Source organism: Pantoea sp. Acro-807, from assembly GCF_011752675.1.
GTDB classification, from domain to species: domain Bacteria; phylum Pseudomonadota; class Gammaproteobacteria; order Enterobacterales; family Enterobacteriaceae; genus Pantoea; species Pantoea eucrina.
The window spans coordinates 1-115,343 of the sequence record NZ_VWXE01000008.1; the positions used below are offsets into that span (position 1 = coordinate 1).

Sequence of the window (115,343 nt, forward strand, 5' to 3'; positions counted from 1 at the left end):
TCTCATGTTACAGCCGCTTTGCATGAGCTGAGGTATGGAAGGCGTCAAGATCAAATACTCAGCGACAAGAGTGCTTCAGCTCTTCCTCAGTCAGACCAGTCACATTCATAACAGACTGAATGTCCATACCATTCTTTAACAGATTGCGGGCTATCCTGAGGCTCGCTTCCTGTATGCCCTCCCGTAAACCTTCTTCTCGTCCCTCCAGCCATCCTTCCTGCCATCCCTCCTGCCATCCCTCCAGACGGCCTTTCTGCTCAAGCTGCTGTGCAATCGTCATCAGTTCATCCTCATGTTGTGGCACCCACTGCGCCAGCTCGCGAATAAAGGCACCTGCATCGGCGGTTTCACCCGCCTGAAGCATATAGTTGGCCCGCGCGTGCATATGCTGTCCGGTCATGAATTTCGCCGCTATTAGCAGAGCCAGCTGGTTCGGCGCCTCTTTTAAATCACTTAGTGACAAGAGTGCTTCAGCTCTTCCTCAGTCAGACCAGTCACATTCATAACAGACTGAATGTCCATGCCATTCTTTAACAGATTGTGGGCGATCTTAAGGCTGGCTTCCTGTCGTCCTTCCTGACGGCCTTCCTGTCGTCCTTCCTGACGGCCTTTCTGCTCAAGCTGCTGTGCAATTGTCATCAGTTCATCCTCATGTTGTGGTACCCGCAGCGCCAGCTCGCGGATAAAGGCGCCTGCATCGGCGGTTTCACCCGCCTGGAGCATATAGTTTACCAGCGCGTGCATCTGCTGTCCGGTCATGAATTCCGCGGCCATTAGCAGAGCCAGCTGGTTCAGCACCTCTTTCAAATCGCGCCGGCGAATATGCTTTTGTAGCAGGGTTAGTGCGGCCATACTCCGATGTTGCATAATTTCTTCATCAGGGATTGTAGTTAAATCCACCAACGGGAATCCGCTACTATAGAGCGTTGTTGCTATCTTTGATTCGCTGAAAAGCTGCAGCCAGTTCATGCTGTAAGGATAGGGGCTGCGCTTACCCTGATAAAACAATACAGGAATGACAAGCGGCAAAGCGTTATGCCCGGCGTCAAGATGACGTTGCATCGCTGCTACGGCATAACGCATCAGGCGGAACGCCATATGTCTGTCCGGCGAGCTTTGATGCTCAATCAGGACATGGACATACCCGTCACCTTTTTGGGTTTTTAGCGAGTACAGTACATCGCTATAGTAAGAACGCAGGTCATCTTCAACAAAACTTCCAGACTCCAGCCTGAGCGTCGCAAGGTCGCAAATCGCGAGCAGCGCAGGCGGCAGATGTAGCGTCATAAAGTCCCGCGCGGTTTGCGGGTGGGAGAGAAATGTTTTGAAGACCGCATCATGCGGTGTAGGCGTGCTGTTATTCTTCATTGCGTCACCTGAGCATTTTCCCTGAGCTTCTATAATATTAACGAGGCCTGAATCAAAGCAGACTTTCTGAACCTGATACATTCTTCAAAAGTCTTAATTACGCTGCCATAAATATTCCGTTTAATAAAACATGAGCTATTTCGTTAGATTAGAGCTTCCCGTATAACACCCCTCAAGCCAGCTTTCTACGCAAGGGAAATAAATCTTCTGTCAAAATAGAAGGCAAGCGCACGGCACTGAATTTAGCAGGCCTGGTTTACTTATTCGGCCTGCCAGTTACCACTAAAATCTATCATCAATAAAAATAAAATTTTAAATTCGATTAATCTATCTTATACTCTTTGACGAAATCCATTAATCTATGCAAATATGAATCAGTTATAGCAATAGAGCTTCTGTCGCTTATCTCAGCAGACTCCTTAACAGGGTTCGGCGGTGAGGGAAACACCCGTTCGCCATTAGTTATTTTTTCAATTAGATATTTCCCTTCAAGTAAACCTGGTGCGATATAATGGACACTAGGCACAGACTCATAATCCTCATCTATTTTTTTCAACACTTCTTTTAATTCTTTTTTTGAGCTATTGATTTCAATCTCTCTATTTATGGTATTAATTTCACTATATTTGCGAGATTCACTATGTATATTACGGTATTTTTCTACAGGATCACCATCATACAATGATGACACCGTCTCTTTTTTGCAACTTTTAAAAATTGGGTTTAAAACTTCATTTCCATAGTGATTGGCGACAGGGCCTGCATTTAATCCTGGAGCTTTTCTTTCATTTGAAATGTGTTTAATATCACCACACTTTGCGGCAAACTCGACAGAACCGGAATAAGGCAGATTAATGCCCTGCTCACTTCTCAATCTAATGCTACTGACGATTGACATATTCGCTCCTGATTAAAAGAATGATTTAATCACCTCCCTTCTTTATTTTCTTTCAAAATTCAATCAAAGATTCGCATTTGCAGTCATGGTTACTATGATTAAAAATTAAATATATCTGACGTTTCATTGGCTAAAGGTCGGATTAATAGCTGTCAGCGAAGTTGAGGTTGATTACGGGGAGATCACGCGTGAAAGATTTTAAAGGTAACAAACAGGCGTTGCCTGTGCGCTACTGTAAACAGTGTCACAAACCCATGACGTGGCGCAAAAAGTGGGAGAAAAACTGGGACGAGGTACAGTACTGCTCTGAACGCTGCCGCCGCGCCGCGAAAGCGGCACGGACAGCAGCAGAGTCATAAGGGGTTAGTTTGCAGGCGCCGTTTCCTGGCGCTTGTCACCAAACCGTTCCCGCATATGCGCTTCAATCTGCTCCAGTGACTTGCCACGCGTTTCCGGCAGCACCAGCGCGACAAAAATCAGCGATCCGACATTGATAGCGGCAAAAATAAAGAAGGCGTTGTTACCCACCAGCGACAGCAGAGGCGGAAAGGCAAAGGCCACTGCCGCATTACAGATCCACTGAAAAGCCACCGCCGAACCGGTCAGTACGCCGCGTACCTGCATTGGAAAGAGTTCTGACATCAGCAGCCAGTAAACCGGTGAAATGCACATCTGCATAAAAAACAGGAATACCAGGATACAGGCGAGCGCCAGCAGGCTCTGCGTCATGCTGTTCGGCATAAACACCAGCACCGCGCCCAGCGCCAGCTGCATTGCAATCACAATACATAACCCGGTCATCAGCATTTTGCGTCGGCCAAAGTGGCTGATTGCCTTGATACCGGCAAACGTCGCCAGTACGGAAACCACACCGTTGCCAATGGTCGCAGCAATCGAGGCGCTGGTTCCCATGCCGGTACTCTTCAGGATAATCGGCGTGTAGTACATAAAGGCGTTTACGCCGGTAAACTGCAGCACAATACCCATGCCGCAGCCCATCAGCAGCAGACGGACAATCCACTTCTCTTTCAGCAGTTCACGCGCCGCCGGCCCCTGTCGTGCCATACGGGCGTTTTCGCGCATCTCTTTCATTTCAGCTTTAATTTCGCGCGGGTTTTCGCGCAGCTTACGCATGATGCGCATCGCTTCACTGAGGCGGCCCTCCGCGACCATCCAGTGCGGCGACGCCGGGACAAAGAAAGTGCCGATAAACAGTAGTACGCCCGGTACCATTGCCAGCGCCAGCATATAGCGCCACATTTTCGGATCGTGCAGCAGCAGACTCATTGCCGCGCTGACGATATAAGCCAGCAGCTGGCCTGAAACAATCATCAGCTCATTGCGGCTTACCAGCGGCGCACGACGCTTGGGTCCGGCGATCTCAGCGATAAACACCGGCACGGTCGATGAACCGCCGCCCACGGCGATGCCGAGTATAAACCGCATCACCACCATGATTTCGATATCGGGCGCCACCGTGGTACCAAAAGCGCCGGCGACAAACAGCAGCGCCAGACTGCGCAGCGTAATACGGCGGCCAAAGCGATCGGAAACGTAACCGCTGAGAAACGCACCTACCGCGGAGCCAAACGTCAGTGAGGATGTCACCAGCCCTTCGGTAAAAGGCGTAAGGTTAAGCCCGCCCTGTGCGGCAGGTAGTGTCATATAGGGCAGTGCGCCGGAAATAATTCCGGTGTCATAGCCGTATGCGAGGGCTCCCATTGTGGCCACCAGCACCACAAAAAACAGTCGTTGCTGAACGGTGAAATTAAGCGCGCCGCCGTCGTCCGGCGAGTCCTGAGAAGAGTTTTGCATAGCTGCATCCCTGTTTAAATGGCACACACAGCACGTTGCTGTGTAAAGAAAGGTATGAGTATAGGAGCGATTTTCGGAATGGGATCTGAATCACATAATTCGTTAAAAGCAGCGGGTCCCCGGTACTAAACCAGTAAGGTATGCCGTATGCCTCTGTAAGCCGGGCGCAATCATATTGCTGTATCCGTTTCCGGTACGCCCGTGCCGGCCGATACCTTACCCTGCACTGCCTGAAAGGATGCTGCCTGATGCCCGTGAATTTTGATCTTAATGACCTCTATGCGTTCCGCGCGCTGGTGGAATATGGCAACTTTCGCCTGGCAGCAGAGTCGATCTGCCTGTCGCAATCTGCGCTGAGCCGCCGGATTGAAAAACTGGAAGCGGCGCTCGGCACGCGGCTTTTTGACCGCACAACGCGTCGCGTTACGCTGACGCTCTATGGCCAGAGCTTTGCTGAGCGATCTGAACAGCTGCTGGCAAACGTGGAAGCGGTACTGGCTGACATCAATCAGGTAAGCCAGGAGCGCACCGGTCTGGTGACGGTCGCGACAGTGCCTTCGGCTGCGTACTACTTTATGCCTGAAGTGATCCGGCGCTTTCGCGCACGCTATCCGCGGGTGCGGGTCAAAATTATCGACAGTAGCGTGGGCAATGTTATTGAGGCGGTCAGCAGCGGCCAGGCGGATTTCGGGATCTGTTTTGCGAAAAGCTTGCCGCCGGCCATTGAATTTTTACCGCTGGAAGAGGATGTGTATGTTGCGGCCTGCCGGCACGAACACCCGCTGACGCGCCGATCATCACTGAGCTGGGAGGAGTATTTTCAGCAGGAGTATATCGGGCTGGATAAGGTATCAGGTAACCGCTCCCTGCTCGACCAGGCGCTGGCGCATATCATTCCGGCCCGGCCCAGCATCTGTGAAACGCGCCACGTCACTACCCTGTTAGGCATGGTCGAGGCGGGCATTGGTATTGCGGCAGTGCCGGCGATGTCGATGCCCTCCTCAGGGCACTCCTTACTGGCGCAGATACCGCTGACGCATCCGGTGGTGACCCGATCCGTGGGTCTGATTCGCCGTCGTGGCCGTATTCAGTCATACGTTGCCGCCGAGCTGGAGAAGCTCATTACTGAACAGTATCACCCTGCTTAGCGGTCGCGGTTACGCTGTGCATACCGGTTGCGGTCACAATTTTCTGCGCCTGCGGAGAGGCCAGGAAACTCAGAAGCGCTTTACCTTCATCGGGATGCTGCGCGTTTACCGTTACCGCGCCGGCGAAGCGGGTAATGTACTGCACATTTGCCGGCAGCTCACCGGCAAAACTGACACCCGGCACCGGCAGCAGCTCGCTGACCTGCTGGAAGCCAATGGCGTAACGTCCCTGCGCCACCTGCGAGGCGACCGGAATGCGCTCCACCATCTGCGCTTTTGTCTGCATCTCCCGATCGATCCCCAGCTTTTTAAACAGCTCATTACTGACATAGCGGCCGCTGGCGCTGTCTGAATAGGCGACAGACTTTGCGCTAAGCAGTGTCGTACGCAGCTCAGCATCGGTTTTAATCGCCGGCAGCGGATCGCCCTGCTTTACCACGATACCAATCGGCGAGTCTGCCAGCTCCTGGCGGGTGCCGGCGGCAATGCGCTTATCCTGCTGCAGATGCGTCAGCGCATCACCGACCATAATCACCACATCAGCCTGTTCACCACGTGCGAGGCGGTTCGGGATGGCCTGCGGCGTCTTCCCCATTGAGGGGCCGGGGATAATCACCAGATGGTTACCGCTCTGTTTTTCATAGACGGGTGCCAGTTTTTCCAGTGCAGCTTTAAAGCCGCCGGAGATCATCACGCTGACATCCTGCGCCAGCACGCTGGTGCTGAACGAAGCGAGCATGATTGCAGTAAGGCTCAGAATCGGTTTATGCATTATTTCATTCCCTGTTAGCGTGCGGTTTGCAGCGTCAGTGCGCGACGACGATAGAGATAGAGCGTGGCGAGCAGCGCGCAAATTGCGGCAAAGCTCATCCAGTAGCCTGGCGACGCTTTATCACCGGTATACTCAATCAGCGCAGTGGAGATAACCGGCGTAAAGCCGCCAAAGACCGCGGTCGCCAGGCTATAAGCCAGTGAAAAGCCCGCCACGCGCACTTCGGCCGGCATGATCTCGGTCAGAGCAGGGATCATAGCGCCGTTATAGAGGCCGTAAATGAAGGAGAGCCACAGCAGTACCGTCAGCATCATAGAGAAGCTCGGTGCCGCCGCCAGCATGGTCAGCGCCGGGTAAGCGGTTGCCAGCGCCAGCAGCGTCATCGCGACCAGCACTGGCTTACGGCCAAAGCGGTCAGACAGGGCACCGCCCACCGGCAGCCAGAGAAAGTTAGAAATGGCCACCAGCAGCGTGACCAGCAGACTGTCTGATGCGCTGAGCATCAATACTTTTTTGCCGAAGGTGGGCGCGTAAACCGTGATCAGATAGAACGCGGTAGTGGTCATCGCCACCATCAGCATGCCCGCAATCACAACCGGCCAGTTGCTCAGCAGCGTTTTAAATACCTCACCCATCGCCAGATGTTTACGGCGCGCGGTAAACTCCTGCGTCTCTTCCAGCTTGCGACGCAGAATAAAGATAAACGGCACGATCAGGCAGCCAAACAGGAACGGGATACGCCAGCCCCAGCTGCTGATTTCACCCGGCTCCAGCGCAGCGTTCAGGGCAAAGCCCATTGCGGCTGCAACCATAATGGCAACCTGCTGGCTGCCAGACTGCCAGCTGGTGTAAAACCCTTTTCGGCCCGGCGTGGCAATTTCAGCAAGATAGACCGAAACACCGCCCAGCTCAGCGCCTGCTGAAAAACCCTGCAGCAGACGGCCGGTCAGCACCAGCAGGGGTGCCCAGAGGCCGATACTCTGATAAGAGGGGATCAGTACAATCAGGAATGTGCCCGCCGCCATGATAGAGAGCGTGACGATAAGCCCTTTACGACGGCCCACTTTGTCGATGTACGCGCCAAGTACAATGGCGCCGATAGGACGCATCAGAAAACCGGCGCCAAAGACGGCAAAGGTCATCATCAGTGAGGCAAACTCACTGCTGGCCGGAAAAAAGGTATGGGCGATATAGGTGGCGTAGAAGCCAAAGAGAAAAAAATCGAACTGCTCCAGAAAGTTACCGGATGTCACGCGCAGTATGGCACTGATACGCGAACGGGTAGTCATGGGTGAGGTAGAGGAATGCATCAGAATCTCCAGTTGTCATGGGCGCTTTATCGTTGCGCCTGTCACGAAAGACTGGATCAGAAAAATAGAGTTAATAAGCGCAATAAACTCATGCACTGATGCGTTACATGCATTAATACAGACCCGAAGCTGAAAATCAGTTTATATATTAGGTTGTTAAATATATGTAAGCATCATGTCAGGAATATTCAGGCTGAATGGTGACACATCAGCTTTGTGACCAGCTTCAAGTGTGTTGCTGGCGCCCTGCGTGGTCTTATCAACAGGATGAGCGTAATGCAGGCTGCTTCACGGCATCTGCTTAACTTCCGGCAGCGCCATATCGCAGGCAAACGCATTCATCAGCCTGCCATACGCTTTTTTATGCTCGGGATGCCTGACGCCTGAAAGCAGTTTCCGATCTGCATCTGACCATCCGGCAGCATGGGTACGCTGCTCGTTGATCCGGGCGTTAATTTTTGCTCCGCTCTTACCGGCAGAGTAAAAGGCGGTGTTATCCATATACTTCAGATAGAGATCAAAGGTGTTTTCCGACCAGACATGCCGGTTTGGATACATAATCTTATGTATATATCTGCGCGCGTCTTTGATCTCCTGCGCGCTGTATTGATCCCAGTCGCCCACCTGTTCGATATACGCATAAATCGTGTTGAGCGGTTCTCTAACCTGGCTGAACACCTCTGTTCTCAGCATCAGCGCTGAGATTTCTTTTTTATATTCAATATGATTACTGAGCTTTTTCTCAAACAGCGCGTTCTGAAATGACCACGCCAGCAGACAGATCACCACCGGCACCGCAATAGAAATGAAGATTTTAACCAGCTCGATTCGGAATAACGTTTTATCATTCATGTCGTCACTAAGGCTGGGGGAGAGAGAAGACGCGAATACTCTGAATGACTTATTAGTGATTCTGCTACAACAAATCGCTCATTACCTGAAAAAGCCTGCGCTTTACCCTCAGCCATCAACGGGTGACCGCTCAAAATCAACATTCATTATAATTCCATCAATCACTGAATCGTAAACAGACTTAGGCTGGTAAACAGAAAAGTAATTCAGTTGGTGATCATGGCATATCAGAATGAAACAGGCGACCTGGCCGATACACATCCGGAATGTACCCTTCGCTTTTTGAATACCCCTCTTTCGGGTTGTGAATATGAGCTAAAAGCGGGCATCACCCGGATACTTGTTGGTCCGGAGGAGGAGATTTTCGATAACGAAAGTGAATATGATCAGATCGTTGTACCGTACGGTAATACGCTAAGTCATTTCCTTCTTCGCGTTGACGAAACCAAAAGCGCAATCTTTTTTACCAGCGAACAAGGCAGCGAACAGCCCTTGTCCGGTAATCAGGAAACGGAAGCCTGCGGCGTCAGGTTTGCGATTAAGCTTCCCGGCGAAGAGTGGGATATCAAAGCGCTGAAAAAAAAGCCTGCCCTAAAGAAGCGCAGCGTCGCCGTTACCGCAATGCTGAGCATAGGGGTGCTCTCCATCATCGCGCTTAGCATTATGCTGTTCAGCATGGACAACGATCAGAGACGGAGTAAAAAAATCCGAGCCGTCGTTGCTGCGGATTTCCCTGAAGTCGTGGTCGTAGAGGGTAAAGACAAACAGCATTATATCCTTGCCGGGAGTCATCAGCATCAGGTGTGGCTCACGCAGGCGCTACGCAAAAAAACAGACCTTGAGCAAAAGCTGTTTGTTCTGGACAAAAATAAAGAAGAAGAAAAAATATACTTATGGTTTAAAACGAACAGTCCAGATCAAAAAGTTCATGCGCTGAATCTTGATAACGCAGGCACGGTCCGCATCACGTCCAGCAGCGAACGTAGCCAGATTATTTCTCCGCAACAGAGTGAAAAGGTAACGCTGCGGGCAACAGACGCTTTTTCCTATATTAAAAATGTCAGTTTTCACTATATCAGCGATCAGGCTGTGGTTCAGGATGCGATAGACGCTGTCAGCAAAGTCACGCAAAAGTATGACGTAATAAACAATAAAGATAATGTTTCGCTCAGTCTTTATGGCGAGCGAAATGACAATGAGCTGCTGCTGCTACAAACGCAAATTAAAGATTTTAATCAGCGCTGGAAAACTGACTACGTTCAGATTGTGATTACGCTAAGCGATGAATGGCTTCGGGATAAATCATATATTTATGGCAAGGAGGGCTTTGTCAAAATGTCAACCTCCCACTGGTTTTTCCCGAATAAAAGCCAATAAATTACCCCACAAAACAGTTAGCTTCATGGAGAAAAAATGAAAGATTTTAATAACAGTATGCACAGCTTGCCCGACTGGAACGGTTTTCTGACCGACCTGTCAGGCTCTTTTGATACCGGAGTAACCGATTTGAATGCACGACTGACCAAAGCGCTGGAAGAGTTGCAGAAAGACCCGTCCAACTCCCAGCTCCTTGCTGCGTATCAGGCTGCGTTATCGGAATATACGTTGTACCGAAATGCACAGTCGAACGTTGTCAAAACATATAAAGATGTTGCTGCAGCCATTGTGGCCAACTATCGATAGGTGAAACATGGACATTGCCAAAATCAGCCCGGTCTCATTCTCTGCTGAGACTGATGCACAAAGCCTCAACACCTCGATTGACGATGTGATGAAGAACGCGCTTTCTAAACTCATGGCTGAATCTTATCTGGAGAAAAGCGACGTGCTGGAAAGCATTGCTAATCCGGTAAACAGTACGGATCCGGAAAAGCTGTTTGAATATCAGAAACGGGTTCAGCAATATAACATTGACATCTCCATGATCTCAGCGCTGACGCGCAAAGCTGTTAACACCGTCGATACACTGTTGCGCTCATAAAAAATGAAAAAATCTACGTTACTTCTAATTGCGATTACCTTTTTAATCACCGGGTGCAAGCAAGAGACGTTACTCGAAGGCCTTAATCAGGAACAGGCAAACGAAGTTGTTGCCGTATTGCAGAAAAACAATATCGACGTGAAGAAAGGCCCAAAGCAAAAGGAAGGCTTTAGCGTATTGGTCAGCAATGAGGATTTCTCTTACGCCGTCGATATTGTCACGCAATACGATCTTCCTTCGCGCGCCCGAAATCAGATAGCGGACTATTTTCCGTCCGACTCTCTCGTCTCATCTCCGCGAGCCGAAGTAGCGAAGATCTATTCAGCGATAGAACAGAGGCTTGAACACACGCTGGCACAGATGCAAAACATTGTTTCAGCCAGTGTTCATGTCTCTTACAACGTCAGTAATATTGATTCCACCTCAAAGCCTGTGCCGGTGCATATTGCAGCACTGCTGAAACACGATCAGGATATAGCTGATAAAGAGGTGCTGTTAACAAACGCGAAAAGGCTTCTTAAAAACAGTTTTAATGAAGTCAGCTATGACAACATCTCTGTCATTCTTACGAAAATAGAGGAGATCAGTCCGCTATCGCCAACGCCGCGTAAGACAGGCTTTAAAATTATCTCAGCTGCCAGCGGAGCGATGCTCATCATAATGCTGATTGTAATAATGGCCGGACTGTGGCTGCTGAAAAAACGTAAAGAGTCCAGAGCGCTGCAATGAACCATACTGAGCTGAAACATATCAAAGCGATCTATTCTAACCCGCTCAGCTGGATACATCACGATAAACGACCGCGGGATCCCCTTCCCGCTTCTGCTACCTGCCGGGGAATAATAAATAGCTGGCTGGCGGCCACGTACGACATTAACGCCTGTCATGAAACACCTGATTTAACAGCGTTTGAGAAACAGCTATTCCGACACTGGGAAGCGCTGCCGGTAATCTTTTCCTGTATGGCTGCGCAGCGCAATCGCCGCTATCTCCTGCAAACTGATTACCGGACAATACCTGGCGTTGTCACTTCATTTATGAAGCTTAGCACCGGAATAATCTCAGCAGAGAAGCAGCATTTAGCCTCCCGCTTAACGCTGGACGATCTGACATATAGCGAAGTGCTGTCACTGAAAAGGGTTATTCCGGAAGAGCAGGTAAATATGATTACGCTGCTGTTTGCTAAGCGCCAAAATGCGTGCCTGCTTCCGGACGTTGAATTTAACATGCAACTTTTTATTCTGGCGCAACAACATGTCATTAAGCAAAGATAATTACCGTCATGATAAAGCGATTGAGGGAACGCTGCTTACAGCGGAGTACATTCATCAGTTGCAAAAAAGCCGGAACATTGTTTCGCAGGCTGAAAACAGAGCAAAGAAAATGATACAGGCTGCAGATAAAGCGGCTGACACTGCTTTTCAGCAGGCGTTAACAGATGGCTACAACCGAGGTATTACCGCTTCACTGGATATCATCGGTGGCTACCTCTGCAGCCTTGAAATGGCGAAAGCGCACCTGGTCAGCACGCTTAAACATGACCTCAGTGAAACACTGAGCAAAATAGTGGGTTCGGAAGAGATCATCACGCAGCAGTTAACCCGCTGGGCTAATCAACAGACAGATAAAACTATCCGTCTGCTAATCCCGGCGTCGCTGGAGGTGCAACCTCATGACCTTCAGGAAAAGCTGCAGCAGGAGAATAAAAAACTGACGGTAGCCTGTCATGATGACAACACGATTATCGCCGAAAGTGGCGATCAGATTTTTTGCATCGATTTAGTCCGATTTCACGAAAAGCTGATTGATGAATTTATACACGCCTCTGCTTCTGTAAATGAAAAAGCTGAAGAGGTTAACCAAACGATGAACGAGCAATCTAACGCGCTTCATTCAAGCCTTACCCCTGGAGAAGAAGATGAAGATTGAAAACCTGCCTGCAGCAGCCACCGTTCCCCTGGAAAAAGAGGATGCTACCCACTCTGCAATCGAAGAATTTATGTTCGAATTGATGATGAATGAATGGCGCAGTCGCGTTTTAAGCTCAGATGGGCTGACTGAAGAGGATAATGCAGAATGGTAACCCGGACACAATCAGCGATACGACTGATACTGACGATGGGATTTTTACTGCTGCTCACCGGATGCAGCCTTATAAACAATAAAAGCGATCGCGCCACATGCAGTACTGTATCGGCTGCCGTAAGTGCAGAGGCTTATTACGATGCAATGCTAAAGTGCGTACATGCAAAGAATTATACTGAAGCTTCACTGTTATACGGCCTGGGCGGCACAACAACCTGGTATGACGCTCAAAAACACCCTGGCGAAGCGAGCACGCATCGGCATAAGACGTTACTGAGTAATGTACTGAACCAGCTGCAGCCCGAGGAAAAAACTGAACTCTGGAAAGCAGTCAACGCCTGGATGAAAAATCCGGCGGATTTGCGTCTGTTGTGCAGCCGCGTCGAGTCCCGCGCGCCAGGCAGCGCCAGTAACCTGCAGTGGCAAATTGCAATGGCCAGTTATCTGCATTGTCCGATGATAGTCGATGCAGCCGCGCTTTAAAGATATTATTAAACGATGATTTTTGTGAAATCGATATTAAAAGATATTATTAAGGCCTCAGAAATTGGTTTGTTAAGCAATGTATTAGTCTGTTAACAAAACCAGATGACGTTTTTCACTGCGGCACTGCTCTGTATTGGTAAATATCAGCATGATACATTGGCACTATTATCCCTAAATGCTTGATTTACTACTCTATGCTGTCAGGTAAACGTCATGTTCAACTATCATTTTGATGAATTCACAATTAACAAAGACTCATTATTTATCAGAGGAAAGCCCGTTTCAATTCCGCCAAAAGAGCTGGCAGTGCTGCACCTTTTAGTTACGCATACCGGAGAGATAATTTCCAAAGATGAGATTATAGCTAATGTATGGTTTGGTGGATGTGTGTCAGATGAATCGCTGGCAAGATGTATTTATGTAATAAGGAGGATTCTTGGAGAAACAACTGACAATATCTTTATCAGCACAATTTATGGCAAAGGCTATCGTTTTGTAAAATCTGTTTCCAGAGTCAGCCGGGAGCAGCCAGCCACTCCTGAAGATAATATTACTGCGGATGAATTTACACTGGCTGTTTTTCCTTTTAATATGCAGAGCAGCGATAAATCCTTCATCATATTTGACTACCTGATGAGCCAGCATGAATATTTTAATAGCGAGTGCGGTGTGACATTTTGTCCCTCCGCACTGACTATCAACAGTAAAAATATCAATACCACATTTACCGACCTCAAACAGGCTGGCGTAAACTATTTTATTACCGGCAATGAAATTATCGCCAACGATGTTTCAATTATTCGCGTTGAACTGATAGACAGTGCGACGATGGCTGTGCTGGCACGCAGAACGGTAATACTCAGCATGGATAACACGATAAATCTGATTAACGTCAGCCGGGGCATTGTCAGAATGCTGAAGAGACTAAACATCGCATCGCGGCCGGAAGCAGGATCATATTATTCAGCCTGCCCCTCTCCGCTCTCCAATATCAATATGTTCTCTCTCTCATTTAACGATCTCGTCAAAAAACTTGATACTCAGTACGATCTTTCTCCGAAGGAGTTTTACTTTCTGGCGAACCGGTACGCACTGCTGGAGTTCATTGAAAATCCGGAAAACGCCTATGTCACACAGAAAATTACCGATTATGCACAGCGCCTGCTGGAAAGCGACGCCACGAATGCTTTGGCGCTGGCAATCAAAACCATTCACAGAAGTGACATATCTGACTGTCAAAAAGAGTCACTGTTTGAAGTTGCCATGATGCTTGATGCCTGCTCTGCAGATATCTACTTCTACTACTCATGCCTGTTAATTAAAATTAAAAAGTATGCGCCGGCAATGCAATCTATCGACATGGCTATTATGCTCGATAAGCACAACCCTGTTTATCGCGTTCTGAAAATGATTGTTCTTTATAAGCAATGTAAATTTGATCAGGCTATTAAAACAGAACCTGATCTTATGGGTGACGATCCGGTGTGCAGAGTCATTGTCAAATGTTTGCGTATCAAGATGTTTTCAGAAGCAGGGAATTTGCTGGCGGCAAGCTCCACCCTGAAACAGCTGGAAAAGCACAGAAAATCTTCATTTGTCAATTCATGTTACGTTAAGGCATCGAACCAGATTTCAGCGGCGCTGACCCGGGCGACCTACTGCCCGGAACACTTCAATGCACCACAAAACTCATATCTGATGGGGAAAGTCAGGTATCTCTATTCTGTATCGTAACCATGGAAAACCGGCAGGGATTAACGTTTGCAACGGCAGGAGTCTATTTTGAAAAATTTTAGAATAATACAGTGCAACTCGCTACCGCTTATGACGCTGGACCTGGTATCCAGTACGCTAATCATTCATCATCTCAGCATCAGCGTGCCGCTTTCAAACGTTCAGCGCAGGCTGGCTATCTGCCTGATGAACTTTGTTTTTGACCGTCAGGAGATCCTTAATTTTATTAATCACGATAATCTTCTGGATGAGAGAGATATGGATGCAGAGGATATATTCAGCGATTTTTCTCAGAAGATGGCGGCACATGGTGTTCCGGATAATTTCATCAATCCACAGGATCAAAAGGGCCACTTTTTCAACTTCGATTTTTTACACGATATCGACGTAAATGCACGCATAACCTTTCATCATTCTACGGATAAGGCGGTGCTTCTGGCGCAGTTTGATGACTGACGCATTCAATCAGCATCAGCAATGGTTATCTTTTGATTATATTGCCATCATGGTCCCTGTTACTGCCTCTGCCATACTATTACTCTGTTAGCTACCTGGTCCCTTTTTATTATGAAAGGCTTGTTAAGCCTGATATTACCCGGTCTGATTTTCTGCTGCAGCAGTGCGCAGGCTATGTGCTGGCACCAGGCAGCCGAAAAATATCGTATTGAACCTGCACTGCTCAAAGCGATTGCACAGGTTGAGTCAGGCATGAAGACAAATGCTTTCAATATCAATGCTAATGGCTCATACGATATAGGCCTGATGCAGATCAATAGCATTCATCTGCCCGAACTCAAAAAAAAGGGAATATCAGAAGAGGCATTACTGACTGATGCCTGCCTGTCAGTCATGACGGGCGCCTCTATTTTACAACATATGATCAATAAATATGGTTATACCTGGGAGGCCGTCGGCGCGTACAACGCTGGAACCTCAGAAAAAAGACGCCTGCTCAGATTCAGATATGCCTATAAAGTCTGGCAAGCCTATGAAGAGAATATGAGGTGAAATATGAACAAAATGTCACAGCACTCTTCCGAAGCGTTTAATGATAACTCCGGCGTCTCATACTTTTCAGGTCAGGTTATTCATGCAACCGGTCCATGTCTTTTCTGGATGGTGCAGGCTTCGACACAGCCTGCTGCTTTGCAGATTAAACCTGGTCATGCCGATGCGGAAAAATTTTCTTTCAATCAGGATTATCCCGTAATTTTTTATGCGATAAATTGCAGCATTACGGTCTTATCCGGCACGGTGTTTGTGCGGGATCTTGATTTCAGAAAGTTCAGTAAACTCCAGGCGTTTATCGATGCGGCGAGCATGCTGAAAACGCAAAAAAATCATGCTGAAGTCTGCTATGGCGTAAAACAGCTGGATGATAAGGCGACATTTAATAGTCGTACATTTGAGAGCTGGTATCTGTATCAGAATACCTATCACCCTGAGAGCATAAACTGTATTGCGAACCTGTTTCGCTATCATGAGAGTTACCGGTTAGTAAATTATTTACTGAATCAGCAGGGTTCGCATAAAACGCTGATCGAGTTAGGCAATAAATATGGCTTATCAACGGCGCATTTCAGACGCCTGTCGCGTGCTGCTCTGGGTCAGGCCGTAAAAGTTGAAATGTCTAACTGGCGCATGATTCGCGCGGTGCTGGATATGATTGACAGCGAAACAAACATTACCATGGTTGCCTTTAACCACGGTTACTCTTCGCTTTCTCACTTCTCCAGCGCAGTAAAACATACGTTTAACAAGCCGCCCAAAGAGTTAATCAAGATCATCAAAAATGGATCATAAAATGAAATCTCCGTTATTCAGCAGGAGTATGCTTTTCATGCTGCTGCTGCCGCTCTCCTGCACACTTGCAGCAGAGACTTATTCCGGGCAGACGGCAACGTCCAGTGAAAAATATGTTTCTAATAAAGATAATGCGCGGGCTTTCTTTGAAACGCTCTCGACCCGGTTAAAAAAGCCGGTTGTGCTCTCTGCGCTGGCATCAAAAAAGCGTATTACCGGCAGCTTTGATCTCGCGAATCCCCTTGAGCTACTCAAATCGCTTACTGCTCAGCTGGGGCTGGTGTGGTATCAGGATGGCCAGACGTTCTATATCTATGACGCCAGCGAAATAAAAAATGTCGTCATTACCTTAAAATCGATCAACGTAAACGAATTTAGAAATTTCCTGATTGAGTCTTCGCTATACGACCGCCGTTTCCCGTTACAGACCAGACAGGGGACCCGGACATTTTATGTTTCCGGGCCGCCAGTTTACCTCGATATCATTGCTAAGGCTGCCGCACAAATGGATGTGAAAGACGTACCCAGCGGCAATATGTCGGGCATGGCCATCATTCCCCTGCGCCACAGCTTTTCTGAAGATCGCACCTTTAAATATCGCGATCAAACGCTTATTATCCCCGGCATGGCCAGCGTCATACGTGCCCTTATCAGCAATGACAGCAGCACCGTACCGCAACTGCTCAGCACGCGCGCGTCAGCACCCGGCTCGCCTTCTGCGACAGAACCTGGCGCAGGAGCGCGTGTTATGCCGCCTTTTCCAGGTGAGCTGCCCGCCTCTGCTTCTCTCCCCGCCTCGGCCACTGCATCGCGTCAGTTTCAGGTTGTCTCAAATCCCGACACCAACAGCGTACTGGTAAAAGGAGCACCCGAGCTGGTTGAACATATCAGGCAGGTAGTGAATGCACTGGATAAGCCTAAACGCCATGTCGAAATGTCTGTCTGGATCATCGATATCCAGAAAGAGCAGCTGGATCAGCTGGGAGTCAGATGGAGCGGTTCGCTTTCCATGGGCAACAGTTTTGGCGCCAGTTTTAATGGCGGCATCTCCAGCACTGTAGATGGCGCCAGTTTTGTGGCGCGCATCATGGCACTCTCGCAAAACAAAAAAGCGAACATTGTTTCGCGCCCGATGATCCTGACGCAGGAAAATGTGCCCGCTATTTTTGACAACAACCGCACCTTCTACACCAAGGTGGTGGGCGAGCGAACCGCAGAGCTGCAGCACGTTACCTACGGAACCTCGCTCAGCGTATTACCGCGTTTCTCCGGCACAAATGAAATTGAAATGATGCTGAATGTCGAAGATGGCAATCAGTATCGCGAGCAGGACAGCGAAATGCTGCCCGAGGTGGGACGCACCAATATCAGCACCATTGCCCGCGTGCCGGTGGGTAAAAGCCTGGTGATCGGCGGCTATACCCGCGATGAGCAGTCGGCGGAAAAAGAGGGGATTCCGGTGCTGCAGCATATCCCCCTTATTGGCAATCTGATGAAGTACAGCACCAGTAAAAACGCCAACCTGGTACGCATCTTCCTTATCCAGCCGCGGGAAGTAGATGGCGCGCAAAATGACAATGCGCTGCTTGCCAAAGCGCGGCAAAAAGGCGATACCGGCGAACTCACTGACTGGATGAACAATTTTCTGGATAACAGATGAGTGCCGATCAGCTCAGCGTCGCCGTACGGTCCGCTACCGCGTCTCTCAATCCCGCGCGTCGCTCTGCACAGGGTGCCTTACTGGGCGCCTCGCTGCGCGGCGTGGAGAATAACGCCACCTCTGCCGACGTAAAAGAGTCACAGGATGTCCTGGCGACGCTCGATAGCGTCTATGAGTCACTGGATGAAGCCTCTGCCGCGGTTAATCGTTACCGGCAGCTGCGCAGTCGCGGCAATCAGGAAGACGCTGCTGCCGTAATGCAGGACGCCAGCACCGGCGACGATGAAGAAGAGCACGTCAGCCGGATCGATCAGATATTTAAAATTCTTAATACGGATGCCCGCAGCAACGCCCGCGCTTTACTGCAGCAGATGCGCATGCTGTTTCCTGACCCCAGCGATCTGGTCATGGTTCTGCGCCAGATGCTGCACAACAGACAGCTCTCCCGCGCCCGAAGAAAAAGGCTGGAGGAGACGCTGGCGCTGGCGGAAGAAGAAGCAGATGAAAAACAGCTTAAGGCCGGTATCAACGTTGCGCTTAAAGCGAAAATGTTCGGAAAAAAACTCGCGCTTTCGCCTGCCATCATTCGTCAGGCGTATCGCGATTTTCTGGAGAGCGATGCCGATGAACTGATGCTCTATCAGTCGTGGGTAGCGCTGTTTGGTGCCGCTAAACGCGGGCTGATCGTGGATTTTATGGAAGCCGCCCTGACAGCCGATATGGACGCCAGCGAGCCGAGCTGCAAAAGCGATGAGTTCAGAGTGCTGCTGGGCAAGCTGGTGCAGCTTAAGCATATCCGCTCAGCGGACAGTCAGTTTATGCGGCGCTTTCTCTCCGGCAGCGCGGTGAAACGGCTCGGGCACAGCGAAGAGCGCTGGCTCTTTTTCCTGTTTACCATCATGCGCACGCCGGATCTTCTCCGGCTGGCATTTCTCGATGCCGCAGGCGACACATTTTCGGCGCTAACGCCGCGCCAGCAGTCAGAAACGCTGAGCTGGCTGCGCAGCTGCCTGGCGATGTTTGCACACGCCTGTTACCACAGCGCGGAACACCGTTCACTGCTTATCGACCGGCTGTCGGAGTTAAGCACGTCGTTTTATCAAACCGAGATCAACAGCGAAGGCCACCCTTAATTCTGGCGACCATCTTATGAGCGTATTTAACCACATTAAAAAACATCCCGAGCTGTTCATCCTGCTGCTGGTGATCACCATTATTACTATGCTGATTATTCCGCTGCCGACAGCGCTGGTCGACTTTCTTATCGGGCTGAATATTATTATCTCTGCCCTGGTTTTCCTCTCCTCTTTCTATATCGACCGCATTCTGAACTTCTCCTCCTTTCCGGCCGTTTTGCTGATCACTACGCTTTTTCGTCTGGCGCTATCAATCAGCACCAGCCGTCTGATCCTCAATGACGCCGACGCTGGTGAAATCATCGCCACCTTCGGGCTCTTTGTTATTGGTGACAATCTGATCGTCGGCTTTGTGATCTTTTCAATTGTCACCATCGTGCAGTTCCTGGTGATCACCAAAGGGGCAGAGCGTGTCGCCGAAGTGGCAGCCCGCTTTTCACTGGATGGTATGCCCGGAAAGCAGATGAGTATCGATGCGGATCTGCGCAACGGGTCGATTGATAATGACGAAGCCTCACTGCGGCGTACCGTGCTGGAGAAAGAGAGCCAGCTCTACGGCTCATTTGACGGCGCGATGAAGTTTATTAAAGGTGACGCGATTGCCGGCATCATCGTCATTTTTATCAACTTTATCGGTGGTATTGCGGTAGGAGTCAGTCAGCTGGGCATGGATATGTCAACGGCGCTCTCTACGTTCACGATGCTGACCATCGGTGATGGTCTGGTGGCGCAGATCCCGTCGCTGCTGATCGCTATCAGCGCCGGCTTCATTGTGACCCGCGTCAGTGGCGAAGGAAACAATATGGGCGTCACCATGATGACGCAGCTGCTGCATAACCCGTATGTCCTGGCCATTTCTACCCTGCTGGCATTATTGATCGGCCTGACGCCGGGCTTTCCGTTACCAATCTTTATTCTGCTCGCCCTTATTCCCGGCGGGCTGTTTTTGCATAAACATCTGCAGACGCGCAAGCAGCAGAAAAGCACGCCGGCCAGCGCCAATGAGACTTATCTCCACCCGTCAGAGGTGCGGCAGCCCGACTTTTCAGCGGATACCCAGCTGGGCCTGATTGAAAATCTTGATGAAATCACGCCGGTCACCGTGCCGATTATTCTGCTGGTCAGCCCGGACTTTTACACGCTGCTGGAAAAAGTAAACGCCTCTGAACGCTTCCGAAGCCAGTTTTTTATGGATTACGGCATTCATCTGCCGCATATCGTGATCAGAAAAACCGAGGGCGGAAATCCGGTTAAAGTCAGCCTGCTGATCAATGAAATCCACGCTGATGAGTATTCCATTCATTTTGATAAGGTTGTAATCATCAATGGCTCAGCCGAGCTTGATACGCTGGGCATTCATTACATCAAAGATTACAACACGCTCTGGACGCCGCCCGAAAACCGGGAAGAGCTGACCGGGCTGGGATTTCTGACCCGTACCGCGGTTGACGAGATCTATTTTTCGCTGACGCAAAGCCTGCTGCTGAACGTGAATGAGTATTTCGGGGTGCAGGAAACCAAAGCCCATATCGACAAGCTCGAAAGCAGCTTCCCGGACCTGGTTAAAGAGGTCACGCGCCACCTGACGATACAGCGCATTTCAGAAGTCATGCAGCGCTTACTCGGTGAAAAGATCTCTGTCAGAAACACCAAGCTCATCATGGAATCCCTGGCGGTCTGGGGCGCCAGGGAAAAAGACGTCATCATGCTGGTGGAGCACATACGCGGTGCCCTTGCCCGCTACATCAGCCATAAGTTTGCCACGGTTAACACTATCCGGGCGGTGCTGTTATCCAGCGAGATTGAAGACACCATCCGGCAAAATATTCGCACCACATCGGGTGGGGCGTTTCTCAACCTGGCTCCTGCAGAAGCTGAACTGCTGATGGACACTATTACCGTCGAGCTGCAGCAAATTCTGATGTCGCAAAAGGATTACGTCATTTTGTGCTCGGTTGATATCCGGCGCTTTATGAAGCGTTTCCTGGAAAATCGTTTTCGCAATCTCGAAGTGCTCTCTTTTTCAGAGATAGCAGAAAGTGTCTCACTGGATGTGATTAAAACAATTCAATTAACGGAGTAATAAAAATGAATGACGATTTAGTTGAACTGGTCAGGTCTGCGCTACGCAAAAATGGATGCGATGAACGTCTGCTGAATAATTTCGATGGCAACTCAACGATCTCTCTGGATTTTGAAGAAGAGAGCAGCCTATTAATCAGTCAGACAGAAGGGTTTGTGGTGCTGTGGACCCAGATACAACCGCACGATCCCTATATTCTGTCGCAGTGCGCCAGCGCGCTGCTGGCTATTGTTATGGCACCCTGCTTTCACGCGGCCACCGGCCATCTGCAGCTCTCTGAAAATGAGGGGATGACCACGCTTGAGTGCTACGTTAAGCCCGCCAGCCTTAATGCAGAAGACTTTTCAGAGGCGCTGGAAGAGTTTTACCGGCAGATGAAAGCCTGCCGTGAGGCGCTGCGGTGATTGCGCGTTCAGATCTGTTGCAGCATATGGCGCATCCCTGCCGCATTACGGCAACGACCCTGGAAGCGCGTCTCACGGATGTCAGTATTGGTGAAGTATGCCACATCTACCGCAGCGCAACGGATCGAACCCTGGTTGCCCGGGCGCAGGTGATGGTGTTTAACAACGATCTCACCATTCTGAGCCTGATCGGCTCACCGCAGGGACTAACGCGGGAGATGGTTATCTGCCCCACCGGACAGCCGTTTACCCTCCTGCTTTCAGATGCGCTGAGAGGCGCGGTTGTGCTGCCGGACGGCTCTGTCTCAGAAACGTTTTCCGGAATCGCCACGCCGGGCGCAGCGCAACGGCGCGACGTTGAATCGCCGCCGCCGGGCTATCAGGAACGCAAAGGTATCGATGCGCGCTTCAGCACCGGCGTTCGCGCCATCGACAGCATGCTGCCCTGCGGGGTCGGGCAGCGCATCGGTATTTTTTCTGCAGCCGGCTGCGGAAAAACCACCCTGATGCATATGCTGCTCGAGAATGCTGACGCCGATATCTGCGTAGTGGCGCTGGTGGGCGAACGCGGCAGAGAGGTCACTGAATTTATCGATGCGGTCCGCTCCTCGCCGCAACGCAACAAGTGCACCATCGTCTATGCCAGCTCCGATTTCTGCGCCACCGACCGGGTCAACGCCGCGCACGTTGCGATGACCATCGCGGAATATTTTCGCGATCGCGGATTAAAGGTGTTGCTGTTTCTCGACTCCGTAACCCGCTATGCACGTGCACTGCGCGACGTTGCGCTGTCGGCCGGACAGCTGCCGGCGCGGCGCGGATTTCCGGCCTCGGTCTTTGCCCGTCTCCCCGAGCTGCTGGAGCGCCCCGGTGCCACACAGAAAGGCAGTATCACGGCTTTTTTCACCGTGCTGCTGGAAACGGAGGATGAAGCTGACCCGGTGGCCGAAGAGGTCCGCTCGATACTCGATGGTCATATTTATCTCAGCCGTAAACTGGCCCGCAAAAATCACTACCCGGCAATCGATGTGCTGAACAGCGTCAGCCGCGTGGCCACGCGCGTCGCCTCAGGCGAGCATCAGGCGCTCGCTACCCGCCTGCGGGATCTGCTCGCCCGGCTTGAAGAGCTGGACACGCTGATTATGTTCGGCGAATACCGGCCTGGCGAAAACCCGGAAAACGATCGGCTCTTCGCCTGCAAAGCACGTGTCAGTGAATTTCTGCGTCAGGCTCATGATGAACAGACGTCAGAAGAAACTCTGCTGCGGGATATGAAAGAGATTGTTAACAGCGCTCCGTAGTGTTCTCAGGTTATATGAGGAAAAGATCAACAACAATCAGGCCAGAATAGCCACCCTGCAATCCTCTGTTGCCGCTTATCAGCACTCCATTGCTGCCCTGGAACAGGATAAAGCCCTGTTTGAATTAAACCTGCGCGCCCTCGCCCGCAGCGGCAGCATGAATATTGAAACGCTCAGAGAGATGCGCAGCACCATGGGCCGGGTGCGCCGCAGAATTGCCGATATTTCAATCAGGATTAACGACGCACAGGCTGAAATAATGTTGCTGGAGAAAAAGCTGGAAACGGCCCGTGCGGAAAGAGCGGCACTGAATAAAAAGAAAGAGAAATATCTGATGCGCATTGCAGACCAATCATTTAAACAGCGCAACGCTGCCCTGTCTGCTGCTGATAATGAAACAGAGGAAATGAGTTATGGAAGTACCGAATGTGGCAACCGCGAGCGATAAAGCAGCACGGAATGAGCCGCCGCGTGAAAATAAAGAAGAAAGCACGCTTGATGAAAAAATGAAAGAGACGCTGGATTCTCCCGCCGGTCAGACAATAAAACCTGAAATAGCACTGGTGATGCCGCAGCCGTTATTTAAACCGCTGCCGCTGAAATTAGCGCAGCAGCTGCCATCATCGGTTCAGGTTACCGGTGTGGCAAAGAAAGCGGCAACAACCAAAGAGGTATCAGCCAAAGAAGCTAAGCCGCTTCTGAATCCGGAGAAAGAGCATCAGGCCTCCTCCCTGCCCTCTGAAACATCGTCACGTCTCGCTGAAACATCGCCGCGCCTGAAAAATGAGCACGCCTCCGCTGCTCATCCACTGAAAACCACCGCTGAGAATGCCTTTATGCAAAACGCTCCGGCAGCGGCTGAAGCGGGCAAATCACCTCCGCTGGCAAATACCTCATCGCGGCTGGCCGCCATCAACATGGCGACGCTGCATATGTCATCAGCACCTGCCGCCTCTGCTGCCGGCAGCGATACGCAGACCCTGCACTACGTCTTTCAACACGGTGAAGGAAAACATGCTGTCAATATTCAGACCACGGGCGTCGGAGAGCAGCGCACCCTCTTTATGCAACCCTCCAGTGCGCACCTTGGCCAACAGCTGCGAACCGAACTGGCGCTTAATCCGGTAGAGGGCCATACGGTCTTTAAAGAGGCGCATGAAGACTCGCAACATAAAAGGCAGCATCAGCAGCGAGATGACGAAGAGAGTGACGCATGAATTTTCCGCCGCTTCGTAAACTGACCGCGCAGCAGCGCTATCACGATCGCGTGGTCACCTACTGGCAGCAGCAGGGAGTGAAGCTGCACGACTCCGCGCCCGCGCCGGATGCGGTGCTGATGCAGAGCACGCTTCATGACGGCACAAAAGTCAGTTTTGACCTGCGCCACTGGCTGGAGCAGGCGCTGCCGGAAGTCAGCCAGCTGCGCATTGACTGCCTGGATGCCGCCACGGTAACCAGCTACTTCACCTATGCCCGTCCTGAACTCGCTCTTACGCTGCCGGGACTCAGCGAAACGCTGTCCGGTTTCACCGCCTGTCCTGCGCCGCTGTGTTATGCGCTGGCGGTGGAGCTTGACGGGTTCTGTTACTGGTTTGATCGGATGCCCTCTGGCTGCGCACCGGCTGATTCGCAGCCACCTTTTCTCCCTCCGTCAGGCCTTGCTGCCCTGCCTTTTACGCTGCGCTTTACGCTGGGTGAGAGCCAGCTCAGTGCGCGCTATCTCCGGCGCCTGAAGACGGGCGATGTTCTTCTGATTAACAATGAGATCAATACCATCATGATCGATGACCACGAGTTTTCCCGCTATCTGCACACAGAAGAGGGTTTTACACTGCCGGAAGATGATGCAGCAGAACCTTCAGAGGAGGTGCCCCCTTCCGCCACCTTTAGCGCCCGGAAGACCGGCGCTGGCGCGGTGCCGGTCACGCTGCACTTTGTGGTGCATGAAACGACCTTAACCCTGGATGAACTGATGGCGCTGCAGCCGGGCCAGCTCTTCACCTTTGCGGATGACAGGCAGCAACAGGTGGATATTTACGCCAACAGCGTAGCGATCGCCACCGGCGAACTGATTGTGATCGACGACAGGCTGGGTGTGGAAATCACCTCCGTTAAATAATATGAACGATAATGATATCTGGCTGATTGCCATACTGGCCATCTCTTCTCTGGCCCCGTTTTTAATCGCCTGCGGAACCTGTTATATCAAGTTCTCAATTGTTTTTATTATGGTGCGTAATGCCATTGGCCTGCAGCAGATCCCGTCAAATATGACGCTGAACGGCATTGCGTTAGTACTTGCCGCGTTCGTAATGACGCCGGTGCTGAAAGGCGGATATGACTATTACATTGAGAATAATATTGACCTGCGCGACCGGCAGTCCACTGAAACATTTCTTGAAAAGGGATTTACCGGATACAAAGAGTACCTGATTAAATATACCGATAAAGACCTGGCGCAGTGGTTTGATAACGCGCGCAGCAATATCTCTGCCGAAGAGCGGGCGGATATCGACGAGGAAGAGCGCGACGTATCGATTCTGGCACTGCTGCCGGCCTATGCGCTCACGGAAATAAAAGAAGCGTTCAAAATTGGTTTCTATATTTATCTGCCGTTTGTCGTTATTGACCTGCTGGTTTCCAGCGTATTACTGACGCTGGGCATGATGATGATGAGTCCGATAACCATATCTGTGCCGATTAAATTGCTGCTGTTTGTCGTCATTGACGGATGGAGCATCATTTCAAAAGGGCTTATTGAACAGTATCTGTTTATAGCGCCCTGAGCCAAATAAGATGAATGAAATAGTTTTCGCCGGTAATAAAGCTATTTATCTGGTGCTGGTACTCTCTGCGGTGCCGGTTATTGTCGCCACGCTCATTGGTCTGGCAATTGGCCTTATTCAGACCGTCACCCAGCTGCAGGAGCAGACGCTGCCTTTTGGCCTCAAGCTGCTGGGGGTCTGCCTGACGCTGTTTATTATTTCCGGCTGGCTGGGCGAATCACTGATCGCTTTCACCCGTGAAGTCTACGCGATGGCGCTGACGCGATGAACGTGATGCCGCTGTTCGACGCTGTTCATATGGGGTTCTACTCTACTGCGCTCGCCTCTGCCCGGCTCTTTCCCGCTTTTATCCTGCTGCCGTGGCTCAACAGCAGCGTGGTACCGGGCGTAATCAAATTCCCGCTGGTGCTGCTGCTCGCATCGGCACTGTGGCCCTTTCCCGGCGAGGCAATCTATCAGCTGCATGAAGCCTATCTGCTGCTGCTCATCTTCAAAGAAGTGGTCATCGGCCTGATCCTCGCCATATTTCTCTGCTTTCCGTTCTGGGTAATGCACGCCGCCGGCAGCCTGATCGATAACCAGCGCGGCGCGACGCTCAGCAGCACTATCAGCCCGATGTCCGGCGTCGATACCTCCGAGCTGGCCAACCTGTTTAACCTGCTCGCGGTGGCGCTGATTCTGCAGGCGGGCGGCGCGCTCACCTTTGTGCAGGTGATGCATAACAGCTATCAGCTACTGCCGCCGCTGGAGACTCAGCTGCCATTCCTCAGCGATATCCTGCGCTTTACCGGGACCACGCTGCTTAACGCGGTAAGAATTGCGGCGCCGGTGATCACCGTTTTCCTCGTAACAGAAGTGATCCTGGGCCTGCTGTCGCGCTATGCGCCGCAGATGAACGCCTTCTCGCTGGCGCTGGTGCTGAAAAGCTTTATCGGCTTTTTAATCCTGCTGATCTATCTCGGTCCGACGCTCTCCTCCGATCTGCTGCGGATTGAAAAGCTGTTTCTGCGCCCTTTCTTCTGAGCTGTGTATGTCAACGTCTAAAACAGAAAAACCCACGCCAAAAAAGATCCGCGACGCGGCCAAAAAAGGGCAGATCTTTCGCGCCAAAGATCTGCTCACCAGCTGCCTGCTGCTGGTGGGGGTTGAAATTCTCCTGCGGGGGTTTTCACTCAAGCCGCTGCGGGACGTGCTGGGGACGATCGTCTCCCGCCACTACACGCTGAACGCGGAATTCTATCTCTGGGGAGTGGTGGTTGCCGGCCTGAAAATTCTGCTGCCTTTTCTGCTGCTCTGCCTGGCCTGCTGCGTAATAACCGGGCTGATGCAGTCCGGCATGAAGATGGCCACCAAAGCGCTGAAAATTGATTTTACCGCCGTTAACCCGGTTAAAGGGCTGAAGAAAATCTTCAGCCTGCGCACCGTAAAAGAGTTTGTTAAAGCGCTGCTCTATCTCTCCGCCTTTTTTATTGCCGCCTGGCTCTTCTGGAGCATGAATAAGAGCCTGCTCTTCAGCCTGGCGCATGCGGAGCCGGTCAATATCTTCACGCTCTGGGGCACGCTGCTGCACAGCTTTGTGATCCTGATGGTCGCCGCCATTATCGTGATTGTGCTGCTGGATGCCGTCTGCGAATTCTTTCTCTGGCAGAAAGAGCTCAAAATGGACAAAAAAGAGGTCGAGCGCGAGAACAAAGAGCTTAACGGCAACCCGGAAATCAAAAGCAGACGCAAAGAGATCCACCGCGAGATCCTCTCTGACGAAACGCGCACCAACATCAAAAAATCGAACGTAGTGATCGTCAACCCGACCCATATCGCTATCTGTATCTACGTCAATAAAGCCATCACGCCCATTCCTTTTATCTCAGAGATGGAGAAAGGCGCCAAAGCGCTGGCTATCCGGCGCTACGCCCGCAAACACAACGTGCCGGTAGTGGAGGATATTCCGCTGGCACGCGCCCTGTTCCGCTCACACAAAAAGCACACCTTTATTAACGCGCAGCAGCTCGCAGCGGTGATGGACATTCTGCTCTGGCTGGAAGGCATTGACGCACGCTGGCAGGCGATCGCCGCGGCGGAGAACAGCAATCCACCCGAGGAGTCAGCACCACATAACAGCGCCCCGCCGTCCGGTTAAACCGATCGCTTTGAGCGTTCTGTTAGAGCCTGCGCCGGCACGCTTTTGATTCAATAACACACGCCAGAGATGGCTCAGGAAACATGATGAAAGATGACAACAAGCCGGTAACTGAAGAAGAAGTGGTGGGGATGTTGATGCAGTACGCCGCTGAAGGCGTATCGCTCAAGGACATTCAGGGCATCTCTGAAGAGGCGATGGAGGGGATGTACGCTCACGCATACCACTTTTATCGTCAGGGCAAGCTGGATGAGGCGGAACGCTACTTCAGCATGCTCTGTATGTATGACCTCAACAACCCCGATTTCTTCACCGGGCTGGCAGCCGTTAATCAGCTCAGGGGCAACTACCAGAAAGCATGCGATATCTATGCGCTCGCTTACATCATGGCGGACAACGACCTGGCTCCTATGTTCTACAGCGGCCAGTGTCAGCTGATGCAGGGCAACGCGTTAAAAGCGCTGCAGTGCTTCCGGCTGGTCATTAAGGAGAGCGCTGACCTGAAGCTGAAGAAAAAAAGCCAGGTGTATGTCGACACCATTTTAAAAAACCGCCCGGAGCTGCAAAAAAGCGCGGAAGAAAAACAACATAACCAGGAGCAGAACAACGATGAGTAGTGCAGGCATCATTCAGGATAGCGTCGTAAGGAACCGGGCTTCCTCACGTATTACCGCAGAGAGAGTGATTGAGGATGGAAAAAAAGTCGCCAACCGCTTTGCCGGCCTGACGATAAATAAAATAGCGGTGCAGGAAACCATCGCGGAGGCACTGGGAGAGAGCTTGCTGCCTGAGGAAAGCAGTGCGCCAGTCCTGCGTCAGCCAAAAGAAGCACGCATTCTGAAATGCTGGGCTGACAGTTTTCTGACGAATGCAGAGAGTAATCTGGCCGCCCTGGAACTCACACAACACATTACCGTTAGTGGCGCGGAAGCGCGCAAAATCATGTTTGAACAGCTGAGCGCAGAGCTGAAGCAGATTCAGGCAGAGATTGAAGAGGCGCAGGATGCGCTCGATAAGGGCATTGGCGATCTGGATGCTTTAAAACAGCAGCTGGAAGAGGCGCGACAGAAGCTAAGCGAGGTGCGTCAGGCATTACGTGATCTGAAAGAAGCTGGCGTCAAAGAGACCGACCCGCGCTTTATCGCAGCGGCAGCTGCCGTAGCCGCAGCAGAAGCAGGTGCTGAAGCCGCTCATCAGGCTGTAATAAGTGCTATGACGCATGTAGAAGTACTGGCAGCCAAAACGCAGGCGCTAGTAAACAAGCACACGGCAAAAGTGGAGGAGAGCGCGCGGGCCGTGAGCAACGAGCGGGGGCAGGTTATTGTCGAGGCAACGGCTCTGAAAGCAGTCCAGCAGCAAAATGACACCTTTTTAAAGCGCATGATTCTGCTCCTCAATAAAATAATTGAGCTTCTGAATGAAGCTAATGCAGTCAAACAGCAGAGCGACCTTGAACTCAATAAAAAACGCATGGAGGCCAGCCGCCAGCATGCCCTGGAGCAGACGCGAGAAAATGAAAAAAAGATGGAGAAAGCAAGAAAAATTCAAAAGATATTTGGAAAATCCGGAAAAGGTGTTGGCATTACTCTGGCCATCGTAGGCATAGCTACTGCGCTTTTTGACTGGGGCGCAACTGCTGCTGCTGGTGTAACAATAACAACCGCTACTGTTGCTGCAGATGAAATTCCGGTTGATGGTAAATCTTTACTTGAACATGGCGTAGGAGCCGTAACCGACAAACTTCTTAAACCCTTAACCGATCAGCTTGGTAAGCTGGTTGAAGAATTTATGGAGGAGATCGGAATAATTAGTGCTCTGATTGCAAAGTGTGGCATGCAAAAGGCTGAAGAGATAACAAGCGGTGTAAAAACCGGCGTAACAGTAGCCGTTACGGCAGCCGTGGCAGTTGCCGCCATTGTTTTTGCCGGTCCTGCTGCCAAAGCGATTTCCAAACAGGCATCTAAATTACTCGAAACGGTAATTGTAAAAAATATAGTTGAATTAATTAAAAAGCTTGTCCCTCAATTTTTAAAGAATGCTGTTAAAGCATTATCAGCAACTGCAAAGGAAGCGTTTAAATTCCTTGACGACCTTTTAACGATCCAAATAAAAGAGAGCACGCGCGATACGCTGATAAAAAGAGTGCATGTTTTTCAGACGGCAATGACCGCCGTCAATACCACGGTACAGTCCGGTAGCGAAATCATTACGGCAGCTATAAAGCTAGAGGCACAGCGCTATAAGGCAAAAGCCAAATTAGCCGAAAACGATCTGGATATCCTGACTAAAAACATAGGAGAAATTATCGAAAAGACAGCCCGGAATGAAAAATTTACTGACGATTTAAAAATAAAAAGCAGTGAATTGATAAAAAACAATCACGCAACCTCAATATTTATTAACCAAAAAATTCGCACTATTACTGCATAAGGAAAAACTATGAGCGGAAATATTCAGAATTTGATGCCAGGCTTAATGCCAATTGACTACAGCCAGTACAATACCCGGCCGCAGCATCATGAAAACAGCAGTGAAGTTATTCGGTTAAAAGGTCATGCACTAAATTGTAACCCCGTTAATTTCATCCTGCCGGAAGATGCGCTCATCCTGGACCGTTCAGGTTCCACTTCGTCGCAGATAATGGGTGGAGCACCATTACTTCGGACTCCGAAGATAACAAAAGATAACGCAGAGCTACATGCTGAAGCTTTCAAATATGCATCAATTGCAATGCAGGATTATAATACTGACAGGCCTGCTGGCCATCAGCAAAATACGCCAACCTCGGCGCTAGAAGGACAGGATAACGGCTTAATAATTAACAAAAAAAACGCTCATGAAAAAATAGACTGGTCTAACTTTTCCGGCTGGCTATCAAAAATAATTAATAATCTAATAAAACAAATAGAATTATTAATGAAATTTAAAAGAGCAAGTACTGAAGATAAAAATGCAGGATTAACCAGACAAACAGCTGCAGCGGAAAGTAGCGCAAAAGAACTCGTAAATTCAGCAAAATCCTCCTTAACCGGTGCTGCGGTAGCAGGTGCTGCTTCTACAGGATTGACTGTGGGCGTGTTGGCAAAATCTGCCCACACGACTCATAAACATACTACAGAGCATAGCAAGCAAATGGATGACAAATTCGCGCTTAAGCAGGATGAAAATAAAATAAATAATGCGCGCAGTAACCCGGGCAGAACAGAAGGACAAACGCCTGCCGAGAAAGCGGAGGCAGCAGCGGCGTGTAAAAATGCGGAAAACAAGACCTCAACCAAAGCGCTCCAGCATAAAACCGATCAGAAACTCTATAATGGTAATGAATCTTATAGTGAAGAACGTCGTAAACAAAGTGCGGCTTTGAGCCTGGCAACCCCTTTACATCAGTTAGTACTGTCATCTTTTAACGTTAAGTCAACGTCCCAGCAGGCAGATTCCAATCTATTGGATAATGATCGCGCGGTACATCAAAGAAGTGCTGAAAACAGTGCGGAAATGGAAAGCCGAAATCATAAAGTTGAGCAGTTCGTGCTGGACAGTGTACTGCAGTACATTAATAACAACATTAGCACTAACTCAGCAGTTATCAGTCGCGCCAACTAACAATTAATAAGGAAGAAACATGCTAAGCACATCTTTAAGTTATACGCAGTTTGAACCGCTGCACTTCAAAAAAAGTAATAGTGATGACACTCAGCCTGCGGCAGAAAAGCAGGCTAAAGCTGAGGTTACGGTAAATATTACATCGACACCAGATAAAGAGGATGCGCGTCACGTAGTAACAGTAGCGGAAAATAATCAGCTATCTTCAATCAAACAAGCTGAACAGCACAATAATAAACTGGTTAATGTTATGCGAAAAAACCAGGAAATTAGCCACCAGATCAAGGTATTGCAGGCAAATACGCACGCATGCCATTCCGATGCAGAATTGCTGAAAAATAGCGCTGAAAAAATCCGCGGGTTACTTATCCCATTATCAAGAGAAGAGATGCTGAATATCCAGCAGCAGGCTTGTGAGGTAGCAGGAGGTAACACCAGGCAGCGTAATATAAATCAGCTGATGGCCGATTTTTACCACCCTTCCATCCAACAGGATAGTCCGGAAGAGATTCAGGAGAGGTTCGATCTGCTGCGGTTTGAAACTGATCTCGTCAGCCTGAACGCAGATGATAACTCATGGGGACGTGACCTGGCGCAAAAGCACTGGGAAGCGATTGGCGCAACACGTGATAACTATCTTGAAGTTTTCCTGAAATCTTTTGAAAAACTAAATAGTTTCTTTTCTGAGTTTGCATCATTTAGATCAAAAATTCATTTATATATAGGCTCACCAGATAAAGATGGGAAAATGAATTTTGAGTATGGAAAATTCAGAGGTGATCTTCGCCCTTTATGGGAAAAATATGAATATCCTAATATTTCAGGACATCTTTTTCCAGATACAAATAAAACTGCATCTAAAGAAGAGTGCGAAAGATGGATAAGACAAATGGGTTTACCTGCAGGGTATCTAAAAGGAGATGATTTAAAGGGCTATAGCGTTCACATTGACACATCTATTTTAGAAAGCATGTATCAACAGGTACCTTTTGGAAGTTTAACCGCTACGGAACTAGCTAACTGGCAGTCTGGATTTGAAGCGCAATCCGAAGATCTTCAAAAAACCATGCAAACCTTTACGCAGAAAATGACCAGTGCTAATTCACTTTATGACAACCTGGTAAAAATTTTCAGCAGCTTTATTGAGCAGGACTTAGGTGCTGCCAAAGGCTATCTGAATTTTTAAGCAAGGAGAAAGCGTGATTATTAGTCCAATTCCGCTTTGTGATCAGGGGACGCCCGGCCCCGCTAGCTCCAATCACGTCAAGAGTGAAGGTCGTCATTATGGTTTTGAAAGTGAAGAACCAGGAGTAAAAAGGGTTTCGTTTTCAGCTTGTAAAAATGAGAGTGATAGTGATTCGCAATATTCTTACTCTCAACAATTAAAAGAGGTGCATAATGAACCGATTACCCATTCTCAGCAAAAAAAATCTGTTCCTGTAAATAGAGAAGCATCCATCCGATGTAAATCGGAAAAAAGTGGGGATTATAAAGGTGTCCGCTACCTTCCCCAAAATAATACGCTTTTAGAAACAAATGGACAGCGCCCTCAGGGCCCTGAAAATTTCCTTGACTCATTAAGATATGGATCTATCGATGAAATATATTTTCGAGTCGAACACATAGGATATGAAAAACTACGCGCTATTTTACCTGCAGAAAAACTAAAAGTTTTTGCTCAAAAATTTAATTTAAAACAAGAAAATAATACAATTAACAGGTTGCTATGCTCATTGCTGATAACAGTTAGTTTATATACTGAAAAGGAGCTTACAAAACATTCGGCTACCATTTCCAGTTTTTTGGATATGGTGGTCGAGCATCGGCAATATAACACATCCCAGGAATCACTCTCTGATTTAAGAAATGCCTGCGTGACAGAATCCAATAAGATATACAAAGAACTCATAGGTGATAATTTTGACCGCTATGAAAAGAAGGCTTTTCACCTTTTTGAAGAATTGGTAATAACACCCCTCAAGGAGCAATTTGGAAATAAAAAAATGGAAGACAACAAGATCAGAGAAAGAGCTATTAAATCATTTAAAAAAGCAAAAGAATTTGAGCTACAAACTCATGAAAATGAAAAGCTGCTCGCTTCAGCTGATTTAGTTAAATATGTTTACTGTACCTCTCGTAATTTTTATAACATTGTAAAGGGTAATCCATGAGCACTCTGGTTACATACGCAACTCAAAACATATCTGCTGGCATATCTCCTGCTGAAATCGCCAGCAGTTCAATGATAGGAAATTTGCAAGCTGTATCTAACACCCCTGCGGAGTATACTCTTACCGAAAATGCACAACCAACCGCATCACTCCGGAAAGAAAATATTGATAACATTTCCATTAATGAACTTGTTTTTGATAGCAATGAGCAACCCAAAAAAAGTATTTTTGCCGCTGCATTTGATTCACTCATTGAGAAAACAGCCAGTGAAAATAAACCGGTACATTGTACTGACACTCTGGATTCAGGCGATCGTGGCATTGCTGAAAACTTTCAGAAAAATGCTGAGAAAGTCAGAAATCTTCTTAACGAAGCTAACAGAGAAAAATTTGATGCGCTGTTAAAAGACGAAAAAAAATGTATTGATAACGAGTGTGCGCTTGAATATTTTCTTACCAGCCTGAGTCTTTTTAGCAAAGAAACACTGACTTCATATGCATCTAATCTCAACAACAGAGTAAAAGAGCTATATAAGCTTAGCAAAGTAGAAAAAAAATATTGTTCAACTTATTCTGAAATGGATGACGCTTTTAAAAATAACCTTAATAAAGATTTAAAGACTTATCTGGATTCAGATAAAAACCCATTGGAGAAAAAGTTGACTGATTTTATTGATAAAGAAGTTTTTAATAAAAGTCATAAAGAGCATATCAGTTGGCTTAAAAATAATGAAGAGAAAATATTTAACGGCGGCGGGCCGTATATTATGAATGCCATTCAAAAAAGATTAAATGATTTCAGTAATCATAACTTATTAAAAGAAATAACTGGCATGATAGCAGAATCATTCGTTCTGCGTGATATCCTGAATGTTAATTCTGATAAGAAAATAAATAATGATGATAATGGCGATGCAAAAGGTCCGCGCTCTGCAGATAATGAAAAAACACCCTTAATTTACGGACATGGTAATCATAGTTCTATCGGTAATGTCAGTGGAATTCTAACAATAGGTAATGGTAATAAAAATTATACTATTAATGTTGGAAGAATAAAACCTAAACCCACACAGCGCAGTAATAATCAGGTCATATCTAAAAATATTAATTCTCATCGGCATGGTATTGTTGCTTCTGTTGAGCCTGCAACAGAAATTAAAGATAAGATAATTTCTATTGAGAAAAAATTGCCGGAGAACCCAGCATTAATTCCTGATGATACTATTCCGCAAAGCTGGATTTATACCGCCTCACCTCAACTTCAGCTGAAAACGCCTGAACAAATCGTTTCTATTAAGAAAAGTTCTTCCTCACCACTTAAACGGCAGGTTGTTCAGCCTCAGCATGTTACCAGAATTCGTTCGGAGAATATTTCAGAAGCAGCAGGGCCTATTAAAAAGGAAATATTAGATGTTGCTAACATGCCAATAGCTGAAATAGAAAAGTATGTTCATGGCTTATCCGAAAATTATCGAAAAGTAATAGTTATCGCTCTGCTGGAAGCTGGTGAAATTGATGAAACCAGCGATCTGATGAAATATATTCCTGAATATCTTTTTACGCCTGATTTCAATCAAGCTGTTAACGTGAAACCTGATCAGAAAATTAATGTAAAACCCATAACAAAGTCAGTCACTCTATCAGAATATGCTGATGAAGCTCAAACTCTGGCAGTTCGTTTACGGGCCAATAGTGTATTTTAAAACTCAATTACAACCGCATCTTTTTTCACAGTTTGGCAGGGACTGTCCAGGTCCCCTGCCCTTACAGGACACAGTATGAAAATCATTAATCAGGAAATTAAGCAGATTATTGCCACCGTTCTGGATACCCCGGTAGCCGGCATTGAAGATAACCACTCTCTGGTCTGGGATCTGCATGCAGATTCCATGAATCTGACGGAGATTGTCTGCCATCTGGAGGGTAGATTTGATATCGCGATCGTTAATCACGAAGTCGGTGCGGACCCTACCGTAGCGAGTCTTTCAGCCATTGTAGCGCAGCGTATCGCCAGTAAAGCGCAGGATGAGGCGGTGCGTTGATCGGTGTCGGATGTTCAGGCCTGCAGCAATCCCGGGTGGTTTCTGCAGGCACAGCCGGTGACTCAGAATGAAAAAAAGGTCTTGAGACGCTGCCAGTATGAAACTACGGTTTCCGTTATGTCAGACCATGCCTGTCGAATACGGGCAAAGAATGACGGTTTCGTACCCGGTTTTGAATTCTGGTGCCATGGCTGTGAAATGGTCTCATTGCTGGTCATAAATCCGGTATCAGACGATATTACCTTCGGAATCGGTGGCATGCTACCTTCATCCTCTTTTAAAAAATCACTCATAGTCGACGTCGACTCTGTAGAGTAAGAAGTGTCATCTTCACCGCTTTTGAATGTATCGCTGGCCCAGTGTCTATCTTTTATCGGGATAGCGGGCTGCGTGTGCGATCGTCCTCTGTTTGAAACGCCATCCGATGAATTATTTTCTGTTACCTCAAAAGCTAAGCGGCTCTTTGCTGAATCGGGAATATAGGAAATTTCGAAGTCATTCTGCAGAACATTTGTATATGTGTCAGGCGCCGGACACTGATAATAAAAGTCTCTGTTAACTGCCCCTTTCACCTGCAGGTTCTTGATCTCTGCCTGGTCGCCTCTCTCTGTTTCATAGCTGATTTTGTATGTAACATCTCCGCGTATATGAACCCGTTGAGAGATTAAACAGTTACCCTTCTCTTTTCGATCGTCGATCCAGACTTCAAGTTTATATTCCTGGTCTCCATTTGAAGAAAAAAAGCTTTTCGGCAAAATTTTTTCAAGCGAGCACCAGTTATCTGCAAAAAAACTTTGGCAGCAAGCGACCGAAATTATTTCCATCACTGCACTATTTTTACCTGTAAAACACGCATAAACCCGTTTGAAATCTGCCAGATTTTTGATGCTTTCACGCTTGTCGTTATAGTTAATGTATAGTTTTCCTCTGCCAAGATCGCTTATAAAATCCTGCGGAACAGAAATATTTTTCTCCTTGTCTATCGTTTTAATTTTTCCCGGATCAAATTTATAGATTAATTTTTTATCCCCCTCTGTCAGCTTATTATCAACTTCCCCCTTTTCAATAAGCTTTTCCAGTTCGCGCATTTTCTCCATCGGTATTGAGCCATAGTTCTTTTTCAGAAGCTTCAGCACAGCGGCGCCAGGGGCAACTGAATTATTCTGTTTAAACGGCAACACCGGCGCTTTATCACTGTTACCTGTATTAGCGGGAAGGTAAAGTTTATTGTCCGGACATGAAGCTGCCCGGTGCGGCTGTAGAGACTGAGATTCAACGCGGGGTATCATCATGACGAACTCTCCAGAGAGGTGAGTGATGATCCAGTTCTACTGCGTTGTTACTTTTTCCACTACTACCTTTCGCTCTTTCCTGATGATTCTGTTTTGCCAAAGCCGGTGCAGCATGAATAGATAGCAACCAAAGCTTTCATATTCCGCTCATTTCCTCCGTTAGCTGTTGATATTAAACAGCATAATGCCTAACTTTTTTATATAACTATTCAGCGCACTTTATCCCACCATCGAGTCACTTTATGAATAATAATCAGCCTGCCATACTCTTTGACCCGCGCACATTAACGCTGGTGTTTAAAAATAAAAGCGTCAGTCTCACCAGCAATATGGCCAGCTGCCTTGAGCTGCTGCTGGCTAATGAGGGTCAGGTGGTTTCGAAGCAGCAGATCTTTGAAGCGTGCTGGGGATGCAAAGGCGTGGTGGTATCGGAAGCGTCTATCCGGCAGGTTGTGACCCATCTCAGGAAAAAAATCCAGGCTCTGGATGCCGGTAACCGCTGTATAGTCACCTCACCCCGCCGCGGCTATATTCTCAAAAGCAACATTGTCAGAATGATAGTTTATTCCCCTGCCACCCTGGCGCCCTGCCCTTCAGTTCTTCCGTCTCCGCCGCAATCAAAGTGGCGTAAGCGGCTCACTTCGAGCTATCCGGCGCTCGCTGCTCTGGCTATGGTGCTGACATTGCTGGCCCACGTTGCTGTGCTCAAGTTCTCACGTGCCGCTCCGCGCAGCACCGATAGCGAGCTGCTGGTTGAATATGTTAGCGGCTTTCCTCTCCATAGCCTGCTGGAGACTGATCGCTCTGCAATAGTGGCATTGAGGCATGAATCTGTAGCCGTACATCACTACTACAGCTATCTCTCTTACCTGGAGGGAAAGGTCGTGCATACGCTGGCCTGCACTGATGATATCTCACTGCACGCTGACTCGTGCAGGTCGCTGCTGCTCTTCCGTTAAAACGGCGTCGGCAGGCAGGAAAGACAAAAAAGCCCGGCAAATCGCCAGGCTTTTTTTATGCGGGAGGGTTTAGTATTGCCCGTATCGACTCATCGATTTTATCAGCCAGCTCTTTTGGCAGGCGGCTGAACTCATAGTGAATAGTGCGTTTATCCGCATTCTCTTTGCGACGGGCGTAGGCGTTGCGATCGCTGAAGCGCGCAAGATGCTCGATAACTGCCCGGCTGCGATCGGCTGGCGTTTTGATCTGCTGTTTAGCCGCGCGCACCCGCTTCAGGACCTGCAGTTTATACTCATCAGCGCTGAGCGTGGCTGCCAGCTGCAGCTCAGCCAGGTCAGCTCTGATCTCATCTGCAATCTGTTTTACCGCCACGCCTTCTGCATTGGCGTGATCCCATACGTCGAGCAATATCTCATAATCCTGCAGCGTCAGTTCCGAGACCACCGGGAACAGCTCTATCAGCTCAGCCGGCACCGAAGCAGCTTTAAACGCGCGCGTGACTTTAGCATTGGAGATCCCTTCACTCCGGGCGATATCGCTCTTACTCATGCCTTTATCATGCATCAGCATAAAGCGCAGCCCCAGTTCGCGCAGGTTATGCTCCTTCGCGGTCTGGATATCGGCAGCCAGCTGGCGCGCATCGGCAACATCGATTTCATCTGAAGTTACCAGCACCTCAAGACTGGCCCCCGTCAGCAGGCAGGCTGCGCGACGGCGGGAACCATCCATGATCTCAATGCGTCCGGCACGCAAACGGCCTATTGCAGGAAAGAACTGCTGCAGCTTAATAGTACGGGTGATCTCTTTAACTGACTCTTCCGTCAGCGTCGACTGATCGCGACCGTTAATCTGCGGATCAACAAAGGTGGTGCTCTCAATATCCTGAAACGGAATAAGCTTGCGAACAAACGTCACCGTCTTGCCCGACTTAAGCGTAAAGGTTCTGGCCTGGTTGCTGCCATCAATCATGCTGGCAATAGAAGACTGACCCAGTGACCGGCCGATACGGTTTACAGGTTTGTTCACAGCGTGCTCCTGATATATTCAATGCGGTCAAAGACGGCGCGCGAGAACTGCTCAGCTTCATGCTTGGCCTTTCTCAGCGCATCTGCGCTGCCGGGGTAAGAGGTCGGGTTAGCGCTAATCACCGTATCAAATGACTCTCCGCAGCGTTCAAAACCATCCAGGCGCGGCAGGCCGGCATCCAGCATCGATTTGGTAAACACCTCTCTGGCATAGCTTTGTGAAGTAAGATGATCGTGCTTGCTGGTCATCTTTGACATAAAGCCGATATTCGCTTTGAGGCGCGGCTCTACGCCTTCGGACTCAATACGCTCCAGCATCTCCGGCAGACGCGTCAGGTATTTCAGGGTTGAATGGAAGTCAACCTGCGCCGGTGGCGTGGGGGTCAGCAGAATATCGCTGGCCGCAATGGCGTTCAGCATAAAGGAGTCGAGGTGCGGGCCGGTATCGATAAAGATGAAGTCATAATCATCAGCGACCCGATCAATCACATTGCGGCGCAGAACATCTGACGGCGCAACGCCAGGCAGATGCTCAGCAACCAGCGCTTCCCAGTCACTGGCAACAAAGCCATCGTCAATAGAGGCGGGGATGACATCTACACCCGGCATCACGGTAGGCTTGATAAACTGCTCTTTGAGCTGCTCACGACTCAGGTCATTCAGCATCGCCTGAGCGGCGGTCTCCAGTACCGAGCCTACGCTGTTGGTGTGACTAAGGAACATGGTGCTGGACGCCTGCGGATCGAGATCAATCACCAGAATGCGCAGGTCATTATGTAGCATAGCCGGATGCGCCCGCATACCGTGGGCGAGCGTAACGGTGCTGACCGTTTTTGAGACGCCACCTTTAAGGCTGACAACGAAAATGACAAAAGGCGAGGGGTGCCGGTCGCGATATTTAGGGACTTTGCGGTGCTGATAAATGTCGATAACGTTCTGCAGGCTCAGCGCATATTGCGACGTACTGCCGGTCTGCTTTCTGCCAAATTCATATCCCTGTGATTCCATCGCCTCCATTGCCGCTACCACAGCATGTTTACTCAGCAAGGGCATGTTAGCTACTGCATTGCGGGAGAAGGTTTGATAAAACTGCGTCTGGTTAAACTCCTGACGCTGCTTCTCAATATGATCGCTCAGCGCGTACAACATTCCGTTTGCACGCTGTGCCATTTCCAGCACTCCACCATAATCACGCTTCATAAGCTCCTCATCCTGTATGTTTTTTTGCATCATACAGGAAAAAAAATGGCCTGCCAGTTTTTACCTGATAAGCCATAAAACTGGCAGGTCGTCTGGTGCTTCATAGCGTTTGTTAGAATGACAAGCAGGAAAGCAGAGGATTGTAGGAATCAGCTTTAACTGAAAATCCGCTCTGAAAAAGAGATGACACCTTGGTGTTTTCAGTCTGAAAATAGTATTAAAAATATTTATAAAACAATAATTTAACCATGAAAAGTGGTCGGTGAAAATTGCATTTTCACGCAAGTTATCGTGTGTGCTCAGGTTGAAGTTTTTGAACAGGCAGGCAAAACAAGTTTTATCTATCACCAGTGAAAAAGCTAATTAACTCAATGAATAAAATAGATAATTTTGAAATTTTCAGCATGAAAACACCATCTGGTACTTTTGTTGATAAACGCTTAGGAGCAGGTTAGTCGCTGTAAGATCAGTGAATTTATTAGTCGATAGAGTCATGCAATAGGTGATTAGAAGAGTAGTTGATGCAGAATAACAACCCTGGTATTGCAGGATTGAACAGTAATTGATCTGTCTATTTTATAGACAAAACTGGCTTTTCAGAGATTGAAAACGGCTGCTCTCTATAGTGGTTGATCCTGTATGAAAATTTATTGAACTGAAGCAAAGTTCTTAAATCAGTCAACCTTTGAAAAACTAAACTGGTCTGACAAGGAGAGGAATCGTTACGGGTTCGGGTTAGATGAATCATTATCGTGATTTTGCGAGGTTTTTTTATCCACGTTATTCACAGGATAGATCCCATTATTCGATCCCCAATAGATCCCCAATAGATCCTAAAAGATCCCAAATCCTCCGCAGGCCTTGGTACACAAGGGCTGAGAGCCTGTTGAAAACCACTATAGAGAGTAAATTGACTTCTATAAAGAGTAAAACATCCATTATAAAGAGCAGATCAACCACTATCGAAGGCAGTTAACATCCACTATAACGAGCAGACAGCTATTTTTTCTGTGAACAACGCATCTTTAAAAAGCCACTTAAAATCAATAGCTTAATCATCTCTCTTTCAAAAATGATTTTTTTATCGTCACGATATCCACAGGTAAGCGAGCAGCAAATCCGCTATAAAAGCGTTATTTTCAACTAACGTTTTCCTGTAATCGATTTATGTAAGTTACCGGTAAAATAGAATTATTATCAATAACTTAACACTATTGCTAAGAGATGTTTATAACCACTATAGAGAGCAGAAGAACTACTATAACGAGTAAATAGTTGTCGCTGATTGTAGTGAAACCGCTATAGTGAGTCTTAGCATCCACTATGAAGAGCGGTGCGGTCTTTGCCTGTCAAACCAGGAACATGATATGTCGAAAAAAGACGAAGAAATCAAAAAGATAGAAGATGCTTTTACCGAAATAGATGGCAGGACAGGCGAAGTCGTTAAGCTTATGCCCAACACCAATAACACCGTACAGCCTGTTGCGTTGATGCGGCTGGGGCTGTTTGTGCCGACGCTGAAGTCATTTAGCCGTAATCGCAAAAATATGATGGCGACTACTGACGTTACCAATGAATTAAAGCAGCTTTCATTCGTAAAATCAGAAGGTTATGAGAATATTCAGATCATTGGTCAGCGGCTGGACATGGATAACGATTTCAAGACCTGGGTTGGCATCATCCACGCCTTTGCCAAATACAAGACGCTGGGAGACAGCGTAACGCTGCCGTTCGTCGATTTCGTGAAACTCTGTGGGATACCCTCAGCGCGTTCGTCAGCGCGCCTCAGAGAGCGTCTGGATGCGTCCCTGACGCGAATTGCCTCCAACACCATCCGTTTCAGCAGCGGGGGCGAATTTTACGTTACACACCTCGTACAGTCCGCCAAATACAGCGCAAAGAACGATACGGTAACGCTGCAGGCCGATCCCAAGATATTTGAGCTCTACCAGTTCGACAAAAAAGTGCTGCTGCAGCTGCGCGCCATCAACGAGCTGGCCCGCAAGGAGTCAGCACAGGCGCTTTACACCTTCATCGAGAGCCTGCCGCCCGATCCGGCGCCTATCTCTATGCAGCGCCTGCGCGCCAGGCTCAATCTCACCTCACGCGTAATTACGCAGAACGCCACGGTACGCAAGGCGATGGGGCAGCTGAAGGAGATTGGCTATCTCGACTACACCGAGTTTATGCGCGGCAAGAGCGTGTACTTCTCGGTGCACTATCGCCGGCCCAAGCTCAAGCCTTCGGAACTGCCGCTGAGCCTGCCGGGCCTGACGGATGACGATCTCGACGCTGAACTCGATGGCCTGTCTGGTCAGGAGGAGCAGGGCGGCAAAATGGTGATGCTCTCACCCGAGGAACTGGCGCTGCTGAGAAAGATTCGTAAAGGTAAAGTGAATTAAGGCAAACTCTGATGGCAACCACTATAGAGAGAAAGCTGCTCTGTATAGTGGTTGCTGTTAGTCAGCGAGGCGGGCGCCGCTCACCGCAGGGCGGGGCAGGGGGCCTGGCCTCTCATCCTGGTATGCTATTGGCCAGCCCCGCTATTTCATCTCATCCCCGACTGCTCGCTACAACGGTTACTCCTCTTTTGCGTGGTTGCTACTCGCTATAGTGGTTATTGCGGCTCTGTCAGTTGTCAGCACCGCTGCCCTGCAGTTGCGTGGCTGCCTTACGATCGCGCTTTAGCACGCCGGGATCCCGGCGCGGCTCACTTCATTCTGCCGGCAAAAACTCGCACATCGCCCTCTGACAAAATCAGCGCTTTTAGCAAGAAGTGTGGCAACGATATTGCTATGGTTTTGCCTTTAAAGGAGCTGTTTGCAATGAGGAGGTGCCACGCGGCCCGTGTTTCCCTGATTGGGTAGACGCTATTCTCAGCTGCACAATTTTTTAACAGATATTAACAACACCAGACTAAACCCGGCCCCGTATGTTGTCTCTGCGACGGTCAAAAAGACAATAATAAAAAGCAGGAGTAAAACATGTCATATTTAGCGGAAAGTGAAAAAATTCGTGCTAGCCAGCCCAATGTAAATTTTCTGACATCCTCAGAACGCAATACAGATAAAAGTCATAGTATTAGCGGCTGTAAACCAGGTAATTCTTCTCAAGTTTTTGATAAGAACAATAAACAAATAAATGAGTCAAGCAATGCAATATTTATTAAAAGAAATGTTTATATTAAATATGATTTTCCAAAATGTGTTTTTTATGAAAATTACGATTATCCATTTAAAACTTCTTCTGAAATAAGAAAAGAAAAGAAACCAGTGTATAATTATCTTGTGGCGAAGGAAAAAGTAGAAGAGCTGTATGAACCAGAAAAAGAAACAGGCGGCGAAATTATAAAAAAATACCCAAGAGATACGGCCTACCGATTTTTGGCCAATAACATTTCATTAAGATTAGCGGAAATTGATTTAAAAGATAAAAAATACGATAAAGAATATTCGCAAAAAAATTGTGAAAAAATCAAGGGAAAGCTACGTGATCTCCAGAAATGTAGTGCTTACAACGTTAAAAAGGAAATTATAAATGAAGCCTTGGACGAAGTGCATGGGAAATTCTTTCCCGAAGAAAAAATTGAAGGGAGAAATAGATTAAAAAAAGTGGTTTCCTCTCACTATAATGACTACAGCAATATCCTGAAAGCTTTGAGATATCATTTGGATAACAAAGAAACTTTTATCAAAACATATGTTCCTGAGCGCATAGATCTTGACAAAATTCTTGCTGATAAAAAATAGAGTGATTTCTGTTTTTAAGTCATAATAAATCTATGAGTTTTAAAATTTTCACCCTGTCTTGGCTAAAAGGCTGGTCTTTTCCTGAAACCCATAGCACAAACCTCATAAATCAGGGCCGCTCAGGCGGCCCTGCTTCTGTGGATTGAGCGGAGCGCATCAGCGCATCAGCGCATCAGCTGGCTTTGATCAGCAGATTATTCTCTATTGGAAATCTGACTCCGTTAAAGCCTGTGTAGTAAGCTTTGTAGATAAAAGAATCCTGGAAACGCTCGCGCAGTCCGTAAGGACTACTGAATTCAGGCTCAATCAGTGAGCAGCTTTGCAGTCTGGTCTCATCAGCGGAAATAGCCCGCAAGCGGGGGCGCGTGCCGTAGCAACCGATAAGATGTGAGGAGAAAAACGATCCCCGCTTGATGTCAAGCCCATCAAGGTTGCAGCAATGGCATTCACTGTGCGTTAATTCCAGATTGCTTACCGTGGCATTACGAAACGATAGCCCCATTGCTGTTACGTTCTCAATCAGCAGGGTTTCACCCACTTGTATATCGTCAAACGTGGTCGCTTTAATATGCATGTTTTTCAGCGTCAGCCGGTCAATAACCGAACCGTTAAAGCTGGCGTATGAGCAAACATTTCCGCTTAGTGTCAACGCTTTCATACGCAGATTTTCAAAATTCTTCAGCCCTGATTCGGTGAACACTGGCGCATACTGGCAAACATTACTGTGCTGCGCTCTTACTGCAAGCACCTCGCATGCCCTGATAAATGCGACATCAGATATCTCTGTACTTAGCGGCGAACCATCTTTCAGCGCGATAACATTAATCCGTGAACGCCAGACAAGTGGCGCAATGTGGCCGCGCTGTGTTCTGCTGATCTCTATACGGTAGTGGTCCGTCTGAAACGAAAAATCAAACGGCTCGCTGGAGAGATTATCAGGATCGAGCGAGGCGCAATAGTGGCTCATCCCATCATAAAACTGCTGATAGAACTGCTCGTTGGCTCGCCGTACGCCACCCGTGAAGAAGTTAACGATCATCTCAATGATTGAATGCGGAGCGGTAGCTTCTCTAAGGGGGTTTTCACCGTACGCGGTTAAGGTGGCGTAGCTGATTGCTGAAGCCTGCTGTATTTTCATGCTGCTTACCTCGCTGTCAGACATTATCGGCTTAATAAACGAGCCCGCTCAGCATAGCCCTACGTAATGCCGTTGTGCCATCAGGCGCATCACACTCTGCAAAATTTATTTAAAAATGAGCGTTTTTTGATATCGAAATATTATTTTCCTTTAATTGGAAGATTAATGGCGCTGAGTTAACGCCATCAGAATTATCCCAGCGTTAATATTTGTGCATAAAGTTGATTTTTGGAAAAAACTCTTTGGCTGATGAATTAGTGGATCGCATAATTTCAGGGCCAGTTATAACTTTATCTTTGCGGTTTGATACCTGCCACGGTTGTGTGTCAGCAAGCTAACTTTTTCTCAGCGTTAACACGGAGTTATTATTATGGATAACAAAATAAACCCACGTCTTTCTATTTGTAACGATCCTTTTGACATTATGCTGCGCAAACCGTCTGCAGCCTCACCGGTGCCGGTAAATAACGCCTCTAACTCTGCCGAAACGCCTGCCAGGCCGGCATCGCAGGAATCAGTGCCTGAAAAGCCAGAGATGTTGCAGGCGCTCAATGCTAAAGCAAAAAAGCAGCTGCTACAGAAAAGTGAGGCATCGGCTTTGTCTGTCAAAAAGCTGAAGCCTGATGCAACATTGTCACCGCCGGCAGACAGCGACTTTGACATTGAGGAGGGGTATCACACGCCTGAAGATGTCAAAAAGTCAGTACCTGTCCTGCCGGGAGCACCACGTTTTGAATATAAAGATATAGATTCAGGTGCACGCGCACGCCCCGGTAACCGCTGCATAAACCTTCAGGAATATTTTGCCAGCCTGGAAGCGCAGGAAGATTCTCCCGTCGCATCGGACAGTTCGCAAAAGCCAGCGGAAAGCCAAAAGCCGCGCTGAACTGAAGCCAGAGTGTAATTGCGCAGCCCGATCGGTTGATTACCGGTCGGGCTTTTTACTTGCAGTTTGCAGCCTTGCACCCTGCTGGCGTCAGAAACAGCCTCACATCTGTAAAAAGTTAATTATCTTTCGCCGCAGTTTGCGCAGGTGAGGGCGCAGCTGTACAGCCTGGATGTATCACCAAAATCAGTCCGTTTAATATTATTAACCTGCAAATTCAGTAGCATAGATAAAATCGTCACATCTCTCCGTCACGCTCAGTCACCGCTTAATAACCCTTTTTAATATAAGATTATTTCACTCCTTGTTCCGGCTGTCTGAGAATGCCGTCCGTCAGTTATTGCGGGCTGCTTTTATTGCGCTGACGCCGCCGGTTCCCCTCCGGCAGCATATACCCTGGCAGGCCGCGCACTCACTTTCGTTAACAGCTGCGCGCGCTGCGCCGGGACAGACTATGAAACCATTGAAAAAGAAATCGCTCTCGCTCGCCATTACTCTGGCCTTTACCCTCGGCCAGACCGCCTCGGCCGGCATTAACTACACTGGTGACACCGTTTTCAACGGGGATAATCCGCCGCCGGCACAGGGCGCGGACAGCTGGAATGGTGGAAACGCAGGTGGATCGGTCACTGTAGGAGAAACACGTAATGGCACGCTGCAGGTCACGGGTGGTGCAACTATCGAAAACGGAATCGGCACATTCACGATAGGTAGTTACGGCACCACTACGCTCTCCGGAGCGGGATCGGTGATTAATACATCGTTTTTCAACAACCACGGTAGCCTGATTGTCAGCGATGGCGCGCAGCTTAATACTCTCTTCTTGAGTTCACTGGAGTCCGGCAGCAATACACTGCTAACGTCGGGTGCGCAATTAAAATTTTATGCTGCTACCCGTGTTCAGGAAAACGCTTCACTGGTTATTCACGACCGCGCGATAGCGGACCTAACCCGAGCCTTCATCAGCGGCGGCGCGGTGCAGGTAAATGAGAATGGCGCTCAGTTAAAAGTAGAGAATGACCTCGAGATCACGGGCGGCAGCACGCAGAACGGACAGCTGCAGGTAGCAGACGGCGGTCAGGCAGAGATTGGCGGGGCGATCACCCTGAGCGGCAGCGGCGGCAACCTCGCAATTGTGGATATTGCCCGCACCAGCGACAACGCGGCAGACGCCACGGCCAGTGCCGGCAGCGTGCTGCTGGACAACAGCGACACGCGCCTTAACGTCTCTGGCGCGGGCTCGCTGCTGACGGTGGCGGGCAGTCTTGTCAGCAGCGGCGTGGCGGCGCTCAGCGCCGGCGGTAAGATCGTGGCGGACAGCCTGACAAACCGCGGGGGCGCCATTCTGCTGGCGGACGGTCGCGGCACAGCGCTGGCGGTCACCAGCGCCTTAATCAACGACAATATCCTGCAGGTCACCGATGGCGCCGCCGTGCGCGCCGCCAGCCTGACCAATAACGCCCGCGTAAACCTCTCCGGAGAGGATACTCGCCTGGACGTCGCCGGGCAGCTTACCAGCAGCGACAGCCTGGTGGTGCAGAACGGTGCCGCGCTGGCCGCAGATACGCTGCTAATCCAGGGCGGCAATACCGGACTTGACTCCACGCTGACCCTGGCCGGCAGCGGCGGCACGGTGTTAAGCGACGCGGTGACGCTGGCCTCAAGCGCCTACTCACGCGCCTCGGTTGACTTTATGCACGCAAATACTGATTTGCAGTTCGCGCCGCGCATCACCGGCGACGGCGACGTCAACGTCTCCTCCGGTATCACTACCCTGCTGGCGCAGAACGACTACCGCGGCGACACCCGCCTCAGCGGCGGCGTGCTGCGCGCCGGGGCGGAAAACGTCTTCAGCGCCGCCTCCACGTATACCCTCACCACCGGCGGCACGCTGGACCTCAGCGGCTTCAGCCAGCGCACCGGCGACATCATTAACGGCGGCACCCTGAACCTGGCGGGCAAAACGGCGGGCGCGGTACTGACCGTGGACGGCAACTACACCGGTAACGGCGGGCTGATCCACTTTGGCACCCGTCTCGGCGCCGACGGCTCGCCGACCGACCGGATGGTGGTGACAGGCGACACCGCGGGTGACACCTTTCTGCGCGTGAGCAACCTCGGCGGGCGCGGCGCGGAGACGCTGAACGGCATCACGCTGGTGGAGGTGCAGGGACAATCGGACGGCAACTTTATTCAGGAGAACCGCATCGTGGCGGGCGCATACGACTATCGCCTCTACCGCGACGGCAAGACGTGGAAGATCACCTCGTTTGACGATCTGGAGCACTGGCTGCCAGTCATCGATGACAGCGTGGAGGAGGGCGCGGGTGAAGGCGGCTCTGGCGGCGGCGCGGGCGGTGATAACGGCGGCGGCACAGGCACGCCGGGCAAAGGGCAGCTGACGCTGCGCCCGGAAGGCGCGGCCTACGCGGCAAACCTGGCGGCGGCGTCCACGCTGTTTGACACGCGCATGAGCGACCGTCAGGGTACCTGGTACACCGACCCGCAGACCGGCGAGGCGCGCTATACCTCGCTGTGGCTGCGCACCGGCGGCAGCCACGGTCGGCTGAGCGCGGGTGACGGGCAGCTGAAGACGCGGTCGAACAGCGCGGTGACGCAGCTGGGCAGCGACCTGCGGGTGACGGAGACCACGCGGCTGGGGGTGATGGCGGGCTACGGCACCAGCCGCAGCCGGAGCGCCTCGTCGCTGACGGGCTACCGGGCGCGGGGCGAGGTGCAGGGCTACGGCGCGGGCATCTACGGCAGCTGGCAGGCGGCGGGCACCGATGAGCGCGGGCTGTGGGCGGACGGGACGCTGCAGTACGGGCGCTTTGATAACAGCGTAAGCGGCGAGGGCCAGGCCGGCGAGTCCTGGAAGTCAGCGGGGCTGACGGCGTCGCTGGAGGCGGGCTACGTGATCCCGCTGGGTGAGGGCGAACGTATGCGGGTATTCCTGCAGCCGCAGGCGCGGGCGGCGTGGTCCGGGGTACGGGCGGACGAGCACACCGAGGCGAACGGCACGCGGGTGCGCAGCAGCGGGCAGGGCAACGTGCGCAGCAGCGTGGGCGTGAAGACCTTTATGAAGAGCCACGCCACGGCGGATGACCACACCGGACGCGAGTTTACCAGCTTCGTAGAGGCCAACTGGATCCACAACACCAAAGACTACGCGGCGGAGATGGACGGGGTGCGGGTGTCGCAGCAGGGCAGCCGCAACGCGGGCGAGCTGCGCGCGGGGGTTGAGGGCAAGCTTGGCAACGGGTTTGGCGTATCACTGGCGGTCGGGCAGCAGATGGGGGCAAAAGGCTGGTCAGACACCGCGGCCACGCTGGGCGTCAGCTACCGCTTTTAATTAACGGGTAACAAAGAGCCGGTTCCGCACAGCGGAGCCGGCTGCTTTATATCTCTTATATACCTTTTATATAATCAGTCTCAGGCTATTATTTATAAGAGGGCAAACTAAGCGATTAATATAATTAACTCTATATTACATGGATTTAAATATGTTTCTCCGCAGTTTGACGGTTTATGGTTAGCATGTAATAATATTTTTCAAATATAAGATTATTTCACTCTTCATTCCCGCTGCCTGAGAATGCCTTTAGTCATTAATCGCGGACTGTTGTCATTATTTGCCATTCTGCCGGCGAGGTTTCCGGCAGACTGCACTCAGGCAGGCCGCGCACACTATTTATTTAACAGATGCGCGTGCCGCGCCGGGGAAATCCATGAGACCACTGCAAAAAACCACTCTTTCACTCTCCATCACCCTTGCTCTCTCGTTGGGCCAGACCGCCTGGGCCGGAATTAACTACACCGGCGACACAATATTTACCGGAAGTCCGCCGCCTGCTCCGGGAGCGGGCAGCTGGAGCGGCGGCAATAGTAGTACAATTAATGTAGGAACCACTCTCAACGGCGATCTGCAGATTAACAATGGCGCAACTATCGATGTTAATACTTTTATGACAGGTAGTTACGGCACCACCACACTTTCCGGAGCAGGGTCAGAGATTGTTGCAGCAACTTTCTCAAATAGCGGTAGTATGACTGTCAGCGATGGCGCGCAGCTGAATGTACAGAATGACATGCAGCTTAACGGCGGCAGCGCAAATTACAGCCAGATGCAAATAGCAGACGGTGGCCGGGCAGAGATTGGTGGGGCGCTGACCCTGAGCGGCAGCGGCGGCGGCAACCTTGCCATTTTAAATATTGCGCGCACCAATAGTAGCGCGGCAGATGCCATAGTCAGCGCTGGCAGCGTGCTGCTGGACAACCGCTACGCGCGCCTTTACGTTAGCGGTGCGGGTTCACTGCTGACGGTGGCGGGTAGTCTTGTTAGCAGCGGTGTAGTGGGGCTCAGCGCCGGAGGCAAAATTGTGGCAGATACCCTGACTAACCGCAGCGCCGCTTCATTGGATGTGTCTGACCGCGACACGGTGCTGACGGTTACAAACGGCTTAACCAATGATAATAGCCTGTTAGTCAGTCGGGGTGCGATCGTACGCGCCGGGAGCCTGACCAATAATAGTCAGGTAATTGTTAGAGGAGAGGATACACGGCTGGAGGTCGCCGGGCAGCTCACCAGCAGTAAAACCCTAAATGTGTCGGACGGTGCCACATTGGCCGCGGACGCGATTTTGATTCAGGGCAGCAACACCGGTACGAGCTCAACGCTCACTCTGGCCGGCAGCGGCGGCACAGTGTTGAGCGACGCGGTGACGCTTGCTTCAACTGCAACCTCGCGCGCCTCGGTGGACTTTGTGCAAACCAATACTAATACTGACTTGCGCTTTGCGCCGCGCATTACCGGCGACGGCGATGTCAATGTTTCTTATAGTATCACTACCCTGCTGGCGCAGAACGACTACCGTGGTAACACCCGCCTCAATTTCTTTAGCAGGCTGCGTGCTGGGGCAGACAACGTCTTCAGTGCCGCCTCCACCTATACTTTGGACAGTCGCACCACGCTGGACCTCAACGGCTTCAGCCAGCGCACTGGCGACATCGTCAACGGCGGCACCCTGAATCTGGCGGGCCAGGCGGCGGGCGCGGTGCTGACGGTGGACGGTGATTATACGAGTAATAACGGGACCCTGATTATGGGCACCGCGCTGGAGGGAGACGCCTCCGTCACGGATCGCTTCGTGGTAACCGGCGACGTCTCGGGCAGCACGAAGGTGCGGGTGAATAACCTGGGCGGCAGCGGCGCCGCGACGCTGAACGGCATTGAGCTGATTGAGGTACAGGGCAGCGCGGACAGCAACGCGTTCCGGCAGGATGGCCGCATCGTGGCGGGCGCCTATGACTACCGGCTGATACGCGGCGACCGGAACTGGTATCTCACCAACCGTATCGACGAGGAGACCGGCCTGCCGATTATCGGCGACGACGGAGGTGAAAATCCGGGTGACGGCGGAAACCCGGGCGAGGGTGGCGGTGAAAACCCTGGCGGCGGCAATCCGGGTGATGGCAGTAACCCGGGCAACGGCGGCAATCCGGGCAATGGCGGAGGCGTGATAGTGCTGCGTCCTGAGGGCGGCGCCTACGCGGCGAACCTGGCGGCGGCGTCCACGCTGTTCGACACGCGCATGAGCGAACGTCAGGGCACCCGCTATCTCGATCCGCTCACCGGCAGAGAGCAACACACCTCCCTGTGGCTGCGCGTATCCGGGGACCATAACCGGCTCAGCGCGGGCAGCGGTCAGCTCTCTACCCGCGCCAACAGCGTGGTCACGATGCTGGGCGGCGACGTCATGGCCACCGATAAGGCGCGCCTCGGCGTGATGGCGGGCTACGGCAACAGCAAAAGCAATACGCGGTCAGACATTACCGGCTACCGGGCGAAAGGGCAGATAAACGGCTATACCACCGGCCTGTACGGTACCTGGTTTGCAGAAGGGACTGACGAAAAAGGTCTGTGGGCGGACAGTACGCTGCAGTACAGTTGGTTCAATAATAGCGTTGACGGCGAGGACGAGGCGGGCGAGTCCTATAAATCAAAAGGGCTGAGCGCATCGCTCTCTACCGGCTACGTTATCCCGCTGGGTGAAGGCGAGCGTAAGGCATTCTTCCTGCAGCCGCAGGCGCGGGCAGGCTGGTCGGGCATCAAAGCCGATGATCACACGGAGCGTAACGGCACCCTGGTACAGGGCAGCGGGCAGGATAATGTGAGCAGCAGCGTCGGCGTGAAGGCGTTTATGAAGAGTCACGCGGCGGCGGACAGCCAGACCGGACGGACGTTTACCAGTTTCGCTGAGGCCAACTGGATCCACAATACGAAAGCCTGGGGCGTGCGCATGGACGACGTGGCGGTCGCGCAGAGCGGCAGCCGGAACATCGGTGAAGTGCGCGTCGGCGTCGATGGGGCGCTGAGCGGCGGCTTCGGCGTGAAAGGCACCATCGGCCAGCAGATAGGCGACAAAGGCTGGTCAGACACCGCGGCCACGCTGGGCGTCAGCTACCGCTTTTAATTAACGGGTAACAGAGAGCCGGTTCCGTCCAGCGGAGCCGGCTTTTTTTATGCCTTTCCCGCATGTCAGATGTTACCCCGGCAGATTCAGATGATGCCGCGATCAGCCAGTCCGTTTCCTGCGCTGCCCGCCCGCAATCTGCCCGCCGCTGTTTTATCAGCTCTTATACAGCCGCATTTCTGCGCGCTGCGCCGCTCCCCTGCCGCCAGAGCGGCTGAGACCACCACCCGCCGGCGGGTAAACCTCGTTCTGAAACGCCGCGCAGCGGGTAAAAAACGCTTAACGCCGTCAGCAGACTCCACCTGTAAACATTAACGCCTGCGGACGAAAAAAGGCGTGTGTAACCGGCGGAGTTAATATTATTAACTTTATTTTACAGTAATTTATATGATTTTCTGCGGCGGATTATCGCTTTCCGCCCGGCATGTAATAACCCTTTTTAATATAAGATTATTTCACTCCTCGTTTCCGCTGCCTGAGAATGCCGCCAGTTGTTTATCGCGGGCTGCTGTCACACCTTTACTTCTGCCGGGGACGTTTCCGGCAGGCTGCACTCCGGCAGGCCGCGCACACTATTTCAGTTAACAGATGCGCGTGCCGCGCCGGGGAAATGTATGAGACCACTGCAACAAACCACCCTTTCACTCTCCATCACGCTGGCGTTAACGCTCGGCAGTTCGGCCTGGGCGGGGATTTACTATGGCGGAAGTACTTATTTTAGTAGTCCGTTTTCACCAAAGCCGGTTCAGGGTGCCGCTTCCTGGGATGATGGCTATCACTCCGGAAGCGTTGATCGATCTGATAATATCCAGGGCGTTGATGTGCCTTCTATTGCAAGCAATACCGGCACGCTTAAAATAATTGACGGTGCGTCATTACGGGTTCGCAGGTTTCGTGTTGGTTCTTACCATGGTGTACCGCCAGGCAGTTCCAGCGTTACCGTCTCTGGGGCAGGAACTCAGGTACTGGCTGGGCATGCCAATATCTGGAGCATGAAGGGTAGTGTATTTACTGTTAGCGATGGCGCACTGTTTCGCGCTACAGAAAGTTTTGAGATACGCCCAAATGCGCACGCTCGGCTAACGTCCGGTGCGCGGTTACAGGTGGATAGTGCTCCCGGCGTTAACAATGGGCTCTCTATTTACCAGGGCATGCTGGATATCCTCGATGGGGCAGTGGCTGAGATCAAAAATGGTATTGCTATTGACCGGGGCAGCATCAGGGTCAGCGGTACCGGCTCGCGGCTGGAAACCGGTACGGATTTAACGATAAAGGGCGACGCAAACGAAGGCGCTTCGCTGACGGTGGAAAATAGCGGCCAGGTAGATATCGGCCAGATGCTGACACTCGGCGGTAGCGGCGGCGGCAGTGGCAACTACGCTGCGCTTAATATTTACACCGCTAGCGGCGCACCCGGCGCCACGGTCAGTGCTGCCAGTGTACTGCTGGATAACAACTCTACATACCTTGACGTGGCTGGTACCGGTTCGCTGCTGACGGTGGCGGGCAATCTTATCAGCAGCGGTCGGGTAATGCTCAGCAATGGCGGCAAAATAGTGGCAGATGCTCTGAGTAACCGCAGCGGCGGCATTTTAGTGGCAATCTACCGGGGCACGACGCTGACGGTAAATAACGCATTAAACAATGACACTGACTTTGCGATAAAAGAGGGGGCGCTCGTGCGCGCCGGCAGTCTGACCAACAGCGGCACCCTGTTTGTCTCCGATGAGGATTCGCGTCTTGAGGTAGCCGGGCAGCTCACCAGTAGTAATACACTGGTGGTGGAAAACGATGCCACGCTGGCCGCGGACTCCATTCTGCTCCGGGCCGGCAGCACAGGTACAGACTCCACGCTGACCCTGGCCGGCAGCGGCGGCACGGTGTTAAGCGACGCGGTGACGCTGGCCTCGAACGCCTCTTCGCGCGCCTCGGTAAACTTTGCGCACAGCAGCAGCGACCTGCGCTTTGCGCCGCGCATCACCGGCGACGGCGACGTCAACGTCTCCTCCGGCATCACCACCCTGCTGGCGCGGAACGACTATCGCGGTGACACCCGCCTCAGCGGCGGCACGCTGCGCGCCGGGGCGGACAACGTCTTCAGCGCCGCCTCCACCTACACTCTGACCGGCGGCACGCTGGACCTCAGCGGCTTCAGCCAGCGCACCGGCGATATCGTCAACGGCGGCACCCTGAACCTGGCGGGCAAAACGGCGGGCGCGGTGCTGACGGTGGATGGCAACTATACGGGCAACAACGGCACGCTGATGATGGGCACCGCACTGGCGGGAGACGCCTCCGCCACGGATCGCTTCGTGGTAACCGGCGACGTCTCCGGCACCACAAAGGTGCGGGTGAATAACCTGGGCGGCAGGGGCGCCGCGACGCTGAACGGCATCGAGCTGATTGAGGTGCAGGGCAGCGCGGACAGCAACGCGTTCCGGCAGGATGGCCGCATCGTGGCGGGCGCCTATGACTACCGGCTGATACGCGGCGACCGGAACTGGTATCTCACTAACCGTATCGACGAGGAGACCGGCCTGCCGATCATCGGCGATGACGACGGTAAAGATCCGGGCAATGGCGGCGGTGAAAACCCGGGTGGCGGCAATCCGGGGGATGGCGGTAATCCCGGCAACGGTGGTAACCCAGACAACGGCGGTGGCATGATGGTGCTGCGTCCGGAAGGGGCCGCCTACGCGGCGAACCTGGCGGCGGCGTCCACGCTGTTCGACACGCGCATGAGCGACCGGCAGGGGACCTGGTACACCGATCCGCAGACCGGCGAGACGCGCTATACCTCGCTGTGGCTGCGCACCGGCGGCAGCCACGGGCGGCTGAGCGCGGGCGACGGGCAGCTGAAGACGCGGGCAAACAGCGCGGTGACGCAGCTGGGCAGCGACCTGCGGGTGACGGAGACCACGCGGCTGGGGGTGATGGCGGGCTACGGCACCAGCCGCAACCGGAGCGCCTCGTCGCTGACGGGCTACCGGGCGCGGGGCGAGGTGCAGGGCTACGGCGCGGGTATCTACGGCAGCTGGCAGGCGGCGGGCACCGATGAGCGCGGGCTGTGGGCGGACGGGACGCTGCAGTACGGGCGCTTTGACAACAGCGTAAGCGGCGAGGGCCAGGCCGGCGAGTCCTGGAAGTCAGCCGGGCTGACGGCGTCGCTGGAGGCGGGCTACGTCATTCCGCTGGGAGAAGGGGAGCGGACGCGGGTGTTCCTGCAGCCGCAGGCGCGGGCGGCGTGGTCCGGGGTGCGGGCGGACGAGCACACCGAGGCGAACGGCACGCGGGTGCGCAGCAGCGGGCAGGATAACGTGCGCAGCAGCGTCGGCGTGAAGACGTTTGTAAAAGGCAATACGTTACCGGGCCGCGCCGGGCAGAAATTTACCGGCTTCGTGGAAGCCAACTGGATCCACAACACTAAAGACTATGCGGCGCAGATGGACGGCGTGCGGGTGTCGCAGCAGGGCAGCCGCGACGCGGGCGAGCTGCGCGCGGGGGTTGAGGGCAACCTCGGCAACGGGTTCGGCGTATCACTGGCAGTCGGGCAGCAGATGGGCGACAAAGGCTGGTCAGACACCGCGGCCACGCTGGGCGTCAGCTACCGCTTCTGATGGTGCGATGCGGCAGCGTACCGCCGCACCAGGGCCGGCTCCGGAGAGCGGAGCCGGCTATTTTTCTTCACACAGAATGCGCGGTACGTTGTGGGGACCGGTCGCCAGCACCGATCCGCCGAGCTGGAACAGCGTGGCGTGAATGGTTTCATCCGGGCGGTAGTTAGGGAAAATATACTGCATCACTTCCGCGTCACTGCTGTTATCGCCCATCCGGCGGCCATTATTGGTGATTTTGCTGATGATCTGATCGTGGCGAAATGAGACATCCCAGGCAATTTCGCGGTTAACGCGCACAATGCGTTTTTTCTCCCCCTGCGCATCGTAATAGATGATGGCGCCGGTATAGGTTGTGCGGTTAGGTTTGCCGGTGCCGGTATAGAGCGTGTACTCCCCGCTGGCCACCGTTTTTTCACCGTTATGAAAATACTCCACAAAGGTAAACGGCGCCGCGCATTCACCCGCCAGCAGCGGCTGGCTGCGCAGGGTCGCGAACAGCACTAGCAGCGGGAAAGCAAAGGCGATAACGCCGGTTGCGATCAGCCATTTAGTTGGTCTTAAAAACAAACGATTTGCATCCACTGCTATTCTCCTCAATCGGTCTGGCACAGGCAAATAAGCCGTAATGAAACGCATCGTTGCCGCCGTGCACATAGAGAAACGTCTCCTTTCCTGCTGCGTCAGGATATTCGCGCCAGAAACGCACGGTTTTGCGCACCAGCTCATCGGTAACGCGCGGCGACTGAACGGCAAAAATATGCAGCTCCGGACCGGCTCCGGCAGTCGCGCTGTTTACCGGCTGGTAGCTGATGGGTACGGGTTCCGGCAGCAGCGCCTCTTTAATGCCCCACGCCAGCGCGCAACCCAGCGCCAGAGCGATAACCGCCACGACCGCAAACCGCTTCCAGCCGGCAGACGCCGGTACCTCGGGGGTATCAGGTTGCGCCGAGAGCAGGGCGTCATGCTCTGCGTCTTCCTGCGCGGAGAGATCGGCAGGGCGTGAGATTTCCGCCAGCAGGGGAGAGTCGCTGTGCGGATGGGTGACCACCAGCCGGTAACCTTCACGCGGAACGGTGATGATCACCAGCTCTTTTTCCACCTGCAGATGTGCAAAGGCGCGGCGCAGCTGGTTCATCGCCACGCGCACGCTGCTGATAGTCACCTCGATACCCGCCTGACGCCAGCCGATATCGATCAGCGTATCCTGCGAAAGTACGCGCCCCTCTGCCTGCAGCAGACCTTTCAGGCAGTTTGCCGGCGATACGCCAATCGCAATGGTTTTTCTGTTCTCAGTGTTGGCAAGCACCCGGGTATCGGGCGCAAAAATAACGTTTTTGCCGATGTGAATTTTTTCCATACTGCGTGATTTCCATTTTGGTCTGCCGTGCAGAACGGTTTTTTTGCCGCTATCTCAGCGCCGTTAATAAACCAAAAAGCGACGGCGGCAAAAAATGACAGCCGCCTTTTCTGATCCAGCGTCAGCATGGCTGCTGGCCGGCGTTTAACAACGTTATCAATATACCTCTTGCTCATGCTGAGCGCTGCCGCTGCATATTATTACATCCAGTATAATCATTTTTATCACGCAGAGTGACAGATTATTCGTGGTACTGCAGGCGTTAGCCGTGAACATGAGAATTTTTCGGCAGCAGGCTGCGATTAAATGTTAAGGCTTGTTAAATCAGCGTCATAAGGCGTTGATAACCTATTTTAATCTCCTTTAACAGAGGTTAATCAACCCGGTAAGGTAAAGTAGCTGCTCCAAAATCTTAGATAAGAGAGCATCGTGCTAATGTGTTCACAGGATAATAAAATCTTCAGCCTCCATTTCTGTGGCATTCTGGTGCTGGGATCTTCCGCTGAATTTATCCGGCATATAAAAACACTCCTGGTTGATAAAAAATCATCAAGTGCAAAATTCAGTAGCGATATCCCGGTCGTGCTGGATTCACTGGCTGATATTTTTTACCTGCAGCCGCGCTTTATTCTGGCTGAGGGATCAAATGAAGCGGTGCGGCTGTTTATCGCCTCTAACCTCTGGTATATCCGCCGGGCAAATGCGCGTCTGTTTTTCAGCATGAGTAATCAGGAGTCCACGGAAGTGCGCCGCTGGTTTCGCGTCTGTGCTTACGGTGTGTTTCCCGATACGGCGTCCCGCCACGAAATTATGCAGGCGCTCCGGCGCAATTCGCACTGTCATCACATCATGCCGATTCAGCTGCAGCTGCTGACGCCCGCAGAAATGGGTGTCGTGGAGGGATTGATCCTGGGGTATACGCTGTCGGAACTGGCCCGGTTTCAGCAGCGTAGTATCAAAACGCTCAGTACGCAGAAGCTCTCCGCGCGCAGCAAGCTGAAAGCCCGCAACGACCTGCAGCTGATGCTGAGTTATCTGAGCGCGCTCTCTTTTGGCACCCGACCGGAATGGCCAGCGGGATGCCAGGCCGCAATATGACCTGGCTCCCTCTGCGTTTAACCCAGCGGATCCTCCGGGTCGAGCAGTTCAATGCTGCGGGGTGTACCGTTTACCCTGATTTTAAGGAAATGTCGGCGCTTCCATTTGCCCGGCTGATGCTCAACATCTTTAAAGAAGTATGGACCGCGCACCAGCAGCTCCTTATTGTCGTTATAGCCGAAACCAACCGATTTGTTACCGGTCCAGCGCTGTTCAAACGCCACAACCGGCGCGGCTTCAAGTCGCGCGCTCTCCTCTGCATCGCACACCGTGAAGCTTTTACGGAAGATAAAACATTGGCCGGAGGTGTAGCGATCGCGTCCATTGGTTTCCACCAGCGCAATTGAGTAGCCGGTGTAGTCCGGGATCTTAACGAAGAGTTTGGTGCGCGCGCCGCCGCCTTCAACGTGTACTTTCATGACTGGACTGGAGCCCTCGCTGTACCAGCTACCGATGGTGTCGGCTTTATCACGCGCCTGCAGATAGATGTGAGCTACCCCCTCAGGCGTTCTGCCGCTGTGATCGGTCTGCGTCTCACTCTGCGAGAGAAACTGCGCGCTGCCCAGCACGCGGATGTGGATCTGCGAGGCGGCGTCAGAGAAATTAAACTCGCCAATGTAAAACCAGCGCGGTTTATCGGTGCGGTTATCCATATGGTGCTGCGAGGTCATAAAGTCGTAATTTAGCGACCCCTGAATAACCGCGCCGAGATCGGAAATCTCCATCACGCCGCGATCGCCTTCCGCCAGCAGCGTCCAGGGCTCAACGCCCTCTTTACTGAAGTCAAAGCCGGCGCTGTCCCGGTGCACGCTTTTCTGGATGATCATGGCGCGGCAGTAGCCCATCTTCATCGGATTGGCGGTGGATTCAATCACCAGCCCCTCAATTGTCCACTGTCCGTTAGTGAGATCGCCCGCGTACTCAGAGTGCTCAATCCAGCCGTTGCGGATAAAAGATTGCGTACAGCGGGGAAGGTCGAGCACCGGCTTTTTAGTACCGCGCTGCAGGTTGAAGTTAGAGAGCTCGATGGCGGTGCTGTGGTCCCATGCGCCCAGTTCCCGATCGGACCAGCGTGCATAGACGATACTGTCCTGACAGCCGCGTGAATAGAACTGATCGATTTTACAATCCAGCGTATCGATCAGGTCCAGCGCGCGTCCGCCCAGATAGCGAAACTCCATACTGGAGACGCGCAGAAACTGACCGCCGGTAATGGTGTTGGCGTAAAAACCGACCTGGTTAAAGGCGGTTCCGCCATCCTCCCCGCTGTTTGAGCTTTTGCCTTTGATAACAAAGCCGGAGATCTCAACGTAGCGCGCCTTAACTTTGAAGAAATGCAGCCCGCGCGGCCGGGTGTCCCAGTTGAAGAGCAGCGTTGTGGTAGGGAAGTAGCCAAAATTAACCGGCGCACCGCTGACCTTGAAGCGGTTGATCTCTTTGTCTGAGATATCAAACATCGACATACTGAATTCACCTGCGGTGAAGCGAATGCCCGCTGAAGGCAACACGCGTTGCGACCAGGCAAACATACGTTTCACCGCCTCAATACAGTCGGTCCTTCCGTCAGAGACCGCGCCAAAATCAACCACGGTTACGCTGTTGTAGTCCAGCACCACGCGTTTCCAGCGTTTTTTACCGGCGGTGACAAAGATTATGCCGCCATCATCAACGGACGCGGTATCGACGGGATCGTGTATAAACACGCCGCCGCCCATCCGCGTATCTTTGGTATATTCCAGCACCACCGCCAGCTGGCCCGCTACCAAGGGCTCGGTAGCGCGTAAGGCGGCGATATCATTGAGGTGCAGAATGCTGGCCGGGACCGGCGCAGATGAAGAGGCTATAGCAGATGTTTCTGTCATGATGCACTCCTGGATGTATAAAAGTTGCACAACGGAAAAAAGTATAAGCCATTGAAAAAGTTATAATTGCAAAGGGCCGGTCTAAATGAGAGGGAAATGACGAAGCGGCGGAAAAAGAGCGGTTAAGATGTTAATTGGCAAGCAGATGCCATTTTGCTTTACAGATTTTTCGCATTCACTGTTTTTTATCACTGGCTCTTCAGCAGCCAGAAAAAAGCCGGAGCTCATCACCAGCGACCGATAACGCTTAACTGTTTGAGCAGTTCTGTTTATGCCTGCTGATGATTAGTGAGGGCTGCAGACACGCGGTCAGTGATTCTGTCTGATACAGAGTCTGCTTCGCGCGCCATAGCAGCCCGGCGCAATCTCCGGGCTGCCACCGCTCAAATGCCGGACACTGATCATTTACCTGAGTCAGAGCTGCCGTGCCGGCACAGGCGAGCGCCTTTTCACTGGCGCGGTAATAACACCGAGGCAGGCGACTATCAGAGCGACACCAATCCATCCGGCAGGAGGCAGTCTTTCACCCACTACCAGGACAGCCAGTAAAGCGGCAATGACCGGTTCGAGCAGAGTAATGGTGGTTGCCAGGCTGGCCGGGATACGCGCCAGGCCATAGCCGTAGCAGAGATAGCCGACAAACATCGGGATCAGGGCCATGTAGATCCCGACGGCCGCAGTGTTCCAGCTCGCCAGTAGCGGAGCACCCGTCATAAACAGTACGGGCATCAGCAGGATGCCGCCCGCACCAAACGTTGCTCCCATGGCCGCGCCGGACGCCACACCCGCCTGCATCAGGCGTCGCGCCGACCACGAATAGAACGCGTAGGTAAACCCTGCCAGCAGACCCAGAGCGATACCGCTCAGGGCGTGTTCGTTGCCGGCAGCCTCTCCGCTGCTCTGCGCCAGGCAGAGCAGTATCATTCCGGCGATCCCCGGCACTGCGCCGCACAGCCACTGCTTTGTCAGGCGCCCGCCGTCGAAGCGATACTCAATCAGGGCTGAAAGAAGCGGAGCCGAACCAATCGAAATCACCGTGCCAGTTGTGACGCCCGCATAACGCATGGAGGCATAGAAGGCAAGAGGATACACGGCAACCGCGAGCGCGCCGGTGACCAGAAAGTGCCACTGTGCGGCAATAAGCTGGCGCTGACGAAGAAGTGTGCCAGCCGCAATAAGTCCCTGTAATAAACCGCCGATGCCCATCGCTACGGCTCCAATCGCCAGCGGACTCAGCTCAGGGGCGTAGGTAGCCGCCGTGCCGGTGGTACCCCAGAGGATGGCGGCCACCAGCACGCCCGTTATGCCGCCCAGCCGTTGTCCCGATGAAAGCATCAGTACGCCTCCATCATCTGTTCAGCCATCGCGCGGGCCTGTGCCACACAGTGACTGCTCCCTTCCAGGCCTGCCCGGGAGATGCTGCCTTCCAGCAGGAAGGCGAAATGCTTTGCCACCAGGCCGGCATTTTTTTCCTCTCCGTGTATCAGCTCAGCCAGATGCGAAGCCAGAATCGCTTCAACTTCCTCTTTGTGTTCACGTACAGCCTGGCGTCCCGGTGCTCCGGCAGGCAACTCTGCAGCGGCATTCAGCAGCCCGCAGCCGCGAAAGCCGTGTTCATAAGCATACTCAGCGTGATCTTCATACGCTTTAAAGACGGCCAGAACCCGCTCCCGGGGCGTCGTAGCGATCTGACGCCGCTTTTCATACAGCGCCAGCCACTCTTCATGCCGCACCCTGAGATAAGCCGCTACCAGTTCATCTTTAGAGGCAAAGTTGTTGTACAGGCTTTTCTTTGCGACGCCAGCCCGTTTCACAATCGCATCAATGCCTGTGCCGCCTATTCCGTGGTTGTAAAAAAGAATGCGTGCGGCGTTGAGTAGCTTTTCATAAGCCGTTTCTGAATTTGCAGACTGTTGCGTCATTGTCAGCCCCAATGGCGTTGTGAGTAGGTAGACTAGTCTACCTACTCACGAGTGTATGGCAACCCCAGGAGGCATTCAGCGGAGTGAATGACTTTTTTATCCCGTTAACAAAGGGCAGGCGGAAAAAAGTGAATACAAAACAGCCCGCAAAAGCGGGCTGGCAGCATGATTAATGCTATTAACGGCCAAACAGCATGGCGAGCAGCTCGCGCAGATGCGCAGCCTCTGCGGCATCCTCGGTGCTGTCCAGCCAGCCGATCAATTTAAGGCACACTGCAGTTCGGGTAAGACGTCGCTCCTGACGAAGGATTTCGACGGTGATCCTGCCCAGCATTTCAATCTGGCAGGGATGCGTTACCCTGCTGAAGTAGCCAGTCAGCCCGATTGTATTTTCAGAAGGCAGTCCGTCCTGGCGCATTGAAATACCTGAAAGTTAATAGAGGGGGCGTGCGCAAAGTAAACGATGCGTAGCGATGTGTACAGCGTTGATTTGTAAGAGCGGCCTCAGACTGGTCTGGATCTAATAAATATCTATAAGTTACAGTCACCTATACAATCTATTTTCCTGATGATTAACAATTCACGCAGGGATAGCATCCTCTTTCTGAAGACAAAGCATTGCCTACAAGCTTTCTGCATCAGTTACCGCTTTTTTATCGAAGCTGCTGATATAGCTGTACAACTTACTTAGCCTTATTCTCATTTATAACCCCATGATAAATAGCGCTTAGCATTTTTTGCAAAAAAATCAAGCCAGGGGATATACACAATCGCTGTACAAGTTTACCAATGTTGTATAACTTTACGCTCATTGAGCGATGAGTATATTTCAACCATTACAGAGGTTCCCCATGCGCCAGGACATTGCGAACTATCCAACTACAGCAAATGATATTGCCCATTACTTCAGCAAGGTTTCCGTACCGGGACAGCAGGAAACGTTGGGCCAGATTGTGGTAGAAATCCTGCGTGCGGGTAAAAATCTTAATCGCAAAGCGATCTGTTCAAAGCTCTTACGTCGTCTGGAGGTCGCAGCGAGTGTGGAAGAGGAGCGTCACTACCAGGCGCTTATCGGGCTGCTGTTTGATCGCTGAGACGCCTTCAACCGCGTGTTCAGTTTATCCTGCAGCACTTTCAGGGCTGTCCGGACTGGCAGCCAGATATCACTGCCGGAGCAGGCACGCAAATATAAGAAGCGGGTATGCAACGAAGTAACCTGGAAAGACTGACTGATATCGTTATCGGCGAAGCAGTAACATTACTGCTCGGTGATGCCGGCCGCATCAATTCAACCGCTCTGGTTGCTACTCTGAAGCGAATGGCAGCGCTGGAGTCCCATCCTGAACGGCTGGCGGCACTGCAGTGTGCACTGGATGAAGTAGCAAAGGAGTTTCCGCGCGCGCGGCAGACTCAGGATATGCCGGTGATGGCGCTACAGTCGGTTCAGGCAGGCAGTAAAAAGCATTAAGAGATATATTCGCGCAAGCGAAGTGTGGCAATAAGCCCGCAGGATGCGGCCATCTGCGGATGGCCGTCTTTATTTCAGGTATTTAGCCTGGTAACTCAGCCGCTGGTGCGGAATTAAACGGAAAGACTATGCAGCAAGAAATGCAGCACACCCAAACGACCGAAGCCGACATCATTCACCATTTTCGTCACGCTGGCGATAAGCTGGCTGCTGAAACAGCCGTGCTGGATGCGGTCATCCGCGATATTGTTGTGCACGGTAAACGCGTCACCAGCAAAACCATTATCCTGTATCTTATCGCCGAGCTGGAAAGCACATCAGACGTTGTACACCTTGATGTACTGCGCAATGCGCTGGAGATAGTGGTCGGACGCACACCGGACGACGAAGGTATCTAAGATTTTTATTCCTGCTGCACGCTCTGTGCGGCAGGAATGGCTGCTGAGGTCTCAAAACCACCTTTTGAAGCCCATACTGAGCAGCTCGCTGCAGCAATCAACGTAATAGCAATCCACACCTTCATCATCATCATTTTCTCCCTATCAGTAACGGCTTTAACATTAAATAAGCCTGGCACGGATTACGCGATCTGCCTGGAGCAGAAGAGACAAAAGGATAATTCTGATGTGAGTTTTTGCAGTTAAGGCACGCTGCTTTAATGCACGTTATCTTCTGCCGTGTGAGATGCAGCGCTATCATTATTTTTGCCCGTTTTTCTTTCAGGACGCTGAGGCGTTGGCAGGCTCAGTCAGCCATCTCATTTTCATCCAGACGATAAAGATTGATATCGTTTCTTTCACGATAACGGGGCGGAAATACCATGGCGCCGTTACCATCCCCCAGATATTGCATACCCAGAGGCTCGATAATGGCATAGGGCTCTGCCAGGGCGCGGCGATAGCGCAATATTTCGCGCGCCATTTCAACGGCTTCTGGTGAATTATTATCAGGGTTGCCTGCTATATATTGCAGGCGTTCGTCGCTAAGCATCGCTGCCTCCTGTATTGCTCTGACGCTTTACGGCTCTACCTACGTCGTGACTGGATGTCATCATAGCCAGAAGCGTGGCGGAAACCAAAGGCTGCGTTACGTTGTGATGCACACAGCAGGATGTTGTGAAGCGTGAAAGCAGCAGATCTATTAAATGAAAAGCCGGATCCTGCCATTGGGCTTTTCAGAGGCCAGAGCAGCGGGAGGGAGCTTTACTACGCTGGCATTCTGTATTTTCACAAAAATTTCAGTTAAGTCAGGTCCGGGGTATTGTAAAGTCTTTATCTTTACAGGGAGAGTAGAGGAGTATTCGCGCATGGATGACAAGAAAAGCTGTTCTTACCATCGGCCGGTATGGGATGACAACGGACAGTTTCATTACGAGCTCGTTTCACAGGCGAAAGAGAAGAAACATGTATCATTTTGCCTTTTACCGCCTGAACAGGTGATCCCGATAATTTTTATTCCGGGAGTTATGGGTTCAAACCTAAAAAACGGAGACGGTGAGGTCTGGCAGTTCAGCATTACGTCGTTAACCAAATGGCCGCTTGCCAACGCTAAAAAAAGAAAAGAGCTGCTGGATCCCGCCACCACCATGGTTGATTACAGTGGTGAGATTGCTAATAACGACGCGGACGGAAAAAAATTCCCCTCACGACGAAAACGGGGCTGGGGCAGCGCATTTTACAAGAGTTACGGCAAAGCACTCGACAAGCTGCAGTATCTGCTCAGCGATGACGACATCCTGATGGATAACTACTTTAGGGAAGCGCAGCTTCAGACAGCGCGACAGCGTTTTACCGGCGTCAGGATAGGCGATGAGCCGGAAGAACAGGTGCTGACGGAGGAAGAGACGGCACACGGCCACAAGTTTTTATACCCGCTTCACGTGTTTGGTTATAACTGGCTGCAGTCTAACGCGGACTCGGCGGCTCAGCTGGAAACCTATATCAAAAAAGTACTGGGGGATTATCACGGTCGTCTGGCAGTGAACAAAGTTATCCTCGTCACCCACTCCATGGGTGGACTGGTTGCCCGGCACTACTCTGAAAACATGAACGGGCAGGAAAATATCCTGGGCATTATACACGGGGTAATGCCCGATCTCGGCTCACCGGCAGCGTACCGGCGAATGAAAACCGGCGAACGCGGTATTGTCGGGATGGTTATCGGGAACAGCGCAGAAAAATTGATGCCGGTGCTGGCCCGGTCTCCTGGCCCGCTTCAGCTGCTGCCGGGCAAAGCTTATCCTCCGGGCTGGCTGAAAATTGAAGGAAGCCATTCCCGACTATCACTGCCGCTGAAAGATCCGTATAAGGAAATTTATCTTAATAAGAAAGACTGGTGGCGGCTGTGCGATCAGGATTTACTGCTGGATGATACAAACAGTGAATGGGAAGATTTTGTTAGACGCATACCGCGTGATGTTGAATTATTCATTGAAGAATTGCATGGCAGATATCATCCGCAGACCTGGTTGTTTTATGGCGCAAGCGCAGACAACCAGTCTGACGCGTTTTTAACGTGGAAAGAGCAGATCCCACCGCGAGTAAGGGAGGCGCAGCGGCTCCATAATAGTTTCGGTGCACCTCCCGAACTCTCTCCGCTAAGAACCCACCAGCTGATTTCTGCCGCAACACCCGGCGACGGCACGGTGCCGGTTACGGCTATCCGGACTGCCTCTTCACGGATCCGTGGAGTTCTGGCAACCGACGTTGATCACGAAAGTGCCTACGCTGTTGATCCCGTTAACCACTCCCGCTCGGTCTACCGCGATCTATCTGATGCGATGGTATTTACCGTCCGTTCAGTGATGAAAATCGTACAGCAGGTGCCTGCGCCATGAAAAAGCCTCCGCTGACCCTGCTGTTCCCGCTGACGCTCGTGCTGCTGGCGGCGGGGTATTATCTTCATAACTATGTGACGTTTGTGCATGCGCCAGCGGCGTTAACGGATAAGGAAAAACGTATGGTCGATACCCTGTTTGCAACCACTAAACCTCAGTGCGTGGGGCGTTACGTGTTTGAGGTTCCGGCCTCTTTCGAAAACAGCCTGCCGGATCGTGCCCTGATTAATAAAGTCCGCATCAGCAGCAAGCGGCTCTACCGGCCGGCGTTTGAACAGCGTATCCGTCTGCGGGAAGAGGCGCTGAAAAACAGCTATACGGTAAGGGAGTTAGATCGGCCTTATCTCAAAGACGTCTACCGGATAAGTGACAGCGCGGTAATTTTCGATCGCAATAAAAATGAGAGCGCCGCCGGGTTTGGTCGTGTGCTGGAAGCGCATCTGTATACTGATGGAGTGGCATTTATTCTTACTCAGGAGATCTTTGATGTATCGGACAGTAAGTATGAAGAAGACAAACAAACATTTATCAATGCCGGATTTAATGACAGCACCCTAAATGACAAACCGGCAAAACTGGCGGAGCTGCAGGACCTGATGTCCCGCCTCAGCGGGCGAAAAAATGACGAAATCCCGGTGCAGCCTGGCAGCTGTATTGCAGAAGGGTTTATTCGCGACGGAGGCGCAAAACCCAGAGAGAACATTACCTTAATCTATCCGCACGGCCAGGTATTTTCCCTGTCGGTTGCCACCAACACCTATCTTGGCGACCCAAAGAGCATGCTGGAGCGGAGCCATGAAATACAGCCCTGGCTGACCTCGCTCAACGCGCGGACCCTGCGCAAGAATAAAACGGAAATAGCGGGCTTTGAAGCGGATGAGTGGCTCAACACCGCGCCCTCTGAAAAATCACCCGGTCATGCATCAGCACAGCTGCTGTTTAACGCCATCGCCAATGAAAAGAGGGTGGATTTCCGGCATCCGATTATCGATCTGACCATGAGCAACCACGCCCTGCCTGCGCCGGCCTGTAGCGATGCGGAGCTGGTGGAGATATGGGATCGGATCGTGGGTTCTTTTCGTATCAGAAGCAATGCTTTTTGAATCAGCCGGTATTGGGCTCTTTACACGTGTAAAAAAAGACCGCAGCAGGGCTGCTGCGGTCCGACAACAGATTATGCGCTCTGCCATTCGGCTTCAACGTCATCCTTTGATTTGGAAAGAATGACTTTATTATCATCGACTTCTTTTACCCAGCTGAATGGGATGATGTGGTGCTGGCCGCCCGCTTCCGGATCGCTTTTTGCCAGTTTGATTTTATCTTCGCCTTCGAAGTGATCGACAATGCCCACGTGCTCACCATTGACGTCAACAACCTGTGCGTGATCCAGGATTTCTGATTTGCTTACCATATTGCCTCCGTTCTGTGAATGTAAATGCAGCAGTTCTGCTGCCGGACTGCTTAAGTCTGGTTATTAATCCGCAGATTTCCAGTAATTTACAGAATGAAATATTTAGGCGAACCGTGACGCGACCAATTCTGCTGCGCCGACTATGATTTCCTGTAGCCGCTGGCGGCGCGCGCCGCCAGCCTCCTCTCTGTTCATAACGGGAATTAACAGCATGCAGATATCACTGGAGAAACAGGTTGCGCTGGTTACCGGCGCCAGTTCAGGGCTTGGCTACGCCTGCGCCGAAGCGCTGGCTGCGGCGGGTGCAGCGGTGGTGGTCAACTATAACAGCCAGCAGGAGCCTGCCGAGGCGCTGGCAGAAGCGATACGGCAGCGCGGCGGTAAGGCGGTGGCAATAGGAGGTGATGTCTCTGATGAAAAAGCCGTAGAGGCGCTGTTTGCTGAAACCATCAACCACTTTGGGCGGCTGGATATCCTGGTCGCGAACTCCGGACTGCAGCGCGATGCGCCAGCCGGCGAGATGACGCTGGAGGAGTGGAATAAGGTTATCCAGGTCAATCTCACCGGTCAGTTTCTCTGTGCCCGGGCGGCGCTGCGTCAGTTCCGCCGTCAGGAGAAGCGTCCGGACGTGAGCCGCGCTGCCGGAAAAATCATTCATATGAGCTCGGTTCATCAGCTCATCCCCTGGGCTGGTCATATCAACTATGCCGCCTCTAAAGGGGGTGTCGATCTGCTGATGCGTAGCCTGGCGCAGGAGGTGGGTGAGGAACGTATTCGCATTAATGCGATTGCGCCGGGGGCCATCAGAACGCCAATCAATACCGAAGCCACCGAGGGTGACGCAGAGAAAAAGCTGCTGCAGCTTATTCCCTATGGCAGGGTGGGCGATCCGGAAGATGTGGGTAACGCGGTGGTATGGCTGGCCAGTGATTTATCTGACTACGTGCATGGCACCACGCTGTTTATTGATGGCGGGATGAGTCTCTATCCTGGCTTTCGCGATAACGGTTAAGCACTTACCAATTATGCTGTCGCAATCAGCCGATTGCGACACTTTCACGGCTAATGAGTTGCGCCGCCAGGCCGATATAACTAACTCTCCATCTTCAACCGGAAGTTAATTATGTCGCTGAAAAAATCCTCACTGCTTGTGTTCCTCACTATGCTGGTACTGTTTCTGGCCAGCGTGGCCGTCAGCAGCTGGCTGCTGGTGCGCAGTAACGCCTCGCTGACCGCCGTTAACAAAGAGATCCGCGTAGTGCTCTCCGTTATCGATCCTATCAACCACAGCCGTACGCTGCGCGTCAGGGTGATGGAATTTATGAAAGCGAGCGAGGGGGACGATACCGCATCAGCAGCGTCACTTGAGAGCGTTAAAGCGGTGGCGGTTAAAGCAGACGCGGCATTTCAGGCTTATATGGATGCCCCGCGTCTGGCCGGTGAGGCAGCAGAAGCAGAAGCTTACCGGCAGGCTTATCTCAGCTATCGCGATGAAGGGATCCGGCCGCTGGTGGCTGCCGCTGAGGCGCACGATCAGGCACGCTTCAAAGCGCAGATCCCGACCGTCGTCCGTCTCGATCGTCAGTATGAAATTATCCTCGATAAGGTACTGGCGCAGCATGAAGCTTACGCACGCCAGCTCAATGATGATGCACAGCGTCACTTTCACTCCGGCCTGATGCTGCTGGTGCTGTTTGGTGCGCTGTTTGTCGGCATCATTGTTGTGATTTCACTGCTGATGCATCGCTTTGTGCTGCTGCCGCTCAGCATGGCAAAACAGCATTGCGATTTGATCGCCGCCGGCGAGCTTAACCGCCCTGTTCCGGTAAAAGGCGCATCGCGCAGTGAAATTCAGAGTCTGATGGGCTCGCTGGAAGCGATGCGTCTCGCCCTGACACAAATCATCATGCAGGTACGTGACTCCGCGCATTCGGTCTCCACCGCCTCCGGCGAAATCGCCGCCGGAAACGTTGACCTGGCCTCGCGCACTGAGCAGCAGGCTGCGGCGCTGACGGAAACCGCGGCCAGCATGGAGCAGCTGGGTGCTACGGTGAAGCAGAACACTGACAACGTATTTGAAGCCTGCCGCCTGACCGGCGAAGCGGTGCAAAATGCGGAAACAGGTGAAAAAGTCTCGCGTGAGGTGATTGTGTCGATGGACCTGATCAACGCCAGCTCGAAAAAAATCGAAGAGATCATCTCGGTGATCAACGGGATCGCGTTTCAGACCAACATCCTCGCGCTGAACGCCGCTGTGGAAGCAGCGCGAGCGGGTGAGCAGGGCAGGGGGTTTGCTGTGGTTGCCGGAGAGGTCCGCAATCTGGCACAGCGCAGCGCGCTGGCAGCCAAAGAGATAGAGACGCTGATTGCAGAGTCGGTAGCGATTATTCACACCGGCTCGGAGCAGGTCAGCCGCACCGGGGAGGCGATGAGCGCTATTATCGCGTCCGTAAGCCGCGTTAATCTCCTGATGGAGCATATTTCTGTGGCGTCAGGTGAACAGAGTCGCGGCATCGGTCAGATTGAGAAAGCGGTGACTGAAATGGACTCTGTGACGCAGCAGAACGCCGCACTGGTACAGGAGTCAGCGGCTGCGTCGGCATCGCTTGAAGAGCAGGTACAGTATCTGACCCGTTCGGTTTCCACTTTCCATCTGGCATAAGCGCCCCGTGCCGGCTCTTTTTTCAGGAGCCGGCAATCTCTCAGACCGCAATACAGGGCCTTAATGATCACTGCTCCACTATTAATGATTAAAAGAGCACTCCTGAAAATTCATCTATAAAAAGCCATTATTTCAATGTATTAAGTATGATAGTTCGTTTTTAGTATATTTATTTTCATCAAAGCGTAAATTTCTCTTACGCTTTGCCGATATTCCTCCCTGCCACCTTAGCGCAAACCGGTACGTTTGCGCCTGCTTTACGGGTGTGCTGCGGGCAAGAGTGCGCCGCAGTTAATTCTTCTCAGGGAGCAGTAAATGAACCATCGTAAACCCCTGGTGGCGGCCGTCGTCGCCTCCTGCATCGTTCTTTCCGGCTGCAGCGCCATGACTACCGCCATCAAAAAGCGCAATCTTGAAGTTAAAACGCAGATGAGCCAGACGGTATGGCTTGAGCCTTCCACTCAGAAAACGGTCTATCTGCAGGTGCGTAATACCTCTGACAAAGATATGAGCGATCTGCAGTCGCTGCTGGCGCAGGACCTGCAGGCTAAAGGGTATACAGTTACATCCTCGCCTGATACTGCGTTCTACTGGATTCAGGCTAACGTGCTGAAAGCGGAAAAAATGGATCTGCGCCAGTCGCAGGGCTTCCTGGCTACCGGTTATGAAGGCGCGGTTGCCGGTGCAGCGCTGGGTGCCGGCATTACGGCCTATAACAGTAACTCGGGTGGTGCGATGCTTGGCGTCGGCCTGGCCGCAGGCCTGGCAGGAATGGCGGCCGATGCGCTGATTGAAGATGTTAACTTCACCATGGTGACCGATCTGCAGATCTCCGAACGCAGCAAAAATGCCGTGACCACTGACAACATTGCCGCGCTGCGTCAGGGCACATCAGGCATTAAGCTGCAGACCAGCAGCGAAGAGGGCAACCGCATGAAGTATCAGACGCGTGTAGTGTCCAACGCCAACAAGGTCAATCTCAAGTTTGAAGAAGCGAAGCCGGTGCTGGAAGCGCAGCTGGCGAAATCCGTGGCAGGTATTATGTAAGCACGGATGCCGCTGGTGCATTCCGGCTGGCGGCAGATCGCAACGGAATGACTATGAATATACTCCCCAAATAGTTACAGCATTCCTTAACATGAAATACTAATCGGTGCCGGTCTGACACACACAGCCCCTCTCTGACCCTTTCAACCTCAGGTACAGATCTGAAACAGGGTTGCCCCTCCTGACTCGCCGCCGCGCCCGGCCCATAGGGCCGGAATGAGTAGAACAGGTAAAAGAGTGCTGTAACTAAAAAATCGTCTGGCAGAAAAGTGTTTGTCACTTATTTAGCCTGACCGTTACGCTTCTGGACGCACCTGCGACAGAAAAGTTTTGTCCACTACCACCAGAGCCAGCTTTCAGGAATACAGACAGCAATCTCCGCCATTCCCACTTTCTGCATTTGACCGTCCACACGTGTGCCAGATGTTAAAAAACCTGCGTTATCAGCTGTTTAATCGATAAGCGCGTAACAGCTTTAGCGCAAGTAACGATTTTGTGATCTGCCTCGCCAATACAATTCATTATGTGTTGTTATATTCATTATGCGTCATCTCATGATGAAAAACAGCAAAGCGCACTTACGCCATCTTTTCTACAGATAGTGCGGTGATCTGCTGCCTCATTCAGGCGCACCTAACCCTACAACTCCATTTAATCATTAAAAAGGTAACGATATGGAAAGCCAGGAACTCCAACGCAAACTCGGCTTTTGGGCCGTGCTGGCCATTTCCGTCGGAACGACCGTGGGTTCCGGTATTTTCGTTTCGGTTGGTGAAGTAGCAAAAGCGGCAGGTTCTACGTGGCTTACCGTGCTTGCTTTTGTTATTGGCGGACTGATTGTTATTCCGCAGATGTGCGTGTATGCGGAGCTCTCTACCGCGTATCCCGAAAATGGCGCGGACTATGTGTACCTGAAAAACGCGGGCAGCCGTCCGCTGGCATTTCTCTCCGGCTGGGCCAGCTTCTGGGCAAATGATGCGCCGTCACTCTCTATTATGGCGCTGGCGATTGTCGGTAATATGGCCTTTCTGATACCGATCGACCCGTTCATCGGGAAGCTCATTGCCACCGGTCTGATTCTGGCGTTCATGCTGCTGCATCTGCGTTCAGTTGAAGGCGGCGCGACATTTCAGACGCTGATCACCATCGCTAAAATCATCCCGTTTGCCATTGTCATCGGCATCGGCGTGTTCTGGCTAAAAGGGGATAATTTTAACGCACCGGCAACCGCAACCACCGGCATGACGACAGGGATAATGGCGCTGCTGGCCGGAATTTCTGCTACCAGCTGGTCCTATACCGGCATGGCCTCTATTTGCTATATGACCGGAGAGATCAAAAACCCCGGCAAAACCATGCCGCGTGCGCTGATAGGCTCTTGTTTACTGGTGCTGGTGCTCTATTCGTTGCTGGCGCTGGTGATCACCGGGCTGATGCCATTCGACAAACTTGCCGTCTCGGCAACGCCAATTTCCGACGCACTCACGTATATTCCGGCGCTCGGCAGCGTAGCGGGTATCTTTGTCGCTATTACTGCCATCATCGTGATCCTGGGCTCGCTTTCCAGCTGTGTGATGTATCAGCCGCGTCTCGAATATGCGATGGCGAAAGATAACCTGTTTTTCAAAAGCTTCGGGCATGTACATCCAAAATACAACACGCCGGATGTCTCCATTATCCTGCAATGTGCCCTCGGCATCTTCTTTATTTTTGTCTCTGACCTGACCAGCCTGCTGGGCTATTTCACGCTGGTCATGTGCTTCAAAAACACCCTCACCTTCGGCTCGATTATCTGGTGTCGCAAACGTGAAGACTATAAACCACTGTGGCGCACACCGGCGTTCGGCCTGATGACCTTTGCCGCTATCACCTCAAGCTTAATTCTTGTTGCATCCACCTTTGTGTGGGCGCCTGTCCCGGGGCTGATCTGCGCCCTGATTGTTATCGCCACCGGCCTGCCCGCTTACGCCTTCTGGGAAAAGCGCAACCGCCGTCTGGCTCACGTTTCTTAACCCTGTCTGGAGAGTTGTTGCATGTTGAATATTGATAAAAACACGGTGGATTTCCTGGTAACCGAAAACATGGTCAGCGAAGTGGAGAAGGTTCTTGCGAATGACGTTCCCCGCGTGCATGCCATTGTTGATGAAATGATCAAACGTGGCGTCGATCGCATCTACTTTGTCGCCTGCGGCTCCCCGCTGAATGCTGCGCAGACGGCAAAGCATCTGGCAGATCGTTTCTCCGGCCTTCAGGTTTATGCGCTTTCCGGCTGGGAATTTTGCGATAACACCCCGCATCGGCTGGATCCGCGCTGCGCGGTAATAGGCGTCTCTGATTACGGCAAAACCGAAGAGGTGATAAAGGCACTGGAGCTGGGTGCGGCTTGCGGCGCACTAACTGCTGCCTTTACTAAACGCCCGGACAGCCCTATCAATCAGGCTGCGCAGCATGTAGTGGCATATGAAGCAGACTGCATCTGGGAAATTCATCTGCTGCTGTGTTACAGCGTGGTGCTGGAGATGATTACGCGCCTCGCGCCGCACACCGAAATCGGCAAAATCAAAAACGATCTGCATAAACTTCCGCAGGCGCTCGGGCATCTGGTGCGTACCTGGGAAGAAAAAGGGCGTCAGCTCGGTGAGCAGGCCTCACAGTGGCCGATGATCTATACCGTTGCCGCTGGTCCGCTGCGTCCGCTGAGTTACAAAGAGGGAATTGTTACGCTGATGGAGTTTACCTGGACCCATGGTTCAGTAATTGAGAGCGGCGAGTTCCGCCATGGCCCGCTGGAAATCGTAGAGCCGGGCGTACCGTTTCTGTTCCTGCTGGGTAATGACGAAAGCCGTCATACCACCGAGCGCGCTATCCGTTTTGTATGCGAGCGTACCGATAACGTTATCGTGATCGACTATGCCGAAATCGCTCAGGGACTGCACCCGTGGCTCGCCCCATTCCTGATGTTCGTCCCGATGGAGTGGCTCTGTTACTACCTCTCCATCTACAAAGACCATAACCCGGACGATCGCCGTTACTATGGCGGGATCGCCGAGTATTAATTTCCCCGCCCGGTCTCCATGCAGGCCGGGCATCACAGCAAGGAACATACGAATGAAAACGGGTATGTTTACCTGCGGACATCAGCATTTACTGCTGGCGCGCACGCGGCTGTCACAGGAGGGTCAATGAAACGGCTGGCAACGGTAGGTGATAATTGCGTGGATATTTATCCCGGGCTGGGTAAAGCGTTTTCTGGTGGCAATGCTGTTAACGTGGCGGTTTACAGCACGCGTTACGGGATGCAGCCCGCCTGCGTCAGTTGGGTGGGCGACGATGATTATGGTGCCATGCTGCGCCGCGATCTTGCGCAACATGGCGTAGATATTTCCCGGCTGCGTGTGATGCCGGGTCTGACAGCGCAAACGCAGGTGGAACTGCGCGATAACGATCGCATTCTCGGTGACTATATCGAAGGCGTGATGGCAGATTTCAGCGTAGGTGAGCAGGAACTGGCGTGGCTGATGAAGTTTGACATTATTCATTCCGCCATTTGGGGACATGCTGAGTCCGCTTTTCCTGCCCTGAAGGCGGCGGGAAAAATCCTGTCGTTTGATTTTGCAGATAAATGGGAAAGCCCGCTATGGCACACACTGCCGGAACATCTTGATTATGTTTTTTCCTCAGCAAATATCGATAATCCGTGGCTGCGCGACCGGCTGCAAACCGTGGTGCAGTGTGGCGCAGGGGTGGCGATCGCCACGCTGGGTGAAAACGGCAGCCTGGCGTGGGACGGCATACAGTTCTTGAAAATGCCGCCGCAGCGCGTCAGCGTAGTAGATACCATGGGGGCAGGGGATTCATACATCGCCGGGTTCCTGTGCGCTATCGCTAACGACCTGCCGCTGCAGGATGCGATGAAACAGGGTACCCGGTGCGCTGCACGTACTATTGGCTATCATGGTGCCTGGTGAGAGTCCGCGCTGGCGTGACATTACCCATGCCAGCGCCTGTTACTCATCGGAAAAGGCCCATATAATCAACCCTACTCCTCTAACAACTTCAGGGTCGATTCATGTCAGCTACGGAGCGCTACTCACATCAACTCCTTTACGCCACCGTGCGCCAGCGCCTGCTTGATGATATTGCGCAGGGAGTTTACCAGGCTGGCCAGCAGATCCCGACTGAAAGCGAGTTATGCACGCTCTATAACGTTAGCCGCATCACTATCCGCAAAGCAATCAGCGATCTGGTCAATGACGGCGTGCTGCAGCGATGGCAGGGCAAAGGCACTTTTGTGCAAAGTAAAAAGGTTGAGAATGCGCTGCTGACGGTAAGTGGTTTCACTGACTTTGGCGTGTCCCAAGGTAAGCCGACCCGGGAAGAGGTTATCGAACAGGAGCGCATAAATGCCGATCCATTCTGCGAACGGCTGAATATCCCGGGTAACAGCGACATTTTTCGCCTGATGCGGGTCATGTATCTTGACGATGAGCCGCTGTTTATCGACAGCTCCTGGATACCGCTTTTCCGTTATCCAGCCTTTGACGAAATTTATACCGCAGGCGCTTCTACTTATAAGCTGCTTCAGGAAAAATTCGACACTCGCGTGGTGAGTGATAAGAAGACTATAGATATTTTTATGGCCACTAAAGCCGAGGCTCAGAGGCTGAAATGTGAACTGGGCGAGCCGCTGTTTCGCATCAGTAAAATCGCTTTCGATCAAAACGCGAAACCGGTGCACTATTCGGAACTGTTTTGCCGCGCCAACCGCGTTAGCCTGACTATCGATAACCAGCGTCAGAAATAAAAAAGAGGGCCAGGGCCCTCTTGATGTTTCTCTGCCAGACAAATTTTTAACGCGGGATACGCTTTGTACACATTTGCAGATCGCGCCCGGTCAGCGCCGAATTACTGCATTCATCGATACATTTCAGTAATTATGATCGCTGTTTTATCTCCGACTGTCTGCCGCAATAATCTGTTCTGCTATTACCTGTAAATCGGGCCCGCAGATATCGGGCTGTTCGCCCAGCAACAGCGGCGCGTTACCGGCGCGGGTAAGCAGGGCGCCTTTCCAGCCACAGGCCATGGCGCCAATAATATCCCAGGCGTGTGTGGCTATCATTCTGAGCGCAGCAGGAGGCCGATCCAGCGCCTGACTGACACTTCCATAAGCGGCAGCGGCAGGTTTGAAACAGCCGCTCAGCTCAACGGAGAACTGCTGTGAAAAAAACGACGCCAGTCCGGATTGCGCCAGCACTTTTTTGCCGGCGTCTGCCGATGAGTTAGTAAACGTCACCATCTCAAAACCCGCAGCCTGGAGTTTTTCCAGTGCGGGCAGCGCATCAGGATGAGCGGGTAACGCCGCCATCTCCTCCTGAAACCGCGTTATCTGTGCTGAAGTGAGGGTTGTACTGCGGATGCTGGCTACCATTTTCAATACGGCAACTGCCAGTTCACCAAACGGCACATAGCGACCGCTTAAGGTAAGCGTCTGGGAGTAGAGGATCTGTTCCGCAAACCACTGACGCATCACCTGCGCATCGCCAAAGGTATCCAGAAAAAAAGTATCCAGATAGGTCAGATCGAGCAGCGTTTCATTAACATCAAATACCAGCACAGTGGTCTCTTTCATTATTATCTGCGTACCTTTTTTGCATTAAACGTATTGCTGCAGAGCATAACGCGCGGGCTGCCAGAGACGCAGCCCGCGCGGGTATTACTCAATAACCCAGACGCTAACGCTGCCGCCGTTGCAGGTGAAGACTGCTTCACCCTGTTCGTTGGTGGTAATCGTCTCATCGCGATTGCCGAGAAAATCGCGCCAGTTTTTACCGGCGTAGTTTTCTCCCAGCGTCAGCGTTTTTTCTCCGCTGTCGCCGTTAGACATCACTACCACGCAGCCTGGCTCATCTTCAGTCCCGCTGCGGCTGAAAGCGATGCAGTTAGGATGATCAAACCACAGCGTCTGTACCCCGTGAGCGAAGCGCTGGCGCGCAATCATCAGCCGATCGAGCTTATCGATTACCGGCATTTCAACTTTATGCGTTTCACCATCGCTGCCGGTATCTTCATAACTGGCACCATAAAGATCCGGATAGAACACGCACGGCACACCATTTTCACGCAGCAAAATCAGCGCATAGGCGAGCGGCTTGAACCAGGCTTCCACCGGCGCTTCAAGTGCCTGCAGCGGCTGAGTATCATGGTTAGCAACAATAGTGACGGCGTGGAACGGATCGGCTTCTACCAGCGTACCGGAGAAGATCTGGCTCATGTCGTAGCTGCTGCCCTGCTTAGAGGCTTCATGAAACTTCATGTGCAGTGGGGCATCAAACAGCAGCGTTTTACCCTCAACCTGATTGATATACTGCTGCAGTTTATCCAGCTCAAACGACCAGTACTCCGCTACGATAAACAGCGGCTTTTCAGAGACCTCCTGCACATGGTCAATCCACTCTTTGTAGAACCAGGCCGGGATATGTTTAACCGCATCCAGGCGGAACCCGTCGCACTGGGTGGTTTCCAGCATCCAGCGCGCCCAGTATTTGATCTCTTCCGTCGCCGAGCGGTTACGGAAATCGATATTGGAGCCCATCAGATAATCAAAGTTGCCCAGCTCATTATCAACCTGGTCGTTCCAGCCCTCGCCGGTATAGTCGTTCACAATCTTGAACACGCCATCTTCATCGGGATTTTCGATGTGATCAACGCCGCTGAAGCACTTATAGTCCCAGATAAACTTTGAATACTTTCCGGCACGAACCGGGAAGGTGTAGCGGGTCCAGGCTTCGCACTCCACTACCTCTTCATGAATCTGTGAACGATCCTGCTCGTCGACGCGGTTAACCAGAATGCGTTCTTTCTCATCCGCGCCCATTTTGTGGTTAACTACCACATCCATCAGCACCGCAATCTGATGCTGATGAAGCGTTTCAATCGCCGTATGGAGCTGCGCTTTGTCGCCATATTTCGTGGCAACGGTGCCTTTCTGATCAAACTCACCCAGGTCAAACAGATCGTAAGTGTCATAGCCGACTGAACTGCCGCCTGAAGCACCTTTATAGGCTGGTGGCAGCCAGATCATATTGATACCCGATTCGCTCATATGCGCTGCCCGTTCGGTCAGCTCAGGCCAGAGCTGGCCGCCTTCGGGGTAATACCAGTGAAATGCCTGTAACAGGGTTGGATTTTTCATCGCCGGGCTCCGTTTATAGTCAAAAGAATTATGGAGCGGGAATGGAAAAGCGCGCGAATATTCAGCGGCCACCGCACTTTTTGCTGTTGCAACAGCAGGACCGGCACGGGATGTGCATTACTCTTAAAAACAGGCCAGCCGCTTTGCAGCGGCGTTTTTTAATTTATGCTGACCCCGCCATTTGCTTATGCGGAACGCACATGACCCGATATTTCTCTTTCTGTTCGCTTATTGTTCTCGCCTATCTTTACGCAACGCAGGGGGCGCATGCGGATACGCCCAGGGCGCCGCTCGTTGCCGGCTACGGTAAGCTTTATGACACCCCTGACGCGGCTTTTCAGCCCGACAGTACGCAGCACTACAAACTGGTTTTTAAAGTGAGCGAGGCGGCCAGCAATGCAGCAGATATCAATCCCGGCCTGAATGAGGTGGCGCGCGTCATCAATCTTTATGGCCGTTCCGGCGTGCCGGCTAATCAGCTGGACGCCGTGGTGGCAGTTAACGGCGGTGCCACGCCCGCTATGCTGGATGAGCAGCACTACCGGAAGCTGTTTGGCGCGGCTAATCCTAACCTGCAGCTGATAAAAGCGCTGAACGATGCGGGTGTAAAAGTGACGCTGTGCAGTCAGGCGCTGGCCTGGCATCATTACGATCCGCGCTGGGTCACGTCCCCCGTGATCCGCACTCCCTCAGCGCTGACGACGCTGACCACGCTGCAGAACCAGGGTTACGCGCTGCTGGATACGCAGGGGGCCGGACAGGTTGAATAATCCCTGCTGATTGATGCTGGAGATAGATTACGCGGAGAAAATAAAGATCTAGATGCGCTCAATGCTGGCCTGACAGGCGACTACCTCAATCAGCTCAAACTCTTCAGCCACCAGCTCCATACGTTCATCGAAAACGCCACTGTTTTCAAAGAAGCGCTGGTGCTCCTGACGCCAGTAGCGGAGGCTCAGATCGCCTTCACCCTCTTTACGGGCAAACGCTTCGGTAACGTCGCAGAAGCGTATCAGCTGCAGACTGACGATGCGGACCACGCAAACCGGCTGATTGCGGCCGTCGAGGACGATGCTGTAGCGGCCCACAGTTGGCGCTTCAGCATCGTTCTGAAAAGCAGCCAGCGAACTGCAGGTGGCGGTTTTCCTGCCCTCGGTAATCAGTTTCGCCAGCGTATCTGCCAGGGCAGGGGAATCACCAAACGTCCAGCTCAGCGCCTGCGGGTATTTCGCTTTAAGAGCAGTTATCTTAGGCATTATGATCCCGCAAAAAGACCGCCAGCACATCCTTCGGTGGCGTAACGCCGCATTCTGATAAGAGCCAGCCCACGGCACCGCGATGATAGGTGCCGTGAAACAGCATATGGTTGATCATCTCTTCAGCCTGCATTTCTCCGGCGCCACCATCCACAAAACGAAAGCGGATCACTTCAGCAAGATCGGCTTCATTAAGCGTGGCGACATGCTTCAGGTACCAGCGAGTGGTCTCCGACAGAGCGTGCATCAGTTCTTCAACGGCAGGCGTTTCAGGGGTATTCAGTGCGGTGTAACCATGTTGCTCACCGGTGAGGTTGGCTTTGAAAATAGCGTCCACGACATAGATGTGGTTCATCAGGCGCAGTGCCAGATGACGTTTCTCCGCAAACTGTGCGGCATCAATGTCAGAAATTGCCTGCAGGGTGGCGGCATCTATCCATAATTTATAGCGGAGAAGGGTGGTCAGGGTGCTGCTCATGGTTTCATCCTGAAAAAGGCAGAGGCCCATCATAGCAGCAAAAAAAAGTGGCCGAACAACAAAAAAGAGGAGCCAGGCTCCTCTTTGGTCATGCCGTCAAGTTAACGCACGATGTGCAGGAAGTGCAGGTGCTTCTCATACTGGTCGAGGATATCGTTGATGATCTGCTCCTGATTCCAGCCCATCACGTCATAATCCTGGCCACCCTCTTTGAGGTAGACCACCGCACGGTAATATTTCTGCTCTTCTGCCTTATCGCTGGCTGACATACCCGCCAGCGCAAAGGCAGGCTGCAGATAGGGACGCGCGCGGACTTCGTAAACGAAGTTAAGCTCCTGTCCCAGATCCACCTCAAACCGCACGCGATCGTCTTCATCGGCACGGGTATGCGACGGGGTATTTTGCTTTGCCAGCTCCTGCTCGACCATCTCCATCGCCGGATAGATCACTTCCGTCATAAAGCGTTTCACCTGCGAGCGCTTCGGGAAATAGGCGATATTACGTAAACGACGCTGCCACGGAATCGGATTGCGTGCAGCCGTGGGCGCGATGGTCGCAATCTGCTTGCTGTCCCGCTTCCAGGCATCGATACGAAGCGCTTTAAGCAACCCATACATCGACATCAGCAGGATAATGGCAAACGGCAGGGCGCTGGCGATAGTCACAACCTGCAGCGCTTTCATGCCGCCAGCTAACAGTAAGGTGATGGCTACGACGCCCATCAGCGCGGACCAGAAAATACGCTGCCAGACTGGCGTTTGATCGGTGCCCCCTGACGCGAGCGTATCCACCACCATCGCCCCGGAATCCGCGGACGTGACAAAGAAGACCACTACCATGGCGACGGCAATGCAGGAGAGAGCAAAGCTGAAAGGAAAATGCTCCAGAAAATTAAACAGCGCGAGCGTTTGATCGCTCATCACCGTCTGCGCCAGATCGGTGGCACCCTGCTGCATGATCATCCAGATTGCGCTGTTACCAAAGAAGGTCATCCAGAGCAGCGTAAAGCCCGCCGGCACGAACAGCACGCCGGTGACGAATTCACGGATGGTACGACCGCGCGATACGCGGGCGATAAACATGCCGACAAAGGGTGACCACGCCAGCCACCAGCCCCAGTAGAACAGCGTCCAGCCGCCCAGCCACTTACTCGATTTAGGCTCATAGGCATAGAGGTTGAAGGTTTTTGTCACCAGCTCGGAAAGATAGCCGCCGGTATTCTCCACAAACGACTTCAGCAGCAGGACCGTCGGCCCCAGCGTGCCGACCAGGATCAGCAGCAGCACCGCCAGACCGAGGTTGATTTCCGATAAAATACGGATACCTTTGTCCAGTCCGGAGACAACGGACAGTGTCGCCAGGGCGGTAATCACCACAATCAGAATCACCTGCATGGTGGCGCTGACCGGTAAACCAAACAGATGATTGAGACCGGCGTTAACCTGCAGTACGCCGTAGCCCAGCGAGGTAGCCACACCCAGCACCGTACCAATCACCGCAAAAATATCCACGGCGTGACCCATCCAGCCATAGATGCGGTTACCGATAATCGGATAGAGCGCTGAGCGCAGTGTCAGCGGTAATCCATGACGATAGCTAAAGAAGGCCAGGATGAGCGCCACAATCGCATATATCGACCAGGCGTGCAGGCCCCAGTGGAAGAACGTGATACGCAACGCTTCCCGCGCCGCATTGACGGTTTCCGGCTCGCCTGACGGCGGTGCCATGTAGTGCATCACCGGCTCAGCTACGCCGAAAAACATCAGGCCTATCCCCATGCCGGCAGAAAAAAGCATGGCAAACCAGGAGTGATAACTGAAATCGGGCTCAGCGTGATCGGGCCCGAGTTTGATATCGCCATAGCGCGACACCCCCAGGTAGATCACGGTCAGCAGTATCAGCGCAACGGCGAGAATATAAAACCAGCTGGCATTGGCAAACAGCGACGTCTGCAGGGCGGTGAGCTGGGTATCCGCCTGTTCAGGAAAGAGCGCGGCAAAGGCGACCAGGATAAAAATCAGGGCGGCTGAAGTGAAAAAGACCGGTGGGTTAATCTGACTTCGCTTTTTTTGGATGTTTGTTTCTGATGTTGGCATAAGTATCCTGCATAACGTGAATGAAGACCAAATGTAACAATCAGTATGAAAGAGTAAAAGCGAAACGCCAGCAGGTGCTTAAAAACCAGGCTAATCACAGGAGATTTTTTCCGGAAGCGCCCAGATGGCTGCACGCTCCACGGCGGTTTTATCCGCTGCGCAGCTCATGGCCATGTTTGCGCGTGACAGTGCAAGCCTGGAGTGGCGCTGTGCATCAGCGGCGTAACGATGCGGCGCAATCAGCGCCAGCGCCTGAAGCGATTTCTGCAGACGAATTTGTACCTCAGCCAATCCTGCGCCATCGCGTCCGATGGCGGTGAACACATCATCAAACATATCGCTGATTTGGGCGGGCCGGATAAATATGCGCGGCCAGGCTACTTCATCAGAAGCCGGAGGAACAGGGTGGCCGAATAGTCTGACAGCCCGGCCAATGATATCTATGGCGGTGCCGGGATCGTTAACTGCGGGGGAAAGCGCGCGTGAGGCGATTTCTGCGAGCACGCAGAGGCCAAAGCGCGGGTCCTGCTCATAAGAGCGCTGCTCACCGATGGTAAATGCACTCTTCAGATGGTGCTGATCTTCTTCAGACATCGGCTGGGTGCACCATAGCAGAGGCGATCCCGGATGAACAAAGCTGCCGGGCTGAGCAGCCAGATAGAGATGCACCTGCTGCGCGTCTGCCCGGTCGTTAAGCCGTTGCAAATCGATATGCTGCAGGTAACCAATACTCTCCGGCAGAAGCGGATGGGGTCGTGCCGCGGCGGGCAGATCACCCTGCCAGGCCGAGCCGCCCATACAGGGGTTCTGCAATCGTTCAGTCAGCGCCGCGCGGGTCGCCTGCTCGACACGCTGAGAGGTTTCGCCCAGGCTGCCAAAATTAGCGAGATGCTGGATCCAGCGCAGCAGGGTGATCACAATCATGGCGATCACCAGCAGCGTCACAAAGAACAGCACCACCCGCCCCTGTGTGCCGTATGCGCCCATACCCAGCGCAATGATCCCCACCAGGCTGTAGAGAAAGGAGCCGATGAACGTCGCCAGCACATTCTGCGTGGTGCGATCTTCCATCAGCAGACTGGTAGCACGCGGCGTCACGCTGCTGCTCGCGGAGTTATAGGCTGTCACCATGATATTCAGCGAAAACGTCGTCACCGCCAGCATACTGGAGGCGAGGATAGCCAGAATCTCATCTACGGCTTCACTGCCAATCAGGCCCGATACGGAGGCAGGAATAAACGGTTTCACCGCAATAGCCACCAGCGCGGTGATCACCGCCAGTACCGCAAACAGCGAGCTGCGAAACCAGAGCTGTTTAGTCAGCTGGCGCAGTAACCATTGTGTTTTGGACATTGTGTTCTCTGTTGTTATACACCGATCGTCAGGCGCACCTCAGCCGGGATCAGGAGGCTTGCTGCAGCACAGAGGCGAATAGCGCTGGTGATCCTGGAAAAAGTGAGCCTGCGAATGACATCGTCGCTTTGAGTGTGCGATAAAACACCATAGTCGATATATACGCAGCGTGCATAGCTGTCTGGCAGCGCAGAGAAGGAAAATCACAAACGATGAAAACCATTGGTATTCTGGGCGGAATGTCTGCCGCCTCAACGCAAACCTACTATCGTCAGCTATGCGAGCTGACGCGCCAGCAGCTGGGTGGCCTGCACTCGCCGGAGCTGCTGATTCGATCGCTCGACTTTGCGCGCATTGAGCAGCTGCAGGCGAGCGGGCAGTGGGCGGCGGCCGGAGAGATCCTCAACGCAGAGGCGCACGCGCTGGCACGCGGCGGCGCAGATTTTATCGTGCTGGCCACTAACACTATGCACAAACTGGCTGACATCATGATGAAAGATGTCGCTGTTCCGCTGCTGCATATCGCCGATGCTACCGCTGAGCGCATCGTAGCGTCGGGACTGCGCGCGCCGGGCCTGATCGCCACCGCCTTTACCATGGAACAGCAGTTCTATCGTCAGCGGCTGGAAACGGCCGGGCTGCAGCCGCTTATCCCGGACAACGACGATCGCGCCAGAGTGCACCACATTATTTATGATGAGTTGTGCAAAGATATCACCACGACAGCCAGCCGCGAGGCGTTTGAGCAGGTGGCTGAACGGCTGGTAGCGCAGGGCGCGGATTGCATGATCCTCGGCTGTACCGAGGTCGGGATGCTGCTTAATCCGCGTAATGTGTCGGTTCCCGTCTTTGATACCACGCAGATCCACTGCGAAGCGGCGCTGGCGTTAGCGCTGGCCCCCTGAGGCCGGCTGCAGCGCCAGCCGGATAAACGCGGTGATATCCATCATCGCCTGCCGATGCTTCTCTGCTGAGGGAGTGATGCTCAGCACCTCAGCGTAACCATTGAGCATAGCGCTGAGCTGGCGGGTCACCCGGGCTGCATCAGCGGTGTGAAAGCGCTGCTGCTCCACTCCCTGCTGGATCATGCCGCCAATCAGTGCGCTCCAGCTGGCGATATTCTTTTCAGCGAGTGCGGCCCAGACCTCATTGTTCGCCGCCATCTGCCAGAGTGAATCGTAGAGCTTCCACGTTGCATCCACACTATCGGGCAGGTAGATCTCTGCCAGCCGGAGAAGCTGCTGTTCCGGTGCCAGTTCCTCAGCTTCGCGCGTGAACTGTGCGATCTCCTGCGCCATAAAGCGCTCAAGCGCCGCCAGCGAGAGCGCCTGCCAGTTACTGAAGTAGTGATAGATATGGCTGCGCGACAGGCCAAGTTGCTCGGTGACGTCACGGGTCGTGACGCCGGCAATGCCTTTTTCAATAAACAGCGCCACAGCGGTATCAAGAATACGGTGCTTTAACTCGTCGGTATTTTTCTTCATCTGCGCTTTTTGCATTCCGGCCACAATACAGGGCGCATGGTAGCAGATATGCCGGCGATTGCAGCGTTTAACCATTGGTGTGGTCTATAACAGCAATTGCTGAAGATTGTGCCCGACAGGTCGATAACCCTGGTCCGCTTCTGCACAGATCAGCGTGCAGGAGCGGTCACTCAATGATGAGTTCTGATTGCGAACGGACCCTGCTTTTAGCCCTCTTTTAACCACACTAGGATGCGCAGTTTCAGTGCGCAACAGCTTACAGCAGGAAATATAAGAATATGTCTTTAATGAAGACGATGTTTAGCCGCGCCCGTTTTAACGCACGATCTCAGCCTTCAGATGGTCTCTTTGATTGCCAGAACCTGCCTGCGTCGCCGGGTGATATAGGTCTTTCCTCGCGCGCGGCCGGTATTTTACTGACCTTCGTGCCACCGGAAGCGGACTTTTATCGCGTCAGCCAGGCATGGCAACGTTTTAACTCCGCCGCCTTAACGGTTATTACGCTGTCATCCAACGGCGCCCTGAGCGCCAGCGGTAAGCACAGCACCTACTGTGACGGTCACGGGCAGGAGGGCAGCTGGCTCTGGCTGCCTGACTCACTGGTCGCGGAGCATGAAACGCATATCATCGATTTGCATCTGGAGGATACGCACAGCGTTACCGACCGTATCAGCGCCATCCAGCGCGACCTGGCCGCCCTTCAGCTGCGTATGCCGCTCTCTGCCGATCGCACCTTTGCGATGATCTACTGCGACGGCTTATCTGCCTCAGAAGGCTTTTTTATGCAGGCCTGGTATAACAGCGGCCGCTTTCCCTGCCTGGCCATCGGCGGTTCTGCAGGCGGGCGCGTGACGTTTGATGGTACGTGGATAGGTGCAGGTGGACGGGTGCTGCAGGGGAAAGCGGTGGTGGTGTTCTGCCGCATGGCGGCCGGTAAATCATTTGCGCCGTTCAAAAGCCAGAATTTTACGCCGCTGGATAAAAGCTGGCTGATCGCCGAGGCCGATCCGCTGACGCGTACCGTGACCTCTGTCTTTACCTCTCAGGGACAGCAGCAGCCGTTCACTGCCGCACTGGCAGAGCAGCTTGGCTGCAGTGAACAGCAGCTGAGTCAGCGTCTGCAGGGGCTGACGTTTGCTGTTAAAGCCGGCGATGAATATTTCATACGCTCGGTTGCGAAAATCGAGGCCGGGCGGGTGTATTTCTTCTGCGATCTGGAATTTGGCGACCGCCTCTGGCTGATGCAGGAGCGCGACTTCAAAGCGACGACGCTGCAGGACTGGGAAAAGTTTGTCTCACGCCACGGCAGGCCCGCCGCTGTGATGATGAATGACTGCATTCTGCGGCGGCAGGGAAATCTGAACGCCCTGCAGAGCGCACATTTCTTTAAAGGCATCCCGGCGGCCGGGTTTTCCAGCTTTGGTGAAATTCTCGGCGTGCCGATTAATCAGACGCTCTCGGCGCTGGTATTTTTCAACCGCGACGTGAAGGCGATGGCGCAGTTTCCGGTAGAGTATGCCGGATATGCCGCGCACTACGCACAGCGCGCGCTGCGCCGCTGGGAGGCGCTGAACGGCATTCAGACCCGGGTGCTGGGGCGCGTGGTCAGCTATCAGCAGGAGCTGGCGCCCATTGTACAGGCGCTGCCGGCGCTGGAAGCGGCGACGCACAGCCAGAGTGAAACGCTGAGCATGGCAGAGAATAGCATCCGCGCAATCAGCGCTATTGCCAGCGAAAGTCAGCAGGCACAAAGTCAGCTGGGTGAAGGTCTGGACGATCTGGAGCGGATCTCTGATGGCATTAATGTCATCACACACGGCATCAGCAACATCGCGTTTCAGACCAATATCCTGGCGCTGAACGCCGCCGTCGAGGCCGCACGCGCAGGCGAAGCAGGGCGCGGCTTTGCCGTGGTCGCCGGCGAGGTCCGGCGGCTGGCGCATTCGTCAAAAGAGCAGGCGGAAGCGACCGCCAGCAATATCAGCGACGCCGTCGGCACTATTTCCCGCATCCGCAGCGTGGCCAGCCATACGGTGCAGACCGCCAGTGACATGGCCGATCGCAGCCTGCACGCGGCGGATGCTATCGCAGCCATGAGCCAGCAGACGCGCAGTGAACGGGCTGACATCTCACAACAGCTGCAGAGCCTGCGCACGATGACGGCCGGTATGGATGCGATGCAGGCCGCCGTTGACGAACTGAAAGTGCTGCAAAAGCTTTCGGCCGAACGTTAATCTGTCTTCCCCCGGGCGCACGACTGGCTGCGCCCGATTTTTCCGGTTTCAGCCTGACAGCAGATTGACTTTGAGCAGTTGCTCAAATAGACTCACTCTCAATTTGAGCAACCGCTCAAACATTTAATAACCTCAGATGAATCTATGAAAACCCTCAGTGCAAAACATCCTCAGCTGGCTCCGACAGGCGCGGCCGCCATGCTTAAAATGCTGGGAATGCGCCACAGTAAAAAACTGATTATTACACTCGGGCTGGTGGTTGCCGAAAACGCACTCTATCTGCTTTACCCGCTACTGGCGGGTTTTGCCGTCAACGCCATTCTGGCGGGTAAAGCGCTGCATGCGGTGCTCTATGCCGTGATGGTACTGGTTATGTGGCTGATTGGTGCCGCACGACGCAGCGTTGATACCCGCACCTTTGCCCGCATTTATGCAGAAATGGCCGTCCCGGTGATCCTCGCTCAGCGACGTGAAAATAACCGCGCTTCAATGGTGGCCGCGCGCGTGACGCTGTCACGTGAGTTTGTCGACTTTTTTGAAAAGCATCTGCCGGTGCTGATCACCTCAGTAGCCTCCATCGCCGGCGCGGCGGGTATGCTGCTGCTGATTGAGTTCTGGTCAGGCGTGGCGTGCCTCGGCATTCTGCTGTTTTTTGCGCTGTTCCTGAAAGGATTCACACGTAAGAATGAGCAGCTGTTTCTGCGCCTGAATAACCGGCTGGAAAAAGAGGTCGATATGGTGAGTCACGCGTCCGCCTCACCGCTGGTACGGCACTATCGCGTCCTGGCCCGGCTGCGGATCTGCCTCTCCGATCGCGAAGCGTTCGGCTATCTGGCCATCGGCAGCGTAGCCGCACTGCTGTTTGGCAGTACCATCATGGTGATGAGCCTGAGAGGCGGCGTGGAGGCGGGTCACGTCTACTCTGTCATGACCTATATGTGGATGTTTGCCATGAGCCTTGATGACGCTCCTCAGCTGCTGGAAAAATATTCTCAGCTGAAGGATATTGGACGCCGGGTAAACAGCGGTCAGGTCTGATCCGTCACCCTTCGCTGACCAGGCTCAGCAGATGCAGCACGCTTCTGCTGGGGTGATTACGCCGCCAGGCAAACGCGATATCCGTAAACAGCGTATTGTTTTCGATCTCGCAAAACCGCAGCTGCGGATTGCTGATACAGCAGAGCGAGGCAGGCACCAGCGCAATGCCGCTGCCGGCCGCGACCATACCCAGCGAAGAGGCGATCTGCGGCGCCTGCTGAAAGCGACTGGCGCAAAAGCCGGCGCGCAGGCAGGTACTGACAATCAGCTCATAGAGGCTGGGCGCCACCTCGCGCGGAAACATAATCAGCGTCTCTTCCGCCAGCTGCGTCAGCGCCAGGCTTGCCTGCTGGCTCAGCGCATGCCCGGCCGGCAGCGCAATCATCATACGTTCAGTCGAGATAACCCGCAGATTGAAGGCTTTGCTGCTTTCGCACGGCAGACGGATAAACGCGGCATCCAGCAGGCCGTCACGCAGATCCTGCATCAGCAGCGCCATATTCTCTTCGCGGGTGATAAGCTCCATCGCCGGATAGCGCGCTCTGAAGCGCCCGATAAGTTCAAACACCGGCGTGCCAAACGCAACGGAGCTGGCAAAACCCAGCGACATCTGACCGCTCATTCCCCGCGCCACGCCGCGCGCTTTCTCCAGCGCGTGGTCTGCCAGCTGCACAATCTGCAGCGCATCGGGCAAAAATGCGCGCCCCGCTTCCGTCAGCTCAACGCCGCGCGTCAGGCGCTTCAGCAGCGGCGTCCCTATCTCATGCTCCAGACGCTGGATCTGCTGACTTAACGGTGGCTGAGAAATACCGAGCATCTCAGCTGCACGGGTAAAGTGCAGCGTTTCGGCAACGGCAACAAAATAACGCAGATGGCGCAGTTCCATATCAAAAACGTCTCAAAGCTGGCAGCTTTCGCTATTGGATTCTGTGAGCAGGCTGGCTCATTCTGATATTAACACGGCTTAACTATCAGTTTGCGAGGCAGTAAATGTATGATTTTGTATCTGGTTGTTCATGTGAAGAACAGCTCAGGAAAACCGCTGATCAGCTGGCCAGTCAATCAGCAGAAAAGGTTATCTATCAGACCTCGCTGATGAGCGCACTGCTGCACGGCGTCTATGACGGCACGACGACCGTTGCCCGACTGCTGGAGAAGGGCGACTTTGGTCTCGGCACCTTTAATCAGCTTGATGGTGAACTGGTCGCCTTTGATCGCCAGGTCTGGCAGCTACGTGCTGACGGCAGCGCCCGCCCGGCCCATCCGGATCAGCAATCCCCGTTTGCGGTCATGACCTTTTTCACTCCGGAACATCAGCACCATTTCAGCGAAAAAAGCAGTCGTGAAGAGGTACACCGCGTCATCGACAGCGTGATTACCTCGGATAATCATTTTTGCGCGCTGCGTATCAGCGGCGACTTTGTCTCGGTGCAGACGCGCACCGTGCCCTGCCAGTGCCGCCCCTATCGTTCAATGCCTGACGTACTGGGCAATCAGCCCACGTTTGATTTTCGTCAGCGCACCGGCGAACTGATCGGTTTTCGCACGCCGCAATATATGCAGGGCATCAATGTCGCGGGCTATCACGAGCATTTTATTACCGATGACCGGCAGGGCGGTGGCCACATTCTCGACTATGTGCTGGCGCAGGGCACGCTGACCTTTGGCGCAATCAGCAAACTGGTGATCGACTTACCGCAGGATCGCGACTTTCTGCAGGCCAACCTGAACCCTGACAACCTGGATGAAGCTATCCGCTCCGTTGAGAGTTAATAACCGAGGTAATGATGAAAGAAGATAAAACCCAAACGAGCTGGCGCAGCGGGGCAGATCTGGTCGTCGCGCAGCTGGAAACCCAGGGCGTAAAACACGTGTTTGGCATTCCCGGTGCGAAAATCGACAAAGTCTTCGATTCGCTGGTGGATTCGCGCATTGAACTGATCCCGGTGCGTCATGAGGCAAATGCCGCTTTTATGGCTGCAGCGGTCGGGCGGCTCACCGGTAACGCAGGCGTCGCGCTGGTCACCTCCGGGCCTGGCTGTTCCAACCTGGTAACCGGTATGGCAACCGCCACCAGCGAGGGCGATCCGGTGGTGGCGATTGGCGGCGCGGTAAAACGGTCGGACAGCGCAAAACAGGTTCACCAGAGCATGGATACGGTATCGATATTTCGCCCGGTCACCCGATTTGCCGTCGAAGTCACCGACGCTTCCGCCCTGGCAGAATGCGTGTCTAACGCGTTTCGTCACGCGGAAAACGGGCGCGGCGGCGGGGCGTTCCTTAGCCTGCCGCAGGATATCGTCGATCAGCCGGTTACCGGCAGCCTGCTGCAGCATAAGGCACGCGTTACGCTTGGCGCCGCGCCAGATGCGCTGGTGGATGCAGTAAGCCGCGAAATTGCCCGCGCAAAAAATCCGGTGATCCTGCTGGGACTGATGGCGAGTCAGCCGGAGAACAGCGCGGCCATCCATGAGCTGCTGAGCAGAAGCCATATTCCGGTGACCAGTACCTATCAGGCGGCGGGCGCGGTACGGCAGGAACATTTCTCGCGCTTTGCCGGGCGAATCGGCCTGTTTAATAACCAGGCGGGCGATCGTCTGCTGCAGCAGGCTGACCTGATCATTACCATCGGCTACAGCCCGGTAGAGTATGAACCGGCGATGTGGAACTGCGGCAACGCACTCCTGGTGCATATCGATGTGCTGCCCGCCGAGACCGATAATCGCTATCTGCCCGATGCGGAGCTGGTGGGAGACATTGCACAAACCGTACGCAACATCGCGGCACGTATTGACTCGCCGCTGCAGCTCAGCGCCGCTGCAGCAGCCATTCTTGATGACCGGCAGCACCAGCGGCAGCTGCTGGCGCTGCAGGGCGCAAGCCTCGATCAGTTTGCGCTGCATCCGCTGCGTATCGTGCGTGCAATGCAGGACATCATTAACAGCGATGTCAGTCTGACGGTGGATATGGGCAGCTTTCATATCTGGATCGCCCGCTATCTCTACAGTTTCCGCGCACGGCAAATCATGATTTCTAACGGCCAGCAGACTATGGGCGTTGCGCTGCCGTGGGCGATTGGGGCCTGGCTGGTTGATCCTGCCCGTAAAGTGGTGTCGGTCTCAGGCGATGGCGGCTTCCTGCAATCCAGCATGGAGCTTGAGACGGCGGTGCGGCTCAACGCCAATATCCTGCACATCATCTGGGTGGATAACGCTTACAACATGGTGGCCATTCAGGAGGAGAAAAAATATCAGCGCGTTTCCGGGGTGAACTTTGGCCCGGTAGATTTCAAAGCCTACGCTGAAGCGTTTGGCGCTGCCGGCTTCTCCGTTAACAGCGCAGCAGAGCTGGAGCCAGTGCTGCGCCGGGCAATGGACGTGAACGGTCCGGCCGTGGTCGCCATTCCGGTCGACTACAGCGATAACCCGCTGCTGATGGGTCAGCTGCACCTCAGCCAGCTGCTTTAATAATCTCAAAAAGGAGAACACGATGAAAACCAGAGTGGCATTTGTGACCGGGGCCGGTCAGGGCATTGGCGCGGCGATTGCGCGGCGGCTGGCACAGGACGGGTTTGCCGTAGCGGTCAGCGATTACAATGCGCAAACCGCGCAGCAGGTGGCTGACCAGATCGTCAGCGCTGGCGGCAGGGCTATCGCGCTGCAGGCTGACGTGGCAAAGCGCGACCAGGTCTTTCGCGCAACAGAGGAGGCACGTCAGGCGCTTGGCGGATTTGATGTCATTGTGAATAACGCGGGGGTCGCTCCCTCCACGCCAATTGCGGAGATCACCGAAGAGGTGGTGGATAAAGTTTATAACATCAATGTGAAAGGGGTGATCTGGGGCATTCAGGCGGCGGTCCAGGCCTTTGCGGCAGAAGGGCACGGCGGCAAAATTATCAACGCCTGCTCGCAGGCGGGACACACCGGTAATCCGGAGCTGGCGGTCTACAGCTCCAGCAAATTTGCCGTGCGCGGGCTGACTCAAACCGCCGCGCGCGACCTCGCACCGGCGGGCATTACGGTAAACGCATTCTGTCCGGGAATTGTGAAAACGCCGATGTGGGAAGCTATCGATCGGCAAATTTCCGCTGCGGCAGGCCAGCCGGAGGGATATGGCACCCAGGAATTTGCAAAACGCATCACGCTGGGCCGCCTGTCAGAACCGGAAGACGTTGCCGCCTGCGTGGCGTTTCTGGCAGGCCCCGACTCCGATTATATGACCGGGCAGTCGCTGCTGATTGATGGCGGTATGGTGTTCAGTTAAGACCAAAGAGGCGTCGCGCCGTGCGGTGGAGAATTCTTGCATCAGCATGTAGTTGCGACTTTAATTCACTTCTGCTGAAACACAATATGTTACCGGAGGCGGATGAGGTCTGAAGCTTAGCGATGCGAGAATCCACGTTAAGCCATATTTTATTTCTCTGACGCCTCTTTTATGGGTGCAGCCACCGGCTACTGGTCACCCACTCTGCCAGCATGGAACTCTAAAAACCCATCATATCGATATGCCCACAGCATAGCGGTGAGAGACGTGCAATATCCTCCTTATTTACAGCTTCACTCTGTTTCTGCAGATGCCTCAGGGCAACAGCATGGCGACTTCGTGACGATTAAGTTAAGTCAGGATGCGCCAGCGCCCGCTGTTTTCTTAAATCCCGCTCAGATAATGTCGTTCTGTGGTGTCTCCAGACGTAAATTTCTATGCCACAGATATAGAACATCATGGTGTATGATGGCAGTTTGTTACCCAGGTAAACTATAAGGATATTACATGGCTGCAGATGGAAAGAACGTGTCGGCCAACACTGGCTATCACCGGTATGAAATTGCAGGGGACAATACGCACTATACCGATGTTCTGTGCAGTGAAAAAGTCATCCGATGCCGGCGTGTGCCGGTCAGAGGAATCACGCTGACGGTGGGAATATTCTTTGACGGAACGGGCAATAACCGGGCCAACGCCAACGATTTGCGACTGGCGTATGCCCACTGTGCCGGGCTCATCGGCGAGGAGCGGGCCAAAGCGTGCGCAAAGTATGAAAAGCATGCCAGAGCGAAGCTGGGCAATGCCAGCTGGCAGGGGGGAATCACTAATATTTCGCGGCTTAATGACCTTTACAAATCTGATACTGTCCTGGCTGAAGAGCAGATAGATGCGCAGATCAAAGCCTACGTCAGCGGCATCGGGACGGCAGATGGAGAGAGCGACTCGGTGCTGGGTATGGGGCTGGGCAGCAGCCTTATCTGGCTGTTTAAAGGTGTGGTGACGAAGACGGATGAAGCTCTTGAAGAAATTGCTTCCGCACTAAAAACATTTATTAGTCGTAACCGCAACAATGTGGCGATCGCAAAAGTGCAGTTTGACGTGTTCGGGTTCAGCCGCGGGGCGGCGGCGGCGCGGCACTTTGCCAACCGGGTGATGCACCAGGACGCGGCGATAGCGGCCGCGATAGACAAGGGGCTGGATCTGACCGGGCACCACGGAAAACCGGCAGGTGAGGTGCGCTTTCTGGGGCTGTTTGACACGGTAGCCGCCATCGGCAGCCTGCTGAACTTCTACGGCGTTAACGGGCGCAGCAACCCCGGGGTGAATCTCGAACTGCGCCCTTCAGTGGCGCAGAAGGTGTTTCAGATAAGCGCGATGCACGAGTGCCGGTACAACTTCAGCCTGAACAGCATCGCGGGGATGTGGCCGGAGCTGGCGCTGCCGGGGGCGCACTCGGACATTGGCGGGGGCTATAACGCGGGAGAGGATGAAATCTCCCTGCTGACGATGCCGGACTTTGAGGTGATACCGGAGAACGCGGACGAGACGCAGACGGCGGTATACCGCCGTGCGGAGAAGATGCGTCAGGCGCTGTACTCGCTGCCGTCGCTGAAGTACCTGATGCCGCACGGTGAGGTGGAGACGAAAATGATTTCGTGGCCGCTGGTTAACCGGGACAAAGCGCGGGCGTTTATTTTTGAGAAGAAAGCCGGCGCGGCGGTGTTTATGACGCGCAGGGCGGTGCCGAACGACTGGGAAAAGGTGTGCATGCGGGTGATGCTGGATGCGGCACAGGACGCCGGGGTGATGTTTGCACCGATACTCAGTAGTAACGAAGAGCTGGCGTTGCCGTCGGAACTGCTTCCCCTGTGTGATAAAGCAATCGTGCAGGGGCGGGCGGTCCGGCGGGGCGCGGAGCCGGCGGGCTTCACGGCGGAGGAGATGCGGACCATCGGGCGTTACCTGCACTGTTCGGCGAACTGGAACATCGACTCGGACCTGAGCCTGTGGGTAAGTCCGTCCTCGGGCGAGGTTTTTCTGCGAAACCACTATGCGCCGACGGACGAGCGCTCGTTCGTGTGGGCGATGGCTCCGGGCAAAGGCTGGGTGCGGACGGTGTGGCGGATGGACGACCAGCAGCAGTGGGAAGATCGGGCGCGGGTGAACGCGGACGCGCTGGACGGGCTTTTCTGAGGAGGCAGGGATGAGACGATTACCGCTGATGGTGGCCGTGCTGGCCGTGACGCTGACTGCCGGCTGCCATGACCGTCGCGCAGGCGTAGAGCAGTATGGGAAAAAACTGCCTTACGATAACTGGAATTTCAGTTTTATATACCCGAAAAACCTGCCGGCACTGGTGACCATGGTGTACCTGGAGGATGGTGATATCCGGGAGAGTATCTTCCGCCGGTTAGATCCTATGGACTCCAGTGATTTGAGCGTCGGGCGCTGGCATGATGTGATGGGGGGATATGGCGGGTATTTTAATCGGGGCAAAGCAGTGCCGGTACGAATGACGGTGTGCTGGGACTCGGTTATCGATAAAAAGGCGTACGAAACGGAGATCTGGTTTGGACAGGAGACGTGGCAGCAGATGACTACAGCATTTCCTGATCCCTACCATCCGGGTAAGCCTTACTACCGGAATAGAATGGCTGTTGGTCTGGCTCCCGGCGGTACAGTACGGGTCTGGCTGGAAGATAACGGGAACCCATCTGTACGCCAGCAACCTGCCCGGCAACTCACCCTGACGGGGAAGGACATGCTGATATGCAAAAACGTCCCCAACCGGATTGATTTTAGTTACATCGAGGCTAATGGCTACGATCCCTTTATGCGCGATTTTATCAAGGGAAAAACCTATCCGTATGGCGACTGGTAGGGTGCAAAGAGCAGCGTACTCTAAAGATTTTTTCGCGATGCTTTTAGTGGAAAGGCGGCGTGAAGCAGTGGAGTAATGGCTGTCTTGTGAACATGTCAGCGCGCCCGATGGTGATAATATGCGCCGTCTGTGAGATGCCGAGGAGGGTGGTGGCTCGTGCCAGTGACGGCTACAGGACCGGTCGGGCGAAGGTGTTCAGCGAAAAAATATTGGTTCTGAATACAGATTTCTTCCCTATGGTTGCTAATCACATCGATAACATGGTTAACCTGAGCAATACACAGCATATAGCTATTGAACCTGTTATTCATCTTATGAAAGTTGTTGTATTAAACCCACCAGATCATCCAGGAAATCTGACAGCAACTTATCCGGATAGCAGTCGTGAAGATATACCGAATATTTCCCCGACTATGACAAACAGCTGTCAATGAAACAGGCAATATTTTTACCGAAAAAAGGATCTCTCTGAGATCCTTGTTTGTTACATAGCTTTTTGTGGCCGCATTGCTAAAACCCCTTAACGCGAGTTTTCGCTTACTCTCCAATCATGCGCAGTTCGCTCAGCGGCACTGTTCACGCAGTTTCCACAGCAGCCACGCATCCAGTTCCCGATCGGCCATGGGCCTGGCATAGAAGTATCCCTGTGCCTGATCGCAGCCATACTCCGTCAGAGTATCGACGGTTTCCGCATTCTCGACCCCTTCTGCCAGTACCACATAGTCCAGCTCTTTCAGCATGCTGATAATACTGCGGGCGATGATACGCGATGCCATATCTGAAGAGAGATCGCTGATCAGAGAGCGATCGAGCTTGATGACATCCAGCGGCATACGCCGCAGATAGCTGATGTTGCTGTAGCCGGTGCCAAAATCATCCAGCGAAATGCCAAAGCCGCGTTGTTTCAGCCGCATCAGCCCGGCCATTGCCATCGGGCTTTCGATAATGCGTTCGGTTTCCAGACACTCAATACCCAGCAGAGAAGTCGGCAGGCGGTGGCGCTGCATCTGCTCCTCCAGCACGGCGGCAAACTCCTCACGCGCAAAATCGTTGAGGCTGACATTGACCGTAACGGGCAGCTGCGTACAGTGATTGCGCAGTCGCGCCATTCGCGCAATTGTCTGGTCAATGACCCACGTGGTCATCGCCTGCAGCAGCTCGGTCTGCTCCGCCAGCGGGACAAATGCCACCGGAGAGAGCTCGCCATGAACCGGATGACGCCAGCGGATCAGCGCCTCCAGACCAATCGGCGCGCCGGTTTGCAGACATATTTTTGGCTGATAAACCAGATAAAGCCCGCCTTCGCTGCGCAGCGCGGCGGCGAACTCATGCATCAGGGTATAGTCGCGGCTGTGCTGCACCTCTGCTGACGCGCTGTATGCCACGGAAGGCAGGTTACGCCCGATAGCTTCATGCAGCGCGCTGACCGCTCGGCGCAGAATTTCACTGCCGCTAAAGCAGCCAGCGGTAAAATCTGCCTGACCGGTATGGGTGGTCAGCGCGACGGAAAGCCCTTCGCCTAAATCAGCGCTTATTCCTTCCATCCGCCCGGCAATCCACTCCGCGCTCAGGCGGCTGCTGGTGCGGGTGAGCAGCGCGAACCGTCCGGTTGCGACCGTATAAAGCAGTTCGCCCAGCGACGGGCGCAGGCGCAGCGGCAGCAGCGTGGCGACATCTTTCAGCAGGCTTTCCACCGGGCCGACGCCCATTGAACGCGCCAGCTCCCAGGCGCGCGGCATATCGACACACTCAATCAGCACCAGACGCCGGGGCGTAATATCGCCAGACGTGGCAAGATGCTGCAGATCGCGGATCAGCCGCTGCCGGTTTGGCAGGCCGGTAACCGGGTCGGTGAAGCCGGCTGCGTGCCACGCCTCCAGGAAGGAGATCACCAGATTTGCCAGCAGCCGGAGCGTCTCCAGCTGCTCCGTACCGAAGGGGTGCGGCTCAACGTCGGTAACGCAGAGGGTACCAAAGACAATACCTTCACGATTTTTCAGCGGCACGCCGGCGTAGAAGCGGATCCAGGGGGAGCCGGTGACAAAGCGATGCGTGACAAAACGGGCGTCAAGCCAGGTGTCCGGGATGACCATCGGGCTGTCATCATCAACCACATAGCGGCAGAGCGACTCTTCGCGCGTGGTCTGCTTCAGCGTAAAATTGCGCGCCGCCCGGATATATTGATCGCGCTCATCCAGTACTGAAACAAAACATCCCGGGATCCCCAGCACCTGACTGGCCAGCCGGGCAAATTTACCCAGTACATCGTCACGACACTCATCCGGTTCGCGCAGCGCCTGTAAGGCACGACGGCGCAGGCTCTCATCATCAGCAGAATCGATTAGCACAGAGCCTCCGCGCTGCCGGGCAGCAGCTGCTGAAAGGCATCCGGACTCAGCGGTTCGCCCAGCGCATGCCCCTGAATCGTATCGCATTCTGCCTGGTTAACCAGCATACGCTGCGCGCTGTTTTCCACCCCTTCAGCCAGCACCCTGAGCTGCAGGCTTTTTCCCAGCGTCGCCAGCGCGCTGAACATCATGCGGATGCGGCCACTCTCTGTCAGCTGCGCTGTCAGTGACTTATCCAGCTTCAGGCCGGTGACAAATTCATGCTGCAGCAAACTGATGGCACCCAGCGCGCGGCCATAGTGATCGATAATAAAACTGGCGCCGGTTTGTCTGATAGCGTTCAGGCGCGCCGGCACTTCCTGTACCAGCGCTGTCAGCATCGACTCATCCACTTCCAGATCAACAAAACTGGCATCGCTGCCGGTGAGTTCCCGCAGTAATTTGTCCAGCCGGATATCATCCAGCTGGCGGGGAAACAGGTTAATGCTGACGCGCAGCGCCGGATGCCGCTTTTGCCACAGCATGACCTGCTGCAGCGCGCTGCGCAGCACCCATTCACCCAGCGTTATCGAGAGCGAGCTTTTCATCAGCATGCCGATAAATGCCTCAGGCAGCAGCAGGCCGCGCGTCGGATGCTGCCAGCGCAGCAGCGCTTCGCAGCCGGTAAGCGCATGGCTTGTTGCATCAAACTGTGGCTGATAATAGAGCACAAACTGGTGCTGCCGCACTGCGACCTCCAGCTCGCGCTCAAAGCGACGTCGCTGCTGCTCCGCCTCAAGAAACGCGGGGACGAACTCTACGCTGCAGCCTTTACCGGCTGCTTTCGCCTGGTAGAGTGCCAGATCGGCAGCAGACATCATCGCCGACGCATCGCGACCATGCTGCGGCCAGGAAGCGATACCCAGGCTGGCACCTACCACCACCGGCGTCTCCTGGTAGCTAAAGGGACTCTGCACCGCCTCTATCAGCTGTAGTGCGGTCTGCTGCGCGGCCTGGCTATCTCCGGGCAGCAGAATCACGAACTCATCCCCGCCAAGCCGGGCAGCCATGATTGCCTGAGCGCAGACCGTGCGGATTTGTCCGGCGACGTGGCACAGCAGCGCATCGCCCGCCGCATGCCCCAGCATATCGTTGACCTCTTTAAAGCCATCGAGGTCGACCATCAGCAGCGTGAACGGAACGTCCGCCCGCGTCAGCTGCTCCAGCTGATCCATAAATGCACTGCGGCTGGCCAGCCGCGTGAGCATATCGAGTGACGCAAGTTCACACAGCCGCGCTTCACTTTCATGACGATCGGTAACATCGCGGATGATCATGCCGACCAGGCGCTCGCGATCTTCCTGCCAGCCGGAGAACGAGACCTCTGCCGGAAACGCCTGCCCGCTGCGCCGCATGGCCCAGATTTGCACCCGGCGCGGCTGTGAGATAACTGACCGATCGGCCATCATGCGCGCCAGCTCCTGACGGTAGGCGGTCTGTGAGCGTTCTGAAACCAGATTCGCGACATATTCACCCAGCATCTCCTGCGCACTATAGCCAAACAGCCGGGTCGCGGCGGGGTTCCAGAATATGACCCCCTGCCGGATATCGGTGCAAATGATGGCATCAGAGGAGGTTGAAGAGATCGCCTCCAGCCGCTGCTGACTGCTATGCCGCAGCAGTTCCAGACGATGCACTTCCAGCTGGTCCATAACCAGCGAGGCGATAGCGGCCAGATGCCGGCGATCGGTTGCGTTCAGCGCGGCGCGCGGCTGCGTATCGATCAGGCAGACGGTGCCAATGCGGTGGCCACCCGGAGTAGTAAGTGGAATACCGGCATAGAAGCGAATATGGGGATACCCCAGCACCAGCGGGTTCTGGCTGAAACGGGCGTCCAGACAGGTGTCCGGCACGCAGAGTACATCGTCCTGTTCAAGGGTAAAATGACAAAACGCGACGCTGCGTGAGGTTTCGCAGATTGAGAGTCCGTGACGCGATTTAAAAAACTGCCGCTCACTGTCAATCAGCGAAATAAACGCCACGGGTACGCGAAAGAGCCGCGCTGCCAGCATGGTAAGGCGGTCCAGCGCGTCAGAAGGTGGCGTATTCATCAGCTGATACTGTGCCAGCGCCTCAAGGCGCGCCGCTTCGGCGTCAGGTGTGGGTTGCAATGTCAGTCCCCTGTTGTGAATGCTGTGGCCGGCTTGACACAGCAGAGTGGGGACACGTTCAGTCAGACAGATAGCCTGTCGCCGGAAGAAAGGTCCTGCATACCTGCCCGAGCGAATTAACTCAGACAGGCGTTTTTTTTGTCAGAACGCTGCCGATAGCAGCAAACAGGAGATGTATAGCGTCATATGCCTGTTGCTACATTATCGGCATGACAGACCAGAACTTCAGGCGGGATCGGTTTTCAACCGTAAGTAACTATTTCTTAGCGCGGGCAGCTGAGATCGCCCTCTTCGCAGTTAAGCAGCGACTGCAACTCTTTGGTTCGCTGCTCCGTTTTGTTCTGCAGGCATTGCGATATCAGCATAGGATGAATCGAGCCGCCGCGCGTGGAGGAGGTCATAAAATCGCAGTCGGCATCGCGATAAGCTATCCAGCGCCGCTGCGCAGTCTGAAGCAGCGTTTTCTGATCGCCGCTCATCCGCTTCAGCACCTGACGATAGCTGCTGTTCAGCGCTTTATCAGCGACACTGTACGCATCTGCCGCACACGCATTCATTTCCATCTGTGTTTCAGCCTTGTCGCAGTCTGCTGCCATTGTGCCAGCGGCAGGCAGCATTAACAGCGCACCAAGTATGAACTTTTTCATCACGTCTTCTCCATTTTATATTGTGCTGATAGTGGCTCTGCCAGTGTAGTCAGTCATCGCGCTAAAAAACTTACCGTGAAAAGTGGTTATCCATAAAATTAACCATTGCGCCATCATGTGCATCGATGTGACGAATATAGCGCATAACCGTTTCCGGCTTTTTCCACGTTCCTTCCTGCATGATCTGCGCAGTACTGTACTTTTTCGCCGCCATATCGATAGCGGCTCCTACGCGGGTACTGTGGCCACTCCAGCCGCGATAGCGATTTTTATTAGGGGCGGCGTCTTTGCCCGGCCCTGCCTGCTGCCAGGCGCGAACAAAGATATCTTCCAGCGCGCGCGTTGACAGCGGTTTTACGCTCGCGACTGCGGCGCGGTTAGTACGATGAACCGGGCCAAAAAGATAAGCATCAGGCTCATTAATCAGGCCGGAAAGTTGCAGCCACGTCGTAAGCCGCTCTGAAGAGAGATCCCCCAGTGCTTTAATCAGGCCGCCGGTCATCACAATAGTTTTAGTCCAGCCCACATCAAGGATAATGCGTCCGTCAGCCGCGCGCGTGATATCTCTGACGCGTAACCGGCCCACTTCACTGATACGCAGCAGCGTGGCGTAAGCAACGTGCAGAAAAGCGAGATCGCGCACCTGCTGAAGGCGCTCTGACGCTGACCAGAGTCTATCCAGCGTCAGCAAATCTGTTATGCGAAACGGTACCGCCTGACCCGCGCGTTCCCCCTGAATCACCGCCGTGCGGTTGATTTTTTTGATAGCGCGAAACACCTGCGGGGCGCTGTTAGGCGGCATCAGACCGGCGTTACGGTGTAACATAGAGATCAGCGCGGCGTGCGTTGCAATAGTTGAAGAGGCTCTGCCGCTGCTCTGCAGCCAGAGCAGATAATCCCGCAGGCAGGCAGGAGACATGGGTAAAAATGAGCGGCCATGCTCAGTAGCCCAGCGGCTGCAGCTACGCATCACGCTCAGCAGCTGACGCCACGTGTTGTCAGAAAAAGCATCTTTATCACTGACAAACTCTTTCAGCCGCTGCGTTATCTCTTCATCGGCGGCAGCGATAAGGCCTGCAACCGGAATTATTTCACTCATATATACTCTTTCTGCTCAGATTAACGGCAGCGCTACGCGATTTCTGCAGAGGAATTACCCCGCAAGTATTTGCAGAATCGACGTAGCGACGCCTGAATTTTGAACGATTTGGCCGGCTCGCTGAGCCCGATCGGCTGCATTCTCTGACACTTATCTTAACGTGAATAGCGCCATGAAAGTAACCTCATATAATGGGTATTATATGAATTTATAAAAACATCTCTGTTGCGCCGATATGCATATTTAATTTGTCCGGGATCATGCATCAGGAAACCCAATCAAAAAGCGTGACGGTTATACGCTATATTTATCCTGTCGATGTTAACGCTAAGCTGTAATGTTCCCTGGCGATTTTCTGGGGAATTTCTCATGATCAAAGAGACAGTTACTGTTTTTACTAAGGTTATTTTAGATATTCGAAGAGCCCTCTCTTCGCACCAGTTGAACTGACAATGTCCGCTTCTGGCACAAAGCGGATTGTGATCGGCGTTCTTACAGCTACTTTTCTGACGTCCATCGTGACTTGCCCTAAGCATGTTGTAGTGCAATAATTGTAATGACATTTGTAATTACAAGAGGTGTAAGACATGGGTAGCATAAACCTGCGTATTGACGATGAACTTAAAGCGCGTTCTTACGCCGCGCTTGAAAAAATGGGTATTACTCCCTCTGAAGCGCTTCGCCTCATGCTTGAATATATCGCTGAAAATGAACGTTTGCCGTTCAAACAGACACTCCTTAGTGATGAAGACGCTGAACTCGTGGAGATAGTGAAAGAGCGTCTTCGCAATCCTAAGCCAGTACGCGTGACGCTGGATGAGCTCTGATGGCGTATTTACTGGATTTTGACGAGCGGGCACTAAAGGAATGGCGAAAGCTGGGCTCGACGGTACGTGAACAGTTGAAAAAGAAGTTGGCTGAAGTACTTGAGTCACCCCGGATTGAAGCGAACAAGCTCCGTGGTATGCCTGACTGTTACAAGATTAAGCTCCGGTCTTCAGGCTATCGCCTTGTATACTAGGTTATAGACGAGAAAGTTGTTGTCTTCGTGATTTCTGTTGGGAAAAGAGAACGCTCGGAAGTATATAGCGAGGCGGTCAAACGCATTCTCTGAATCAAAGCATGAAATCTCTGTTTCGCACCGAAGGCGACACTTCTGTTTTGCGTTGACAATTATCCTGTCGACGTGCTTCAGGGCGTAGTGAAAAAACAATCACCGATGCGATAAGAAGGAGTCTGTTATGGCTGAACCGGCATTTAATGGCGGTGAGTTACTTGAGTCTTTTGCCAATTCCCTGATGCATTCAGGCTATTTAACCCCTGAACTGAAGGCAAAGTTAATGCAGGAACGGGTGATCTATTTGCCTGTGCCCGACAACGATCGCATGCTGTTTGAAGTCAGGATAGATAGCCGCGACAGGCTTCACGTCTGTACCGTGCCTGTGAAAGTGAAACCGGAAGCGGCGGATAAATGCAGAATCAGGGCTTTTCTGAACCGCTCCAGAGCGGATACAACTCGTCCGGCAGGCTATAAATTTCCAAAATAATGCCATACGATATGAGCATATAAAATCTCTGACAAAGATTTTTATGCTCATGCTTTACATTATAATTAATTTATAAATAATATGTTTTCATCTGCAGGCATAGCTATCACCAGCCCTGATATTTAAAATAAATATATTTAATAAGTGAAACCGCGCATATATTATGTGATATGTTATTAAAGAAAGCGTAAAGATATAAAATTGTTGTGAACTCATTACATGACAAATAATAACAAGTAACATTCAGATGAAGTTAAATTTATGTCATTGATTTTAGGTGTTTTATAGAATCAAATTATTTAAACATCGACGATCTGTCTTTTTTCTTACCCGCCACCAAATACTCCTGCAATCATTTAACGCCGCTAATTTAGAGCCTTTTCTTCGGAAATAGCACCTGTCATTGCGTGCCTGACGCTGCCCCATAAGCAACAGCATATGATATGCACGACAGCAATGCTGTTAGCCATTTAATAAAAAACAATGACTGCTATCATGCCATAATTTCAGGCCGATTATCTTTATTTACTCCTGAATCAAATCAGGGCAATTAAGGGCGCGCAGCTTGTAAGAAAAAAATTAAAATATCCTGCATGGTGTATCTTGCATTAATTAAGCTAAGCCTCAGCGCTAATTTATCTCCTGTTTACCTGAGCACTTTATTTTCCTTCATCTATACTCACTGCGTTAGATAAACCAGCTGCTGGCTCCCGATCCGGCAGCGGCGCTATCTTTTTTTGCAGGCTATTGTGCTCAGCGTTGCGCACGGCCTGTGGGTTTACATGACGTCTTTCAACAGGGGGATCTCCTGCTATGTTGCATTCTCAATCTTCACGGCTGGGCAGCATATTGCTGCTCATCGCAGCCGTTATTGGCTTTGGCGTAGCGCTCTGGGCCTGGCTCACGCCGCTGACCGGCGTAACCGGCACCATCGGTGCACTCGGTGTGGCTATTGCCAGCGTGGTACTGGCGCTGCTGACTCTGCTGTTGCGCGGCAGCACCGGCGGCGCGCGCGTTTTCTGGATCGTTGTGACGCTGGCGGTGCTGTTTGGTATCGGCTTCTCCGCTGCGCTGCTGCACCAGTACATCATTACTGCAGCCATGGTGGTCGGCCTGATTGGGCTTATCGCGCTGAGTAAACAAACAGGGCGCCATGCCCAACGCGTCAGAGTCTGAGGAGTCACCTGTGCAAAACACTAACTATTCGCCGCTGATGAAAGTCAGTATGACGGCACTTGCGCTGCTGGTGAGTTCATTTTCACTGCACGCAGAAGATAAAGCCACCGAAGCGTCGATGGGCGCGCGTCAAAAACTGGATGTGGATGCTGCCGATCAGCAGGATGCGGGAACCACAAAAACCACCGATGATGCATCCACCGGCAAGCTTGATGGACAGAAAGTGGAATCCGCTGCTAACCCGGCTACACCACTGGTGCCGGCAGGCGCAACCTGGGACAGCTTTCACGGTCAGCTGAACGCACAGAAATATAGCCCGCTGAAGCAGATCACGACGGAAAACGTCAGCAAACTGAAGAAGATCTGGGAGTTTCATACCGGTGATGTCTCAGACGGAAAAGGGGATACGCCTGCCACGGTCTGGTCCGCTACGCCAATTTTTGCCAATGAGACTATTTACGTCGGCACGCCGTTCGATCGGTTAATTGCGCTCGATCCGGGTACCGGTAAAGAGAAGTGGCATTACGATACCAAATCACCGCGTAAAGCACTGACGCAACCGGTCCTGAAAAACCGCGGCGTGTCATACTGGCAGGCTAAAAATCCGGTAGCAGGCGAAGCGTGTCAGAAGATTGTTTATATGGGCACCGTTGACGCTAAGCTCTGGGCGCTGGATGCCGACTCCGGCAAACCGTGCGAAAACTTTGCCAATAAAGGCGTGTTAGACATCGATCAGTGGAATACCGTTAACGCGAAGTATCCGCTCTCTATTCTGCAGCCGCCTACGGTTGTGGGCGATCATTTAATGATTGGCTGGGCAGGTAAAGACTGGGCATATGCAGAAGCCCCTCCAGGCACGGTCTTTACCGTAAACGCCCAGACCGGCAAGCTGGAATGGACCTTTGAAGCGATTCCGGAAAACGTTCGCGCCCGCACCGGTACCGCCAACGTCTGGACTCACATGTCAGCAGATGAGGCCAACGGTCTGGTCTATCTGCCTGTTTCATCCCCATCGCCTAACTACTGGGGCGGCAACCGCACGGAGTCTATTCCGCTGGGTACCTCAACGACCGCGCTGGATATCAAAACCGGTAAAGTTGTCTGGTCGCGCCAGTGGGTGCATCACGATGTGTGGGATTACGATATCAACTCTGCGCCGACGCTGATGGACATTACCGTAAATGGTAAGCAGATCCCGGCGCTGGTTCAGGCCACCAAGCAGGGCTTCCTGTTTGTGGTAAATCGCCTGACCGGTGAAGATGTCTGGCCAATTGAAGAGCGCCCGGTGCCGCAGGGCGATGGTTCAGTACAGGGTGAAAAACTGGCCCCTACGCAGCCTTTCCCGACCAAACCCGCTCCGCTGCTGGATCAGTCGAAAAAGCCGGCTATCTGGAAGCTGGCTGACATCGTAGGAGCAGGTCAGTGTTCCCGCCTGTGGGACAAGCTGAGCTACGATGGCATGTATTCGCCGCCTACAACCAAAGGCGAAGGTGTGCTGACCTATCCTGACAGCGCTGGCGGCGTACAGTGGGGTGGCGTGGCGTTCGATCCGCAGAAGCAGATCGCTATCGTCAACACCTCGCACATTGTGCAGTATATCAAGCTCTACAGCCGTGAAGATTATGAGAAAGCGGATAACGGCTCGGGCAATGAAAGCGGTTTTGCACCTCAGGAAGGTGCCCCGTATGGTCTGCGTCTGATGGTCGCAAACAACTGGCTGGGCATGCCGTGCTGGCAGCCGCCGTTTGGCGAAATCGTGGCGATCGATATGCATACCGGTGACGTGAAGTGGCGTCGTCCGGTCGGTGCTTCGCAGCAGTACGGCTTCTTTATGCCGGAAAGCTGGGGCTCACCGACGATTGGTGGTCCGGCAGTCACCGCAGGCGGCGTGATCTTTATCGGTGCCTCAATGGATGCCAAAGTCCGCGCCTACTCCGTGGACACAGGTGAAGAGCTGTGGGCCGATCAGGTAGAAGCACCTGCCGTTGCTAACCCGTCTGTCTATGAGTATAAAGGGCGTCAGTATGTCGCCTTTGTGGCGGGTGGTAATACGATTCTGAAAGATCAGGTCGGCGATCAGGTTGTGGTTTACGCCCTTCCGGAAGAGTGATCCTGCATATGCAGCGGTAAACAGAGCGGGGCCTGAGTGCCCCGCTTTTTTATTACGCTAATTCTGGCCTGCCTGACGCATCGGCATACGGTCAATCAGTGAGAGCAGGGCCTCCGCGCTTACCGGCCGGGTCTCGCGCAGTTTCATGCCACCATCTTTACCCACCAGCACAATTTCAAATCCGGCAGGATTAAGCTGCGCACGCAGCGCGCCGCCGTCCGCCGGGCGGACATCGCTCAGCACCACGATATCACGCTCCCTGAGCGCATCCTGCTGCTGTTGCAACAGCGCCATTTGCCGTATGAAATCCGTATCGCGGTCAGAAGGGGCGAAGATCACAAGCAGCCGCTTATGCCAGCGATAATTCTCCAGCGAATTCTGCGCTGGCTGCAGCGTCTGAAACAGCGGTTCTGGCTGGCGGGCAGCCTGCGCCGCACCGTTCAGCGCCAGGGTAAACAGCACAACGTTGAGGGTGAAGCGTAATCGCGATGCAGAAGGCATAAGCCGGCCCCTTTTTGGCAATAACAGGCTAAGTCTGGACAGAGCATTAACCACTTGCCAGAATCTGACGGTTCTTTACCTGGCTCAGCGCTGTCAGACCGGCCCGCACGCCCGATCGCGGCCGCTGCGTTTCGCCTGGTAAAGCGCCTGGTCCGCTTCGCGTCTGAGCTGTTCCGCTTCTGACGCTTCCCCGGCAGAGACCAGTGAATAGTAGCCTGCGCTCACGGTTACCACGCCTGCGGCGACCAGGCTGCTCTCATGGGCAATCCCCAGCTCTCTTACGGCCTTAACCGCCTGTCCGGCGACAATTTGCGCTTCTGAAAAGTCGGTGTTCGGCAGAATGATGGCGAACTCTTCGCCACCGTAGCGCGCCACAACGTCGCCATGATAATGCACGCAGCTCTTCAGGGCCTGCGCCACATCCTGCAGGCATTCATCGCCAGCAACGTGACCGTAAGTATCGTTATAATGCTTGAAACAGTCGACATCGATCATGATCAGCGCCACCGGATCGCCGCTTTTATATGACTTCAGCAGCACCTGGTCGAGCAGGGCGTCAAACTGTCGCCGGTTGGCCAGCCCGGTCAGACCATCCACCAGTGCCAGCGATTGCAGCGTATGGTTAATGCTGGTAAGTTCATCCCGCACAAAGGTCAGCTCAATCTGATTTCTGACGTTAGTTCCTACCTGGCGAAGCACCAGAAGCCCCATGCCGGCAATGGCAAACAGAAGCGTCAGGTTGAGCAGCAGATTAATCAGGTTACCGGTAAGCCACGCTTTGCGTATTGCGGCAAGGTCATACCCGGCGGTAACAATCAGCGGATAGCGCTCCAGACGCGCATAGCCGTAAACGCGCACGATGCCATCAAGAGAGGAGCGCCAGGTCGCGTTGCCGCTGGACGCAGATTTGAGTTCAGTTTTAAACAGCGGGCTGGCGGAGAGCATTCTGCCAATATAGGCGTCCGGGAAAGGGCGAATATAGAGGGCCGATGCGTCAGCAAGAATGAGGCCCAGCGTATCTTTATCGCCCAGCGCATAGTAGCTGTAATACTGGCGGAAATAGTCCACGCGCACCGTGGCGAGCGCCACACCGGCAAAGTTCCCCTGACTGTCGTTCAGGCGTACTGAAACCGGGATAACCAGATCGCCGGTAGAGCGGCTGCGGATAACGCGGCTGATAAGCAGATTGGTGTCATTGTGATTGCGGTGCCATAAAAAGTAGGCGCGATCGGCATTGCTGGCATTGGTCGGCACAAAGTTACCGGATGAGGCGATCCAGTGTCCGTCAGTATCATAGACAAACAGGCCATGCAGCTGCGGCAGTTTACTCTGCTGCTCTTTGAGCTGGTGCAAAAACGCCGGCGTCGCCGCGTACTCATTGCCGCGCTGACGCAACTGCCTGACCGCATCGGCTAAGGTGATCTCAACCTGCAGAAACGAATCTTCAGCATGTTTGGCCAGCGATACAGAGAGATTGCGCGCATCATCTTTCTTCTCACTCATGATCTGCTGCCAGGAGTTCCACAGCGACCAGGCGTTGATTGCCACCACAAACAGGCTAATCAATACCAGAAACAGCATCATGCTTTTTCCGAGCGAGGTTTTTAGCAGTGAAGAGCCTGAAGCGTTGAGTGAGTTTTTTCGCATAGAGTCGGTTCTGAGCAGGCGGCAGAAATCAGGCAGGCATCATACATCAGCCACAATCTGTTCAGAAGTGGTTATCAATCTGGCGGGTAACTTGCTGTTCGCTTTTTACTGTTTTCAGGCTGACTCAGGCCGGCTGAAAAACGCCGGACTGTTCAGCAAATGGCCTGACTTCCGTGCGTTAAGACTTCTTGCCTCCCTTACCCAGATTCTGTTCAACCAGCCACTCAATCACCTGACTGCGATTAAGATTATGGCGGTTAGCGTAAAGCTGAATTTTACGTAATACCGACAGGCGCAGGGAGAGAGAAACCGACTTTTTGGCCTCTTTGTCGAGTATCACTGACGCAGAGAGATTCTGTCCTGCACCCGCGCTGTCATGTAACGCAAGACTTTCACGCATCATTTTAACGATTTTAGGCGTCAGCGATCCGGCGCCGGTCATCTGATAGTTACCGGCGGATTTATTAAACCTGATCTCTGCCTGATAGCTGGTGCGGATTTCACGTAAATCGCGCACAAACGTCGGCTCAGAGCACGCCATTTGCTGCAGTAAAAGCGCCTTTTCTACGGGTTTACCCGTGCTCAGCAAGGCGACCAGCTGATACTGTCTGTACTGTTTTGCGCTCAGAGGCATAGCACACCGTTAAAAGAGTAAAGATAGCGATCACTGACGCTGGGCGTAAACCGCGCCGGTATACGCGCTGACAATACCGCAGTGTGCAGACCGCTCCAGCATAGCAGCAGCCCAGTTGCGATGCGTGGCAGGTTCGCACATTGCGCCCTGCGATTTAAATACTGCCTGTTCTGAATTCATGATGCGCAGCGCATCTTCGTAGTCGCTCTGCTCCGCCATCAGACCGCGCTGAATGATCTCCAGCTGCGCCGGATGGATAGCCGTTTTCCCGACCAGCCCGTGCGCCACATCCAGCGCCAGCTCACGCTCCAGCAGCGCCACATCTTCGATGCGTTCACACACCGGGGCCGTTAGCGCAAACCCGCGCGACGCAAAGGTCGCCACCAGCATTTTCACCACGTAACCCAGCGGCCCCTCATAGAGCGTAAGGTGGCGCGAGCGCCGCAGTCCCAGAACCGACATCAGGTCGTTGCCGCCAATGCGCAGAGCCAGGATACGCTCGCGGCACGGGTGCTGTTCCAGCAGGCTTGCCAGCTGTTGCATCGCGGTACTGTCAAAAACATCGCGCGTTTCCAGTGTCGGCATCAGCAGCAGCGACGTTGGCGCCAGCAGACGCCACCAGGAGAGTACGTTAGCCTGATTAAACTTCGGTAAAACAAACCCGTCGATACCAGACAATTCGCTATCGTGCAGCAACGCGGCAGCCATGGCTTCATCGCGCGGCCGGATAAACACCAGCGGCGGGGTGTGCGTGGGGGTTTGCTGCTGAAGCTGGCGCAGTAAAGTCTGCAGGTTATCCCGCGCCAGAGTCACATCCCGCTCGCTGACGGCGTCCTCCAGGCAGATCACCAGCGAACGCAGCTGGGGGATCTTTCCATGCAGGATCACGTCAGCCAGATCGCCGCGGGTGGCAGGCATATAGAGCGTGGCACCCAGCATCCAGGGGGAGAGTGGCAGGCTCATATCACGACACCTTCCTGATAATGGTTACGGCACGATACTGCCCCAGCGTATCGCCCATCTCTTTTACCTGAATATCTTTTTGCGCGGCCAGATGCATCAGCAGGGCGACATCCGGATCGGTTTTACTGCGGACCAGGACGTGATCGGGCACGCGGCGCAGCACCGCGCGCGTGGCTTCGGCAATGCCGGGTTTGATACGGTTGCGGTTAAGAATATGATACTGCGCCGCCAGCTGATTAATCACTGCCTGAGCAATCGCCTGCTGGTTGCGAAGGTGGGTAGCGTAAGGCACCGCTGCAGCAATCTGTGCCGTATCCAGCTGCTGCCGGAACCGGTCTACTGTGTCCACCATGCGCAGACTGCAGTCATACGCCAGCAGATGATCGCACAGCACGCAGCCGTGCAGGCCAGAGGCGCTCCACAGGGAACGTGACACCATGCCGGAAACCGGCGCGCCCATAATGCCAAACGGGATCAGCCAGTCGTCATCGGAGGCGGCAAGCCAGGCGCTGCCCGCCGGATCGGCCAGCACCGCCAGTCGCGGCAGCGGCGGGTAGCCGGGCCGGTCGCGCAGGCTCTCAATCAGCTGGCCGGTGATGGCACCCTTACCGGTCCAGCCATCCACAAATACGATGCCCTCTGTGCCGTGCTTCGCCTCAATCAGGCTCAGCGCGGTTTCATCAATGCCGCGATCGCGGATAATACTGATACCGTAGTGATGCGATACCACGCCCATATCGCGCAGTGCGCGCTGCAGCATCACGCCAGGTGGCACGCCGGCCCGTACCAGGCTAACCAGAATCACAGGTTGCCCGGCGGCCTGAGCTATCAGCCCTTTAGCCAGCGTCACAACGTCACGTGCAAGCCGGGCGCTGCCCATCTCCAGCGCGCAGTTAAATATCTCCAGATGCGCCGCAGACGGCGCCGGCTCCTGGCTCAGCATCTCGGAATAGTGCTTCTGGCCGGACTGGATCAGGCGCTCTTTCTCATCGACCGGCGTCATCTCAAGCTGAACCGGATTCAGCAAAAACTGCACGTCCGAGGGCAGGTAGGTGCCATGCAGCTGCTGTAATTCAGGGTTTTTCATGGGCGTCGGCCTTGTCAAAAATATGGCGGCGGATGGCGTCAGTAAACTGGCTGCGGGCGGGCATGCCAAACCAGTCACAGTGCTGCATAAAGCTGAAATCGCTGAGGCTATCGCCCAGCCCCATTACCGGGAACGGGCCACGCGTGTCGCGCAGCTGCTGCAACAGCCACGCCACCGCATGCCCCTTCTGAATGCAGTCAGGGATCCAGGCGATATTGTTGCCATTGGCATGGATATAAAAGCCCCGCGTATCGAGCTGCTGCTGCATCTGCGCATTGAACGCATAGAGTTCGGCAATCTGCGTGCTGTCGCGATGTTTCATCACAAAATAGATCGGGACACCATCATACTCATAGTTCATGCGGCACCAGGCATTAAGGCCAGCGCGATCCAGCGCATCGCTCAGCTGCTGGCGATAGCTAACCAGCTGTGCCCGCATGGCTGACAGCTCGCTGATAATACGATCCTGCCAGATGCGGTTAAGGCTGCCGTCAGGTGACGCGATAACCGCGCCGTGCGTCATGACTTTCCAGGATGTAAAAGGCAGCGCCACGCGCGCCGTCTCTTCCGTACCGCGCGCGGTCACCGGGATCAGCTCTGCGCTCTGCAGCAGCCAGGAGACCAGCATCGACTGCTCCTGCGACATAAAGCTGCGCGGCTGCAGCTCACGATCGTAGGCGCCCACTTCAACCGGGATCTGCAGGGTTTCGGTCAGCATTTTTCTTTTCGTCTGGAACAGCGTGTCATCCAGATCGCACAGCACAACCGGCTTATTCATAAGCGATCACCTCAATGCGGGGGGCCGTCTGCTGTAATCCTGCCAGCAGGGTGGGACAGACAGCCTCCGCGGGCGTTTCAACACAGATAATCACCCGATCAAACTGCTGATGCGCCACGTTATAGACAAAATTTGGCATGCCAAGACCGTAGTTATCGCTGAAAGCGAGTATGGAGCTAATCGCCAGACCTTCTGAGATCGGCGAGCGCGTCAGTGAACCAAAGCGCACGCAGGCACCCTGCTGCTCCAGACGCTCTGCCAGCAGAAAAGGTGGCCAGATAAATTCTCCCGATCCCAGAACCAGAATACGTTCGCCCGGCTCAGAGTGCATATCGTCTGCAAAGCGGCAGTGAGCGTCCGCCATCCCCAGCCGTCCCCAGTCCTGACGGGCGGAGAGGGCCACTGCGCCCTTCGCCGTCACGTTTACCGCAGGCATTACCGGTACCGGTGCCCCTGCGCGTGGGGTCCAGTGCCACCGGCCCGCAACCAGTGAAACCGGCTCCACCGGCAGCGGACAGTGATGACGCACGGCATCACCGCTCCAGTCGGTGAGCGTGACGGTGACCACACGCGTCACCGCCTGCAGACCCGCTTCGCGCAGCGCCTGCAGCAGATTCAGAAACGTATTGCCTGTGGTCGCTTCATCATCAATCAGTACCAGCGTACGCGCCTGCAGCGCACGGCGGCGCAGCGTAGCGTCAGCCGGAAGATAGATAAGGTGATCGGTGGCGTGACTGTGATCCTCTTTAAATTCACACAGCAAATCACCTTCTACCGGATGACGGGTGCTGGTGAGGAACACCGGCTCAGCGATCTGCTCTCTGGCCGCGCGGAATACGCCAGCGGCGAGACCCACGGCGGTTTCGGCCATACCGATAAACAGCACCGGCCCCGGAAGGTCATGCGGCAGTTTTGCTGCCAGCGTCTCATAACTGGCGCGCATGATGGCCGGACTGACCGGGATATGACGTCCCAGTATTTTGCTGACAAAAAGGAATGCCCGTTTGGGATTGCGGCGTGCGGCAATATCAAACAGCGTCTCCAGTGGCGTCTCGCTCGTCGTTTCTACACGCAGCGTGCCGCCAGGCAGCTCGCGCTGATAGATCTGTAAGGCAGCGGTCATCAGCGGCACTCCTCATCCGGGCTGGCAGACCATGTGACAGGGTCACACTGTGGCAGAGGCTGAACGGCATTGGTCGGGATGACCTGCACCGGATTAAACGCGGCACGCTGCGCAATGGCGTCCGCTGCGGAAATCAGTTCCAGCTGACGCAGTGCAAACAGGCCGGGCAGGTTAATCCCGCTGAACGCGGTATAACCGATACCGCCAGAAGGACGCAGGTTAGCCTCCAGCAGCACCGGATGGCCTTCAGCATCGTTGCGGGTCTGGACATTAATCAGGCCATCCACATGCAGCGTCTCTGCACAGGCAACTGCCAGGCGCCAGGCGGGCGTCTCCTGTTCAAAAACCTGTACTGAGCCCTCTTTGCGCCGGGCGACGGCTGCAATGACCCGGCCATTCTCCACCAGCATATCTACCGAGCGTTCCGGACCTGCAAGCCAGGGCATGACAATCTGCAGCGGCAGCGACTCACCGGCCTGCTGTGCACGACGCAGGCTCTCAATAAGCACGTCAGGATGGATCTGGCGGCTGTCCGGGTTGTTAAAAAAGCTCAGGGTATGCGCATCGCGTCGCAGCACCCAGAACCCCATGCCATAGATGCCGTGCACCGGTTTGATACAGGGTCGATGGCCCTGCGCCTCAACCTGCGCTATCGCAGCCGCTACCTCATCCGGCGTGCGCACTTCAATTGAAGGTACGGCAGGCAGACCGTGCGCGCTCATCTCCGCGCTAAAACGGGTTTTGTTATCAGCGAGCGTAAAGGTGGCGCGCTCGCGAGCGCCTGTTACCAGCCTGACACCCAGCGCTTCAATAGCCGTTCGCTGCTGCTCCAGCAACGCTCCGCGTTTGCCGGCGTGGATGGCACGTACCCGGTGCTGCTGACAGACATGCCGGATAAAAGCGAATAGGGCACCGTCATCCTCAGGTTCCAGATAAGCAACATCTGCTTCCGCCAGAATTTCCGGGCGGGAGGAGCGGTGAGAGGCAATCAGCACGAAATCATGCCGGCCCGCACGTCGCGCCTGCGCCACCAGCGCAAGAATATCTTTTTGGGAAGAAACCCCTTCCATAAACCAGATCGCATCCGGCTGACTCATCGTGTTGTATTCCTTATTTTTGCAGCGCAGGGCCTGCTGGCGCCGTCAGGTGAACGCCAGAACATTCAGGCAATCATATTATGATTGAATAAACTAATAAAGCACCTCGCTTCATTTACAGATTAATGACAGTTACCGCCTTACCAATAAAAATAGATAATTCTTTATAAAACATTACATTCACAACTGAAAGTAATCATATGATGATTGTTTTCTTGCGCAGGATAAAACTCATGTTATGATTGCTGAGCTGTTAAATTGATCGGCGTTTTTACTGCAGCAGCTAACCACTCATTAAGGAGAAGTGATGGTATCTTTAAGTAAGAATCAGACAATTTCGCTGGCGAAATCCAGCAGTGCGATTTCTCAAATTCAGTTCGGACTCGGCTGGGATCCTGCCAAAAAGAAAGGACTCTTTGGCAAACTTCTCGGCGGGGGCGATAGCATTGATCTTGATGCCAGCTGCGTGCTGCTTGACGCGCACGGTGGCGTGGTGGACACCGTCTGGTTCCGCCAGCTTCGTTCAAATGATGGTTCAATAGTCCACAGCGGCGATAACCGTACTGGCGAAGGCGAC

At 53.1% G+C, this 115,343-nt stretch carries 108 protein-coding genes and 2 pseudogenes (1 of these 110 running past the window's edge); 69 read left to right on the top strand and 41 right to left on the bottom strand.

What is annotated here, in order from left to right; translation table 11 throughout:
- Positions 1-58: 58 nt before the first annotated feature.
- From F3J39_RS15715 to F3J39_RS15725, 3 genes are all read right to left on the bottom strand, one after another.
- Entirely contained in the window at positions 59-400 is a 342-nt protein-coding gene (locus F3J39_RS15715) for an Rpn family recombination-promoting nuclease/putative transposase (protein WP_166714370.1), read from the bottom strand.
- Between the two features lie 53 nt (positions 401-453).
- A complete protein-coding gene (locus F3J39_RS15720) occupies positions 454-1,368 on the bottom strand; it encodes an Rpn family recombination-promoting nuclease/putative transposase (RefSeq protein WP_166714371.1) in 915 nt (304 codons plus the stop codon).
- Between the two features lie 322 nt (positions 1,369-1,690).
- Complete coding sequence (locus tag F3J39_RS15725; protein WP_166714372.1) at positions 1,691-2,266, bottom strand: hypothetical protein; 576 nt, start codon at positions 2,264-2,266, stop codon at positions 1,691-1,693.
- A 188-nt stretch (positions 2,267-2,454) separates the two neighbouring features.
- Here F3J39_RS15725 and F3J39_RS18880 point away from each other — a divergent pair, with 188 nt between their 5' ends.
- On the top strand, positions 2,455-2,625 hold the full coding sequence (locus F3J39_RS18880; RefSeq protein ID WP_071882943.1) for a DUF2256 domain-containing protein: 171 nt from the start codon (positions 2,455-2,457) through the stop codon (positions 2,623-2,625).
- Positions 2,626-2,629: 4 nt separating this feature from the next.
- Here F3J39_RS18880 and F3J39_RS15735 read toward each other — a convergent pair whose 3' ends face one another.
- The gene (locus F3J39_RS15735) at positions 2,630-4,081 is read right to left on the bottom strand and encodes a sugar porter family MFS transporter (RefSeq protein ID WP_065647936.1); all 1,452 of its coding nucleotides are present in this window, start codon (positions 4,079-4,081) and stop codon (positions 2,630-2,632) included.
- Positions 4,082-4,329: 248 nt separating this feature from the next.
- Between F3J39_RS15735 and F3J39_RS15740 the strand changes: the two genes are divergently transcribed.
- Complete coding sequence (locus F3J39_RS15740; RefSeq protein ID WP_104085977.1) at positions 4,330-5,229, top strand: LysR family transcriptional regulator; 900 nt, start codon at positions 4,330-4,332, stop codon at positions 5,227-5,229.
- Here the strand turns inward: F3J39_RS15740 and F3J39_RS15745 are convergent.
- The 3 genes from F3J39_RS15745 to F3J39_RS15755 all read right to left on the bottom strand — a co-directional run bounded on the left by F3J39_RS15745 (position 5,204) and on the right by F3J39_RS15755 (position 8,163).
- A complete protein-coding gene (locus F3J39_RS15745) occupies positions 5,204-6,001 on the bottom strand; it encodes a substrate-binding domain-containing protein (RefSeq protein ID WP_166714373.1) in 798 nt (265 codons plus the stop codon). The genes F3J39_RS15740 and F3J39_RS15745 overlap by 26 nt on opposite strands.
- A 14-nt stretch (positions 6,002-6,015) precedes the next feature.
- Positions 6,016-7,311, bottom strand: a complete 1,296-nt coding sequence (locus F3J39_RS15750; protein WP_108570319.1) for an MFS transporter — start codon at positions 7,309-7,311, stop codon at positions 6,016-6,018.
- 288 nt (positions 7,312-7,599) lie between these two features.
- On the bottom strand, positions 7,600-8,163 hold the full coding sequence (locus F3J39_RS15755; RefSeq protein ID WP_166714374.1) for a hypothetical protein: 564 nt from the start codon (positions 8,161-8,163) through the stop codon (positions 7,600-7,602).
- Positions 8,164-8,382: 219 nt separating this feature from the next.
- On the opposite strand from F3J39_RS15755, the gene F3J39_RS15760 reads away from it, so the two are divergent.
- From F3J39_RS15760 to F3J39_RS15910, 31 genes are all read left to right on the top strand, one after another.
- Positions 8,383-9,540 (top strand): PrgH/EprH family type III secretion apparatus protein, encoded by a 1,158-nt coding sequence (locus tag F3J39_RS15760; protein ID WP_108570321.1) that lies wholly within the window; start codon positions 8,383-8,385, stop codon positions 9,538-9,540.
- A 66-nt stretch (positions 9,541-9,606) separates the two neighbouring features.
- A complete protein-coding gene (locus F3J39_RS15765; RefSeq protein ID WP_108570335.1) occupies positions 9,607-9,846 on the top strand; it encodes a type III secretion system needle complex protein in 240 nt (79 codons plus the stop codon).
- 7 nt (positions 9,847-9,853) lie between these two features.
- Positions 9,854-10,144: a type III secretion system inner rod subunit SctI gene (gene sctI, locus F3J39_RS15770; protein WP_108570322.1), complete on the top strand. Its 291-nt coding sequence runs from the start codon at positions 9,854-9,856 to the stop codon at positions 10,142-10,144.
- Between the two features lie 3 nt (positions 10,145-10,147).
- A complete protein-coding gene (gene sctJ, locus F3J39_RS15775) occupies positions 10,148-10,873 on the top strand; it encodes a type III secretion inner membrane ring lipoprotein SctJ (protein ID WP_166714375.1) in 726 nt (241 codons plus the stop codon).
- Positions 10,870-11,418 (top strand): hypothetical protein, encoded by a 549-nt coding sequence (locus F3J39_RS15780; protein WP_166714376.1) that lies wholly within the window; start codon positions 10,870-10,872, stop codon positions 11,416-11,418. Before sctJ ends, F3J39_RS15780 begins: the two co-directional genes overlap by 4 nt.
- Entirely contained in the window at positions 11,399-12,073 is a 675-nt protein-coding gene (locus F3J39_RS15785; RefSeq protein ID WP_108570325.1) for a hypothetical protein, read from the top strand. Before F3J39_RS15780 ends, F3J39_RS15785 begins: the two co-directional genes overlap by 20 nt.
- Positions 12,063-12,227 carry a hypothetical protein gene (locus F3J39_RS15790; RefSeq protein WP_166714377.1) on the top strand — a complete coding sequence of 55 codons (165 nt, stop codon included), beginning with the start codon at positions 12,063-12,065 and terminating at the stop codon, positions 12,225-12,227. The genes F3J39_RS15785 and F3J39_RS15790 overlap by 11 nt, the downstream gene beginning before the upstream one ends.
- 35 nt (positions 12,228-12,262) lie before the next feature.
- Complete coding sequence (locus tag F3J39_RS15795) at positions 12,263-12,712, top strand: hypothetical protein (RefSeq protein ID WP_108570326.1); 450 nt, start codon at positions 12,263-12,265, stop codon at positions 12,710-12,712.
- A 216-nt stretch (positions 12,713-12,928) separates the two neighbouring features.
- The gene (locus F3J39_RS15800; RefSeq protein WP_166714378.1) at positions 12,929-14,449 is read left to right on the top strand and encodes a winged helix-turn-helix domain-containing protein; all 1,521 of its coding nucleotides are present in this window, start codon (positions 12,929-12,931) and stop codon (positions 14,447-14,449) included.
- A gap of 27 nt (positions 14,450-14,476) precedes the next feature.
- Entirely contained in the window at positions 14,477-14,905 is a 429-nt protein-coding gene (locus F3J39_RS15805) for a hypothetical protein (protein WP_166714379.1), read from the top strand.
- A 111-nt stretch (positions 14,906-15,016) separates the two neighbouring features.
- Positions 15,017-15,457: a lytic transglycosylase domain-containing protein gene (locus tag F3J39_RS15810; RefSeq protein ID WP_166714380.1), complete on the top strand. Its 441-nt coding sequence runs from the start codon at positions 15,017-15,019 to the stop codon at positions 15,455-15,457.
- A 3-nt stretch (positions 15,458-15,460) separates the two neighbouring features.
- Positions 15,461-16,252, top strand: coding sequence for a helix-turn-helix domain-containing protein (locus tag F3J39_RS15815; protein ID WP_166714381.1), 792 nt, complete (start codon positions 15,461-15,463; stop codon positions 16,250-16,252).
- A 37-nt stretch (positions 16,253-16,289) separates the two neighbouring features.
- The gene (sctC, locus tag F3J39_RS15820) at positions 16,290-17,912 is read left to right on the top strand and encodes a type III secretion system outer membrane ring subunit SctC (RefSeq protein WP_166714382.1); all 1,623 of its coding nucleotides are present in this window, start codon (positions 16,290-16,292) and stop codon (positions 17,910-17,912) included.
- Complete coding sequence (sctW, locus tag F3J39_RS15825) at positions 17,909-19,045, top strand: type III secretion system gatekeeper subunit SctW (RefSeq protein WP_166714383.1); 1,137 nt, start codon at positions 17,909-17,911, stop codon at positions 19,043-19,045. The genes sctC and sctW overlap by 4 nt, the downstream gene beginning before the upstream one ends.
- Before the next feature lie 16 nt (positions 19,046-19,061).
- Positions 19,062-21,131 (top strand): EscV/YscV/HrcV family type III secretion system export apparatus protein, encoded by a 2,070-nt coding sequence (locus F3J39_RS15830; RefSeq protein ID WP_166714384.1) that lies wholly within the window; start codon positions 19,062-19,064, stop codon positions 21,129-21,131.
- Positions 21,132-21,136: 5 nt separating this feature from the next.
- Entirely contained in the window at positions 21,137-21,535 is a 399-nt protein-coding gene (locus tag F3J39_RS15835) for a hypothetical protein (protein WP_108570334.1), read from the top strand.
- On the top strand, positions 21,532-22,836 hold the full coding sequence (gene sctN / locus F3J39_RS15840; protein WP_348769947.1) for a type III secretion system ATPase SctN: 1,305 nt from the start codon (positions 21,532-21,534) through the stop codon (positions 22,834-22,836). The genes F3J39_RS15835 and sctN overlap by 4 nt, the downstream gene beginning before the upstream one ends.
- Positions 22,817-23,284, top strand: coding sequence for a hypothetical protein (locus F3J39_RS15845; protein ID WP_166714385.1), 468 nt, complete (start codon positions 22,817-22,819; stop codon positions 23,282-23,284). Before sctN ends, F3J39_RS15845 begins: the two co-directional genes overlap by 20 nt.
- The gene (locus F3J39_RS15850) at positions 23,250-24,053 is read left to right on the top strand and encodes a hypothetical protein (RefSeq protein WP_166714386.1); all 804 of its coding nucleotides are present in this window, start codon (positions 23,250-23,252) and stop codon (positions 24,051-24,053) included. Before F3J39_RS15845 ends, F3J39_RS15850 begins: the two co-directional genes overlap by 35 nt.
- Positions 24,050-24,955, top strand: coding sequence for a type III secretion system cytoplasmic ring protein SctQ (gene sctQ, locus F3J39_RS15855; RefSeq protein WP_166714387.1), 906 nt, complete (start codon positions 24,050-24,052; stop codon positions 24,953-24,955). The genes F3J39_RS15850 and sctQ overlap by 4 nt, the downstream gene beginning before the upstream one ends.
- Position 24,956: 1 nt before the next feature.
- On the top strand, positions 24,957-25,622 hold the full coding sequence (locus F3J39_RS15860; protein WP_166714388.1) for an EscR/YscR/HrcR family type III secretion system export apparatus protein: 666 nt from the start codon (positions 24,957-24,959) through the stop codon (positions 25,620-25,622).
- A 10-nt stretch (positions 25,623-25,632) separates the two neighbouring features.
- Positions 25,633-25,890 (top strand): EscS/YscS/HrcS family type III secretion system export apparatus protein, encoded by a 258-nt coding sequence (locus F3J39_RS15865; protein ID WP_166714389.1) that lies wholly within the window; start codon positions 25,633-25,635, stop codon positions 25,888-25,890.
- Positions 25,887-26,645 (top strand): type III secretion system export apparatus subunit SctT, encoded by a 759-nt coding sequence (gene sctT, locus F3J39_RS15870; protein WP_247648275.1) that lies wholly within the window; start codon positions 25,887-25,889, stop codon positions 26,643-26,645. Before F3J39_RS15865 ends, sctT begins: the two co-directional genes overlap by 4 nt.
- 7 nt (positions 26,646-26,652) lie before the next feature.
- A complete protein-coding gene (locus F3J39_RS15875; protein WP_166714390.1) occupies positions 26,653-27,759 on the top strand; it encodes an EscU/YscU/HrcU family type III secretion system export apparatus switch protein in 1,107 nt (368 codons plus the stop codon).
- Between the two features lie 83 nt (positions 27,760-27,842).
- Positions 27,843-28,376, top strand: a complete 534-nt coding sequence (locus tag F3J39_RS15880; RefSeq protein ID WP_233499588.1) for a SycD/LcrH family type III secretion system chaperone — start codon at positions 27,843-27,845, stop codon at positions 28,374-28,376.
- On the top strand, positions 28,369-30,189 hold the full coding sequence (gene sctE / locus F3J39_RS15885; RefSeq protein WP_166714391.1) for a type III secretion system translocon subunit SctE: 1,821 nt from the start codon (positions 28,369-28,371) through the stop codon (positions 30,187-30,189). The genes F3J39_RS15880 and sctE overlap by 8 nt, the downstream gene beginning before the upstream one ends.
- A gap of 9 nt (positions 30,190-30,198) precedes the next feature.
- Positions 30,199-31,362: a hypothetical protein gene (locus tag F3J39_RS15890; RefSeq protein WP_166714392.1), complete on the top strand. Its 1,164-nt coding sequence runs from the start codon at positions 30,199-30,201 to the stop codon at positions 31,360-31,362.
- A gap of 19 nt (positions 31,363-31,381) precedes the next feature.
- The gene (locus tag F3J39_RS15895; RefSeq protein WP_166714393.1) at positions 31,382-32,548 is read left to right on the top strand and encodes an IpaD/SipD/SspD family type III secretion system needle tip protein; all 1,167 of its coding nucleotides are present in this window, start codon (positions 31,382-31,384) and stop codon (positions 32,546-32,548) included.
- 13 nt (positions 32,549-32,561) lie between these two features.
- A complete protein-coding gene (locus tag F3J39_RS15900) occupies positions 32,562-33,533 on the top strand; it encodes a hypothetical protein (protein ID WP_166714394.1) in 972 nt (323 codons plus the stop codon).
- Complete coding sequence (locus F3J39_RS15905) at positions 33,530-35,236, top strand: hypothetical protein (protein WP_166714395.1); 1,707 nt, start codon at positions 33,530-33,532, stop codon at positions 35,234-35,236. Before F3J39_RS15900 ends, F3J39_RS15905 begins: the two co-directional genes overlap by 4 nt.
- 75 nt (positions 35,237-35,311) lie before the next feature.
- Positions 35,312-35,575, top strand: a complete 264-nt coding sequence (locus F3J39_RS15910; RefSeq protein ID WP_166714396.1) for an acyl carrier protein — start codon at positions 35,312-35,314, stop codon at positions 35,573-35,575.
- Between the two features lie 62 nt (positions 35,576-35,637).
- Here the strand turns inward: F3J39_RS15910 and F3J39_RS15915 are convergent, their stop codons facing one another.
- Positions 35,638-36,867, bottom strand: coding sequence for a hypothetical protein (locus F3J39_RS15915; protein WP_166714397.1), 1,230 nt, complete (start codon positions 36,865-36,867; stop codon positions 35,638-35,640).
- Between the two features lie 242 nt (positions 36,868-37,109).
- On the opposite strand from F3J39_RS15915, the gene F3J39_RS15920 reads away from it, so the two are divergent.
- Positions 37,110-37,826, top strand: coding sequence for a winged helix-turn-helix domain-containing protein (locus F3J39_RS15920; protein WP_166714398.1), 717 nt, complete (start codon positions 37,110-37,112; stop codon positions 37,824-37,826).
- Positions 37,827-37,881: 55 nt separating this feature from the next.
- On the opposite strand, the gene F3J39_RS15925 is transcribed toward F3J39_RS15920, so the two are convergent.
- Together F3J39_RS15925 and F3J39_RS15930 are read right to left on the bottom strand one after the other, a co-directional pair.
- Positions 37,882-38,853 carry a ParB/RepB/Spo0J family partition protein gene (locus F3J39_RS15925; protein ID WP_108570253.1) on the bottom strand — a complete coding sequence of 324 codons (972 nt, stop codon included), beginning with the start codon at positions 38,851-38,853 and terminating at the stop codon, positions 37,882-37,884.
- Positions 38,850-40,052 (bottom strand): AAA family ATPase, encoded by a 1,203-nt coding sequence (locus F3J39_RS15930; RefSeq protein WP_108570284.1) that lies wholly within the window; start codon positions 40,050-40,052, stop codon positions 38,850-38,852. The genes F3J39_RS15925 and F3J39_RS15930 overlap by 4 nt, the downstream gene beginning before the upstream one ends.
- 1,367 nt (positions 40,053-41,419) lie before the next feature.
- On the opposite strand from F3J39_RS15930, the gene F3J39_RS15935 reads away from it, so the two are divergent.
- Both F3J39_RS15935 and F3J39_RS15940 read left to right on the top strand, forming a co-directional pair.
- Complete coding sequence (locus F3J39_RS15935) at positions 41,420-42,454, top strand: RepB family plasmid replication initiator protein (RefSeq protein ID WP_108570254.1); 1,035 nt, start codon at positions 41,420-41,422, stop codon at positions 42,452-42,454.
- Positions 42,455-43,036: 582 nt separating this feature from the next.
- Positions 43,037-43,801, top strand: a complete 765-nt coding sequence (locus F3J39_RS15940; protein ID WP_166714399.1) for a hypothetical protein — start codon at positions 43,037-43,039, stop codon at positions 43,799-43,801.
- A gap of 172 nt (positions 43,802-43,973) precedes the next feature.
- Here F3J39_RS15940 and F3J39_RS15945 read toward each other — a convergent pair whose 3' ends face one another.
- Positions 43,974-44,939 (bottom strand): hypothetical protein, encoded by a 966-nt coding sequence (locus F3J39_RS15945; protein WP_166714400.1) that lies wholly within the window; start codon positions 44,937-44,939, stop codon positions 43,974-43,976.
- A 370-nt stretch (positions 44,940-45,309) separates the two neighbouring features.
- On the opposite strand from F3J39_RS15945, the gene F3J39_RS15950 reads away from it, so the two are divergent.
- The 4 genes from F3J39_RS15950 (at position 45,310) to F3J39_RS15965 (ending at position 55,915) form a co-directional block, all read left to right on the top strand.
- The gene (locus tag F3J39_RS15950; protein WP_166714401.1) at positions 45,310-45,825 is read left to right on the top strand and encodes a hypothetical protein; all 516 of its coding nucleotides are present in this window, start codon (positions 45,310-45,312) and stop codon (positions 45,823-45,825) included.
- A 454-nt stretch (positions 45,826-46,279) separates the two neighbouring features.
- Complete coding sequence (locus tag F3J39_RS15955; RefSeq protein ID WP_166714402.1) at positions 46,280-49,177, top strand: autotransporter outer membrane beta-barrel domain-containing protein; 2,898 nt, start codon at positions 46,280-46,282, stop codon at positions 49,175-49,177.
- A gap of 376 nt (positions 49,178-49,553) precedes the next feature.
- A complete protein-coding gene (locus tag F3J39_RS15960) occupies positions 49,554-52,298 on the top strand; it encodes an autotransporter outer membrane beta-barrel domain-containing protein (protein ID WP_166714403.1) in 2,745 nt (914 codons plus the stop codon).
- Between the two features lie 1,103 nt (positions 52,299-53,401).
- The gene (locus tag F3J39_RS15965) at positions 53,402-55,915 is read left to right on the top strand and encodes an autotransporter outer membrane beta-barrel domain-containing protein (RefSeq protein ID WP_166714404.1); all 2,514 of its coding nucleotides are present in this window, start codon (positions 53,402-53,404) and stop codon (positions 55,913-55,915) included.
- 57 nt (positions 55,916-55,972) lie between these two features.
- Here the strand turns inward: F3J39_RS15965 and F3J39_RS15970 are convergent, their stop codons facing one another.
- The gene (locus F3J39_RS15970) at positions 55,973-56,497 is read right to left on the bottom strand and encodes a hypothetical protein (protein ID WP_166714405.1); all 525 of its coding nucleotides are present in this window, start codon (positions 56,495-56,497) and stop codon (positions 55,973-55,975) included.
- Complete coding sequence (locus tag F3J39_RS15975; protein WP_108570263.1) at positions 56,463-57,272, bottom strand: winged helix-turn-helix domain-containing protein; 810 nt, start codon at positions 57,270-57,272, stop codon at positions 56,463-56,465. Before F3J39_RS15975 ends, F3J39_RS15970 begins: the two co-directional genes overlap by 35 nt.
- Positions 57,273-57,707: 435 nt before the next feature.
- Between F3J39_RS15975 and F3J39_RS15980 the strand changes: the two genes are divergently transcribed.
- On the top strand, positions 57,708-58,370 hold the full coding sequence (locus tag F3J39_RS15980) for a hypothetical protein (RefSeq protein WP_108570264.1): 663 nt from the start codon (positions 57,708-57,710) through the stop codon (positions 58,368-58,370).
- 17 nt (positions 58,371-58,387) lie between these two features.
- On the opposite strand, the gene F3J39_RS15985 is transcribed toward F3J39_RS15980, so the two are convergent.
- From F3J39_RS15985 to F3J39_RS16000, 4 genes are all read right to left on the bottom strand, one after another.
- Positions 58,388-60,232, bottom strand: coding sequence for a hypothetical protein (locus F3J39_RS15985; protein WP_166714406.1), 1,845 nt, complete (start codon positions 60,230-60,232; stop codon positions 58,388-58,390).
- A gap of 414 nt (positions 60,233-60,646) precedes the next feature.
- The gene (locus F3J39_RS15990) at positions 60,647-61,567 is read right to left on the bottom strand and encodes an EamA family transporter (RefSeq protein ID WP_211049719.1); all 921 of its coding nucleotides are present in this window, start codon (positions 61,565-61,567) and stop codon (positions 60,647-60,649) included.
- Complete coding sequence (locus F3J39_RS15995; protein ID WP_166714407.1) at positions 61,567-62,154, bottom strand: TetR/AcrR family transcriptional regulator; 588 nt, start codon at positions 62,152-62,154, stop codon at positions 61,567-61,569. Before F3J39_RS15995 ends, F3J39_RS15990 begins: the two co-directional genes overlap by 1 nt.
- A gap of 178 nt (positions 62,155-62,332) precedes the next feature.
- Positions 62,333-62,572 (bottom strand): biofilm development regulator YmgB/AriR family protein, encoded by a 240-nt coding sequence (locus F3J39_RS16000; protein ID WP_104085916.1) that lies wholly within the window; start codon positions 62,570-62,572, stop codon positions 62,333-62,335.
- A gap of 433 nt (positions 62,573-63,005) precedes the next feature.
- On the opposite strand from F3J39_RS16000, the gene ycgZ reads away from it, so the two are divergent.
- From ycgZ to F3J39_RS16015, 3 genes are all read left to right on the top strand, one after another.
- On the top strand, positions 63,006-63,248 hold the full coding sequence (ycgZ, locus tag F3J39_RS16005; RefSeq protein WP_065647984.1) for a regulatory protein YcgZ: 243 nt from the start codon (positions 63,006-63,008) through the stop codon (positions 63,246-63,248).
- A 107-nt stretch (positions 63,249-63,355) separates the two neighbouring features.
- Positions 63,356-63,622, top strand: a complete 267-nt coding sequence (locus F3J39_RS16010; protein ID WP_065647985.1) for a hypothetical protein — start codon at positions 63,356-63,358, stop codon at positions 63,620-63,622.
- 140 nt (positions 63,623-63,762) lie between these two features.
- Entirely contained in the window at positions 63,763-64,020 is a 258-nt protein-coding gene (locus F3J39_RS16015; protein WP_166714440.1) for a biofilm/acid-resistance regulator YmgB/AriR, read from the top strand.
- Positions 64,021-64,025: 5 nt separating this feature from the next.
- Here F3J39_RS16015 and F3J39_RS18955 read toward each other — a convergent pair whose 3' ends face one another.
- Together F3J39_RS18955 and F3J39_RS16020 are read right to left on the bottom strand one after the other, a co-directional pair.
- Positions 64,026-64,154 (bottom strand): hypothetical protein, encoded by a 129-nt coding sequence (locus F3J39_RS18955; protein ID WP_255420999.1) that lies wholly within the window; start codon positions 64,152-64,154, stop codon positions 64,026-64,028.
- 212 nt (positions 64,155-64,366) lie between these two features.
- On the bottom strand, positions 64,367-64,612 hold the full coding sequence (locus tag F3J39_RS16020) for a hypothetical protein (protein WP_040113408.1): 246 nt from the start codon (positions 64,610-64,612) through the stop codon (positions 64,367-64,369).
- A gap of 475 nt (positions 64,613-65,087) precedes the next feature.
- Between F3J39_RS16020 and F3J39_RS16025 the strand changes: the two genes are divergently transcribed.
- Positions 65,088-66,458 carry a hypothetical protein gene (locus F3J39_RS16025; RefSeq protein ID WP_166714408.1) on the top strand — a complete coding sequence of 457 codons (1,371 nt, stop codon included), beginning with the start codon at positions 65,088-65,090 and terminating at the stop codon, positions 66,456-66,458.
- The gene (locus F3J39_RS16030) at positions 66,455-67,561 is read left to right on the top strand and encodes a T6SS immunity protein Tli4 family protein (protein ID WP_166714409.1); all 1,107 of its coding nucleotides are present in this window, start codon (positions 66,455-66,457) and stop codon (positions 67,559-67,561) included. Before F3J39_RS16025 ends, F3J39_RS16030 begins: the two co-directional genes overlap by 4 nt.
- Positions 67,562-67,632: 71 nt before the next feature.
- On the opposite strand, the gene F3J39_RS16035 is transcribed toward F3J39_RS16030, so the two are convergent.
- Positions 67,633-67,869 (bottom strand): DUF2171 domain-containing protein, encoded by a 237-nt coding sequence (locus F3J39_RS16035; RefSeq protein ID WP_040113409.1) that lies wholly within the window; start codon positions 67,867-67,869, stop codon positions 67,633-67,635.
- Between the two features lie 211 nt (positions 67,870-68,080).
- Here F3J39_RS16035 and F3J39_RS16040 point away from each other — a divergent pair, with 211 nt between their 5' ends.
- The 7 genes from F3J39_RS16040 (at position 68,081) to F3J39_RS16070 (ending at position 76,382) form a co-directional block, all read left to right on the top strand.
- Positions 68,081-68,881 carry a glucose 1-dehydrogenase gene (locus F3J39_RS16040; RefSeq protein WP_166714410.1) on the top strand — a complete coding sequence of 267 codons (801 nt, stop codon included), beginning with the start codon at positions 68,081-68,083 and terminating at the stop codon, positions 68,879-68,881.
- Positions 68,882-68,992: 111 nt separating this feature from the next.
- A complete protein-coding gene (locus F3J39_RS16045) occupies positions 68,993-70,531 on the top strand; it encodes a methyl-accepting chemotaxis protein (RefSeq protein ID WP_166714411.1) in 1,539 nt (512 codons plus the stop codon).
- A gap of 315 nt (positions 70,532-70,846) precedes the next feature.
- Positions 70,847-71,578, top strand: coding sequence for a complement resistance protein TraT (gene traT / locus F3J39_RS16050; RefSeq protein WP_108570277.1), 732 nt, complete (start codon positions 70,847-70,849; stop codon positions 71,576-71,578).
- A gap of 674 nt (positions 71,579-72,252) precedes the next feature.
- The gene (gene frlA, locus F3J39_RS16055; protein ID WP_166714412.1) at positions 72,253-73,590 is read left to right on the top strand and encodes a fructoselysine/psicoselysine transporter FrlA; all 1,338 of its coding nucleotides are present in this window, start codon (positions 72,253-72,255) and stop codon (positions 73,588-73,590) included.
- Between the two features lie 21 nt (positions 73,591-73,611).
- Complete coding sequence (gene frlB / locus F3J39_RS16060) at positions 73,612-74,634, top strand: fructoselysine 6-phosphate deglycase (protein ID WP_166714413.1); 1,023 nt, start codon at positions 73,612-73,614, stop codon at positions 74,632-74,634.
- Between the two features lie 126 nt (positions 74,635-74,760).
- Entirely contained in the window at positions 74,761-75,546 is a 786-nt protein-coding gene (gene frlD, locus F3J39_RS16065; RefSeq protein ID WP_166714414.1) for a fructoselysine 6-kinase, read from the top strand.
- 101 nt (positions 75,547-75,647) lie between these two features.
- On the top strand, positions 75,648-76,382 hold the full coding sequence (locus tag F3J39_RS16070) for a GntR family transcriptional regulator (RefSeq protein ID WP_166714415.1): 735 nt from the start codon (positions 75,648-75,650) through the stop codon (positions 76,380-76,382).
- Between the two features lie 144 nt (positions 76,383-76,526).
- On the opposite strand, the gene F3J39_RS16075 is transcribed toward F3J39_RS16070, so the two are convergent.
- Together F3J39_RS16075 and amyA are read right to left on the bottom strand one after the other, a co-directional pair.
- Positions 76,527-77,210: a haloacid dehalogenase type II gene (locus F3J39_RS16075; RefSeq protein WP_166714416.1), complete on the bottom strand. Its 684-nt coding sequence runs from the start codon at positions 77,208-77,210 to the stop codon at positions 76,527-76,529.
- Positions 77,211-77,294: 84 nt separating this feature from the next.
- Positions 77,295-78,773: an alpha-amylase gene (gene amyA, locus F3J39_RS16080; RefSeq protein WP_166714417.1), complete on the bottom strand. Its 1,479-nt coding sequence runs from the start codon at positions 78,771-78,773 to the stop codon at positions 77,295-77,297.
- A 200-nt stretch (positions 78,774-78,973) separates the two neighbouring features.
- Here amyA and F3J39_RS16085 point away from each other — a divergent pair, with 200 nt between their 5' ends.
- The gene (locus F3J39_RS16085; RefSeq protein ID WP_166714418.1) at positions 78,974-79,543 is read left to right on the top strand and encodes a DsrE family protein; all 570 of its coding nucleotides are present in this window, start codon (positions 78,974-78,976) and stop codon (positions 79,541-79,543) included.
- A gap of 48 nt (positions 79,544-79,591) precedes the next feature.
- On the opposite strand, the gene F3J39_RS16090 is transcribed toward F3J39_RS16085, so the two are convergent.
- From F3J39_RS16090 to F3J39_RS16105, 4 genes are all read right to left on the bottom strand, one after another.
- Positions 79,592-80,029 carry an ASCH domain-containing protein gene (locus tag F3J39_RS16090; protein WP_104085926.1) on the bottom strand — a complete coding sequence of 146 codons (438 nt, stop codon included), beginning with the start codon at positions 80,027-80,029 and terminating at the stop codon, positions 79,592-79,594.
- Positions 80,022-80,507, bottom strand: coding sequence for a DinB family protein (locus F3J39_RS16095; RefSeq protein WP_166714419.1), 486 nt, complete (start codon positions 80,505-80,507; stop codon positions 80,022-80,024). The genes F3J39_RS16090 and F3J39_RS16095 overlap by 8 nt, the downstream gene beginning before the upstream one ends.
- Positions 80,508-80,608: 101 nt before the next feature.
- The gene (gene betT, locus F3J39_RS16100; RefSeq protein ID WP_166714420.1) at positions 80,609-82,603 is read right to left on the bottom strand and encodes a choline BCCT transporter BetT; all 1,995 of its coding nucleotides are present in this window, start codon (positions 82,601-82,603) and stop codon (positions 80,609-80,611) included.
- 90 nt (positions 82,604-82,693) lie between these two features.
- The gene (locus F3J39_RS16105; RefSeq protein ID WP_166714421.1) at positions 82,694-83,956 is read right to left on the bottom strand and encodes a DUF2254 domain-containing protein; all 1,263 of its coding nucleotides are present in this window, start codon (positions 83,954-83,956) and stop codon (positions 82,694-82,696) included.
- A gap of 212 nt (positions 83,957-84,168) precedes the next feature.
- Here F3J39_RS16105 and F3J39_RS16110 point away from each other — a divergent pair, with 212 nt between their 5' ends.
- The gene (locus F3J39_RS16110; RefSeq protein WP_108570207.1) at positions 84,169-84,861 is read left to right on the top strand and encodes an aspartate/glutamate racemase family protein; all 693 of its coding nucleotides are present in this window, start codon (positions 84,169-84,171) and stop codon (positions 84,859-84,861) included.
- Here F3J39_RS16110 and F3J39_RS16115 read toward each other — a convergent pair.
- The gene (locus F3J39_RS16115) at positions 84,844-85,440 is read right to left on the bottom strand and encodes a TetR/AcrR family transcriptional regulator (protein WP_166714422.1); all 597 of its coding nucleotides are present in this window, start codon (positions 85,438-85,440) and stop codon (positions 84,844-84,846) included. The two genes, F3J39_RS16110 and F3J39_RS16115, sit on opposite strands and share 18 nt — an antisense overlap.
- A 278-nt stretch (positions 85,441-85,718) precedes the next feature.
- Here F3J39_RS16115 and F3J39_RS16120 point away from each other — a divergent pair, with 278 nt between their 5' ends.
- Both F3J39_RS16120 and F3J39_RS16125 read left to right on the top strand, forming a co-directional pair.
- Positions 85,719-87,674 carry a methyl-accepting chemotaxis protein gene (locus F3J39_RS16120; RefSeq protein WP_166714423.1) on the top strand — a complete coding sequence of 652 codons (1,956 nt, stop codon included), beginning with the start codon at positions 85,719-85,721 and terminating at the stop codon, positions 87,672-87,674.
- A 144-nt stretch (positions 87,675-87,818) separates the two neighbouring features.
- Complete coding sequence (locus F3J39_RS16125; protein ID WP_166714424.1) at positions 87,819-88,712, top strand: ABC transporter six-transmembrane domain-containing protein; 894 nt, start codon at positions 87,819-87,821, stop codon at positions 88,710-88,712.
- A 4-nt stretch (positions 88,713-88,716) separates the two neighbouring features.
- Here the strand turns inward: F3J39_RS16125 and F3J39_RS16130 are convergent, their stop codons facing one another.
- A complete protein-coding gene (locus F3J39_RS16130) occupies positions 88,717-89,598 on the bottom strand; it encodes a LysR family transcriptional regulator (RefSeq protein ID WP_104085933.1) in 882 nt (293 codons plus the stop codon).
- Between the two features lie 104 nt (positions 89,599-89,702).
- Between F3J39_RS16130 and budA the strand changes: the two genes are divergently transcribed.
- From budA to F3J39_RS16160, 6 genes are all read left to right on the top strand, one after another.
- Positions 89,703-90,485, top strand: coding sequence for an acetolactate decarboxylase (gene budA, locus F3J39_RS16135; protein WP_104085934.1), 783 nt, complete (start codon positions 89,703-89,705; stop codon positions 90,483-90,485).
- Between the two features lie 14 nt (positions 90,486-90,499).
- Positions 90,500-92,179 carry an acetolactate synthase AlsS gene (gene alsS / locus F3J39_RS16140; RefSeq protein WP_104085981.1) on the top strand — a complete coding sequence of 560 codons (1,680 nt, stop codon included), beginning with the start codon at positions 90,500-90,502 and terminating at the stop codon, positions 92,177-92,179.
- A gap of 22 nt (positions 92,180-92,201) precedes the next feature.
- A complete protein-coding gene (locus F3J39_RS16145; protein WP_104085935.1) occupies positions 92,202-92,975 on the top strand; it encodes a (S)-acetoin forming diacetyl reductase in 774 nt (257 codons plus the stop codon).
- 507 nt (positions 92,976-93,482) lie between these two features.
- Positions 93,483-95,171: a DUF2235 domain-containing protein gene (locus tag F3J39_RS16150; protein ID WP_104085936.1), complete on the top strand. Its 1,689-nt coding sequence runs from the start codon at positions 93,483-93,485 to the stop codon at positions 95,169-95,171.
- 10 nt (positions 95,172-95,181) lie between these two features.
- Entirely contained in the window at positions 95,182-95,859 is a 678-nt protein-coding gene (locus tag F3J39_RS16155; RefSeq protein WP_104085937.1) for a DUF2931 family protein, read from the top strand.
- A gap of 149 nt (positions 95,860-96,008) precedes the next feature.
- Entirely contained in the window at positions 96,009-96,293 is a 285-nt protein-coding gene (locus F3J39_RS16160; protein WP_146065239.1) for a hypothetical protein, read from the top strand.
- A 129-nt stretch (positions 96,294-96,422) separates the two neighbouring features.
- Here F3J39_RS16160 and F3J39_RS16165 read toward each other — a convergent pair whose 3' ends face one another.
- From F3J39_RS16165 to F3J39_RS18885, 5 genes and pseudogenes are all read right to left on the bottom strand, one after another.
- Positions 96,423-98,207, bottom strand: coding sequence for an EAL domain-containing protein (locus F3J39_RS16165; RefSeq protein ID WP_233207454.1), 1,785 nt, complete (start codon positions 98,205-98,207; stop codon positions 96,423-96,425).
- Positions 98,201-100,297: an EAL domain-containing protein gene (locus F3J39_RS16170; RefSeq protein WP_166714441.1), complete on the bottom strand. Its 2,097-nt coding sequence runs from the start codon at positions 100,295-100,297 to the stop codon at positions 98,201-98,203. Before F3J39_RS16170 ends, F3J39_RS16165 begins: the two co-directional genes overlap by 7 nt.
- A gap of 323 nt (positions 100,298-100,620) precedes the next feature.
- Positions 100,621-101,004, bottom strand: a complete 384-nt coding sequence (locus tag F3J39_RS16175; RefSeq protein WP_104085939.1) for a lysozyme inhibitor LprI family protein — start codon at positions 101,002-101,004, stop codon at positions 100,621-100,623.
- Positions 101,005-101,074: 70 nt separating this feature from the next.
- Positions 101,075-102,103, bottom strand: a complete 1,029-nt coding sequence (locus tag F3J39_RS16180; RefSeq protein ID WP_104085940.1) for a tyrosine-type recombinase/integrase — start codon at positions 102,101-102,103, stop codon at positions 101,075-101,077.
- Between the two features lie 451 nt (positions 102,104-102,554).
- A pseudogene (locus F3J39_RS18885) lies at positions 102,555-102,666 on the bottom strand (hypothetical protein); the annotation flags it as partial.
- Between the two features lie 24 nt (positions 102,667-102,690).
- Between F3J39_RS18885 and relB the strand changes: the two are divergent.
- From relB to F3J39_RS16205, 5 genes and pseudogenes are all read left to right on the top strand, one after another.
- Positions 102,691-102,930, top strand: a complete 240-nt coding sequence (gene relB, locus F3J39_RS16185) for a type II toxin-antitoxin system antitoxin RelB (RefSeq protein ID WP_065648009.1) — start codon at positions 102,691-102,693, stop codon at positions 102,928-102,930.
- A pseudogene (gene relE, locus F3J39_RS16190) lies at positions 102,930-103,217 on the top strand (type II toxin-antitoxin system mRNA interferase RelE). Before relB ends, relE begins: the two are co-directional and overlap by 1 nt.
- A 127-nt stretch (positions 103,218-103,344) precedes the next feature.
- Positions 103,345-103,650, top strand: a complete 306-nt coding sequence (locus F3J39_RS16195) for a hypothetical protein (RefSeq protein WP_065648010.1) — start codon at positions 103,345-103,347, stop codon at positions 103,648-103,650.
- An 813-nt stretch (positions 103,651-104,463) separates the two neighbouring features.
- On the top strand, positions 104,464-104,826 hold the full coding sequence (locus F3J39_RS16200) for a hypothetical protein (RefSeq protein ID WP_065648011.1): 363 nt from the start codon (positions 104,464-104,466) through the stop codon (positions 104,824-104,826).
- A gap of 10 nt (positions 104,827-104,836) precedes the next feature.
- A complete protein-coding gene (locus F3J39_RS16205; protein WP_065648012.1) occupies positions 104,837-106,936 on the top strand; it encodes a pyrroloquinoline quinone-dependent dehydrogenase in 2,100 nt (699 codons plus the stop codon).
- Between the two features lie 57 nt (positions 106,937-106,993).
- Here the strand turns inward: F3J39_RS16205 and F3J39_RS16210 are convergent, their stop codons facing one another.
- The 8 genes from F3J39_RS16210 to F3J39_RS16245 all read right to left on the bottom strand — a co-directional run bounded on the left by F3J39_RS16210 (position 106,994) and on the right by F3J39_RS16245 (position 114,766).
- Positions 106,994-107,437, bottom strand: a complete 444-nt coding sequence (locus F3J39_RS16210; protein WP_104085941.1) for a DUF4174 domain-containing protein — start codon at positions 107,435-107,437, stop codon at positions 106,994-106,996.
- Positions 107,438-107,530: 93 nt separating this feature from the next.
- Entirely contained in the window at positions 107,531-109,084 is a 1,554-nt protein-coding gene (locus F3J39_RS16215) for a sensor domain-containing diguanylate cyclase (RefSeq protein ID WP_233207455.1), read from the bottom strand.
- 178 nt (positions 109,085-109,262) lie between these two features.
- Positions 109,263-109,718 carry a hypothetical protein gene (locus tag F3J39_RS16220; protein WP_065648014.1) on the bottom strand — a complete coding sequence of 152 codons (456 nt, stop codon included), beginning with the start codon at positions 109,716-109,718 and terminating at the stop codon, positions 109,263-109,265.
- Between the two features lie 30 nt (positions 109,719-109,748).
- A complete protein-coding gene (locus F3J39_RS16225) occupies positions 109,749-110,681 on the bottom strand; it encodes an HpcH/HpaI aldolase/citrate lyase family protein (RefSeq protein WP_065648015.1) in 933 nt (310 codons plus the stop codon).
- A 1-nt stretch (position 110,682) separates the two neighbouring features.
- Positions 110,683-111,768 (bottom strand): cysteine protease StiP family protein, encoded by a 1,086-nt coding sequence (locus F3J39_RS16230; protein WP_166714425.1) that lies wholly within the window; start codon positions 111,766-111,768, stop codon positions 110,683-110,685.
- Entirely contained in the window at positions 111,755-112,546 is a 792-nt protein-coding gene (locus tag F3J39_RS16235; RefSeq protein ID WP_166714426.1) for a hypothetical protein, read from the bottom strand. Before F3J39_RS16235 ends, F3J39_RS16230 begins: the two co-directional genes overlap by 14 nt.
- Positions 112,539-113,669, bottom strand: coding sequence for a phosphoribosyltransferase domain-containing protein (locus F3J39_RS16240; protein ID WP_150034969.1), 1,131 nt, complete (start codon positions 113,667-113,669; stop codon positions 112,539-112,541). The genes F3J39_RS16235 and F3J39_RS16240 overlap by 8 nt, the downstream gene beginning before the upstream one ends.
- Entirely contained in the window at positions 113,669-114,766 is a 1,098-nt protein-coding gene (locus F3J39_RS16245; RefSeq protein WP_065648018.1) for an ATP-grasp domain-containing protein, read from the bottom strand. Before F3J39_RS16245 ends, F3J39_RS16240 begins: the two co-directional genes overlap by 1 nt.
- 307 nt (positions 114,767-115,073) lie before the next feature.
- Here F3J39_RS16245 and F3J39_RS16250 point away from each other — a divergent pair, with 307 nt between their 5' ends.
- Positions 115,074-115,343: the beginning of a TerD family protein gene (locus F3J39_RS16250; protein ID WP_094111573.1), read on the top strand. It continues 309 nt past the right edge of the window; only the first 270 of its 579 coding nucleotides appear in the window; its start codon is at positions 115,074-115,076; its stop codon lies beyond the right edge, outside the window.

What these genes read in the sequence shown, in the direction of transcription:
- F3J39_RS15715 (WP_166714370.1), bottom strand. Translation starts at nt 400, where the DNA reads ATGACCGGACAGCATATGCACGCGCGGGCCAACTATATGCTTCAGGCG.
- F3J39_RS15720 (WP_166714371.1), bottom strand. Translation starts at nt 1,368, where the DNA reads ATGAAGAATAACAGCACGCCTACACCGCATGATGCGGTCTTCAAAACA.
- F3J39_RS15725 (WP_166714372.1), bottom strand. Translation starts at nt 2,266, where the DNA reads ATGTCAATCGTCAGTAGCATTAGATTGAGAAGTGAGCAGGGCATTAAT.
- F3J39_RS15735 (WP_065647936.1), bottom strand. Translation starts at nt 4,081, where the DNA reads ATGCAAAACTCTTCTCAGGACTCGCCGGACGACGGCGGCGCGCTTAAT.
- F3J39_RS15740 (WP_104085977.1), top strand. Translation starts at nt 4,330, where the DNA reads ATGCCCGTGAATTTTGATCTTAATGACCTCTATGCGTTCCGCGCGCTG.
- F3J39_RS15745 (WP_166714373.1), bottom strand. Translation starts at nt 6,001, where the DNA reads ATGCATAAACCGATTCTGAGCCTTACTGCAATCATGCTCGCTTCGTTC.
- F3J39_RS15750 (WP_108570319.1), bottom strand. Translation starts at nt 7,311, where the DNA reads ATGCATTCCTCTACCTCACCCATGACTACCCGTTCGCGTATCAGTGCC.
- F3J39_RS15755 (WP_166714374.1), bottom strand. Translation starts at nt 8,163, where the DNA reads ATGAATGATAAAACGTTATTCCGAATCGAGCTGGTTAAAATCTTCATT.
- F3J39_RS15760 (WP_108570321.1), top strand. Translation starts at nt 8,383, where the DNA reads ATGGCATATCAGAATGAAACAGGCGACCTGGCCGATACACATCCGGAA.
- sctI (WP_108570322.1), top strand. Translation starts at nt 9,854, where the DNA reads ATGGACATTGCCAAAATCAGCCCGGTCTCATTCTCTGCTGAGACTGAT.
- sctJ (WP_166714375.1), top strand. Translation starts at nt 10,148, where the DNA reads ATGAAAAAATCTACGTTACTTCTAATTGCGATTACCTTTTTAATCACC.
- F3J39_RS15780 (WP_166714376.1), top strand. Translation starts at nt 10,870, where the DNA reads ATGAACCATACTGAGCTGAAACATATCAAAGCGATCTATTCTAACCCG.
- F3J39_RS15785 (WP_108570325.1), top strand. Translation starts at nt 11,399, where the DNA reads ATGTCATTAAGCAAAGATAATTACCGTCATGATAAAGCGATTGAGGGA.
- F3J39_RS15790 (WP_166714377.1), top strand. Translation starts at nt 12,063, where the DNA reads ATGAAGATTGAAAACCTGCCTGCAGCAGCCACCGTTCCCCTGGAAAAA.
- F3J39_RS15795 (WP_108570326.1), top strand. Translation starts at nt 12,263, where the DNA reads ATGGGATTTTTACTGCTGCTCACCGGATGCAGCCTTATAAACAATAAA.
- F3J39_RS15800 (WP_166714378.1), top strand. Translation starts at nt 12,929, where the DNA reads ATGTTCAACTATCATTTTGATGAATTCACAATTAACAAAGACTCATTA.
- F3J39_RS15810 (WP_166714380.1), top strand. Translation starts at nt 15,017, where the DNA reads ATGAAAGGCTTGTTAAGCCTGATATTACCCGGTCTGATTTTCTGCTGC.
- F3J39_RS15815 (WP_166714381.1), top strand. Translation starts at nt 15,461, where the DNA reads ATGAACAAAATGTCACAGCACTCTTCCGAAGCGTTTAATGATAACTCC.
- sctC (WP_166714382.1), top strand. Translation starts at nt 16,290, where the DNA reads ATGCTGCTGCTGCCGCTCTCCTGCACACTTGCAGCAGAGACTTATTCC.
- sctW (WP_166714383.1), top strand. Translation starts at nt 17,909, where the DNA reads ATGAGTGCCGATCAGCTCAGCGTCGCCGTACGGTCCGCTACCGCGTCT.
- F3J39_RS15830 (WP_166714384.1), top strand. Translation starts at nt 19,062, where the DNA reads ATGAGCGTATTTAACCACATTAAAAAACATCCCGAGCTGTTCATCCTG.
- F3J39_RS15835 (WP_108570334.1), top strand. Translation starts at nt 21,137, where the DNA reads ATGAATGACGATTTAGTTGAACTGGTCAGGTCTGCGCTACGCAAAAAT.
- F3J39_RS15850 (WP_166714386.1), top strand. Translation starts at nt 23,250, where the DNA reads ATGGAAGTACCGAATGTGGCAACCGCGAGCGATAAAGCAGCACGGAAT.
- sctQ (WP_166714387.1), top strand. Translation starts at nt 24,050, where the DNA reads ATGAATTTTCCGCCGCTTCGTAAACTGACCGCGCAGCAGCGCTATCAC.
- F3J39_RS15860 (WP_166714388.1), top strand. Translation starts at nt 24,957, where the DNA reads ATGAACGATAATGATATCTGGCTGATTGCCATACTGGCCATCTCTTCT.
- F3J39_RS15865 (WP_166714389.1), top strand. Translation starts at nt 25,633, where the DNA reads ATGAATGAAATAGTTTTCGCCGGTAATAAAGCTATTTATCTGGTGCTG.
- sctT (WP_247648275.1), top strand. Translation starts at nt 25,887, where the DNA reads ATGAACGTGATGCCGCTGTTCGACGCTGTTCATATGGGGTTCTACTCT.
- F3J39_RS15875 (WP_166714390.1), top strand. Translation starts at nt 26,653, where the DNA reads ATGTCAACGTCTAAAACAGAAAAACCCACGCCAAAAAAGATCCGCGAC.
- F3J39_RS15880 (WP_233499588.1), top strand. Translation starts at nt 27,843, where the DNA reads ATGATGAAAGATGACAACAAGCCGGTAACTGAAGAAGAAGTGGTGGGG.
- sctE (WP_166714391.1), top strand. Translation starts at nt 28,369, where the DNA reads ATGAGTAGTGCAGGCATCATTCAGGATAGCGTCGTAAGGAACCGGGCT.
- F3J39_RS15890 (WP_166714392.1), top strand. Translation starts at nt 30,199, where the DNA reads ATGAGCGGAAATATTCAGAATTTGATGCCAGGCTTAATGCCAATTGAC.
- F3J39_RS15895 (WP_166714393.1), top strand. Translation starts at nt 31,382, where the DNA reads ATGCTAAGCACATCTTTAAGTTATACGCAGTTTGAACCGCTGCACTTC.
- F3J39_RS15905 (WP_166714395.1), top strand. Translation starts at nt 33,530, where the DNA reads ATGAGCACTCTGGTTACATACGCAACTCAAAACATATCTGCTGGCATA.
- F3J39_RS15910 (WP_166714396.1), top strand. Translation starts at nt 35,312, where the DNA reads ATGAAAATCATTAATCAGGAAATTAAGCAGATTATTGCCACCGTTCTG.
- F3J39_RS15915 (WP_166714397.1), bottom strand. Translation starts at nt 36,867, where the DNA reads ATGATGATACCCCGCGTTGAATCTCAGTCTCTACAGCCGCACCGGGCA.
- F3J39_RS15920 (WP_166714398.1), top strand. Translation starts at nt 37,110, where the DNA reads ATGAATAATAATCAGCCTGCCATACTCTTTGACCCGCGCACATTAACG.
- F3J39_RS15930 (WP_108570284.1), bottom strand. Translation starts at nt 40,052, where the DNA reads ATGAAGCGTGATTATGGTGGAGTGCTGGAAATGGCACAGCGTGCAAAC.
- F3J39_RS15935 (WP_108570254.1), top strand. Translation starts at nt 41,420, where the DNA reads ATGTCGAAAAAAGACGAAGAAATCAAAAAGATAGAAGATGCTTTTACC.
- F3J39_RS15940 (WP_166714399.1), top strand. Translation starts at nt 43,037, where the DNA reads ATGTCATATTTAGCGGAAAGTGAAAAAATTCGTGCTAGCCAGCCCAAT.
- F3J39_RS15945 (WP_166714400.1), bottom strand. Translation starts at nt 44,939, where the DNA reads ATGAAAATACAGCAGGCTTCAGCAATCAGCTACGCCACCTTAACCGCG.
- F3J39_RS15950 (WP_166714401.1), top strand. Translation starts at nt 45,310, where the DNA reads ATGGATAACAAAATAAACCCACGTCTTTCTATTTGTAACGATCCTTTT.
- F3J39_RS15955 (WP_166714402.1), top strand. Translation starts at nt 46,280, where the DNA reads ATGAAACCATTGAAAAAGAAATCGCTCTCGCTCGCCATTACTCTGGCC.
- F3J39_RS15960 (WP_166714403.1), top strand. Translation starts at nt 49,554, where the DNA reads ATGAGACCACTGCAAAAAACCACTCTTTCACTCTCCATCACCCTTGCT.
- F3J39_RS15975 (WP_108570263.1), bottom strand. Translation starts at nt 57,272, where the DNA reads ATGGAAAAAATTCACATCGGCAAAAACGTTATTTTTGCGCCCGATACC.
- F3J39_RS15980 (WP_108570264.1), top strand. Translation starts at nt 57,708, where the DNA reads ATGTGTTCACAGGATAATAAAATCTTCAGCCTCCATTTCTGTGGCATT.
- F3J39_RS15985 (WP_166714406.1), bottom strand. Translation starts at nt 60,232, where the DNA reads ATGACAGAAACATCTGCTATAGCCTCTTCATCTGCGCCGGTCCCGGCC.
- F3J39_RS15990 (WP_211049719.1), bottom strand. Translation starts at nt 61,567, where the DNA reads ATGCTTTCATCGGGACAACGGCTGGGCGGCATAACGGGCGTGCTGGTG.
- F3J39_RS15995 (WP_166714407.1), bottom strand. Translation starts at nt 62,154, where the DNA reads ATGACGCAACAGTCTGCAAATTCAGAAACGGCTTATGAAAAGCTACTC.
- F3J39_RS16000 (WP_104085916.1), bottom strand. Translation starts at nt 62,572, where the DNA reads ATGCGCCAGGACGGACTGCCTTCTGAAAATACAATCGGGCTGACTGGC.
- ycgZ (WP_065647984.1), top strand. Translation starts at nt 63,006, where the DNA reads ATGCGCCAGGACATTGCGAACTATCCAACTACAGCAAATGATATTGCC.
- F3J39_RS16010 (WP_065647985.1), top strand. Translation starts at nt 63,356, where the DNA reads ATGCAACGAAGTAACCTGGAAAGACTGACTGATATCGTTATCGGCGAA.
- F3J39_RS16015 (WP_166714440.1), top strand. Translation starts at nt 63,763, where the DNA reads ATGCAGCACACCCAAACGACCGAAGCCGACATCATTCACCATTTTCGT.
- F3J39_RS18955 (WP_255420999.1), bottom strand. Translation starts at nt 64,154, where the DNA reads ATGATGATGATGAAGGTGTGGATTGCTATTACGTTGATTGCTGCAGCG.
- F3J39_RS16020 (WP_040113408.1), bottom strand. Translation starts at nt 64,612, where the DNA reads ATGCTTAGCGACGAACGCCTGCAATATATAGCAGGCAACCCTGATAAT.
- F3J39_RS16025 (WP_166714408.1), top strand. Translation starts at nt 65,088, where the DNA reads ATGGGTTCAAACCTAAAAAACGGAGACGGTGAGGTCTGGCAGTTCAGC.
- F3J39_RS16030 (WP_166714409.1), top strand. Translation starts at nt 66,455, where the DNA reads ATGAAAAAGCCTCCGCTGACCCTGCTGTTCCCGCTGACGCTCGTGCTG.
- F3J39_RS16035 (WP_040113409.1), bottom strand. Translation starts at nt 67,869, where the DNA reads ATGGTAAGCAAATCAGAAATCCTGGATCACGCACAGGTTGTTGACGTC.
- F3J39_RS16040 (WP_166714410.1), top strand. Translation starts at nt 68,081, where the DNA reads ATGCAGATATCACTGGAGAAACAGGTTGCGCTGGTTACCGGCGCCAGT.
- F3J39_RS16045 (WP_166714411.1), top strand. Translation starts at nt 68,993, where the DNA reads ATGTCGCTGAAAAAATCCTCACTGCTTGTGTTCCTCACTATGCTGGTA.
- traT (WP_108570277.1), top strand. Translation starts at nt 70,847, where the DNA reads ATGAACCATCGTAAACCCCTGGTGGCGGCCGTCGTCGCCTCCTGCATC.
- frlA (WP_166714412.1), top strand. Translation starts at nt 72,253, where the DNA reads ATGGAAAGCCAGGAACTCCAACGCAAACTCGGCTTTTGGGCCGTGCTG.
- frlB (WP_166714413.1), top strand. Translation starts at nt 73,612, where the DNA reads ATGTTGAATATTGATAAAAACACGGTGGATTTCCTGGTAACCGAAAAC.
- frlD (WP_166714414.1), top strand. Translation starts at nt 74,761, where the DNA reads ATGAAACGGCTGGCAACGGTAGGTGATAATTGCGTGGATATTTATCCC.
- F3J39_RS16070 (WP_166714415.1), top strand. Translation starts at nt 75,648, where the DNA reads ATGTCAGCTACGGAGCGCTACTCACATCAACTCCTTTACGCCACCGTG.
- F3J39_RS16075 (WP_166714416.1), bottom strand. Translation starts at nt 77,210, where the DNA reads ATGAAAGAGACCACTGTGCTGGTATTTGATGTTAATGAAACGCTGCTC.
- amyA (WP_166714417.1), bottom strand. Translation starts at nt 78,773, where the DNA reads ATGAAAAATCCAACCCTGTTACAGGCATTTCACTGGTATTACCCCGAA.
- F3J39_RS16085 (WP_166714418.1), top strand. Translation starts at nt 78,974, where the DNA reads ATGACCCGATATTTCTCTTTCTGTTCGCTTATTGTTCTCGCCTATCTT.
- F3J39_RS16090 (WP_104085926.1), bottom strand. Translation starts at nt 80,029, where the DNA reads ATGCCTAAGATAACTGCTCTTAAAGCGAAATACCCGCAGGCGCTGAGC.
- F3J39_RS16095 (WP_166714419.1), bottom strand. Translation starts at nt 80,507, where the DNA reads ATGAGCAGCACCCTGACCACCCTTCTCCGCTATAAATTATGGATAGAT.
- betT (WP_166714420.1), bottom strand. Translation starts at nt 82,603, where the DNA reads ATGCCAACATCAGAAACAAACATCCAAAAAAAGCGAAGTCAGATTAAC.
- F3J39_RS16105 (WP_166714421.1), bottom strand. Translation starts at nt 83,956, where the DNA reads ATGTCCAAAACACAATGGTTACTGCGCCAGCTGACTAAACAGCTCTGG.
- F3J39_RS16110 (WP_108570207.1), top strand. Translation starts at nt 84,169, where the DNA reads ATGAAAACCATTGGTATTCTGGGCGGAATGTCTGCCGCCTCAACGCAA.
- F3J39_RS16115 (WP_166714422.1), bottom strand. Translation starts at nt 85,440, where the DNA reads ATGAAGAAAAATACCGACGAGTTAAAGCACCGTATTCTTGATACCGCT.
- F3J39_RS16120 (WP_166714423.1), top strand. Translation starts at nt 85,719, where the DNA reads ATGTCTTTAATGAAGACGATGTTTAGCCGCGCCCGTTTTAACGCACGA.
- F3J39_RS16125 (WP_166714424.1), top strand. Translation starts at nt 87,819, where the DNA reads ATGAAAACCCTCAGTGCAAAACATCCTCAGCTGGCTCCGACAGGCGCG.
- F3J39_RS16130 (WP_104085933.1), bottom strand. Translation starts at nt 89,598, where the DNA reads ATGGAACTGCGCCATCTGCGTTATTTTGTTGCCGTTGCCGAAACGCTG.
- budA (WP_104085934.1), top strand. Translation starts at nt 89,703, where the DNA reads ATGTATGATTTTGTATCTGGTTGTTCATGTGAAGAACAGCTCAGGAAA.
- alsS (WP_104085981.1), top strand. Translation starts at nt 90,500, where the DNA reads ATGAAAGAAGATAAAACCCAAACGAGCTGGCGCAGCGGGGCAGATCTG.
- F3J39_RS16145 (WP_104085935.1), top strand. Translation starts at nt 92,202, where the DNA reads ATGAAAACCAGAGTGGCATTTGTGACCGGGGCCGGTCAGGGCATTGGC.
- F3J39_RS16150 (WP_104085936.1), top strand. Translation starts at nt 93,483, where the DNA reads ATGGCTGCAGATGGAAAGAACGTGTCGGCCAACACTGGCTATCACCGG.
- F3J39_RS16155 (WP_104085937.1), top strand. Translation starts at nt 95,182, where the DNA reads ATGAGACGATTACCGCTGATGGTGGCCGTGCTGGCCGTGACGCTGACT.
- F3J39_RS16170 (WP_166714441.1), bottom strand. Translation starts at nt 100,297, where the DNA reads ATGAATACGCCACCTTCTGACGCGCTGGACCGCCTTACCATGCTGGCA.
- F3J39_RS16175 (WP_104085939.1), bottom strand. Translation starts at nt 101,004, where the DNA reads ATGAAAAAGTTCATACTTGGTGCGCTGTTAATGCTGCCTGCCGCTGGC.
- F3J39_RS16180 (WP_104085940.1), bottom strand. Translation starts at nt 102,103, where the DNA reads ATGAGTGAAATAATTCCGGTTGCAGGCCTTATCGCTGCCGCCGATGAA.
- relB (WP_065648009.1), top strand. Translation starts at nt 102,691, where the DNA reads ATGGGTAGCATAAACCTGCGTATTGACGATGAACTTAAAGCGCGTTCT.
- F3J39_RS16195 (WP_065648010.1), top strand. Translation starts at nt 103,345, where the DNA reads ATGGCTGAACCGGCATTTAATGGCGGTGAGTTACTTGAGTCTTTTGCC.
- F3J39_RS16200 (WP_065648011.1), top strand. Translation starts at nt 104,464, where the DNA reads ATGTTGCATTCTCAATCTTCACGGCTGGGCAGCATATTGCTGCTCATC.
- F3J39_RS16210 (WP_104085941.1), bottom strand. Translation starts at nt 107,437, where the DNA reads ATGCCTTCTGCATCGCGATTACGCTTCACCCTCAACGTTGTGCTGTTT.
- F3J39_RS16215 (WP_233207455.1), bottom strand. Translation starts at nt 109,084, where the DNA reads ATGCGAAAAAACTCACTCAACGCTTCAGGCTCTTCACTGCTAAAAACC.
- F3J39_RS16220 (WP_065648014.1), bottom strand. Translation starts at nt 109,718, where the DNA reads ATGCCTCTGAGCGCAAAACAGTACAGACAGTATCAGCTGGTCGCCTTG.
- F3J39_RS16225 (WP_065648015.1), bottom strand. Translation starts at nt 110,681, where the DNA reads ATGAGCCTGCCACTCTCCCCCTGGATGCTGGGTGCCACGCTCTATATG.
- F3J39_RS16230 (WP_166714425.1), bottom strand. Translation starts at nt 111,768, where the DNA reads ATGAAAAACCCTGAATTACAGCAGCTGCATGGCACCTACCTGCCCTCG.
- F3J39_RS16235 (WP_166714426.1), bottom strand. Translation starts at nt 112,546, where the DNA reads ATGAATAAGCCGGTTGTGCTGTGCGATCTGGATGACACGCTGTTCCAG.
- F3J39_RS16240 (WP_150034969.1), bottom strand. Translation starts at nt 113,669, where the DNA reads ATGACCGCTGCCTTACAGATCTATCAGCGCGAGCTGCCTGGCGGCACG.
- F3J39_RS16245 (WP_065648018.1), bottom strand. Translation starts at nt 114,766, where the DNA reads ATGAGTCAGCCGGATGCGATCTGGTTTATGGAAGGGGTTTCTTCCCAA.